Origin of the sequence: Hydrogenophaga sedimenti (assembly GCF_051857515.1) — a bacterium.
Taxonomy (GTDB): Bacteria; Pseudomonadota; Gammaproteobacteria; order Burkholderiales; family Burkholderiaceae_C; genus Hydrogenophaga.
Map to the genome: position 1 here is coordinate 169,413 of NZ_JBPZHA010000005.1, position 110,287 is coordinate 279,699.

Genomic DNA, 110,287 nt, shown 5'->3' on the forward strand with positions numbered 1-110,287 from the left:
TCAGCCCACCGGCGACATCGAGGCCGACATGGCACACATCAAGGCCTTCTACCTGCCCTTCAAGGGCAAGAACGCCGACCAGTTCGACCAGGGCGCAAGCGATCTGTAACAAGGCTACAAAGCGTTTCACGGCCGGTGGGCCAAACATCCCCCGGATTGCGTAACCTTGCCGCGTGAGCCGCGAAACCACCTTCCAAGGACCGTTGTCCAGCCTGTCGACACTGTCCAGCAGCCTGCGCGAAGGCATCGGATCGATCCTGGGGGTCGAGAAGGTGCGCCACAACGACATGGCTGTCGCGCGCATCCGCCGGGCCATGCTGCGCATCCACGGCGACACCGGCCGCATGAACAACCCGCGACTCAATCACCGCCTGCGCCACACGCAGGACGCCGAAGGCCTCTGGTACGCGCGGGCGGAGCTGTATGCCGACCTGTGCCAGTGGCACAACGAGGTGCATGCGGTCCGTGCCCTGGAATCGCTGCGCCCGCTGTTCCGTGGCAGCCTGCCCTCCAGCCTGATCAAGGCCCGCAGGCCGGGCGGGACACCACTGAACCCGTAGGCTCACCGGGCCCGCAGGCCCGCGCCAGCCGTGTTCAGACCGCGGTCTTGAGGCGGCCGATGCCTTCTTCGATCTTGTCCAGCCCCACCGTCGCAAACGACAGGCGCAGCGTCGCGTGATCGGGGTTGCTGGCGTAGAACGGCGCACCGGGCACGAAGGCCACGCCCTTTTCGATGGCTCGTTTGGCCAACTCACCACCGTCGGCCACCTTGCCGCCCGCGCCCGTCAGGCGGGCCCAGACGAACAGGCCGCCTTGCGGCTGCACGAACTCGATCGCGTCGCCCAGGTCGCGGCGCAGGGCGTTGCCCATGGTGGCGGCGCGTTCGGCGTAGACCGCGCGCACCTTGGCCAGCGTGGCGGGCATGCGGCCGGCCTTGAGGTATTGGGCAGCCGTGGCCTGGGCGAAGGTGCTGGTGTGGGCGTCGCTGAACTGTTTGCACATGGTGGCCTTGGCCAGCAGCTCGGCCGGGCCGACCATCCAGCCCACGCGCAGGCCAGGGCTCAGCACTTTGGAGAGCGAGCCGCAGTGCACCAGGCGCTCGCGGCTGCCGGGCACGCTGGCGCTCAGGGCCAGCAGGCTGGGCGGAGGCGCTTCGCCGAAGTACAGGTCGCCGTAGGGGTCGTCTTCCACCACCAGCACGTTGTGCTGCACGGCGAGTTCCAGCACCTTCTTGCGGCGCTCCAGGCTGAGCATGGCGCCGCTGGGGTTGCCGAAGGTCGGGATCAGGTAGATGAACTTGGGCTGGTGTTCGACAATGAGCTTTTCCAGTCGGTCGGTGTCCACGCCCTGCCCGTCCACCGGCGCCGTCACCAGCTGCGCGCCGTACAGGCGGAAGCACTGGATGGTGGCCAGGAAGGTCGGGCCTTCGACGATCACCTTGTCGCCGGGGGAAATCAGCGTCTTGCCAAGCAGGTCCAGCGCCTGCTGGCTGCCGGTGGTGACGATCAGGTCGTTCGCGCTCACGCCCTGGTTGCCCTTGCTGGTCATGAAGGCGGCGAGTTGCTCGCGCAGGGGTTGATAGCCCTCGGTGGCGCCGTACTGCAGGGCGCCGCCGGCTTCTTCGGTCAGCGCGGCGTGGACGGCCTCGCGGATGCCGTCCACGTCAAACATGGCGCTGTCGGGGAAGCCGCCGGCAAAGCTGATGATGCCGGGCTTGCCCAGCAGCTTGAAGAGTTCGCGGATGGCGGAGGTCTCGACGTTGTTGAGGCGGTCGGCAAAGGGGATGGCAAAGCTCATGCGGATGTCTCTGGTTCGGTGAAAAAAGTGCCCAAATGGTACCGCCCACCCCGGAACTGGTACGGATTTGTGCCGGATTTCGGGGGCTTGACCCCGCTGGCGATGCGGAAAAATCCGGAACATGAATCCCACCCTCGACCGGAGCCATCCATGACCGCGGCCGATTTTTTCAAGGACCTGACCCTGCCGACGATGCCGGAAGTCGCGCACGACCTCATCCGTTCGCTCAACGAAGAAGACGTGCCGCTGTCGCATCTGCGGGAAGCGATCTCGCGCGATCCGGCGCTGGCCGTGCACCTGCTGCGGCTGGCCAACAGCGCGCACTACGGGGCCCGGGAAAAGGTCGGCACGATCGACGACGCGATTGCGCGCGTGGGCACCGCGCAGGTCCGTGCGCTGGCGCTGGCTTCCATGTTCAACGACGCCTTCCCGATCACCCCCGGCCTGGACCGCCAGTCCTTCTGGCGCGAGAGCCAGGAGCGCGGCGGCATGGCGCAGTGGCTGGCCAGCGGCGTCGGTTCGGACGGCCAGCAGGCCTGGCTCACCGGTTTCATGGTGCGGGTCGGTGAACTGCTGATGGGCATGAAGTCGCCCAACAGCGTGGCCGAGTTCGAGCGCCAGCCCAGCTACCCCGGCGCCCGCTGGGAGCGCGAGAGTGCCCTGTTCGGCTTCACCGAGGGCCAGGTCAGTGCCGAGCTGGCGCGCGCCTGGAACTTCCCGGACGAGATGATCCACGCGCTGGACGCCGCCGCCAACCCGATGGCGGCGCAGCCGTTCTCGCGGCTGGGCGCGGTGCTGCATGTGGCCGAACTGCTGGCGGCCGTTCCCACGCCGTCGCTGGAAGCGGTCGACGAACTGCCGGCCGACGTGCTGGGTGCGCTCGATGTCGACGCCGACTGGATGCGCAGCCGCCTGCCGCAGGCGCAGCGCTACGTCGAGGCCTCGCGCCTGCACTGAGCCCCGCACTACACTGCGCGGCATGAAACCCGCGCAGATCGACACCTTCTTCGCCACCCTGCAGGCCGCCAACCCGCACCCGGTCACCGAGCTGGAATACACCAGCGTGTTCGAACTGCTGACCGCGGTCCTACTCTCTGCGCAGGCGACCGATGTCGGCGTCAACAAGGCCACGCGCCGGCTGTACCCGGTGGCGAACACGCCGCAGCAGATCCTGGACCTTGGCATTGACGGTCTGGAGTCCTACATCAAGACCATCGGTCTGTACCGCAGCAAGGCGAAACACCTGATGGAGACCTGCCGCATCCTGGCCGAGCGCCATGGCGGCGCGGTGCCGCGCACGCGCGAGGCGCTCGAAGCCCTGCCCGGCGTGGGCCGCAAGACCGCCAATGTGGTGCTCAACGTCGCGTTCGGCGAACCGACGATGGCGGTCGACACCCACATCTTCCGCGTCAGCAACCGCACCGGGCTGGCGCCGGGCAAGACGCCGCTGGCGGTGGAGCAGCAACTGCTCAAACGCATTCCGGCGAAGTACCTGGTCGACGCGCACCACTGGCTGATCCTGCACGGGCGCTACGTGTGCCAGGCGCGCAAGCCGCTGTGCCACCAGTGCGCCGTGTCGGCCTGCTGCGACTTCAAGCCCAAGACCACCGGCTGAGCCAACTCCTGCCGACTGGCGCGGCGTTCAGATGTCCAGCGCCAGCCAGCCGCCGGTGTCGGGCGCGTCTTTCGGCCACTCCTGGGCCGACGCGATGCTGCGCCGTCCGTGCTGCACCAGAAACTGCGCCGCGCGGATCACGCCCGCGTGGGTGATCCACAGCGCGGCCCCGTGGTCCGCCGCCATGGCGCGGGTGTCCTCCAGCGCATCGGCCACCCGCCCGATCAACCCGTCCACATGCTCGGCACCACCGAACCGGTGCGACGCGAAATTGGTCATCCAGGTGTCGAAGGCGTCGCGCGGCACGGCGTCCCAGCGCTGCAGCTCCCACGAACCGAAGTCCATCTCGCGGATGCGCGGATCGGTGCGCGCCTCGCCCAGATCGGGCCGGTGTTGGAGCAAGGCGCGGTGCATCTGCCGGGCGCGGCCGAGATCCGACACGCGGACCGGCAGCCCGGCGGGCAGCAGCGGCGCGATCGCCAACGCGCCCTCGGCGGTCAATGCCTCATCGGCCGCCACATCGCTGGCGCCGTAACACAGGCCCGGCTCCAGCACCACGCGCGCGTGGCGCAGCAGCCAGAGCTTCACGGCGCCACCGCCGGCAGCGTCATGGCCAGCGCCAGCAGGAAGCCGATCTCGCAGACCTGCTGGGTCGCACCGAGACCGTCGCCGGTGAAGCCCTGCAGGCGCCGCTGCAGCAGGCGCCACATCCACACCAGCCCCAGCAAGGCCCCCAGCACCGCCAGCATCCATTGCACGGTCGGCAGCAGCACGACCACCAGCGCCATCGCCAGCGCCCACCAGAGCACACCGATCAGCAGCGCGCCACGCCCGATGCTCTCGGCCAGCGGCTTGGACTTGGACTGCGGTGTATCGCCGACGTGCGGCAGCGTGTGGATCACGAACAGCGGCATCAGACGCGAGGTCACGTGCGACACGAACAGCGCCACCGCGGCAATGGCGGCACCACCGGTCTGGGCGATCAGCGCCAGCACCGCGACCTTGGTCAGCAAGGCCAGCACCAGCGCGATCGCGCCGAAGGAACCGATGCGGGAGTCCTTCATGATTTCCAGCGCGCGCTCGCGGTGGGCCGAACCGCCGAGGCCGTCGCTCAGGTCGGCCAGCCCGTCTTCGTGGAACGCGCCGGTCAGCAGCACGCTGAACACCGTGCTGAGCAGCGCCGCCACCCAGGGTGTGGCCGGCTGCGCGGGCAGCACCCACCACACGCCCGCGAACACCACCGCCGCCGGCAGGCCCACCACCCAGCCCACGCCGGGGAAATGCGCCGCGCTGGCCCGCAGCATCTCGGGGGAATAGCCAACCCAGTCCGCCAGCCGCCCGGTGACGGGAATGCGGGTGAAGAACTGGATCGCGAGCAGGAAGTGGCGGACGAAGGACATCCCGTCAGCGTGCCACAACCGGCGCGGTTTCGGAAACCTCCTCCTGCCGCGACACGCCGGCCGATTCAAAACTGGCCATCTCGCGCAGGATCGCGCAGGCCGACAGCAGCAGCGGCCAGGCCAGGGCCGCACCCGAACCTTCGCCCAGACGCAGCCCCAGGTCCAGCAGCGGTTCGGCCTGGAGGTGCGCGAGCATCAGGGCATGGCCACGCTCGCCCGAGCGGTGGGCGAACACGCAGCGCTGCAGCACGGCCGGCTGCAACTGGCTGGCGACCAGCACGGCCGAGCTGGCGATGAAGCCGTCGACCACGATCACGCGCCGCTCGGCCGCCGCCTGCAGCACCGCGCCCACCATGGTCGCGATCTCGAAGCCGCCGAAAGCCGCCAGCGCGGTCAGCGGGTCGGCGGCGTCCGGGTGGCGCGCCAGCACCTGCCGCAGGATGCCGGTCTTGCGCTGCACCGCCTCGGCGTCCAGCCCGGTGCCCGCCCCCGTGCAGTCCACGATGTCCAGACCGGCCAGACGGCTCATCAGCAGCGAGGCGGCCGAGGTGTTGCCGATGCCCATTTCGCCCAGCAGCAGCGCATTGCCCGGCAGCTCCTTGACCAGCGCGGTGCCGGCGGTCATCGCCGCCCGGCACTGCGCTTCGGACATGGCAGGCCCTTCCAGCGCATCGGCGGTCCCCGGCGCGATCTTGCTGATCACCAGGCCGGGCCTCGGGGCGAATTCGTGCCGCACGCCGCAGTCCACCACCGTCAGGCCGATGCCGTTCTGCCGCGCCAGCACGCTCACCGCGGCGCCACCGGCCAGGAAGTTCTCGACCATCTGCCAGGTCACGTCGCTCGGGTAGGCCGAGACACCGCGCGCGGCCAGACCGTGGTCGCCCGCAAAGACCACCAACTGCGGGTCCTTCAGCGCCGGCGCCTCGCTGCCCAGCGCCAGGCCGATGCGCTGCGCCAGCCGCTCGATCTGGCCCAGCGAGCCCAGCGGCTTGGTCTTGTTGTCCAGCAGGTGCTGCAGGCGCGCGGCCAGCGCGGGCTGGGCGATGTCGTCGATGGTGGGAACGGTGTAGGCCATGTCAGTTCTTTCGGATGAGGTCGTCGAGCACACCCGGCTCGACATGGGTTTGCAGGAAATCGGCGAGACCGTCGAACACGGTCTCCAGCGTGGGCACACGGGCACCGAACAGGGCCTGCAGCACGGCAGGGTCCTCGAACAGTCCGTGCAGGTAACAGCCCAGCACATGGCCGGCCGCGTTCTGCCAGGCCAGGCCGGGCATCACCTCGCGGGCAATGTCGCCCTTGGCGGCCATGGCCGGGTGTTGCGCCGTCTGGCCGTGGTGGATTTCGTAGCCCGAGGCGCGCACGCCCGACAGCGCGGCCCAGGGGCCGGTGAGCGTGGCGAACGCCGCGGTCGTGCGGCGCACAGTCTTGTCGGCGTCGAACGCGGTGACCAGCGGCAGCAGGCCCAGGCCGGGCGCGTTGCCGTCGATCCCGTGCGTGTCGATCAGCGCCTCGCCCAGCACCTGCAGACCACCGCAGATGCCCAGCACCGCCCCGCCCTTGGCCGCGTGCCCGGCGACCGCCTGGTCCAGCCCTTGTGCGCGCAGCCACTGCAGATCGGCCGCGGTGGACTTGGAACCGGGCAGCACGATCCAGTCGGCACCGGCGCAGTCGGCCGGCGTGCGCGCCCAGACCAGGCGCACGCCCGGCACGTTCTTGAGCGGCTGGAACTCGTCGAGGTTGCTGATGCGCGGCCAGGCGATCACGGCGATGGTCTTCTTGACCGCACCGGCCGCCCGGGTCCGGTCGTCGAACACGCCGTCTTCTTCCGGCAGGCCGTGCTGCCACCACATCGGCAAGGTGGCGACCACCGGCACGCCGGTCAAGTCCTGCAGCATCTGCGGCGCGGGCGCCAGCAGGCCCGCATCGCCCCGGAACTTGTTGAGCACAAAGCCTTTGATGAGTGCGCGCTCGTCCTCGGGCAGCAAGGCCCAGGTGCCATAGAGGTGGGCAAACGCCCCGCCGCGGTCGATGTCGGTCACCAGCAGGCAGCGCGCCTGCGCATGGCGGGCCACGCGCATGTTCACGATGTCGCTGGCGTGCAGGTTGATCTCGGCCGGCGATCCGGCGCCTTCGATCACCACCACATCGTTTTCGGCACGCAACGCATCCAGCGCCGCCGCGATCGCGGGCCAGACCTTGTCGCTGCGGCCGCGCCAGGGCATGTCGCTGAGCGCACGGCTGACCTCGCCCATCAGCACCACCTGGCTGTGCGTGTCGGCCTCGGGCTTGAGCAGCAGCGGGTTCATGCGCACATCCGGTTCAGCGCGTGCGGCGAGGGACTGGAAGTACTGGGCGGAACCGATCTCACCGCCACGATGCGCCGCCGGGCCGCCCCAAGGCGCATCAGCCCCCTCGGGGGGCAGCGACCCGCGCAAGCGGTGGAGCGTGGGGGCAACCACTCTCGCGTTGTTGCTCATGTTCTGCGCCTTGAACGGCGCGACCTTGAGGCCCTGACGCGCGTAGTGGCGGCACAGCGCCGTCGTCAGCCAGCTCTTGCCGGCGCCGCTGGTTGTGCCCAGCACCATCACACAGACGGCGGTCATGATTCGATAGCACCTCTGCGCCGCTGCGCGTCTTCCCCCCGATGGGGGGACGCACCTGGTGGCCCGGCAAAGCCGGTTCCACGGGTGCCTTGAACCTGGCTGCCCTTCCTTGCCTGGCCAACAGCCTCAGGCCCTTGGACCTGATGGCCCAGCGCCTCGGCCAGCGCGGCCTGCGCCTCGGGTGGCAACACGCCCAGGCGCCAGTGGCCCGGCAGCCCCATCGAGGCCGTGTCGCGCAGCTTGATGCCCTGCGCGCGCAGCGCGGCCGCATCGACCGGGTGCGGCGCGCGGGCGCAGAAATAGTTGGTGTCGCTGGGCAGGCATTGCCAGCCCAGGCCTTGCAGCAGGGCCTGTTGTTCGGCCTTCCAGCGCGCCAGCAACGTCCGGCTCTGTGCCAGCCAGTGCTGCGTTTCGGGCCGCACCCAGGCCGAGAGCATGGCCACCGCATGGGCGCCCAGCGGCCAGGACGGCGCCAGCTGTTCCAGCCGGCGCGCCAGTGGCAGGCCCTGCAGTGGCGCGATGGCGTAAGCGCCCCGCACCCCCGTCAGGCCCAGCGCCTTGTTGGGCGACCAGAGCTGCCAGACGCGGTCCAGCGCGGCGGAGTCCAGGCTGCCACTTCCGCTCAGCCGCAGCGGTTCGTAGGCCCGGTCCAGCACCACCACCGCGCACGCATCGGCGACCGCTGGCGCCGCGGCTTCGGCCACACCGCGCGGGCTGGACGGCTCGCACAGCCAGGCCAGGTCGGCCTGCGCCGGATCGTCCACGCGCGGCAGACCCCAGACCTGCGCGGCGTGGGCATAGTCGCCATAGGCCTGTGCCGGCAGCCAGACGCGCTGCCCGCCCCCACCCGCCACCGCGGCGGTGAGACGCGCGATGCACTCGCTGGCGCTGCCGGCGACCACGATGCGCTCGGCCGCGACACCGTGGAAGTCCGCGAGGGCGGCACGCAAGGCGGCATAGGCCGGATCGGGGTAATGCGCCGCGTCGGCCCGCTGCACGGTGGCCAGCGCCGACGGGCAGGGGCCGCAGGCGTTGGCGTTGGTGGAAAAGTCCCAGCGCGGCACGCCGTGGACATCGGGTCCGCCGTGGACGTGGCTCATGCGAACACCTGTGCCATGCCCAACGCCGCCGCGGTCACCGCCAGCACCGTCACCGCCCGGCCCGCCAGTTGCAGGGCGCGCGTGGTATCGGCCGCCTGCGGGCAACGACCGGCGGGGTGCAGCGTGTACACGCCGGGTTTGGCCAGCCGCACGTCCAGCGCCAGCGCCATGGCGGCCATGGGCCAGCCGCTGTTGGGCGACGGCGTCAGTCCCGCCTGCGCCGGCAGTTCGCGCCAGCGGCCCGCCATGCCCAGCCCGCCGAGCAAGCCCGCCGTGAGGCGCGCGGGCAGCCAGGACAAGACGTCGTCCACCCGCGCCGCCCATTTGCCCGCCCAGGTCCAGTCGCGGCCGCCGCGTTCGCCCCGGTAGCCCCACATCGCGTCCGCCGTGTTGGCAAAACGGTAGAGCGCCGCGCCCGGCAGGCCGGCGACGGCGAACCAGAACAGCGGCGCCACCACCGAGTCGTTGAGGTTTTCGGCCAGGGTCTCGATCGCGCTCTCGCGCACCTGCCCGGCATCCAGCACATTCACATCCCGGCTCACCAGCCAGGCCAGGCGCGCGCGGCCCGCGGCCAGCGATGCGCCCAGCGCCGTCTCCACCGCCCGCACCTCGTCGCGCAGCATGCGCCAGGACAGCATCGGTTTGAGCAGCAGGCCCAGCAGCGCCACCTGTGCCAGCGGGTGCAGGCCATCCATCGCCATCGACAGCCCGGCCGACACCGCGACCACCAGCGCCGCACCGATGCACCACCCCAGCACTCCGCCACTGAACTCCACCATCGGCCGTACCGCAGCACCGGCTGCGCGCGACACGCGCCAGCCGACCGCACCCAGGTAATGCCCCATGGCCACCACCGGGTGCACCCGCGCCGGCGGCTCACCGAACGAGCGGTCCAGCCCCAGCGCGACCAGCACCGCGCCGGCCAGCACGGCGGCGTCGGGGACAGGCAGGCCGAGGACGCTCATGGACCGGTCAGGCGTGGGCGCGCGTCGTGTGCATGCCCATGCGGGCCAGCAGGCTTTGATCGGCCTCCACGTCGGCGTTGCCGGTCACCAGCAGCTTGTCGCCGTAGAAGATGGAGTTGGCACCGGCCAGGAAGCACAGGGCCTGGGTCGATTCGCCCATCTGCCGGCGCCCGGCCGACAGGCGCACCTTGGCCCTGGGCATGGTGATGCGCGCCACCGCCACCGTGCGCACGAACTCCAGCGGATCGAGGTCGGGTTCGTCGGCCAGCGGCGTGCCCGGCACCTTGACCAGGTGGTTGATCGGCACCGACTCGGGGTAGGGTTCGAGATTGGCCAGCTGCGCGATCAGGCCGGCGCGCCCGGCCCGCGACTCGCCCATGCCGACGATGCCGCCGCTGCAGACGCTGATGCCGGCTTCGCGGACATGGCCCAGCGTGTCCAGCCGGTCCTGGTAGTCGCGGGTGCTGATGATGTCGCCGTACAGCTCGGGCGCGGTGTCCAGGTTGTGGTTGTAGTAGTCCAGCCCCGCGCCCTTGAGGCGTTGCGCCTGCTGTTCCGTCAGCATGCCCAGGGTGCAGCAGGCTTCCAGCCCTTCGTCCTTGACCACACGCACCAGCTCTTCGACCTTTTCCAGGTCGCGGTCGTTGGGCGCACGCCAGGCCGCGCCCATGCAGAAGCGCGAGGCGCCGGCCGCCTTGGCGCCCAGCACCGCTTCGCGCACGTCCTCGGGCGTCATCATCTTGGTGGCGGGCACGCCGGTTTCGTGGTGGACCGACTGCGGGCAGTAGCCGCAGTCCTCGGGGCAGCCACCGGTCTTGATCGACAGCAGCGTCGCCAGTTCCATGTGGGTCGGGTCGTGGTGCTCGCGGTGCACGGTCTGGGCGCGGTGCATCAGCTCGGGCAAAGGCAGGTCCAGCAGGGCCTGCACGGCGGCCACGGACCAGCGCCCTTCGGTGGCTGGTGCGGGCTTGGCGGGACGGTGCAGGGTCACGGGGGATTCAGCGATTTGGCTCATGGTTGGTGTCTCCTCGGTCATTCAAATTCAACGCCGCTCCTCGGTCAGCACACACCGTGGAACCGGCTTTGCCGGGCCACTGGTGTGGTCCCCCTGGGGGGAAGACGCGAAGCGGCGCAGGGGGGGTCAATCCTCTATGCCGCGCTGCGCCGGAATCCCGGCGTTGAACGCGTGCTTGATCTTGGTCATTTCGGTCACGGTGTCGGCCAGCTCGACGATCTCGGGCGGGCAGCGGCGGCCGGTCAGGCAGACGTGCACATGGCCGGGCCGCTCGCGCAGGGTCTGCAAGACGCCCTCCAGCGGCAGCCAGCCGTAGATCAGCGGGTAGGTGATCTCGTCGAGCACAACGAGGAAGTGCTCGCCGCCAAGGATGGTGGCGCGGGCCTTCTCCCAGCCGTCGCGCGCCAGTTGGGCCGAGTGCTCCAGGTCCTGGCTCTTCCAGCTGAAGCCGTCGCCCAGGCCTTCGATCGGGATGCCGATCTGCTCGAACATGCGGTGCTCGCCGAAGCGGGCCGACGGCACCTTCATGAACTGGTAGATCTTCACGGCCTTGCCGCGGCCGTGGGCGCGCAGCGCCAGCCCGAAGGCGGCCGTGCTCTTGCCCTTGCCGTCGCCGGTGTTGACGATCACGATGCCGCGGCGCTCACCCTCGGCCTTGTCATAGGGTTTTTCGGTCGGTGGGGTTTCGATCTGCATGGTCTCAAGTCTTCCAAGGATTCATCCGCGGCAGCGCCACCCACTGCCCCTGCAACGCGTGCACCTCGATGCGGTGGTCGAACACGGCCTCCAGCGCCCGGTGGGTCGACGCATCGGCGCAAGGCCCCTGGTGCGCGACCCGGCCCTGCGCCATCACCACCAGTTCGTCGGCGTGCAGCGCCATGCCGACCTCGTGCAGCACGCTCACCACCGTCTTGCCTTGCGTGACCAGGTCCTGCACCAGCGCCAGCCAGTCGGCCTGGTGCGGCGGGTCGAGGTTGGCCAGCGGTTCGTCCATCAGCAGCACCTCGGCCTCCACCGCCAGCGCACGGGCCAGCAGCACGCGCTGGCGCTCGCCGCCCGAGAGCTGGCCCAGCGTGCGGGCGCGCCAGTCCCAGGCCTGGGTGGCGCGCAACGCACGCTCCACCGCCGCGTGGTCGGCGGCGCCGGGTGGGCTGAACCAGGGCTGGTGCGGCAGGCGGCCCAGCATGGCCACATCCCACACCGTCAGGTCGTCGCCGCTGGATTCGTTCTGCCCCAGCCAGGCCAGCTGCTGCGCGCGCAGCCGGTGCGGCCAGTCGCCCAGCGGCCGGCCCATCAGCTTCACGCCGCCGCCGTGTGGCAGCAGCCCCGCCAGGGTCTTGAGCAAGGTCGATTTGCCGGCCCCGTTGGGACCGACGATGCTGGTCCAGCGCGCCAGCGGCAGCGACAGGTTCACACCATGCAGGATTTCCGCATCGCCCAGGCGCGCGCTCAACTCGCGCGCCTCGATGGCCGCAGACTGGGCCAGGGCGTTCACAGTCCTGCCCCCCGCGACACGCGCGTGTTGCGCTGCATCAGCCACAGCAGATAACCGCCGCCCAGCACCGCCGTGAGAACGCCCACCGGCAGCTCCTGCGGCGCGATCAGCCAGCGCGCCAGCGTGTCGGCCGCCATCAGCAGCACGCCGCCCATGCAGCTGGCCAGCAGCATCATGCGGGCGCTGGTGGTCTTGACCAGCGAGCGCACCAGGTGCGGCGCAGCCAGGCCCACGAACGCGATCAGCCCGGTCTGCGCGACCGCGGTGCCGGTGGCCAGGGCCAGCACACCCACCAGCGCCGCCCGCATGGGCCCCAGCGGCAGACCCAGGCTGCGCGCGGTCGCGTCGCCCAGGCTCAGCCCATCGAGCACGCGCGCGAACAGCCAGGCCGCCAGCGCGCACAGCACCCAGACGCCCGCCATCAGCACGCAGGCCGTCCATCCCACGAAGCTGGTCGAGCCGAGCATGAAGGCCTGCATGGCCTGCAGCGACTCGGGCGAAAACACCAGCACCAGGTGCGTCATGGCGGCCAGCACCACGCCCACCACCACCCCCGCCAGCAACAGCCGCAGCGTGTGCTGCACGCCGCGCGAGAGCACCAGCGTCAGCAGCACCGCCAGCACGGCGCCCAAGAAAGCCGCGCCGGTCAGGCCCAGGCGCACCAGCGCGCTGCCGGAGAACACGCTGACGGCCGCACCGTTCATCATGCTGCCACCCAGCATGCCGGCGCCACCGCCCATGGCGGCCAGCGCCAGCGCCACGCCCAGCGAAGCACCCGACGCACTGCCCAGCAGGAAGGGATCGGCCAGCGGGTTGCGAAACAGCCCTTGTGCCACCGCCCCGGCCAGGCCCAGCAAGGCGCCCGCGCCCCAGGCGCCGAGCGTGCGCGGCAGGCGGATCTCCCACACGATCTGCTGCGCCATCGCCGTGGCCGACGGGTCGGCCTGCGGATTCAGCAGCGGGCCGATCAGGTTCTCGAACCCGGCGCTGCCCACGCAGACGCCCAGCACGGCCAGGGCCAACGCGGCCAGCAACATGCCGGCCACCAGCCACGACGCGCGGCGTGAATTCATGCCAAGCCCCCACGCTCCACCGCGGCGCGGGTCGCTGCCCCCCGAGGGGGCTGATCTGCCTTGGGGCGGCCCTGCGTCAGATCGTTCACGGCCGTGCCCCCGGAGCCTTCTGGGCCAGACACCGGGCCATGATGCGCGCGCCTTCGGCCATGCGCGGACCGGGGCGCACCAGCGTGTCGGACTCGGCCACCGGAAACACGCACACCCGCTGCTCGCGGATCGCGCGCAGGCCAGCCCAGCCCGGCCGCTGCGCCATGCCTTCGACGTTGCGCTGGCCCACCATGATCAGGTCCGGGTTGGCGCGCACGATGTATTCCGGATTGAGTTTGGGAAACGGCCCGAGCGACGCGGGCACGATGTTCTTCGCCCCCAGGCGGGTCAGGGTCTCGCCGATGAACGAACTTTCGCCAGCCGCGTACGGCCCCTGGTTCACCTCGAAATACACGCGCGCACCGCGGGCACCGGCCGGGATGGACTGCGCCGCGGCCATGACGGCGGCGTCGATGTGGCGCCAGATCTTCTGCGCGTCGGGCACCTCCAGCAGCTGACCGACCTTGAGCATCACGCGCTGCACGTCGGCGTGTGTCTTGGGTTCCATCGCCAGCACCTTGAGGCCCAGGGCGCGCAGGCGGTCGGCCGCGCGCGACGAGGTCGCCATCAGCACGACGTCGGGCCGCAGCGCGACGATGGCCTCGATGTTCGGGTCCAGCCCGCCGCCCACCTGTGGCAGCTTCTGCAGGCTGGCCGGGAAGTCGGAATAGCGGTCCACGCCCACCAGCCGATCGCACTGGCCCAGCTCGCACACCGTCTCGGCCAGCGAGGGCAGCAGGCTCACGATGCGCTGCGGCGAGCGCTCGAAGTTCACCACCACGCCCGCGTCGTCGGTGATCTGCAGGGCCGCCTGCGCAGGCGCGCAGAACGCCCCCACGACAGCAAACATCAAGCCATACAGACCTTGGCGCACCGGATTCATGTCTCGTCCTTCAATGTCAGCGGCAAGCCGGCCGCCATCAGCGTCACGCGCTGGCAGGTCGCCGCCACCCGCTGGTTGAGCCGGCCGAGGGCATCCACGAAGGTGCGCACCTCGCGTCCCATCGGGATCACGCCCAGCCCGATCTCGTTGCCCACCAACAGCACCGGGCCGGGTGCGGCGGCGATGGCCGCACACAGCGCGTCGCCCGCAGCGATCACGGCGGGCTCCCGAAGCGCCTGCGCCGGGTCGGCCGGCATCATCAGGTTGGTCAGCCACAGCGTCAGGCAGTCGACCACGATCAGCGTGTTTGCATTGCTGTGCCGCCGCAGGGCCTCGGCCAGCGCCAGCGGCTCCTCCACCGTCGCCATGCCGGGCACGCGTTGCGCACGGTCCGCCTGGTGACGGGCGATGCGCTCGCGCATCTCGGCGTCCCAGGCCTGACCGGTCGCGATCATCACCGCGCGGTGTTCGGTGCCGGCGGCCAGCCAGTCGCGCGCCAGCAGCTCGGCGCGACGCGACTTGCCGCTGCGCTGCCCGCCCAGGATGAATTCGCTGCGCAACCGGTCAGCCATATTGGGTCATCCAGCGGGTGACGATGCGGTGCATCTGCTCCACGCCGTCGGTCAGCGCGGCCGGTCCGGGCTGCAGGATGTCGGCCGACTTGATCTCAAACAGCTGGCCGGTCTTCACGGCGGGCACCTCCTGCCAGCCGGCGCGCGCGGCCACCTTCTCGGCGCGGAACTTCTTGCCGCACCAGGAGCCGATCACGATGTCCGGCGCACGCGCCACGATCTGTGCGCCGTCCGCGATGATGCGGTGCTTGCCCAGCGACTGCACCGCCAGCTCGGGGAACACATCGTCGCCACCGGCGATGCCCAGCAGCTCCGACACCCAGCGGATGCCGCTGATGTGTGGCTCGTCCCACTCTTCAAAAAACACCCGCGGCCGGCGCTTGCCCGAGGCCACCAACGCAGCCACCTCGGCGCGGATGCCGTCCAGCCGCTGGCGCATGGCCGCGATGTGCGCCAGCCCGTCGTCGGCACAGCCCACCATGGCGGCCACCTGGTAGAGCATGGAGCAGATCTCTTCCACACTGCGCTGGTTGAACACGGTGACCTGCACGCCGGCACGGATCAGCGCCGCCGCGATGTCGGCCTGCAGGTCCGAGAAACCGAACACGCAGTCCGGTTGCAGCTCCAGGATCTTGTCGATCTTGGCGTTGAGGAAGGCGCTGACCTTGGGTTTTTCGTCGCGCGCGCGGCGCGGCCGCACGGTGTAGCCGCTGATGCCGACGATGCGCGCCTCCTGCCCGAGCAGGTACAGCCACTCGGTCGTCTCCTCGGTCAGGCAGACGATGCGCTGTGGTCCGGGCAACACGGGGTTCATGCCACCTCCGGCAAAAACAGTTGCGCCGTCGCCTCGGGGTTGGACGCGAACCACGCATGGAAATAGCTCGCGCGCACCGGCCCGTGCCCGTAGATCGCCTCGGGCCTGCCGAAGCGGCTGCCCGGCGCGGTCTGCGCCACCGGCACGAGTGGCGACGTGGTCAGCGAGAAATGGAAGGTGTGGCCCCGCAGCTCGCCCGACGCCGTGTCCCAGCGCTGCGGTCCGAGGGCGGCCAGGCGCGGCTGCATCGCCACCTCGCCCGGCAGCAGGCCCCACATCGGCATCCGCGCGCCATCGGCCAGTGTCAGGCCGTCGAACAGCGGCATCATGCCGCCGCACTCGGCCCAGACCGGTTTGCCCGCCGCGATGTGCGCGGCCAGCGAGTCGCGGCACCGGGTGCCGTCCACCAGCGCGCGGGCATGCAGTTCGGGATAACCACCCGGCAGCCAGACCGCGTCGCAGTCCGGCACCGCCTCGTCGGCCACTGGCGAGAAAAACACCAGCGACGCCCCGAGTGCACGCAGCGTGTCGAGGTTGGCCGGGTAGGTGAAGCAGAAGGCCCCGTCGCGCGCCACCGCCACGGTGCGGCCCATCAGCAGCGGCGCCACCGGGCGCTCGGCCTGCGCGCCAAACGGCACCGCCCAGCGCTGCCAGCCCGCCGCATCGAGTTGGCCCAGCGGCGTGGACGCCATCGCATCGGCCAGCGCGTCCAGCCGCACCATCGCGTCGGGCAGTTCGGCCGCGACCGTCAGGCCCAGGTGCCGCTCGGGCAGGGAGAACCCGGCATCGCGCCGCAGCGCACCCAGCCAGCCCGCGTCGATGCCGGCCAGCCCGGTGCCCAGGTCTTCGCTGCGCACCGAGGCCTGCAGCATCTTCTCGTGCCCGTCGCTGGCCACACGGTTGGCCAGCACGCCGGCCCAGGGCAGGCCCGGGCGGTAGTGGCGCAGGCCGTGCACCAGCGCGCCAAAGGTCCCGGCCATGGACCCGGCGTCGATCACCGCCAGCACCGGAATGCCCAGCTTGACGGCCAGGTCCGCCGCGCTCGGCTCGCCATCAAACAGCCCCATCACCCCTTCGATCAGGATCAGGTCGCTGTGGGTGGCGGCTTCGTGCAGCCGGGCGCGGATGTCGTCTTCGCCGTTGAGCCAGAGGTCCAGGTTGTGCACCGGCTGGCCGCTGGCCAGCTGGTGCCAGTGCGGGTCCAGGAAATCCGGCCCGCACTTGAACACCCGCACGCGCCGACCCTGCCGCGCGTGCAGCCGCGCCAGCGCGGCCGTGACGGTGGTCTTGCCCTGGCCGGAGGCCGGGGCCGCGATCAGCAGGGCGGGACAGTTCGCCATCGCCATCCCGAGGCTCAGCGCGGCGTCCAGCTCAGGCCGAGGTAGAAGGTGCGGCCGGCGGTGGCGTAACCCAGCACCGACTCGTAGTCCTTGTCGGTCGCGTTGTCCACGCGCGCCAGCAGGCGCCAGTCGCGCGCGACGTCGGTGCTGGCCGTCAGGTTCAGCAGCGTGTAGGCGGGCAGCGCCTGCAGGTTGGCCGCGTCGTTGAAGCGCTGGCCGGTGTGCTGCACCTCGCCACCGATGCGCCAGCCGCCGACCGGCATGTCGGCCGTCAGTGTGGCCTGCGTCTTGGAGCGGCGCGCCAGCAGCAGCCCGGTGTCGGCGTTCTTCGGACGCATCAGGTCCAGCGATGCGCCGACGTTGACTTCGCCCAGCTTCGATCCGCCCGACAGGGTCACGCCGGTGTAGGTGGCGCGGCCGGTGTTGCCGTAGCAGCCGGCGAAATCGCCCACACCGTTGATGCAGCTGCCGGCGCCATCCACGTAGTTGATGAGGTCCTTGACCCGGTTGCGGTAGACCACCACCGACGCACGGCCCACGCCTTCCTGCCAGCGCAGGCCGGCCTCGACGTTGCGCGCGGTCTCGGCCTTGAGGTCGGGCGTGCCGTAGATGCTGAAGCGCTGGAACAGGGTCGGCGCACGGAACGCGGTACCGGCCGAGGCGGTGAGCTGCAGACTCTTGGACAGCGCATAGCCGTAGGCCAGAGAGCCGGTGTTGTTGACGCCGAACTCGCTGTCGTCGTCGCGGCGCAGGTTGGCCTGCAGCGTGTGGTCGCCGGCGCGCAGGCCGTAGCCGACCGCCAGCGCGTTCTGGTGGCGGTCGGTGCTCTTGGGCGTCGTGCTGGCGTTTTCCAGCTGGTCTTCGCGGCGCTCCAGATCGACCGTCAGGCGACCAGGGCCGACGCGCAGCTCGTTGCGCAGCAGCCAGCTCTCGACCTGGGTTTCGGTGAGGTAGGTCGAGGGAGAGGTCTCGTAGCGGTCGGTGCCACGGGTGAAGCCCACACGGGTGCTCCAGTCGTCGCTCCAGCGAGCGTTCCAGTTCAGGCCCACGGTCTGCAGGTGGCTCTTGGCCTGGTCGTCCTTGCCCGCCGCGAAGCCGTCGTAACCGGCCTTCTGGCGGTTGTCCAGCAGCGTGGCTTCCAGCTTCTGGTCCGGCGTCAGCTTCCAGCCCAGGCGGCCGGAGAACGATTCGTTGCGATAGCCGTCCTTGTCGGGGTTGCCGGTGGGCTTGGCGTTGAAGCCGTCGCTACGCTCGGCACCGAGACCGAAGGCGTAGTCGACCGCGCCTTCACCGCCGCGCAACGAGGCATTGGCCTCACGGGTGTTGTGTGAGCCGATGCCCACGCGCACCGACGGGAAAAAGCCGGTCTCGCCCTGGCGGGTGAAGATCTGCACGACGCCGCCGATGGCGTCAGAACCATAGACCGCCGCAGCCGGACCACGCAACACCTCGATGCGGTCGACCTGTGACAGCGGGATGGTGTTCCAGCTGGCGCCGCCGGTCGATTGCGAGTCGATGCGCACGCCGTCCACGAACACCGCGGTGAAGCGGTTTTCGCCACCACGCAGGTAAACGTTGGTGGTCGAGGCAGGGCCGCCATTGCGGTTGATGGTCACGCCGGGCAGGCGCTCGAGCACGTCGGACACCGAAGCCGCGCCCAAGCGGTCGATCGCCAGGCGGTCAACCAGCGTCACGTCGGCGACCACGTCGGTGATGGGCAACTCGGAGCGGGTGGCACTGACCACCACGACGGATGGGGATTTCTGGGCCCAGGCGGCCACGGACAAGGCGCAGGCGAACGGAAGCACGGCCAGGCGTGCACTGAAAACGCGAGAAGACATGAGATGAACAGACACAGAAGGTTGCCCTCGCCGTCTTCCCCGACAGCGCATGGGCGTCACGGTGACGGATCCAGGGAACGTGTCACCACCGTGTTGGCCGGTATCCGGGCTGACAGAACAACTCTCATCGCCTTCCCGGGTGCCGGCAAAACCGGACTCCCAGTGGCTGCGGGATGAAAGCGGGGACGCAAGACCTGATGGCCGTGTTTCCCGTCTGTTTACCGTTGCGGGGGCAGCGCAGGTTAGGTCGGTCCGGTGTGGACTTTCCCTCCTGCTTCCCGTTGAACTGCGGCATGCGAACCACACTGCGAGCACCAACGGCGAGCATTCTAAGCCCGGGGGCCTTGCGGCAACCCTACAATGGGTTACTTAACTGTCGTCACCATGGCCGAGCCCAAGCATCTTGAACTGATCGCCGAGCGCGTCGAGCGGCTGCTCCTGCGCCATGAAGAACTTCAGCGCACCAACGCCCTGTTGCAGGACCAGGTGTCCGCGCTCAGGACCGAGCGCGATTCGCTCAAGTCCCGGCTGAACGCCGCCCGCTCGCGCATCGATGCCCTGCTCGACCGGCTGCCGGCCGGCAACGAGGCGGAGACACCGAAAGACTCCCGATGAACAAGCCGGCCTCCAAACAGATCGAGGTCCAGATCATGGGCCAGAGTTACCTGCTGTCCTGCCCGCCCGGAGGCGAGTCCGCGCTGCTGGATGCCGTCGAACGCGTGGACACGGCCATGTGCCGCATCCGCGACGCCGGCAAGGTCAAGGCCCGCGACCGCATCGCCGTGCTCGCCTCGCTCAACCTCGCCTTCGAGCTGTCGCAGAAGGAAGCCCAGAGTCTGTCGGCGCCGACCTTTGCCGCGTCCACGCCAGCACCGCTGACAAACCCGGCCGCAGCGCTCGAATCCGACGATCCGGCTGCACAGACCCGTGTCGACGATCTGCTCAAGCGTCTGGACCAGGCGCTGGGCAGCGACGGCCAGCTCATCTGAGCGCCGGCATCGCCCTCAGGAATTTTTTCCGACAGACGCAGCGGCACTGACCCCGCAGAGGCCTACAATTTCGCTGTCTGCAGTGCGCGCCGGGCTTTATATTTCCTTGAACCAATGCTCTTTGAGCCCGGGCTTGGTACATAACGTGGTTGGTGTGAGCGTCTCGCGTCAGATGAACCCGAAGCCCCGTTGCCCTCGCCCACCTGAACCCCCGGTTCAGGATGACGGTCCGGCGGCATCTGCAGACACCTAATTCCCCACTCCCCCCTGCGCCGCTTCGCGGCTTCCCCCCTCTCCTTCGGGAAGGGGGACGTGGCTTGTGGACCGGCGAAGCCGGGTCCACGGCCACTCTGGATCGGGCACGCGCTCCGGAGACCTTCCTTCATGTTCCTCGAACCACTGCTGATCGTTGAATTCGCCCTGCTGGGGCTGTGCTCCGGCTTCCTGGCGGGGCTGCTGGGTATTGGCGGCGGCATGGTGATGGTGCCGTTCATCAGTGCAATCCTGTCGCACCGCGGCGTGCCCGGCGGGCTGGCGGTGAAGATGGCGATCGCGACGTCGATGGCGACCATCGTGTTCACATCGATCTCCAGCGTGCGGGCCCACCACCAACGCGGCGCCGTGCGCTGGGACATCGTGCGGCGACTGGCGCCCGGCATCGTGATCGGTGCGGCCATCGCCAGCCTGGGGGTGTTCGCTCTGCTCAAGGGCGGCTCGCTGGCACTGCTGTTCGCCCTCTTCGTCGGCTTCTCCGCCACCCAGATGCTGCTGGACAAGAAGCCGCAGGCCTCCCGCACCCTGCCCGGCGCCGCTGGCCAGCTGGGCGCGGGCACGGTGATCGGCTTTCTCTCGGGACTGGTGGGCGCCGGTGGTGGCTTCATCAGCGTGCCCTTCATGACCTGGTGCAACGTGGCGATCCACAACGCGGTCGCCACCAGTGCGGCCCTGGGCTTTCCGATCGCGCTGGCCAACGCCATCGGTTACGTGATCGCAGGACAGGGCGTGCCCGACCTGCCGGCGGGCTCTGTCGGCTATGTCTTCGTGCCGGCGCTGGCCGTCATCGGCGCGGCGAGTGTGCTGATGGCCCCCCTCGGCGCCAAGGCCGCCCACGCGCTGCCCGTGAAGTCGCTCAAGCGCGCGTTCGCCGGTGTGCTCTATCTGCTGGCCGCCTACATGCTCTACAAGGGCCTGACCGCCTGACCGCCGCCGCGCGGAAGCGGCGCCCGGCTCAGCCGACAGGATGCAGCGGTCGGTCGGCGATCACGGTGCCGTCCTCATCGGCGTAGAGCCATTCACCAGGTCGCACGGCCACCCCCTGGATGCGCACGACAACGTCGCGCAGGCCCTGGTTGCGGCGGTCCGTCGGCAGGGGCATCGAAGCCAGCGCACGGATGCCGGTCTCGCACACCACCAGTTCGGCGACATCACGCACACAGCCGTCGATCAGCAGACCCGCCCATCCGTTGCGCGCAGCGGCTGCGCCGAGGTTGCCCCCCAGCAGCGCGCGGCGCAACGACGCGCCACCGTCCACCACGAGCACGCGCCCCTCACCCGGACTCTCGACCGCGGCCTTGACCACGCTGTTGTCGTCCAGGCACTGCACCGTGACCACGGGGCCTGCAAAGCGGCGGTGTGCGCCGAAATCGCGGAACACCGGAGGCAGAACCCGGAACGCGCCGGAGGTGTCGCCCTTGTGGGCATCACAGAGGTCGCAGGTGGCGAAATCAGGCGTGGAAATCATCTCTTTTCACTCGCAGAAGGACAGGTTGGACACAGGTTTTTCGCAGTCGAAATTGGATCATGGAGATGAGCCTTCTCTGCCCCCGGCACACCAGCAGTGCGCCGAGTGTTGTTTTCGGGGCGACTGCGGGTCGTTTTCCCTATGACAAGACGCAAAAAAACCGCGACTCCACCTTGGAAGGACGAAACATCTCCATTAGCATCCGAAACACCAGCGGGAGAGCGCGTTCTCCTCTGGTGTCATTCCACTTCTAGAAGGAAATCCCATCATGGCAACTGCAAAGAAAGCTCCTGCGAAGAAAGCCGCTCCGGCCAAGAAGGCTGCTGCTCCCGCGAAGAAGGCCGCTCCGGCCAAGAAGGCCGCCGCTCCCGCGAAGAAGGCTGCTCCGGCGAAGAAGGCCGCTGCCCCTGCCAAGAAGGCTGCACCCGCCAAGAAGGCCGCTGCTCCTGCCAAGAAGGCTGCACCCGCGAAGAAGGCCCCTGCCAAGAAGCGCACCCCCAACGCTGCCTTCATGAAGGCCATGACCCCCAGCGCCGCCCTGGCCGCCATCGTCGGCAACAACCCGCTGCCGCGCACGGAAGTGACCAAGAAGGTCTGGGAATACATCAAGAAGAACAAGCTGCAGGACGCGGTCAACAAGCGCATGATCAACGCCGACGCCAAGCTGAAGGAAATCTTCAAGAAGGCCCAGGCTTCGATGTTCGAAATGACCAAGATGATCAACGAACACCTGAAGTGATCGTCGGTCCGCAGGGACACGGCGTGTCCCTCGCCACAGAAGAGCCGGCCACCCCGGCTCTTTTTTTTGCCGTTTTCCCGGCCCACCCGGAAAAGGCAAATGTGAGAAACTGAAACAGCACTTCCCCCGTTCGAGGTATGACACTTCCGCCGTCCCCCAGCACCATCGGCTCTTCCGACGAGGTGGTACAGCCCACGGTTGTGCCACCCCTGCCGCTGCAACAAAACAAGGTGGTGCTGGTGATGGATCTGGTGGAGTCCGTGCGATTGATGGCGTCGAACGAAGGGTCGGTGGTGCGGCAATGGCACAGCTTCCTCCAGCACGCCCGCCACGAAGTGCTGCCCAGCCACGGCGGCCGCCTGGTCAAGAGCCTGGGCGACGGCATCCTCGCCGAGTTCGACGAGGCGGTGCCCGCGGCCAGGGCCGCACTGACCCTGCACCGCTTCTTCGACACCGAAAACCAGCGGAGCGACGACGAGCACAAGCTCTGGCTGCGCGCCGGGATCAATGCAACGCACCTCTACGTGGACGAGAACGACGTCTACGGTCACGGCGTGAATCTGGCGGCGCGGGTGGCGGGGCTGGCAGGTCCGGGCGAAACCGTGATCACCGCGGATGTGCACGACGCGCTGGTCGATGGCGTCGACGGCGACATGCAGGACATGGGCGAGAGCTACCTCAAGCACTGGCCCGAGCCGGTGCGCACCTGGTTGCTGTCGGCGCACTCCGGCGACGACGTGATGTTCAGGCCTTCCGCGCCGGCCCGGCAGGACGACTTCCGGGCCACCATCGCCGTGCTTCCGTTTGTCTCGCGCGGCAATGCCGCCGAGCACTTCGTCATCGGAGAGCTGCTGGCCGACGGCGTCATCGTGCAGCTTTCGCGCAGCCATCAGTTGCGGGTGATTTCGCGGCTCTCGACCTCGGTCCTGCGGGGACGGGAAGACGCGAACCAGACCGCCAGCCAGCAACTGGACGCCAACTTCGTGCTGTCCGGCAGTTACGTGGCCCATGGGGACCGCGTGCTGGTGACGGCAGAGCTGTGCGATACCCGGCACCACGAGGTCATCTGGGCTGACCGGATCACCGGCGATGTGATGGACGTGCTCCAGCAGGACAGCGAGCTGATCAACACCCTGGCCTCAAACTGCGCCAACCAGCTGCTGCATTCGGAAGTGCAACGGACCCTCACGCAGGCCCTGCCCCGGCTGGACAGCAGCGCCCTGATGCTGGGCGCGATCAATCTGATGCACCGCTCCACGCGCCGTGACCTGGAGCGCAGCCAGCAGTTGCTGGAGGCTCTGGTGGACCGGCACAAGCGCTCGGTCGCTCCCTGGGCGTGGCTGGCCAAGTGGCACATCATGCAGGTGGTCCAGGGCATGGCGCCGGACCCCCACGAGTCGTTCCGGCGGGCCATCGACATCGCGGACCGCGCCCTGGACATGGTGCCCGACAGCGCGCTGGCACTGTCTGTCAAAGGACACGCCATGTGTCACCTTGGCCACGACATTGAGGGCTCGCACCAGTTGCTGCTGGAGTCCACCCACAGCAACCCGAACGACCCGATGGGATGGCTCTACAGCAGTGTCTGGTCGACCATGTGGGGCTCCCCCGAACAATCGGTGATTGAAGCCCAGAGTGCGCTCCAGCTGTCACCGCTGGACCCGCAGAAGTACTACTTCGAAATGATGCTGGGCAACTGCTACCTGGCGCTGGGCAAGATGGAAGACGCGGTGGCCATGTGCGAAGCGTCGTTGCGCAAGAACCGCTTCCACCTCCCGACCGTTCGTGCTCTCCTGGTGTCCCAGTACGAGCTAGGGCGCACAGACGACGCCAGGTCCACATTCGAACTCTTGCGGGTACTGCAACCCGAACTGACCGTGAGCAAGTACCTTGCGTCGGCCAGTGTCTACCCTGTCAGGCTTCGCGTCGCAAAAGCGCTCGAAGCGCTCGGACTTTCGAAAGACTGAGTTTAAGGAGACCAACATGAGCGGTGGTGCGAGCGGTGGTGCGAGCGGTGGTGCGAGCGGTGGTGCGAGCGGTGGTGCGAGTGGTGGTGCAAGCGGTGGCGCGGGTGGCGGAGGCCTCATCTCCTCCGATGCCCTGACGATCAGTCGAGCGGCTACCGCCGGGCCGTTTGCCGGCGCGGTACTGCACCCCTCCACCCCCGGGTTCGACCAGGATCAGAACCTCCGCCTCTGGGCCGACGGCCCGCGGATGACTGCCTGCTTCGAAGCGTTGATCGAAGGTCTTTCCATCTCCGCATCCGCCAGCAGCAAGCAGGCCGATCTGAGGTTCGCCAACCTCGGCGCGACCACGATCAAGAACCGGACGCTGGTGCAGCTGCAGGGGCCGTCCAGGAATCTTCTCAAGCAGCAGCTGGACCTGGTGGCGGCCTACGCGGATCTGCGCAGTGACCGCATGGCCGAGGTGCTGGACCAACTCACCGCTCCGGTCGGCTACTGGTCGGCCGTGCTGGGCCTGACGGCCCACCGCCACAAGAAGACGCTGCAGCTGATCGAGATTGCGCTGGGCCTTTGCATGCATGTCGAGATGCGCCTCAAGCACATCTTTGCGGCCCTGCGGCCGGTCGAGCTGTCGCCCCAGATCCAGCCCATGATTCCCACCCCCGGACATGGCAGCTGGCCCAGCGGCCATGCCACCGAAGCGTTTGCCGTGGCCACCCTGCTGGAAACCTTCATGGACCAGACACGGCCGGGCAAGAACGACGGCCAGAACAGCCGGACCCAGCTGCAGCGCCTGGCGGCGCGCATCGCCGTCAACCGCACGGTGGCCGGGGTGCACTATCCGGTGGACAGCGCCGCCGGTCGTCTGCTGGGCACCAGCCTCGGCGAGTTCTTCGTGGCCCGCGCCACCAGCGGCAGCGTCCGGCTGCGCGGCTTCGACAGCGACAAGTTCGTCGAAGCGGATGGTGTCCCCAAGGACTTCAAGCTCAGCGATCCCATGGACGCGGGTGCCTACAGTGTCGGTGGCCCGGCGATCCCGCTGCCCCAGGCAGATACCCTGGGCTGGCTGTGGCAGGAGGCCCTGAAGGAGTGGTCATGAGCACGCCCCAGCCCTGGCTGCCTCTGCCCAAGGGCGAGGTCACCGGCACGGACTGGTCACTGCCCCACAGCATCGAAGGCGCCGACCCCTACCTCGCGTGGGCGGAAGCCGACCGCTTCGAGGGATATCGGCTGGGCGAAGGCCGGGCGGCCCGGCCGAGGTGGCTGCCGATCGTCATCGAGCTCCAACAGGGTTTCGGCGTCCAGGACCTGCTGCAGGCGTCCGATGTGAAGTGGTTGCAGGTACCCAAGGCCTATCTGCTGCTGCCGGGGCTTCGCTTCTGCACGGCGCGCGCACGAAAGGGGTTTTTCAAGGCGATGCACAAGCGCTCGGAGCTGGCTGGCATCGTGCGGCGCTTCGAACTGGGACTGCCTGTGGAGGAACACACGGGGCCGCTGACAGACCCGGCGCTTCCGGGGGATTGCGCGCCGGAAGGTCCCGAGCGTCTGGACGGCCGGGTGATGGCCATCATCGATGGCGGCCTTGCGGTCGCCCACTCGGCCTTTCTCGACGCCAAGGGACAACCGCGGGTGCGGTACTTCTGGCGGCAGGACGAATTCGACGGTCCGTACGGACCGGGCCTGGGACGCCGTCTGCACAGCCGCCTGACCGATCTCCGCGCGGGCCCGACACCGCGTGAGATGGGCTACGGCCACGAGCTGACGGCGGCCGACATCCGTGCGGCGATGGACCGGTTCACGCTGAACGGCTCGGTCGACGAGGACGACCTCTATGACCACCTCCAGTGCTGGGACCTCAAGCACCCGGTCAACCACGGCACAGTGGTGGCGAGCCTGGCCGCCGGCCCCTGGCGGACCACCTCCCGCATGAGCAGTGCCGCCCACACCCCGGAGATGCACCCGGCCGGCGACGCGGCCAGCAAGGCGCCGCTGATCGCGGTACAGCTGGACTGGTCCAACGTCGTCGACACCTCGGGCGGTGCGATGAACGTCAGTGTGCTGGATGCCCTGATGTACATCCTGAACCGGGTGACCGCCGATGCCCAGGTGGTCGTCAACATCAGCTGGGGCACACTGGCCGGCCCGCACGACGGAACCTCGGTGCTGGAAGCGGCCATCGATCACCTGATCGCCCTGGGCGGTCCCGAGCGGCTGCAGGTCTTCATTCCGGCGGGCAACGGCTACCAGGACCGCACGCACGCCAACCAGACGCTGCTGCCGGGCGGTGCCCCTGCCGAGTTGCACTGGCACGTCCAGCCGGACGACCGGACCCAGAGCTTCCTGGAGCTCTGGCTCGGTGACCCGGAACTGCCGGAAGAAGTGTTGCAGGATGTGAGCATCGAAGTCACCCTGCCCGGCGGGCAGGTGCTCGAGCCGCTGACGGTCGGCCACGCCGGCTGCTGGCCATCGGCCGCCACCCCCCGGGTCGCGCTGGTGTTTCCCAGGAAAACGGCGCTGGGGCGCAATGGCACCTGCGCCCTGCTCGCGCTGTGCCCGACCGCCTCCCACGATCCGGCGGATCGGCTGGCCCCGTCCGGTGTGTGGCGCGTGAAAGTCCGCAACGGAGGATTCCATCCGGTGGTGCTCGACGCCTACGTGGAGCGCGACGACGTGGCACTGGGTACCCACACCGGCGCGCGCCAGTCGTCCTTCCTCGACAAGATCTACAACATCAGCGGAAACATCGACAGCTTTGTCGATGCCGAAGACCTCCCCACGCCGATTCGCCGCAGCGGTGTCTTCAACAGCATCGGCACCGGTCAGAACACGGTGACGGTCGGCGGCGTCCGGTTTGCGACCAGCAGCTTCGATCCGGCGGCCCGGTACAGCCCCAGGCTGCCCGATCCCGATGCCTCGCGCCTGCCCCAGCGGGCTGGCGTCCGCAAAGTCCCCGAGACACTGGCGGTGAGCGACGAGAGCACGGCGCTGTGGGGGGTGCTGGGGGCGAGCAGCCGCAGCGGCGGCGTGGTGCGGCTCTACGGCACCAGTTGCGCATCCCCACAGGTTGCGCGCAAGAACTTCTGACGGCGCCGGTCGCTCACCAGCGGGACGGCAAGGGCTTGAGCAGCCAGATCCAGCGCTCGCGCACGGCAATGTAGCCGCCGGTTTCGAGGTCCTTGAGCAGGCGGCTGACCATTTCGCGCGAGCAGGCCAGGTGTTGCGCAATGGCCTGATGCGTCAGGCGCTCGGTGAGCTTGCGCAGACCCGCCTCGTCGGGCTCGGCCGCCAGCTGGTTGAGCAGCAGCACCAGGCGCCCGTACACATCGATCAGGGCGACATTGCCCGCGCTCTCGGTCGCGAGCCGGGCGCGGCGGATCAGACGCGCCATCAACTCCAGCGCAAATTCGGGATGGGCAGCGATGTAGCCCAGCAGCGTGGCCCGGGTGATCACCGAGCAGGTGGTCGGACCGACCGTTTCGACGTTGGCCGAGCGGGGGCCACCATCCAGCGACATCTCGCCCACGTAGTCCAGCGGTCCGTAGAACCCGAGCGTCAGTTCCTTGCCGTTGCCGTCGCCCAGAAACGCCCGCAGCCGCCCCTGCAGCACGATGTAGATCGAATCGCCGGTCTCCCCCTCCTGGATCAGCAGCGCACCGTTGCGGTAATGGCGCTGCACCCCCAGTGCCGCGAGTGACCTGACATGGGAAGAAGGCTGGTCATCGGCAGACGGCAGGGGAACGTGTGGCATCCAGGCTCAGGGTTGTAGGAACTCCCGTGGATTGTGCGGCACCCCGGAGAAGGCACGCAAGGCAGGAACCACAGGCGGCAGACTGTGCACCCGCTGCATCAGGCTGCGGATGCTGCAGCAGCCCGTCTTCTCGCGCAGCGCCTTGATCTGGCTGCGCACGGTCGACTCGGCCACGCCGTGGTCGCGCGCGATGTCGGGAATCGACAAGCCCCGGCACAGCCCCAGCAGCACCGATTCTTCGCTCGGGCTGAGGTTCTGCGAGCGGGCGTACATGCGCAGCGCCAGGTTGTCGCAGGCGTTCTTGCGCGAGAGCAGCACCAGCACCGTCGGCGAATCGAACTCCAGCGGGTGGTTCAGCGGCACGAAGGCCACCGAGAGCTCGTGGTCGCCCTGCTTGAGCAGCAGCAGGCGGCGTTGCCCGCGCAGGGCATGCTCCAGCGCGATCTGGATCTGGCTCGTGATGTCGGTCGACTGCCCGAGCAGCGAACGGGCGTGGGTCATGATCACCCGGCCGGTCGACATTTCGTGGCGCGCCAGGTGGTTGGCGTGGCGGATGCGGCCCTGGCCGTCGATCACGAGCAGGCCGTAGTCGACCTCGTCCAGCACCCGCAGCAGGATGGCCTGGCCCAGCCCCTCTTGCGCCTGGACCGATGGATCAGCGTGAAAGAACAGATCGCGGGCGTTGCGTTCGACCGGTTGGCGTTCGGCGGTGGTTTCCATGGCGCTTTCCTCGTTGGTTGCGATGGGGAAAGCTTAAGAACCGGGGCCGTTTCTGGCCCGTGTGCCATTGCCCGTCAGCCTGTGCGGTATTCACAAGTTGAGTTGCACAAAAACAACAAAACAGGAGACCTCAACGCGATTTGTTCCGGATCGCCGAGAGCGTTCCGCGGGTCGTGAGCACCTCGGCGTCGAGCATCACCTCGATCAGTGCGCCCCCCGGCGCCGCCAGTGCGCGCTGCAGCGCCGGCTCGAATTCGGCCGTGTGCGTCACGCGTTCGGCCGTGTAGCCGTAGGCCCTGGCGAGCGCGCAGAAATCGGGGTTCACGAGATCGGAGCCACTGACCCGCGCCGGGTACTCGCGCTCCTGGTGCATGCGGATGGTGCCGTAGGTGCCGTTGTTGAGCAGCACGATCACGGTCTTCGCACCGTGCTGCACGGCCGTCGCCAGTTCCTGCCCGTTCATGAGGAAGTCGCCGTCGCCCGCGATGGTGAACACGGTGCGGCCGGTCAGGATCGCCGCACCGATGCCGGCCGGCACGCCGTAGCCCATGGCGCCATTGGTCGGCCCCAGCTGGGTCTTGAAGCCCTTGGCCAGACCGTGGTAGCGGTAGAAGCGGTGCAGCCAGCTGGCGAAGTTGCCGGCGCCATTGGTCAGCACCGCGTCGGCCGGCAGCAGCTTCTGCACCGTGTGGATCAGGGCCGGCATGTCGACGGGGCCGGGCAGCGTGATGCCGCCGTTGGCGACGTCGATGTTGGCCAGGTAGTCGGCGTGGCAGGCCTGTGTCCACTGCCCCCACGCGATGCCCGGTGGCGCACTGAGCACCTCCAGGCTGCGCGCGGCCGCGTTCATGGTGGACTGGATCGCCAGCGTCGGCTGGTAGACCCGGCCGAGTTCTTCGGCGCTGGCGTGGATGTGCACCAGCTTCTGTTTCGGCAGCGGTGCCTCGATCAGCGTGTAGCCACCGGTGGTGGCCTCGCCCAAGCGCGGCCCGATGGCCAGGATCAGGTCGCTCTCGCGGATGCGCCGCGCCAGCGCCGGGCTGATGCCCAGGCCCACATCGCCCGCGTACTGCGGGAGGTGGTTGTCGAAACAATCCTGGAAGCGGAAAGCGTTGGCCACCGGCAGCTGCCAGTTCTCGGCAAAGCGCTGCAGCGCCGCCGCCGACTGCGGCGTCCAGCCGCCTCCGCCCGCGATCACCAGCGGACGTTCGCTGGCCAGCAGCAGACTGCGCAGTTCGCGCAGCGCGCCCGGGTCGGCCCAGGCCTGCACCGGTTCCACGCGCGGCAGCGGCGTCGCGTCCACAGTCTGCGTCAGCATGTCTTCCGGCAGCACCAGCACCACCGGGCCGGGCCGGCCGTTCATCGCGGTGGCGAAGGCGCGCGCCACGTATTCGGGAATGCGGCGGGCGTCGTCGATGCGCTCCACGCGCTTGGCCATGCCCTTGGTGCTCGGACCGAAGAAGACGTTGTAGTCGACCTCCTGGAAGGCCTCGCGGTCGCGGGCGTCGCTGGCCACATCGCCGACGAACAGCACCATCGGCGTCGAATCCTGGAACGCGGTGTGCAGGCCGATGGACGCGTTGGTGGCGCCCGGTCCGCGGGTCACGAAGCAGACGCCGGGCCGCCCGGTCAGCTTGCCCTGCGCCTCGGCCATGAAGGCCGCCCCACCCTCCTGCCGGTTGATCACGAAACGGATGCGGTCGGCGTGGTCGTGGAAGCCGTCGAGCACGGCGAGGTAACTCTCACCCGGCACCCCGAAGGCGTGGGTCACGCCCTGGGCGATCAGGCATTCAACGAGAAGGTGTCCGGCAAGCTGTGTGGTCATGCCCGACATTGTCGTTCGCCGCGACCGGGGTCGCAGCCTCAGCGCGCCACGGTGCGCCGGCCCACGCCGATGGCCGCATAGACCGACAGCAGCAGCACCAGCGCCGCGCCGCCCAGCGTGACCGCGTACCAGCCCCGGTCCATGAAGGCGCCGAAGACCATGGGCGAGACCGCGAAACCGACGTCCAGCCCCGAATACACCGTGCCGTAGACACGGCCGGTCGCGCCCTTGGGCGTGGCCTTCTTGATCATCATGTCGCGGCTGGGGCCGCCGATGCCGACGGCGAAACCGGTCGCGGCCAGCACGACCATGGTGCCGGTGCCGCCCAGCCAGCCGGTGGCGCACACGGCCAGCAGGATGGCGCCGGCCGTCATGGCCATCGCCACCACGCGGTCGCTGTGTTTCGAGGTCGCGGCCACGAAGCCGCCCACGAACATGCCCACCGCGCCACACAGCATGTAGGCGCTGACCGTCAGCGTGGCCGCCTCGACGCCCACGCCGTAGAGCTGCTTGAGGATGGACGGCGCGAAGCTCTGCACCACCGCCAGGGTCATGGTGGAGAGGAAGAAGAAGGCAAAACACCACCAGACCACCGGCAGCTTCATGAAGGCCAGGTCCGAGCCCTTGGGTGCGTCGGCGTGGCGCACATGCACCTCGGTGCGCAGCTTCTCGCGTTGCCATAACAGCAGGGCCAGCACAGCGATGTACAGCAGGGCCGCGCAGCGGTAGGCGGTGCGCCAGTCGGACAGTGCCGTGATGCCGACCAGGAAGGCAGGCGCCAGCGCCCAGCCCAGGTTGCCGGTCAGGCCGTGGGCGCTGAACGCGTAGCCCAGGCGCGGCGCCGAGACGCGCTGGTTGAGGATGGTGAAGTCGGCCGGGTGGAACGGCGCGTTGCCCAGTCCCGCCAGCACCGCGACCAGCACCAGCCCGGAGTAGCCGGTCGCGATCGATCCGGCCAGCGAGGCCAGCAGGAAGCAGCTGATGGCCGCAAACAGCACCGGCCGCGCGCCGATGCGGTCGACCACGAAGCCCGACATCGCCTGGCCGGAGCCGGAGATGATGAAGAAGATGCTCATCAGCAGGCCGACGTCGGAGTAGCTCAGCCCGAAGTCGCGCATGAAGATCGGGAACAGCGGCGCCAGCAGCAGGTGCGAGAAGTGCGAGGTGCCGTGGGCCAGGCCCACCAGGCCGATGACGGCGGCGTCCTGCTTGAGGGGAATCGGGTTGGCCGGCGGCGCGGCGTCCAGGGTGGCGGTGTTCATCGGGGGCATGGTACGGCGCACGCGCGCGGCTGTTCTGCGATAAAAAGACAACCTTTGTCGAATTTCCGCCAAACCACCCCGTCCCGATGAACACCCGCCGCCCGCGCCGCGCCGTCCCCGTCGGCGACACCGATCCGTTCCGCCCGACCCCGCAGCGCCCGGTGCGCTGCCGAGCGCGCTCGATGGGCCACGACGCCCAGTTCGAACCGCACCACCACCCCTGGGGCCAGCTGGCCTGCTGCGCCAGCGGCCTGCTGCAGGTCACGGTCGCCGCCCATGCGCCGGACGAGGCCCCCGCGATGGAGACCACGACCATCGTGCCGCCCTCGCGCGCCGTCTGGATTCCACCCGGCGCGCGCCACGCGGTCAGCATGCTCGAAGCTTCCCAGCTCTACACGCTCTACATCGACCCTTCGGTGGTGGCCCCCGACTGGCGGCACTCTCGGGTGCTGGTCGTCTCGGCCCTGCTGCGGGAACTGATCCTGGGCATGGAACTGCCGCACCACGTCGGCGACGAAGCGCGCCAGCACTCGATCTCGACCCTGGTGCTGGCCGAGATGGCGCACGCGCCGACCCAGCCGCTGGGTGTGCCCATGCCCGACCCGCAGCGCGGTGACCGGCGGCTGCGTGCGCTGTGCGAAGCCGTGATGAACGCGCCGGCGCAATACGCGACCCTGGCCGAATGGGCAGCGCAGAGCGGCGCCAGCGAGCGCACGCTGGCCCGCCTGTTCCGCGACGAACTGGGCACCGGCTTCCAGCGCTGGCGCCAGCAGGTGGTGCTGGCCCACGCCCTGCCGATGCTCGCGCGCGGTGCACCGGTAAGCCAGGTGGCGGCCGCCAGCGGCTATGCCAGCGACAGCGCCTTCAGCGCGATGTTCCGCGCCGCGCTGGGCCAGCCACCCTCGCGCTTCGGTCCGGCGGCCTCCGGCTGACCAGGTTCGGCGCCGGAGCGGGGGCCTCAGGCCGCGGCCAAGACCTCCGCCAGCCGTTCCTTGGGCCGGCAGAGCACGGTGCCACGCGGCGTGACCACGATCGGCCGCTCGACCAGCACCGGGTGCTGCACCATCAGGTCCAGCCATTCGGCCTCGCTGCGGTCGGGCCTGGCCTGCGCCAGTTCGGCATACAGGTCGCCCTTGCGGCGCAGGACTTCGCTCGCTTTCATGCCCATGGCCTGGAGCAGGCCGGCCAGCTGTTCGCGGGTGTACGGCTTCTTGAGATAGTCCACCACCACCGGATCGAACCCGGCCTCGCGGATCGCGGCCAGCACCTGGCGCGAGGTGCTGCAGTTGGGGTTGTGGAAGATCGTGATCGAGGCGTCGGTCGGCTTCATGTCGGTGCTCCGGATGCGAGGTTCGCGAGCATAACGCCCGCCTGCGGTGCACCGCAGGCCGTCACAGCCCTGTCACGTCGGGCCCGTATCTTGCAAAGTCTTGCCGCAGAAAGAAGACACAGGGGACCGACCATGAACCTCCAACACCAGGAACGCATCGCCAAGACACCCAAGGCCTGGGAAGCCCTCTCACGCCCTGACCTGATCGGGCGCCGCGCCCACAGCCTGCTGCTGATGGCCAACGGCCGGCGCAGCGAACGTGAGCTGTCGGCCCTGCTGGGCAGCGACGTGCACGACCTCACCGAAGGCCTGTTCCAGCAGGGCTATCTGCAACCCGTGCCGCTGATGCTGTACGGCGAGAACGACAACGCCTGAGCGCGCTGGCGCGGGCCGTCAGAGCCAGCGCCGCAGCAGGCCCATCACACGGTCGAATGTCGCGCCATAGGGCGGATAGAACAGGCTACCCGCCGCCCAGCGCGACTGCACCAGCACCGGCTTCTGCTGCGTGAAACGCAGGAAGCCGGTTTCACCGTGGTACGCCCCCCAGCCGCTCTCGCCGACGCCGCCGAACGGCAGGTTCTCGTGGGCGATGTGCATCAGCGTGTCGTTGACCGTCACGCCGCCGCTGACCGTGCCGCGCAGCACCCGGTCGCGCGCAGCGGCGTCGCTGCCGAACCAGTACAGGGCCAGCGGACGTGGCCCGGCGTTGATGCTGGCGATGGCGTCGTCCAGCGTCGTGTAGCCCAGCACCGGCAGCACCGGGCCAAAGATCTCCTCGCGCATCAGGCGCGTGTCGGCCGCGGGCTGGAACACCAGCACGGGGGTCATCTGCCGCACATGGCCCGAGCCGCTGCGCGGGGCCACTTCGACCACACGGGCCCCGCGGGACTGCGCTTCGTCCACCAGCGCGAGCAGCCGGGCGTGGTGCCGGTCGGTGACGATGCTGGCGTAATCCGGGTGGGCGGCGCCACATGGAAACAGCCGCGCCACGGCCGCGGCAAACGCACGTTCGAACTCGGCTTCGCGGCCCTGCGGCAGCAGCAGGTAGTCGGGTGCGATGCAGGTCTGCCCGGCGTTGAGCAGCTTGCCATGCGCGATCTTGATCGCCACCGCGTCGAGGTCGGCCGAGGCATCGACGATGCAGGGCGACTTGCCGCCCAGCTCCAGCGTGGTCGGCGTGAGGTTGGCGGCGGCGGCGGCGGCCACCTGGCGGCCCACCGCGGTCGAGCCGGTGAAGAACAGGTGGTCGAACGGCAGGCTGGCGAACTCGCGCGCGATCTCCGGCCCACCCTGCACCACGCAGACCTCGTCGGCCGAGAACGCCTGGTGCAGCAGCGTGGCCAGCAGGCCCGAACTGTGCGGCGTGAGTTCGCTGGGTTTGACCATCACCCGGTTGCCCGCGGCCAGCGCGGTGGCGGCCGGACCGAGGGTGAGCTGCAGCGGGTAGTTCCAGGGGCCGATGACGCCGACCACACCCAGCGGCTGGCGCTGGATGTGGCCGCTGGCGGGCTGCAGGTAGATGGGGGTGCGCACGCGGCGCGCCTTCATCCAGGCGCCGGTGTGCTTTTCCAGGTCCCCGACCAGCGAGCGCAAGACGAAAAAGTCCGCCACCTCGGTCAGCCTGGGCGAGCGCACGCCGAAGTCGGCCTGCACCGCCTCGGCCAGGGCCGCGCCATGGCTGTCGATCAGCGCGCGGATGCGGCGCAGCCGGTCCAGCCGCAGCGACAGCGGCACGTCGATCTGCGCGCGGCTGGCCTGAAACTGCGCGTCAAACAGGGCACGCAAGGGAAGGTCGGGGGGCGTCTGGGTCATCGAACCATCATAGAAGTGCGCCCCGCGCAGCGGTAGAGGGGGCGCCCCAGCGGGGCACCCCGTCCATCAGTCGTAGGCGACAGGTTCTGCGAACTCGAACACCCCCGGGTTGCGCACCGGGTCCACCCCCACCGGGATCACCGACTTGGGCGGGTACTTGCCTTCCAGCAGCAGCTTCGAGAGCGGGTTCTCGATGCGCTGCTGGATCGCGCGCTTGAGCGGGCGGGCGCCGAACACCGGGTCGAAGCCGACCTTGGCCAATTCCTCCAGCGCCGCCGGCGCCACCTCCAGCCGCAGGTCCATCTTCTGCAGGCGGGCCTGCAGTGCCTTGAGCTGGATCGCGGCGATCGAGGCGATGTGCTGCGCGTCCAGCGCGTGGAACACCACGGTCTCGTCGATGCGGTTGAGGAACTCGGGCCGGAAGTGGTCCTTGAGCTCGCCCCACACGGCGTCCTTCACCTCCTCGTAGGGCTGACCGACCATGGCCTGGATCAGGTGCGAGCCGATGTTGCTCGTCATCACGATCACCGTGTTCTTGAAGTCCACGGTGCGGCCCTGGCCGTCGGTCAGGCGGCCGTCGTCCAGCACCTGCAGCAGCACGTTGAACACGTCCGGGTGGGCCTTCTCCACCTCGTCGAGCAGCAGCACGCTGTAGGGCTTGCGGCGCACGGCCTCGGTCAGGTAGCCGCCCTCCTCGTAGCCCACGTAGCCGGGCGGCGCGCCGATCAGGCGGGCCACCGAGTGCTTCTCCATGAACTCGCTCATGTCGATGCGGATCAGGTGCTCTTCGCTGTCGAACAGGAAGCCGGCCAGCGCCTTGCACAGTTCGGTCTTGCCCACGCCGGTGGGGCCCAGGAACAGGAACGAACCGGTCGGGCGGTTCGGGTCCGACAGGCCCGAGCGGGAGCGGCGGATGGCGTTGGCCACGGCCGAGATCGCCTCGTCCTGGCCCACCACGCGCTGGTGCAGCTTGTCCTCCATGACCAGCAGCTTGTCGCGCTCGCCCTGCATCAGCTTGGCGACCGGGATGCCGGTGGCGCGCGCGACGACCTCGGCAATCTCTTCGGCGCCGACCTGGGTGCGCAGCAGCTGCGGGCCCTGGCCGCCCAGCGCCTTGCCGGCCTCCTTGGCCTGCGCTTCCTTCAGCCGCTTGTCCAGCTCCGGCAGCTTGCCGTACTGCAGCTCGGCCACCTTGGCCAGGTCGCCCTTGCGGGTCAGCGTCTCGATCTGCTGGCGCAGCTTGTCGATCTCTTCGCGCACCTGGGCGCTGCCCTGGGCCGTGGCCTTTTCGGCCTTCCAGATCTCGTCGAGGTCGGCGATCTCCTTCTGCAGCCGGGTGATCTCTTCCTCGATCAGCGCCAGACGCTTCTGAGAGGCCTCGTCGGTTTCCTTCTTGACGGCTTCGCGCTCGATCTGCAGCTGGATCAGCCGGCGGTCGAGCTTGTCCATCACCTCGGGCTTGGAGTCGAGTTCGATCTTGATCTTGGCCGCGGCCTCGTCGATCAGGTCGATCGCCTTGTCGGGCAGGAAACGGTCGGTGATGTAGCGGTGGCTGAGCTCGGCCGCGGCCACGATGGCCGGGTCGGTGATGTCCACGCCGTGGTGCACCTGGTAGCGTTCTTTCAGACCGCGCAGGATGGCAATCGTCGCCTCGACGGTCGGCTCGCCCACCAGGATCTTCTGGAAGCGGCGCTCCAGCGCGGCGTCCTTCTCGATGTACTTGCGGTACTCGTCCAGCGTGGTCGCGCCCACGCAGTGCAGCTCGCCGCGCGCCAGCGCCGGCTTGAGCATGTTGCCCGCGTCCATGGCGCCCTCGGCCTTGCCGGCACCGACCATGGTGTGGATTTCGTCGATGAAGACGATGGTCTGGCCCTCGTCCTTGGCCAGCTCGTTGAGCACGGCCTTCAGGCGTTCCTCGAACTCGCCGCGGAACTTGGCACCGGCCAGCAGCGCGGCCATGTCCAGGCTCAGCACGCGCTTGCCCTTGAGCGAATCGGGCACCTCGCCGGCCACGATGCGCTGCGCCAGGCCTTCGACGATCGCCGTCTTGCCCACGCCCGGTTCGCCGATCAGCACCGGGTTGTTCTTGGTGCGGCGCTGCAGCACCTGGATCGCGCGGCGGATCTCGTCGTCGCGGCCGATCACCGGGTCGAGCTTGCCCATGCGGGCGCGCTCGGTCAGGTCCAGGGTGTATTTCTTGAGCGCCTCGCGCTGACCTTCGGCCTCGGGGTTGTCCATCTTCTGGCCACCGCGCACGGCGCTGATGGCCGATTCCAGGCTCTTGCGGTTCAGGCCGTTTTCATTGGCGATGCGGCCGAGCTCGCCCTTGTGGTCGGTCAAGGCCAGCAGGAACAGCTCGCTGGCGATGAACTCGTCGCCGCGCTTGATGGCTTCCTTCTCGGTGGCCTGCAGCAACTTGGAAAGGTCGGGTCCGACCTGCACCTGCTCCTGGCCCTGCACCTCGGGCAGGCGCTTGACCGCGGCTTCGGCCGCCTTGGTCAGGCCGGCCACGTTGACGCCCGCGCGCTGCAGCAGCGACTTCGGTCCGTCGGTCTGGCGCAGCATGGCCAGCAGCACGTGGGCCGGGTCGATGTAGGCGTGGTCGGCGCCCAGCGCCAGCGTCTGTGCCTCTCCCAAGGCTTCCTGAAACTTTGTCGTGAGTTTGTCGAGTCGCATCGTGACCCTCCGGAATATTGAACTTCTCTGTAGTTGGAGCCGCCCGCGCCGGTTTCAAGCCGGCCCGCGGATTTCAAAGCCGATGCCCTGCCCGTCCAGCCCGTCCACGGTGTGCAGGCTGCCGCCCAGCTGCCGCGCCGCCTGCGCCACGATGGCCAGGCCCAGCCCGGTGCCGGAGGTGCGGGCGTCCCGGCCGCGCTGGAAGCGCTCCATCAGCCGGGGCCGCTCTTCGGGGGAGATGCCCGGGCCGTTGTCGGCCACCCGCAGCCGCCATTGTTCCCCGTCCCGGCCCAGCGTCACCGTGACGCGAGCGCCCCCGTGCACATAGGCCAGCGCGTTGTGCACCAGGTTTTCGAGCGCCGACAGCAGGACCTGGGCGTCCACCTCGGCCACCAGGTGTTCCGGCGCCTCCAACCCCAGGTCGATGCCCCGCGCCAGCGCCTGCGGTTCGGCCCGGGCCAGCGCGCCCTGCACCAGCTCGACCAGATCGGTGGCCTGCCGGCTGGGCGGCGGGCCGGATTCCAGCCGCGCCAGGGTCAGCAGCTGGTGCACCAGGTGCGAGGCGCGGCCGATGGCGTGCTCCAGCTCGACCCGGGCCTGGGCCCGCAGCGCCGGATCGGCTTCGGCGGCCAGTGCGTGGGCCTGCGCCGCCATCACCGCCAGCGGTGTGCGCAGTTCGTGCGCCGCGTCCTGCACGAAGCCGCGTTCGCTCTGGATGCCGGTGCGTGCCTGCCGCAGCAGCTCGTTGAAGGCGTGTTCGAGTGGCTGCAGCTCGGCGTAACGCAGGTCCAGCGTCAGCGGCGAGAAGTCCGCCGGCGCCCGCTCCGCCACCCGCTGCACCAGCGTGCGCAGCGGTCGCAGGCCGCGCCGCACCGCCAGCCACAGCGGCAGCAGCACCAGCGGAAACGCGATCAGCATCGACTTGACCAGATTGCGGGCGATCAGCCACACCGCCTCGGCGTCGGTCAGCGCCGGCTCCAGCAGTCGGATGCGCCAGCGCGGGGTCGTGTGGGTGACCATGCTGTGGAGCTTTCCCTGCACGGTCCACACGCCTGGATCGGCCCCCGGCTCCGGCTGGGGTTCCGCCGCCAGTCCCGCCGAGGCGTAGACCCGTGTGCCGTCCGGGCGGGCCAACTCCAGCAGCATCGGTCCAAGCGGCAGCGGCAGGGATTCGGCACGCAGCAGGTTGTACTGGGTCTCGGTCGCCTGCATCACCTGCGCCGCCCGGACCGCGTCGCCGAAGTCCAGCGATGCCGCCAGCGCGTGCACCGCCCGCTGCAAGCCCTCCTGGCTGCGGACGGCGCGCCGGAACTCCGCGTAGTCGACCACCACCAGCGTGACCCACACCAGCGCAAACGCCGCCAGCAGGGCCACCACCACCCGCCGGACCAGCGAGGGCGCGAACAGCGCGGACCGCAGCACCTTCATGGCACGAGCTGGTAGCCGACGCCACGCACCGTGCGCACCCGCCCGGCACCGATCTTGCGCCGCAGGTTGGACAGGTGCACCTCGATGGTCGCCGCGTCCAGCGGTTCGCCCAGCGGCTCCATGCGCCGCCCCAGGTCGCGCTTGGACACCACCACGGCCGGGTCGCGCGCCAGCTCCATCAGCAGCCGGAACTCGCGCAGCGACAGCTCCAGCGGCTCGCCGTTGCGCCAGGCCAGGTGCGCCCGCGGCTCCAGCTTCAGGTCGGCCACCTGCCACACCGGGCTGGCCTGGCGCGCACTGCGCCGGGTCACCGCGCCGATGCGCGCCATCAGCTCCGACATCGCAAACGGCTTGACGATGAAGTCGTCGGCACCACTGTCAAAGCCGCTGAGCCGGTCGTCCAGCGAGGAACGCGCCGTGATCACGATCACCGGCACCTGCAGCCCTGTGCGGCGCCAGTGCTGCAGCAGCTGCAGGCCCAGGCCGTCGGGCAGCGACAGGTCCAGCAGCACGCAATCCACCCCGTCGGCCTGCGGGTCTGGCGCGTCCGCGAGACGCCGCACCCAGAGCCCGGTCAGGCCTTCGGCCTTGAGCGCCGCCAGCAAGGCGCGCCCCAGATCGACGTCGTCTTCCACGATCAGGATGTGCATGGGCGAAGTCTATGGCCACACCACGCGCCTTCGGCCACCGCGCTTTGGGAAAGCCCAAGCTTGGCGCTCCGACACTGGCGCCCTGTTCAACCACGAAAGGGCTTCCCATGAAACACCTGACCCCGCTCGCCGCTGCCGCCATGGCCGCCATGACCTTCAACACCGCCCACGCCGGCGGCCTCTACGGAGAGATCGGCTACTCGGACCTCGACCTGAAGGTGGCCGGCAGCCGCACTTCCAGCGAACGCATGGTGCGCAACGTCATCGGCTACGAGCTGCACCCGCAGCTGGCGGTCGAAGGCATGATCGGCCAGGGCACCGGCGGTGGCGCACCCAAGGTCAACCAGATGATGGGCGTCTTCGTCAAACCCAAGATCCTCGGCCTGGGCAACGACTTCGAGATCACCGGCCGCCTCGGTTATGCGCGCACCAAGGTGACCAAGGCCGATGGCAGCACCGACCGTGCCGGTTCCTTCGCCTACGGCATCGGCGCCAGCTACCGCGTCCACCCGAACGTCACGCTGACGCTGGACGAGATGCGCTACCGCAAGAAAGACGGCGTCACCGTCCAGGGCCTGACGGCCGGCGTGGGCATCAGCTTCTGAGGAGGTCGGCCATGCACCGCGTCCCTGCCCACACTCCCCCCGCTTGGCGAAGGGCCCCGCCCGCACTGCTGCTTGGCGCGGCGCTGCTGGCCGGCTGCAGCAGCCCGATGCCGCCGCGCCCGAGCGCGGTCGCGCCGGGCGATGAACGGGCGGTCTGGCAGCACCTCGAAACGATGATCGCCGCCGGCATGCGGGCCGACAAGGTCACCGGCCTGAGCATCGCCATCGTCGACGACCAGCGGGTGCTGTGGTCCAAGGGCTTCGGCTGGGCCGATGCCGGGAACCAGCTGGCCGCCACCGACCAGACGGTGTACCGCATGGGGTCCATCTCCAAGCTGTTCACCACCGTGGCCGCGCTGCAGCTGGCGCAGGAAGGGCGGCTCGCGCTGGACGCCCCGATCCAGTCCGCCCTGCCCGGGTTTCGCGTGACCCCGCCGCCGGGCCAGCCCGCCATCACCCCGCGCGCGCTGATGATCCACCACGCGGGGCTGACGCGCGACATCGGCCAGGGCATGTGGGGCCGCCAGGTGGGCCCGTTCCGCGACATGGTGATGTCGCTGCAACCCGACGACCAGAGCTATCCGGCCGGCCTGCTGTTTTCCTATTCGAACGTGGGCATGACCGTGCTCGGCGCCGCGGTGGAGCAGGTCGCGCAGGAACCGTTCGACCGCCTCCTGCAGCGCCGGGTGCTGAAGCCGCTGGGCATGGACACCGCCAGCTTCACGACCGCCCTGCCCCCGGCCGCGGCCAGACCCTACAAGAGAGGTCAGCCCGCCGATGAACCGTCGTTGCGCGACATGCCAGCCGGCGGCCTGAACGCCAGCGTGCAGGACATGGGCCGCTTCATGATGATGGTGTTCGCCGACGGCAAGACGCGCGACGGCCAGACGCTGCTGACCCCGGCCGCGCTCGCCGAGATGCTGCGGGTGCAGAACGCGGGCCACCCGCTGGACTTCGATATGCACGTCGGCCTGGGCTGGATGCTCAACGCGATCGGCCCGGACACCCTGCGCAACGCCGGCCTGGTGGCCCACCACGGCGGCGCCACACCGCACTACAGCAGCCAGATGTATCTGGTGCCGGAACACCGGCTGGGCGTGATCGTCGCGTCCAACTCGGCCAACACCAGCGGGCTGGTGGACGCCGTGGCCAAGCGCGCCCTGGACCTGGTGCTGGAAGCGAAGAAAGGCATCCGCCAGCCGCCACCCGCGCCGGGTTTCGAACCGCTGCCCACCGGCTGGACCGAGGCGCAGATGCGGACCTGGGAAGGCCACTACACGACCATCGCCGGCCACGCCCGGGTGGAACGCAGCGGCAACCGCCTGCTCGCCCACACCGGCAACCAGGTGCTGAGCCTGCTGCCCGGCGCCGACGGCGGCGCGGGCCTGCGCTACGAGCTGCTGGGCCTGCTGCCCCTGTCCCTCGGTGCACTGGAGCAGGTCACCCTGTACCGGCGGCAGGTGCAGGGGCGCGAGCTGCTGGTGGCCCGGTCGGGCGGACAGGAGCTGCTGCTGGGAGAGCGCATCACGCCGCAGGACCAGACCCTGGCCGCGGACTGGCTCGGCAGCTACTGGCCGGTCGCGCAGACGCAGGGAGGCACTGCCGAGCCGGTGGAAAGCATCACGCTGCACCTGGACCACCAGGCGCTGATCGCGCGGGTGCACATGGCCGAGAGCGAAGGCGGGGAAGAAGAGTTTCTGCCGGTGCGGATCGTGTCCGACCGCGAGGCCCGGGTGCTGCGTGGCCTCGCCGACCATGGTGACGTGGTGCGCCTGCGCAGGACCGATGGACAGCCCGGCTTCGAAACCTCCGGCCTGCGGTTCGTGCGCTCCCGCCCCTGAGGCGGGGCGGTGCGCCGCTTCAGCGCCAGTAGGCGTAGGACCAGGCCGTCGCCATGCCGGCGCGGCGGTACAGCGCCAGCGCCGGCGCATTGCTGCCGTCGACCTGCAGGAAGGCCCGGTGGATGCCGCGGCGCTGCGCTTCCAGCGCCATGGCCCGGATCATCCGGCCAGCCAGGCCACGGCCCCGCTGGCTGGCCGCCGTGCGCAGGCCGTGCATGCTCAGCCAGCCCTGCGCATAACAGGCGGCGCCGCAGGCCAGGGTCTGGCCATCTTCGCCCAGGCTGGCGAACAGCGTGCCCTCGGCGCGCGAGAGCGCCTTCGAGCGGCTCGCGCCGTCGACCGGGTCCAGACCTTCGCCGAGGAACATCGCCATCCAGGCGGCGTCGGGACGGGCGTCGAGCGAGACGCCGTCAACATCGCCAGCGAGCGCGAGCAGACCGTCGAGCGCGCCGGTCTGTGTCAGCGTCGGCTGCTCGCGCCGGAAGCCCCGCGCGGACAGCGCCGACCACCAGGCCTCGAAGGCCGGCACATCTGGCAGGCGGAACACGGGCCGCAGCCCGGCGTCGCGGTAGCGTTGCGCGATGGTGTCGATCAGCGCCGGATCGTGCACGCCGTGGTGCAGCGGCACGGCGCTGTGGGCACGGCCGACGGTGCCGGTGTCCAGCGGCAGCAGCCAGCCGTCGATGGCGTCCACCCGCTCGGGAGCGACCGCCGTCAGCGTGGCGCGTTCGATGGCTTCGATGTCGATGGCGCTCAGGACCATGGTTCGGCCGGAAAGGCGGTCAGGCGTTGCTGGACGCGATGCCCCATTTGGCCAGCGCGGCGTCGTCGCTGACCCGCGCGTCGACCCAGCGCGCGCCCTCGGGCGTCTGTTCCTTCTTCCAGAACGGCGCCTGGGTCTTGAGGTAGTCCATCAGGAACTCGCAGGCCTGGAAGCTCTCGCCCCGGTGCGCCGAGGTCACGGCCACCAGCACGATCTGGTCCAGCGGCTGCAGCAGGCCGACGCGGTGGATCACGCGCGCGCCGAAGATGTCGAAGCGCCGGTGCGCCTCGTCGATCATCTGCTCGATGGCCTTCTCGGTCATGCCCGGGTAGTGCTCCAGCTCCATCGTCGACACCGACTGGCCATCGTTGCGGTCGCGCACGGTGCCGACAAAGGTGCAGACCGCGCCCACGCCCTTCTCATCCGCACGCAGGCGGGCGACCTCGGCCGACAGGTCGAAGTCTGCGGTCTGGATGCTGACCCTCGGTGCGGTTCCGGCACTCATGCTCAACCTCCGGTCACGGGTGGGAAAAAGGCCACCTCGGCGCCGTCGCTCAGCGCAGCGGACTCCTCGGTCATGGTCTGGTTCAGCGAGACGCGCACCGCACGGCCGCGCGCCAGCGCTTCGGCGTGCGCGCCGCCGCGCGCGATCAGTTCGTCGCGCAGCGCGGCCAGCGTGGCCGCCGCGGTGTCAAGGGTTTCACTGCCGGAGCCGATGGCTTCGCGGATGGAGGCGAAATAACGCAGCTGGATCTTCATGCGAGCAGGTCCGAAAGGGCGATGTAGTTCACGAGGTCGCCGCGGGCGATGGTGCTGCCGGCGGGGTTGTCCACCAGGCCGTCGCCCCAGACGGTGGAGGTCAGCACGCCCGAGCTCTGGTTGGGGAACAGGTCCAGGCCACCGTCGGCATTGCGGCGCACGCGCAGGAATTCGCGGCGCTTGTCGGCGCGCGGCAGATCGAAGTCGGCGCGCAGCTTCATGGCACGGAACGGCGGCTGGTACACGGATTCGGCCGCGCCCTGCAGCTTGAGCAGGAACGGACGCACCAGCAGCAGGAAGGTCACGTAGCTGGACACCGGGTTGCCCGGCAGGCCGATGAAATGGCAATGCCCGGCCGCGTCGGCGCCGGCACCTGCGTCGCGCCGCACCGTGCCGTAGGCGAAGGGCTTGCCCGGCTTCATGGCGATCTGCCACAGGTCCAGGCTGCCCAGTTGCTGCACGGCGGGCTTGATGTGGTCTTCTTCGCCCACCGACACACCGCCGCTGGTCAGGATCAGGTCGTGGTGGTCGGCCGCGGTCTTGAGCGCGGCCAGCGTGGCCTCGCGGTGGTCGGGCACGATGCCCAGGTCGCTGACCTCGCAGCCCATGCGCTCCAGCAGCACGCGCAGGAAAAAGCGGTTGCTGTTGTAGATCGCACCGGGCTTCATCTGTTCGGGCGGCACCTCGCCGGGCATGACCAGTTCGTCGCCGGTGGAAAACAGCGCCACGCGCGGCCTGACCGTCACGCGCAGATGCGCCGCGCCGATGCCCGCGGCCAGGCCCAGGCTCGCGGCCGACAGACGCGTGCCACGCGGCAGCACCACGGCACCACGGGTCACGTCTTCGCCGGCGCGGCGAATCCACTGACCCGCAGCGGGCACGGCGTCGATGTGCACCGCGTGGAAGTCGCCGCCGACTTCGCGCGTGTCTTCCTGCATCACGATCGCATCGGCCCCGGGCGGCACGGTCGCGCCCGTGAAGATGCGGGCGCAGGTGCCGGGTTCGAGCGGCTGTGCGGGATGACCGGCCGGGATGCGCTGGCTCACCGGCAGCACCACGCCTTTTTCACCGACGTCGGCCACGCGCACGGCGTAGCCGTCCATCGACGAGTTGTCCTGCGGCGGCACGTGCAGGGCCGAGACCAGATCGTCGGCCAGCACGCGGCCATCGGCCTGCACCGTGGCCAGGCTTTCGGTGGCGGCGAGCGGAACCACACGGCCCAGCAGGTCGGCAAGCGCATCGTCGAGCGCCATCAGGGGTTTGCGGGCGGGTTGCGGAGCGTTCATGTTCGGGGTCCGGCCGCGCGGAGCGGCTCAGCGATGGGCTTCGGGAACGTGGTCGAATCGGTCGCCATTGTCGACCAGCCAGGCCGCCACCGTGTCGGCATCGTTCAGATCCAGCACGGGACGCAGGGTGGCCTCGGGCAACTGGTCTGGCGCGTCGGTGGCGATGGCCACGATGAAAGGGTCGTCGGGGTAGCGGGCGGGCCGGGCCGCTCCCGGCCGCCAGACCTCGATCTTCAGCAGGTCGCTGTCGCGGTAGCCTTCCACCAGCACCCAGTCCACACCCGGATGCAAGGCGGGCAGCACTTCGTGAACGGAGCGCTCGCCGGCCTGCTCGAAGCTGCGCTGCAGCACCAGGCGTTCGGGCGACACCGCCAGCACTTCATAGGCGCCAGCCTCGCGGTGGCGCCAGGTGTCTTTGCCCGGCTGGTCGGATTCGAAGCCGTGGTGCGCGTGCTTGATGACCGAGACCCGCAGCCCGCGGCACCGCAGCGCCGGAATCACCTGCTCGATCAGGGTGGTCTTGCCCGCCCCGGAAAACCCGGCAAAACCGACGACCTTCATGGGCAAGCTCGGCCCGGGTTCAGACCGGGCAATGGTCGGTGACGTAGCGCTTGACCGCGACCACATCCGCCTGCATCACCTGCACGCGCTTGGGCAGGGCTTCGATGCCGTCGAACTTGGCCGGCCGCGCCGGGTCGCGACCCAGGGCTTCGCGGATGGTCTCGGCGAACTTGATCGGCAGCGCGGTTTCCAGCACCACCACGTTCTCGCCGGCCTGGCGCAGCTCGCGCGCCACCTTCACGCCGTCGGCGGTGTGGGTGTCGATCATCACGCCGAAGCCATCGAACGTGGCCTTGATCGTCGCCAGCCGGTTGGCGTGCGTGCTCTTGCCGCTGGCAAAACCGTACTGCGTGGCGGCCTTCGCGAACAACGGGTCGGCGCCAAGCTCGAAGCGGCCGTGCAGGCGCAACTCGTCGTCGAACAGGCGCTTCGTGCGCGCGCCGTCGCGGCCCAGCAGGTCGAACACGAAACGCTCGAAGTTGCTCGCCTTGGAAATGTCCATCGAGGGGCTGGAGGTTTCGTAGGTGTCGGCGCTGCCGCGCACGCGGTAGGTGCCGGTGCGGAAGAACTCGTCGAGCACGTCGTTCTCGTTGGTCGCGACGATCAGGCGGCCGATGGGCAGGCCCATCTGGCGCGCCACGTGGCCCGCACACACGTTGCCGAAGTTGCCCGAGGGCACGGCGAAGCTGACTTTTTCGTCATTGGACTTCGTCGCATAGAAATAGCCGGCGAAGTAGTAGACGACCTGGGCCAGCAGACGCGCCCAGTTGATCGAGTTGACGGTGCCGATCTTGTACTTGCGCTTGAAGTCCAGGTCGTTGGACACCGCCTTGACGATGTCCTGGCAGTCGTCGAACACGCCTTCGACGGCGATGTTGTGGATGTTCGGATCCATCAGGCTGAACATCTGCGCCTGCTGGAAGGCGCTCATGCGGCCGTGCGGGCTGAGCATGAACACGCGCACGCCCTGCTTGCCACGCATCGCGTACTCGGCCGCGCTGCCGGTGTCGCCCGAAGTCGCACCCAGGATGTTGAGCTGCTCGCCGCGGCGCGCCAGTTCGTACTCGAACAGGTTGCCCAGCAGCTGCATGGCCATGTCCTTGAAGGCCAGCGTGGGGCCGTTGGACAGGGCTTCGAGCTGCAGACCGTCTTCCAGCTTCGTCAGCGGCACGATCTCCTGCGTGCCAAAAACGTCGGCGGTGTAGGTCTTGGCGCACAGCGCCTTCAGGTCGGCCGCGGGGATGTCGTTGATGTACAGCGACAGCACCTCGAAGGCCAGCGCGGCATAGCCCTGGTCCTTGAGCACCGCACGCCAGCGCGTCAGCGTCGCGCCGTCGACCTGCGGATAGGACTCGGGCAGGTACAGGCCGCCGTCCGGCGCCAGGCCTTCGAGCAGGATTTCGCAGAAGCGCTTGCGGTCCGGATGGCCGCGGGTGGAGAGGTATTGCATGTCAGTTCTTCAACAGTCCCCCACCGAGGCACGAGGCAGCCAATGGCTTTGGCCAGAATGCCGTGGAACCGGCTTCGCCGGGCCACAGGCATTGCCCCCTGGGGGGTGGCGCCGCAGGCGACGCGGGGGGTTAATTCAACTCTTCTTTGCGGATGCGGGTGATGGGCGCCAGCACGCTCGGCAGCCCTTGCATCTGCGCGATCACTTCGTTCATCGTGCCTTCGCGCGTGTCGTGCGTCAGGATGATCAGGTCGGTCGAGGTCGAACCCTCGCCGCCCACTTCATCGGCTTCGCGCTGCAGCACGGCGTCGATGCTGATGCCCGCGTTCGCCAGGATGCCGGTCACCTTGGCCAGCACACCGGCCTGGTCGGCCACGCGCAGGCGCAGGTAGTAACTGGTCACCACCTCGCTCATGGGCAGCACGGCCACGTCGCTCATCGCGTCGGGCTGGAAAGCCAGGTGCGGCACGCGGTTGAGCGGGTCGGCGGTGTGCAGGCGGGTGATGTCGACCAGATCGGCGATCACGGCCGAGGCAGTGGGCTCGCTGCCGGCGCCCTTGCCGTAGTACAGCGTGGTGCCCACGGCGTCGCCATGCACGACCACCGCGTTCATCGCGCCTTCCACGTTGGCGATCAGGCGCTTGGCCGGCACCAGGCTGGGGTGCACCCGCAGTTCCACGCCCTTGTCGGTGCGCTTGGTGATGCCCAGCAGCTTGATGCGGTAGCCGAGTTGCTCGGCGTAACGGATGTCGGCCGCGCCCAGCTTGGTGATGCCTTCCACATAGGCCTTGTCGAACTGCACCGGGATGCCGAAGGCGATCGCGCTCATCAGCGTCGCCTTGTGCGCCGCGTCCACGCCCTCGATGTCGAAGGTCGGGTCGGCTTCGGCGTAGCCCAGACGCTGGGCTTCTTTGAGCACCACGTCGAAGTCCAGGCCCTTGTCGCGCATCTCGGACAGGATGAAGTTGGTCGTGCCGTTGATGATGCCGGCGATCCACTGGATGCGGTTGGCCGTCAGGCCTTCGCGCAGCGCCTTGATGATGGGAATGCCACCAGCCACGGCCGCTTCAAAAGCGACCATCACACCCTTGGCGGACGCCGCGGCAAAGATTTCGGTGCCGTGCACGGCCAGCAGCGCCTTGTTGGCGGTGACCACGTGCTTGCCGGCGGCAATCGCTTCGAGCACCAGGGCCTTGGCGATGCCGTAGCCGCCGATCAGCTCGATCACGATGTCGATCTCGGGGTTGGCGATCACGGCGCGCGCGTCGTTCACCACCTTCACATCCGGGCCGACGACAGACTGGGCGCGCGCCACGTCCAGATCGGCCACCATGGTGATCTCGATGCCGCGACCGGCGCGGCGCTGGATTTCTTCCTGGTTGCGCTGGAGCACGTTGAACGTGCCGCTGCCCACGGTGCCAATGCCCAGCAGGCCTACTTGGATCGGTTTCATGCTTGTCTCAGTTCAGAAAAAAACGCGGGTGCTCTGCACCCCTCACATGGTGCGGGGGATGCGGCCGATGATTGATGAAAGGCCGCCCCCGCATTGATGCCGCTTCAGGTGCCGTGGCGCTGGCGCCAGCCCTCCAGGAACCGCGCCAGGCGGTTGATCGCCTCGCGCAGGTCGTCTTCGTGCGGCAGGAACACGATGCGGAAATGCTGGTTGTCCGGGTAGTTGAAGCCCGAACCCTGCACCAGCATCACGCGGGTGGCCCGCAGCACTTCCATGAAGAACTGCCTGTCGTCCTCGATCGGATAGACCTTGGGATCGAGGCGCGGGAACATGTACAGCGCCGCCTCGGGCTTGACGCAGGTGACGCCGGGAATGGCCGTGATCAGCTCGTAGGCCAGGTCGCGCTGGCGGCGCAGGCGGCCGCCTTCCTTGACCAGGTCGTTGATACTCTGGTAACCACCCAGCGCGGTCTGGATCGCCCACTGGCCCGGCACGTTGGAGCCCAGCTTGAGGTTGGCCAGCATGTTCAGGCCTTCGATGAAGTCCTTGGCGATTTCCTTCGGACCCGACAGCACCATCCAGCCGGCGCGGTAGCCGCACGAGCGATAGGCCTTGGACAGCGAGTTGAAGGTCAGGGTCAGCACGTCGGTCGACAGGCTGGCCATCGCGGTGTGCGTCACCCCCTCGTACAGCACCTTGTCGTACACCTCGTCGGCCAGCAGCACCAGGCCGAATTCGCGGGCCAGCGCCACGATGCCCTTGAGCAGTTCGTCGCTGTAAAGCACGCCGGTCGGGTTGTTCGGGTTGATGACCACGATGCCCTTGGTGCGCGGCGTGATCTTGGCGCGCATGTCGGCCAGGTCCGGCTGCCAGCCGTTGTTCTCGTCGCAGCGGTAGTGCACCGGCGTACCGCCCGAGAGGCTGGTCGCCGCCGTCCACAGCGGGTAGTCGGGCGAAGGCACCAGCAGTTCGTCGCCGTTGTCCAGCAGCGCATTGGCCGCCATCACGATCAGCTCGCTGGCACCGTTGCCCAGGTAGATGTCTTCCAGCGTCACGCCGGCCACCCCTTGTTGCTGGGTGTAGTGCATGACCGCCTTGCGTGCGGCGAAGATGCCTTTGCTGTCCGAATAACCCGCCGAGTTCGGCAGGTTGCGGATCATGTCCTGCTGGATTTCTTCCGGGGCGTCAAAGCCGAACGGCGCCAGGTTGCCGATGTTCAGCTTGATGATCTTCTGGCCTTCGTCCTCCATCTGCTTGGCCGCTTCGACGATCGGGCCTCGCACGTCGTACAGCACATTGGCAAGCTTGGCGGATTTCTGGATGGTTTTCAAAGTCCCTCCGGACGGGTCAGGCAGGCAGGCGGCGCCTTGGCGCCAACAACGGGTGCGCTATATTGCGCAGCCCCTCTGGGGAAACCCTCAATTTGAACACAGTTCGCCGCGGCGACTCCGCGACAGGACGCGACCCGAGCACCCATGAAGCTGCATGCCGACAAACCCGACCAGGTGTCCGTCACCGCCTACGGAGATGGCTGGATCGCCGTCAACGGGGAGCGCCACGCGACCAGCCTCGTGATTGGTTCGGGCGGCACCGTGCGCCCCTGGGGTGTCGCACGGCTGGAGGCCCTGACCGCGGAGCATTTTGCCGCGCTGATTGAAGACGGCATGCCGGCACCCGAGCTGGTGATTTTCGGCAGCGGAACACGGCTGCGCTTCGTGCCCCCCGCCCTGCTCCGGTCCCTGATCGAACGCCGGATCGGCGTGGAAACCATGGACACCGGGGCTGCCTGCAGGACCTTCAACATCCTGGCCGGTGAAGGGCGCCGGGTCCTGGCGGCCCTGCTGATCGAGAACTGACGCCTTTGCGGGCATCCCGATGACGCCCACCGGACGCTTCTTTCCCCTCGGAGACCGAAGAAGCGCGCCGTTCAGGGTAAAATAGCCGATTGTTTTCCTCCGGCCGCCGCAGAGTGGTCGTTGCCCAGGGAGGGCGACGGGAAGACCAACGCATCACCACCAACCTACGTCAGGGGTCCACGCAGCATGGCAGTCGTTGTCAACAAACCCATTCCCGAATTTGAAGCCATGGCCACCGGTGGCATCAAGGTCAGCAACCAGACGCACGTGGGCCAGACGGTGGTGCTGTACTTCTATCCCAAGGACAACACCCCCGGCTGTACCACCGAAGCGATGCAGTTCCGCGACAAGTACAAGGACTTCGTCAAGGCCGGAGCCCAGGTGTTCGGCGTGTCGCGCGACAACATGAAGTCGCACGACGACTTCAAGGCCAAGCTGGAACTGCCGTTCGAGCTGATCGCCGACACCGAAGAGAAGATGTGCCACATGTTCGGCGTGGTCAAGAACAAGATCATGTACGGCAAGAAGGTCAAGGGCATCGAGCGCAGCACCTTCCTGATCGGCGCCGACGGTCAACTCAAGCAGGAGTGGCGAGGCCTGAAGGTGCCCGGTCACGTCGAGGAAGTGCTCAAGGCTGTCAAGGCCCTGAAAAAGGCCGCCTGAGATCACCGCAGACAGTTCATTTGAGTCGTGCATAATGGGTTCATGACCCAGGTCAGACCGATTGCACCAACCCTCTGCCGTTTGCCTCGCTTCATGCAAAGCCGCCTGGTTTTCCTGGCGGCTTTTTCATTTTCCGGTCCGCGCTGAACCACCGCCCCATGCCACTGCCCCCCGCTCCCTCCAAACGTGCCGCCCTGCTTGCCCCTGAGGCATACAGCCTGAAATCCAGCGACGACGACTTCAAAGACCTTCCGGCACCAGCCCCTGCTCCGACCGCACGGCAAGCCGACACGTCCCCGCGGACCACGCCGGCGCGTTCTGGCGCCAATGGCAAACGAAAAGACAGCGGCAAGGGAACGGCCAAGCCGGTTGTGGCCCCCGCGCCGATCCCCGACCAGGTTGTCCGGGCACCCGAGCCAGCTGCCGTTCCGGCACCTGCGCCGATCCTGACACCGGTGCTGGCCAAGACTCCCCAGCCTGCACCGGCACGTCGTGGACGCAGCGCAGCGTCGGTCTCGACCGGCCCGACCCGTCTGTTCGTGCTGGACACCAATGTGCTGCTGCACGACCCGATGAGCCTGTTCCGCTTCGAGGAACACGACATCTTCCTGCCGATGATCGTGCTGGAAGAACTCGACGGTCACAAGAAGGGCATGACCGAAGTGGCCCGCAACGGCCGCCAGACCAGCCGCACGCTCGACGCCCTGGCCGCCCAGACTGGCGGCGACATGGCCAAGGGACTGAAGCTCTCGGCCACCGGCCATCTCGCGGCACGCGGCACGCTGTTCTTCCAGACCGAGCCGCTGCACGACGAACTGCCAGCCAGCCTGCCCCAGGGCAAAGCCGACAACCAGATCCTCGGCGTGGTCCATGCGTTGCGCGACAAGTTCCCGCAGCGGGAAGTGATCCTGGTGTCCAAGGACATCAACATGCGGGTCAAGGCCCGCGCCTTGGGTCTGGCTGCCGAAGATTACGAAAACGACAAGACGCTGGACGATGGCGAACTGTTGTACTCCGGCGCGCTGGCCCTGCCGCAGGACTTCTGGACCCGCCAGAGCAAGACCATCGAGAGCTGGCAGAGTGGCAGCCACACCTTCTACCGGGTCAGCGGCCCGGCGGTGACCCAGTTCCACATCAACCAGTTCGTCTACTTCGAGGCACCCGGCGAGCCGTCGCTGTATGCCCGCGTCACCGAAATCCGCGACAAGACCGCGGTGCTCAAGACCCTCAAGGACTACACCCACCTGAAGAACGCCATCTGGGGCGTCACCAGCCGCAACCGCGAACAGAACTTCGCGCTCAACCTGCTGATGGACCCGGAGATCGACTTCGTGACACTGGCCGGCACGGCCGGCACCGGCAAGACCCTGATGGCCCTGGCCAGCGGCCTGACCCAGGTGCTCGACGACCGCCGCTACACCGAGATCATCATGACCCGTGCCACTGTCAGTGTGGGCGAGGACATCGGCTTCCTGCCCGGTACCGAGGAAGAGAAGATGGGCCCCTGGATGGGTGCCCTCGACGACAACCTTGAGTTCCTGGCCAAGGGCGATGCGGGTGGCGCCGGTGAATGGGGCCGTGCCGCGACCAACGAGCTGATCCGCAGCCGCATCAAGGTCAAGAGCATGAACTTCATGCGCGGCCGCACCTTCATGAACAAGTACGTCATCATCGACGAGGCGCAGAACCTGACGCCCAAGCAGATGAAGACGCTGATCACGCGTGCCGGCCCCGGCACCAAAATCATCTGCATGGGCAACCTCGCCCAGATCGACACCCCCTATCTGACCGAGGGCTCATCGGGCCTGACCTTCGCGGTCGACCGGTTCAAGGGCTGGCCACACGGGGGGCACATCACGCTGGCGCGCGGCGAACGCTCACGGCTGGCGGATTTCGCGAGCGAGGTCCTTTGACCCGAAAGCCACATCATCAGGAAACCTTGCAACAGACATCACCACCAGAAGGTCTGGCTGCTTCTGGCGGTGTTCTTCCTAGCAAAAAGCGCCGTGTTATTCGAGATATTTGTATATTATCCGCTGCTCTGACTATAGACACAGATGATATCAGCACAGCAACAGGAGGCATCTCCCCGTAACCCGCCAAACATGTTCGGTTGTGGGAAAGATTGATACCATTGAACGTTATCGCAAAAGAAGAATCACTGGCATTCACCCAATCCAGCACTGATGTACACAGCAACCTACACTACGCACCGCTTGGTGAGTAGAGGCTCAACTCATCGGCTAGCAAGCCCGATAGAACAATCACATTGTTCGTGAAATTCCGGCCAAAACTAAAGTTGATGATATTTCCATCTTGCCAGTCACCTCTCGCGGAAAACATCTGGAAAAGTCTACAGGCACGAAAACCCTTCAGACTTATCAATAAGCTGTAGCGTTCGCCAGAATACCGAAACCGACTGGGAGGCCCCATCCCAATCCTGCGGTGCGTAATTAGTTTCCCAGCGACATCAAGTTACGCAAAAAGCGAAAATCCCTATCGAGCTACCAATTTAATAACGCACAGACAGAAAAAACGGAACTTGCTCATTGCCTCCACAATTTCATCACCCCAGGGAAGAAGTGCCAGCAGATTCACCAATATTGTCTTGAGTGACTCCCGGTCGACATCCGAGAAAGGATCTATCGACTCTGCCGCGGGAGGTCGCCGACGATCACTGAACCCTGCAACAGGTCCTCGATGCCCTCAATTCAGCAGCACTTCCGCCATTGTTTTGCGCGGAGCAGGTGCCACCATTGACAAAGACAAAAGGCATCTGCCACGAGCCAGACTCGCAATTGGTCGAGGTCGGGACATAGCCGGATGCACAAACTGGGGCAATGACATTTTGAGTAGCTCCAGCAGCAACGCTAACGGTTGTGTTGGCGGTAGTCACGCAAGAAAGCGTCGGCACAGCGGGCGGCTCAAAATACCCGACCACATCTACAACGTAATCGGTCTGAGCACTAGAGTAAATGCTCAACTCAGCAGCAGATGGGCCTGTATCTTCTCTCACAATCACATCATTTGTGATGCCCACCCCGCTAAAATTGACTGTGTTTCCGTCCTGCCACGCACCAAGATACGGAAATATCTTGAAGAACCCGGATGCGCCTGCGGGTGGCAACACCGTCAAACTCACCGCGAGCGCCTGTGCCGTCGTCGGAATGCCACAACCGGCTGCATCTGCAGTACCTCCTTGGGTCGCATAACTTGAAATGGCTGTCACATCCAAGTTCCTGACGGTTGAAGCGGGGAGAGGAGAACTGATGACCCGAGAGTCGGCTATGCGGCACCGCGCGTTCAATGCCTTGTAAACGTTACCGGTCTGTGCATAGGCACTTGCGGCAGAGACCAAAACCAATAGAGCAATGCAAGCTTTGGCGAAAATGTTCATGGCAACTCCTCAGCGGCTTGGTTTCGTGGACCATTGTTTGCCCCCCTGTTTGCAAAAGTTTACAGAGTAACCTTCCCGTTGAACAGCCATGCTGCCAGGACCATCCCCTCTCATGGGGAAGGCGTGCGGCGTCGTCAATAGTCGTCGCCGCCGATGCCGCCGCCAGCCAGGGTCTCGAAGCGGGTCAGCATGTTCAGGAAGGCCAGCTTGCAAGTCCCGGTCGGGCCATTGCGCTGCTTGCCGATGATGATCTCGGCCACGCCCGGCTCTTTGCAGGTCTCCTTGTTGTAGTACTCGTCGCGGTAGATGAACATGATGATGTCCGCGTCCTGCTCGATGGCGCCGGATTCGCGCAGGTCGGACATCATGGGGCGCTTGTCGGTCCGCTGCTCCACGGAGCGGTTGAGCTGTGACAGCGCGATCACCGGGCACTGCAGTTCCTTGGCCAGCATCTTCAGGCCCCGCGAAATCTCACCGAGTTCGGTGGCGCGGTTGTCACCCCCCGAGCTGCTGGAGCCACTCATCAGCTGCAGGTAGTCGACCACGATCAGGCCGAGCTTGCCGCACTGGCGCGCCAGACGCCGCGCGTTGGCGCGCAGCTCGCTGGGGGTCAGGCCCGGTGTCTCGTCGATGTGTAGCGAAATGGTGCGAAGCTTCTCGATGGCTTCGGTCAGGCGAGGCCACTCGTCGTCGGTCAGCTTGCCGGTGCGCAGATGGCCCTGGTTGATGCGGCCGATCGAGCCAACGATACGCACCGCCAGCTGGGCCGCACCCATTTCCATCGAGAACACCGCCACCGGCAGGCCCTCGTTGAGCGCCACGTGTTCCGCGATGTTGATCGCGAATGCGGTCTTGCCCATGGACGGACGCGCTGCCAGCACCACGAGGTCGCCCGCCTGCAGGCCCGAAGTCATGCGGTCCAGGTCAATGAAGCCGGTCGGCACGCCCGTGATGTCGTTCGGGTTATCGGCCATTTCTTGGACCCGGTCCAGCAGGTCCACCACCAGGGTGTCCATGCTCTGGAACCCCTCCTTCATCCGCGAGCCTTCTTCGCCGATCTTGAAGATCTTCTGCTCGGCTTCGTCCAGGATCTTGGCAATCGGCCTGCCCTGAGGGTTGAAGGCGTTGGTGGCGATCTCGTCGCTGGCGGCCACCAGCTTGCGCAGGATGGCGCGCTCGCGCACGATCTCAGCGTAACGGCGGATGTTGGCTGCGCTGGGTACGTACTGAGCCAGCGAATTCAGGTAGGCCAGGCCACCGGCTTCGTCGGCTTTGCCCAGGTTCTGCAGATGCTCGTACACGGTCACCACGTCGGCAGGCTTGCTGGCATTGACCAGCGTGGCAATCGCCGAATAGGTCAGGCGGTGTTCGTAGCGGTAGAAGTCGGAATCGTTGATCAGGTCGGCGACCCGGTCCCATGCGCCGTTGTCCAGCAGCAGGCCTCCCAGCACACTGGACTCGGCCTCAATCGAGTGCGGAGGCACACGCAGCTGGGCGAGCTGCTGGTCGGAACCAAAGCCGGCCTCATCCAGACCGGCATCGAAGGAGGAAAGCGAAGAAGAGAAGACGGCGGCCATGGCGTTCCTGTGAATCCTGAAATGGTACGCCGCACCCCCATTCCTGTCATGGGACAAGTCTGTGGACAACGCGTGCACAGGCTGGGGAACCGACGGGATAAGTGGCTGGCAGAAACAAAAAGGCCGCTGACCCGGAGGCAGCGGCCTTTTTCAGGACGGCAGATGCCGCCCCAGGGACTCAGGCGGTTTCGCCCAGCACCGTGACAGCCACGTCGACCGTGACGTCGGTGTGCAGGTTCACGCTGACGGTGTACTCACCCACGGTCTTGAGCGGACCGTTGGGCATGCGCACCTGGGCCTTGACCACAGCGAACCCTTGCTTGTTCAGCTCTTCGGACACGTCGTGGTTGGTGACGGAGCCGAACAGGCGACCGTCCACGCCGGCCTTCTGGCTCAGCTTGAGATTCAGGCCAGCGATCTTCTCACCCAGGGCCTGGGCTTCGGACAGCTTGGCAGCGGCGGCCTTTTCCAGATCGGCACGGCGGGCTTCGAATTCGGCCACGGCGGTCTGGGTGGCACGGCGGGCACGGCCGGACGGGATCAGGAAGTTGCGGGCGTAGCCGTCCTTGACCTTGACCACATCACCCAGCGAACCGAGGTTGACAACTTTGTCGAGCAGAATGATTTGCATGTGATTCTCCCTATCAGACGCGGTGCTGGTCGCTGTACGGCAGCATGGCCAGGAAGCGGGCGCGCTTGATGGCGGTGGTCACCTGGCGCTGGTAGATCGCGCGGGTGCCGGTCAGGCGGGCGGGAATGATCTTGCCGTTTTCAGAGATGAAATCGCGCAGGACGTCCACGTCCTTGTAGTCGACTTCTTCCACACCAGCGACGGTGAAGCGGCAGAAGCGCTTGCGCTTGAACAGCAGCGATTGGGTGTTGCGCTTGGGGCGCTTGTCTTTGTTGAAACGTTTCGGTGCAGCCATGATGGGCCTTTCCTATGTCTTGCTGAAATCTTGGATATGGAACACAACGCCTTTGCCGTTGCGTGCATTCGCCATGAATCCCTGAAACCTGCCGACCATTTCAAGGCTCTGCCTCGAGAGGGTTTCGGCCAGTGCCCCGAAGGCCACGGCGCGAATCTGCAGCTTCACGGATCGCGGGGTGTCCAGTTCGACGACGGTCGATTCGTGCTCCAGCACGAGATTGACCGCCGGAATGCCTGCCGGGGTGTAGCGCAGGCTCTGGACCTGCACCACCGTGGCCGACACTTCAAACTGGTTGGTACCCGCTGGCGATGTCACGCGCCGGGATCAGGCCTCGGCGCGCTGTTCGCGAGGCTCGCGGGATTCGCGGCCTTCACGCTGCTCGGGCGCAGCCAGCTTGCGGGCTTCCTCGCGCTCGACCGCCTTCATCATGCTCGAAGGGCCGGTTTCGGCTTTCTTCTTCTGCACGGTCAGGTGGCGCAGCACGGCGTCGTTGAACTTGAACGCGTGTTCCAGTTCACCCATCACGGCCTGGTCGGCTTCGATGTTGACGCACAGGTAGTGGGCCTTGGACAGCTTGTTGATCTGGTAAGCCAGCTGGCGGCGGCCCCAGTCTTCAACGCGATGGATCTTGCCACCACCGGTGGTGATCATGCCCTTGTAGCGCTCCAGCATGGCCGGAACTTGTTCGCTTTGATCCGGGTGGATCAGCAAAACGATTTCGTAATGACGCATGGACTCTCCTTGTGGATGACCCGTGCTTTCGGTGAAAGCACGGTTTTTGCAGAACAGCCGCCCCCGGCGTCAACACGGGGTGCGGCAAGGCGAAGCCCATGATTCTAGCAAATTTCCCGTCGGATCAGTTCATCTTCAAGTTGGGGTAGCGGACGTGCTCGACCAGCTCCTGGGATTTCCGGCTGGGCGTGTGGGTGAACAGGCTGACCAGGATGATCACCAGAAATCCCACCGGGACCCCGAAAACGCCGGCCGAAATGGGCTGTATGTCCCACCAGAGGTGCACCGGCCGGGTCACGCCGAAGATGCCGCGCAGCCAGGGCTGGTTCATCACCATGTAATAGGTGGTCATGCCCAGGCCGGCGATCATGCCCAGCGAAGCCGCGATGCCGGTGGCCCGTTTCCAGAAGATGCCCAGCACCAGCGCCGGGAAGAAGGCGGCCGCCGCGAAAGAAAACGCCGCCGACACCAGAAACAGGATGTCGGCCGGCTTCTGTGCCGCGACGTAGGCGGCCAGCAGGGCCACGATCAGCAGCAGCATCTTGGAGATCGTCACCCGGCGTGCCGTCGACGCGTTGGGATCGATCATCTTGTAATACAGGTCGTGCGACAGGGCACTGGAAATGGTCAGCAGCAGGCCGTCGGCGGTCGACAGGGCTGCGGCCAGGCCGCCGGCCGCGACCAGCCCTGAAATCACGTACGGCAGACCGGCAATCTCCGGCGTGGCCAGCACCACGATGTCGCCGCCGATCGTCATCTCGTTGAGCTGCAGGATGTTGTCCTTGTTCACGTCGGTCAGCGACAGCAGGGTCGGATCGACCTTGTTCCAGGCCGCCACCCACTGCGGCAACTGGTCGAACGGCGTGCCGATCAGCACATGGAACACCTCGTACTTGACCATCACCGCCAGCGCCGGTGCCGTGATGTACAGCAGGAAGATGAAAAACAGCGACCACGTCACCGACTGCCTGGCTTCGCGCACGCTGGGCACCGTGTAGTAGCGCATCAGGATGTGGGGCAAGGCCGCCGTGCCGACCATCAGGCAGAAGATCAGCGCCAGGAAATTGCGGCGCGAACCGTCAAAGGCCTTGCGCTCCGGCTCGCTGCCCTGAGGGTCACCCGAAAACTGGGCGGAATGGGCCGGCATGCCGTTGAGCGGCCGGGACTTGGTTTCGGCCAGCGCCTTGACCCGGGTCCATTCGGCGATGGCGGAAGACTCGTCCTTGGGCACGGCCGCCAGCGCCTTCTCTGCGGCCGCCATCTTGCCCATCGACGCGTTGGCCGCGCGCACCTCGGCCAGCCGGGCCGTCGCGGCCGCACGGTCGGCCGCCAGCGCCGCCGCCGGGTGCCGCAGCTTGGCATCGAGCTCGGCGGCGCGCTTCTGGTAGATCTCGCGCACCTCCAGTTCCTTGGGATCGTTGGTGAGCAGCTTCTCCTTGGCGGTCACCTTCTCCAGCTGGAAGCCGTAGACCAGTTGCGGCACCGGCACGCCGGTCTGTTTCACCGACAGCCAGACCACCGGAATCATGTAGGCCACGATCAGGATGATGTACTGGGCGACCTGGGTCCAGGTCACGGCACGCATGCCGCCCAGGAAGGAGCAGACCAGGATGCCTCCGAGTCCGAGAAAGATGCCCAGCTCGAAGGCCACACCGGTCAGGCGCGAGGTGATCAGGCCAACGCCATAGATCTGCGCGACCACATAGGTGAACGAGCAGAGGATGGCTGCGGCAATGCCGATGAAGCGCGGCAGGTTGCCGCCGTAGCGCTCGCCCAGGAAGTCGGGAATCGTGTACTGGCCGAACTTGCGCAGGTAGGGCGCGAGGAACAGCGCCACCAGGCAGTAGCCACCCGTCCAGCCCATGATGAACGCCAGGCCTGCATAGCCCGTCAGATAGAGCGTGCCGGCCAAGCCGATGAACGAGGCGGCCGACATCCAGTCGGCGCCGGTGGCCATGCCGTTGTAGACCGCCGGCACCCGCCGGCCGGCCACGTAGTACTCGGCCGCATCGGTGGTGCGGCTCATGATGCCGATCGCGGCGTACAGCCCCACGGTCGCCAGCAGGAAGATGAAGCCGATCCACTCGCGCGACAGGCCGATCTGCTCCAGCGCGGCCAGGGTCGCCACGAAGACAAAGAAGCCGATCGTGTACCAGGAGTACACCTTGTCCAGCTGCTGCTTGAAGGCCTTCTTCGACACCCTGGTCACTCTTCGTCCTCGTCCACGTCGTGACCGACATCCTGGCGGTGCATGTACCAGGCGTAGAAGCCGATGATCAGGCAGTACACCACCGGAGCGCCCTGCGCGCCCACCCAGTAACTGAAGGGCCAGCCGAAGAAATTGAAGCTGAGTTCACGCGCGTAGTAGCCCACGACAAAGGTCACCACAAACCAGATGAGCATCAGCACAGCGATGACGGCGAGATTCTTGCGCCAGTAGTGGCGCCGGCTCTCACTGGATTCCATGGCACCGCCCTCTTTGCAACGCCTGACGGGTCAGTGACATGCCAGCGGCTCCGTGCCGGGCGCGGCCAGCAGACCGAGCCCGGTCTCGCGCTCCAGTTGCGCCGCCACCTTGGGTTCGAATCCACGGAGGTGGCGAATGATCCGCCGCGCTTCTTCCGGCTCCTGCCGGTCTGCATGCACCCGCGCCAGCTGGTACCAGCCAAACGGGCTCATGGGCTGCAGTGCCGTGTTCCTGCGCAAGGCCTCGACCGCTTCGTCGAAACGGCGCAGGCGGATCAGGCAGAGACCCAGCCCGTACCAGGCCCGGTCCAGATCGGGCTGGATGTCGGTCGCGCGGCGGAACGCGGCCACAGCGTCCTCCAGCCGGTCCTGGGCTTCCAGCAGAAAACCGAGATTGAACCAGGCTGTTGCCAGCGAAGGCGCCACCCGCACCAGGTGTTCAAGGGTCTGCACGGCACCGGCGCGGTCGCCCTGCCCGGCTTGCAGAACCGCCAGCGAAGACAGCGCGTAGCGATCGTCCGGGAGGGCCATGAGGCGGCGGGTCAGGCAATCGCGCGCCCGCGACTTCCGCCCGGACACCAGCAACAGGCGGACCTGCCAGCGCATGCACCAGCCGTCCAGGCTGGCCCTCAACGACACAGCTGGACCCCGACCGAGAGGCAATGGGAAATCTTGGCGACCGTCACCAGCGCCCAGACAAAGCCGAGCATGAGAAACGCCACCAAGGGGTGGTGCCGTTGCAGCACAAACCGGGGGGGCAGGACACCGACCAGGAGCACGAAGGGTCGCCCCACCTGCTGCAGCAACTGATAGAACAGATTGCTGTCCTTGCGCGGCCCGGCGATCAGGCCCAGCACCCACTGCCCCAGCAGTGCCAGGAGTGCGATTTCAACGACGAGTTTGACGGTGGTGATGAGAGTCAGCATGTAAGCAACGCGTCAAAGTCAGCCCATTCTGATTTGGCATCTTACCAACCGCTTACAAAGCACCCGCACCGCATCCCTGTCCGGTCAAACACCGAGAGGGTAAACCCGCGGCGCGCCCATACCGCGGGTGTAGCATGACCGCTTCGCCCCCGGACCCCACCGCGCATGGATCATCTCGAAGGAAACACCACGCCACTGGCCGCCTTGCTGGAGGCCCACCGGGTGCTCGGGCTGCTGCCACCCGCCGCCAGGGACACGCTGGCGCAGACACTGAAGGTGCAGCTGGCCGACGACGGCGAGCGCCTGGCCGGCGACCAGCCGCTGGCAAGCGCCCTCTACTGGCTGATCGAGGGCGAATGCGCCCTGCTGGACGCGGCCGGCGACACCGTGCTGCTGCTGCGCGCGGGTGAGCTGTTCGGGGCCAACCATGGCGGAGCCACCGGGGTGCTGGCCGCTCAGGCCAGGGGCAAGGTGCGCTTCACCGGCATCGATGCCGCCACGGTGCAAGGCTGGCGCGAGGACTCTCCCGCCCTGGCCTACCTGCTCGGCAACGGGTCCTCCGGCACCCGGGCCCCGGACCCGGGCCTGCCTGGCGGCGACCCGGCGCTGAACCTCATGAGCACCCCGGTGCGTGCCCTGATCCGGCGCGAACCGATCACGCTCGCCCCGGAGACCAGCATCCGCGACGCCGCGCGCATCATGAGCGAGCAGCGGGTGTCGTCGGTGCTGATCGTTGAACAGGGCCTGCTGTTCGGCCTGATCACCGACCGAGACCTGCGCAACCGCGTCATCGCCGCCGGCCTGGACACCGCCCGGCCGATTGCCGACATCGCCACGCTGGCGCCGATGAGTGTCGACCTGCGGGCGCCCGCCTTCGACGCCCTGCTGCTGATGGCCCGCCACGCGATCCACCATGTGCCGGTGCTCGATGGCCAGCAGATCGCCGGCATGATCACCGCGACCGACCTGACCGAGCAGCACAGCACCTCGGCGGTCTACCTCGCCGGCGACATCTACAAGCAGCCCAGCATCGAGGGGCTGCAGAACGCCGCCGGCAAGATCGGGCGCCTGCAGCGGAGCCTTGCGGCGGCGCAGGCCTCGGCCGACAACACCGGCCGCATCATCACCACGATCACCGACGCCATCACCACGCGCCTGCTGCAACTCGGTGAAGCGAGACTGGGACCGCCGCCGGTCGACTACGTCTGGGTCGCGGCCGGCTCGCAGGCCCGCAGCGAACAGACCGCCAGGTCCGACCAGGACAACTGCATGGTGATCGACGACGCCTACGACGAGGCGACACACGGCGCCTACTTCAAGGCGCTGGCGACCTTCGTGTGCGATGGCCTGAACGCCTGCGGTTATGTGTACTGTCCCGGCGAAATGATGGCCATGACCGACCAGTGGCGGCAACCGCGCCGGCGCTGGATCGAATACTTCACCGAGTGGACCAGCCAGCCCGACCCGACCGCGCTGATGCTGACCTGCGTGTTCTTCGACATGCGCGCGATCCACGGCAACAGCGAGCTGCTCAGTGCCGTGCGCCGCCATGTGCTGCAGCGCACCCGGGGCAACACGATCTTCCTGGCCCACCTGGTCGGCAATGCCCTGCTGCGCGAGCCGCCGCTGGGCATGTTCAAGGGCATTGCCACCGTGCGCAGCGGCGAACACAAGGGCACCGTCGACCTCAAACACCACGGTGTGGTGCCGGTGGTCGACATGGCGCGGGTGTATGCGCTGGCCGGCGGTGACGAAGACGTCAACACGCAAGACCGCCTGCGCGCGGCCAACGCCAATGGCGCCCTGAACGAGAAGAACGCGCGCGACCTGCAGGACGCGCTGGAATTCCTGGCGTTCCTGCGCCTGCAGCACCAGACCAGGCAGATGAACGCCGGCCTCGTGCCCGACAACCACCTGCGCCCCGAAGAACTCTCCAACTTCGAACAGACCCAGCTCAAGGACGCGTTCGTGGTGGTGCAGTCGATGCAGAAGGCGCTGGGGCACCGGTACCAGGCCGGGAGATTCTGACCCCCCCCGCGCCGCGCCTCGCGGCGCGTCACCCCCCAGGGGGCGATGCGAGTGGCCCGGCGAAGCCGGTTCCACCGCATCCTCGAATCGGTCACGCACTCCGGAGAAAGGGTTTGGGTGTCGAGGGGGAGTTGATTCCAGGGCACCGCGGAACCGGCTCTGCCGGGCCGCCAGTGCCGCCCCCTGGGGGGTGACGCCGCAGGCGGCGCGGGGGGGTCAATACTTTATTCGGGCGTAGTACGTCTTCTGCGCCGCCTCGCGCGCCTGGCCCAGGGTGTGGATGCCCTTTTCGGCGAGCAGGGGGATCAGCTTGAGGAACACCTCTGCCGTCACCATGGCGTCGCCCAGCGCGGTGTGCCGGCCGACCACGGTGACGCTGAAGCGCTCGGCGATCGCTTCCAGCTTGTGTGAGTCCTGGTTGGGATGGACCACCGCCGACAGCAGCAGCGTGTCCAGCACCGGATGGTCAAACGCCACCCCGGCGACCTTCTCCTTGAGCTGCAGGAAGCGCATGTCGAACGCCGCGTTGTGCGCCACCAGCACCGTGTCCTGCGCGAAGGCGTGAAACGCTGGCAGCACCTGGTCGATCGTGGGTTTTCCCATGACCATCTCGGGCTGGATGCCGTGGATCGGGATCGACGCCGGCGGAATCAGGCGCTGCGGATTGACCAGCTGCTCGAAGCACTCCTGCCTGAGCAGCTTGTGGTTGACGATGCGCGCCGCACCGATCTGGAGGATCTCGTCGCCTTGTGCCGGGTTTAGGCCGGTGGTCTCGGTGTCGAACACCGTGTAGACCAGATCGGTCAGCAGGCGGTCGTCCATGGAGCGGGTCTGCTCGGTGGTCTTGAACAGGTCGAAGTCGTAGTACTCGGGCCGGCTGTCGCCGGCCGCGAAGTCCGCCGCCTCGGCCTGCTCCTGCGGATTGGCCAGCGGCAGCAGGAAGCGGAAAAACGCCTGGTGGCGGACGCGTTCGCGCTCGAACCAGAAGGCCCCGTTGTGCCGCTCGACCACATCGCGCACGGTCAGGCGCAGGGCTTCACCGCCGACCTTCATCGGGTCCAGCTCCCAGCTCATCACCGTCTCGGTGCTCATCGCCTGCCCGCTCCAGATCAGGTCCAGCCAGGCCTTGCCGGCCGAACCGGTCGCCGGCTGCAGACGCAGCTGCACGAAGCGCACCTCGAACTCGTCGGCCAACCGGCCGGCCAGATAGGCCAGTGCCTGCATCAGAGAGAAGCTCTCGACCTTGAGCCACAGCGAGGCATCGACCTCGGCTGCTGTGGCGGGCATGGACAGCGATTCGATGCGCTTGAGCGATGCCGTCACCAGATCGGCCCCCAGCATGTCCTCCAGCGGCCAGCGGGTCTTGAGGCTGTCGGCCGATCCACTTTCGAGCTCGCCGATGCGCTGGCTCAGCGACCGGGTCTCGTCGCGGAGCACACCCAGGAAGCGCTCGCGCATCGGCGCGTCCAGGTCGGGATAGTCGAGCATGTCCAGCGCGGCCTGCATGTTCGCCATGGCCGCGCGGCTGCGTTCGGTCAGCGTGTGCAGCACCTGGTCCTTGGCCGATTCCGCCTCGAACTCGCGGGTGATGTTGTCCAGCATCAGCACGAAGCCGGTCAGCTCGGTCGAGCGATCTTCCGCGGGGTCGACGGAGGGCGCCCGAACCGGTGCCATCTGCACCCGCAGCAGCTGGCCGGCCGGCGTCGTGGTCACAAACTGGGCCGAGGGCTGACCCGCGCCACGCTGCATGCGCTGACGGATGTTCTCCAGCGCGTGCGCCACCAGCTTGCGGTCGAACACACCGTACACCGAGCGGCCCAGGCCGATCAGTTCGGCGCCGCCGGCGACGCCGGGCGCCTGCGACAGGGCGCGGAACTGCATGCGCGCGCGGTTGTTGTAGAGCAGGATGCGGCCGTCCAGGTTGCAGACCACCACGCTCTGGGTCAGCTCGGACATCAGCGCCGCCAGCCGGCTCTTCTCCTGCTCGATGCCCTGCGCCGCCTCGCGCACCCGGGCGTCCATCTGATGGCGCAGCGCCTCGCGCTGGCCGACCAGCTGGTTGAACAGCCCCACCAGCACCTTGGTCTCGGCGTTGCCCTTGGGCGTGAGCTCGCGCACCACATCGGTCCGCAGCAGCACCTGCGCCTCCTCGGCCAGTTGCACCGAGGGCGTCACCCAGAGGTCGAACCAGCGCTTGAGCCCCCAGCCGATCAGCGCCATGCCGGCGGCCCAGGTGAGCAGAATCAGGATCAGCCGGTCGCCGACCGTCTGCAGCACGGCCTGGCGCTCCTGCGCATCCATCGCCGAGCCGATCAGGCCCAAGGTCGCGGCCAGCCACAGCAGGGACGCCCCGGCCGCGCCGCCGAGCAACCACCACAGGCGCCGGTCGATCCGCTTCTGACCACTCATGCCGCGCCTCCGAGCAGCTCGCGCACCTTCTGCACCAGCTCCTTGGTCGAGAACGGTTTGGTCATGTAGGCATTGGCGCCCAGCGCCAGGCCCTTGGCCACATCGGTGTCGCGCCCCTTGGCGGTCAGCATCACGATCAGCGTGTCGCGCACCGCCTCGTTGGCCCGCACCTCGTGGCACACGTCAAAGCCGGTCTTGACCGGCATCATCACGTCCAGCAGCACCAGCGCCGGGCGCTCGCGCACGATCGCGTCGATCGCCTCCTGCCCGTCGCGCGCCAGCACCACCTCGAAGCCTTCGCGCTTCATCAGGAACTCCAGCGAGATCAGGATGTTGGGCTCGTCGTCGGCGATCAGGATCTTGGCAGTCATGTCATTGGTCTCCTTCGTTGTTGTCTGGTCTCTCGCCGGGTCCGGCCGCCGGCAGCGCAAACCCGAAACAGGCGCCCTGCCCCGGCACGGACCGCAGCCACATGCGACCGCCGAAGTGCTCGACGATCTGCCGGCTGATCGGCAACCCCAGGCCGGTGCCTCCGGGCCGGTAGTGCGCATCGCCCGCCACCTGCCGGAACTTCTCGAACACCGTGGCCTGCTGGTCGGCCGGGATGCCGGGGCCGTTGTCCTGCACCTCGACCACCACGTCGCCACCGTCCCGGAACAGCACCAGCTGCACCCGCCCGCCCTGTGGCGGCGCATACTTCAGCGCGTTGGACAGCAGGTTCAGCACCACCTGGGTCAGACGGTCCGCGTCGGCCCGGACCACCGCAACTTCCGTGTCCAGCCGCAGTTCCAGTGCCACCGCGCGCTCGCGGTACATCTCGGCCATGCTGCCCGCGGCCTGCCCGGCCACCTCGCGCAGGTCCACATCGTCCACCGTCCACTCGGCGTGCCCGGCCTCGATCTTGGCCATGTCCAGCACCTGGTTGACCAGGCGGCTCAGGCGCTCGGCCTCGGCCACGATGATGCCCAGAAACTGCTGCCGCTGCGGCAGGTCCATGTCGTCATCGTCCCGCATCAGTTCCGACAGCGCCCTGATGGATGTCAAGGGCGTGCGCAGCTCGTGCGTCACCGACGACATGAAGTCGTCCTTCAGGTGGTCCAGGCTCTGCAGCTTCTGGTTGGCCTCGCGCAGTTCGGTGGTCGCGCGCTCCAGCGACAGCGACTTCTCTTCCAGCGCCCGCGAATAGCTGCGCAGTTGCGAGGCCTCGTCGAGGATGCGCATCACGTCGTCGAGCTCCAGCGCCTCCTCCTCCGCCACCGAGGCCACCATGACCCGCGCCGAAGCGCTGCCGATGGCGCCCGCCAGCTGCGTCTCGACGAACTGCACCAGCCGCGGGTGCGCCGGCATCTGCGGCGCGAGCGCCATCCCGGACTCGGCAGCAAAGCTGTCGACCAGCTGCTGCGTCCGGGCTGCGCCCATGAAGCGCGCCATCAGCGCCTGCAGCGCACCGACCTGCGCCCGGCCCTGCCAGAACACGGGATGCGCCGTGTCGGTGCGCCGGAACACGTCGACAAACAGCAGCGCCTGGCTGGTCTCGGCCGCCGACGGAGCGCGCCAGAGCGACACCCCGACATAGGCGCCCACATTGGCCAGCAGGCTCCAGAACAATGAATGGGTCAGGTTGTCCAGACCGGCCAGGCCCAGGAAGGCTTCCGGCCGCAACCAGGCCCAGCCGAACAGGCCGTGCTGCAGGAAGCCGTCGGCCAGCCAGCCCGACTTGGCCAGCGACGGCAGCATGAGCGTGTAGGCCCAGAACAGGAAGCCCAGCAGCAGCCCCGCCAGCGCGCCGCGCCGCGTACCGCCCTTCCAGTACATGCCACCCAGCATTGCGGGGGCGAACTGCGCCACCGCGGCGAAGCTGATCAGGCCGATGCTCACCAGCGCGTAGGCCTCGCCCGCGAGATGGAAGTACAGGTAGCCCATCAGCAGGACCGCCAGGATCGCCAGCCGCCGGATCAGCAGCAGCAGCCCCGTCAGGTCGCCCGAGGCGCCGGTCCCGCCGGCCCGACCGCGCAGCAGCAACGGCATCACCAGGTCGTTGCACACCATGGTCGAGACGGCGATCGCCTCGACGATCACCATGCCCGTCGCCGCCGACAGCCCGCCCACGAACGCCACCAGCGCCAGCCCGTGCCAGCCGGCCGACAGCGGCAGCGACAGCACGAAGGTTTCCGGGTCCATGCGCCCGGGACCGAAATGCATCAGCCCGCCGATGGCGATCGGCAGCACGAACAGGTTGATCAGCAGCAGGTAGAGCGGAAACACCCAGACCGCGCGCCGCAGGTGCTGCTCCTGCACGTTCTCGACCACCATCACCTGGAACTGGCGCGGCAGGAACAGCACCGAGAGCATCGCCAGCAGGGTCTGCCCGGTCCACTGCGCGTAGGCAAACGGCTTGCCCTGGTCGAACTGCAGCAGGCGGTGGATGGCCGCGTCGCCCTGCGCGCGGTCGAACAGGTCGCCCAGCCCCTGGTAGAGACCGAAGACCACGAACAGCCCCACCGCCAGGAAGGCCAGCAGCTTGACCACCGACTCGAACGCGATGGCAGCCACCATGCCCTCGTGCCGCTCGGTGCTGTCGAGGTGGCGCGCGCCGAACACCATGGTGAAGCCGGCCAGCGCCAGCGCCACAAACAGCGTGCTGTCGCGCCACCAGTCCACCGGCGCGGAGGCCGCCCCACCCAGCGGCGAGGTCATCACGGCATAACCGCTGGCGATCGCCTTGAGCTGCAGCGCGATGTAGGGAACGATGCCGACCACCGTGATCAGGGTCACCAGCCCCGCCAGCAGCCGGCTCTTGCCATAACGGCTGGCGATGAAGTCAGCGATCGAGGTGATGCGGTAGGTGCGGGCGATGCGGATCATCTTGCGCACCACCATCCAGGCCAGGATCATGGCCAGCATCGGCCCCAGGTAGATCGGCAGGAACCAGACCCCCGAACTGGCCGCGCGCCCCACGCTGCCGAAGTAGGTCCACGCGGTGCAGTACACCGCCATCGACAGCGCGTAGACCCAGGCGTTGCCGATCACCGACCGCCCCTGGCGCGCGCGGCGGTCGCCCCAGTACGCCACCGCGAACAGCAGCAACAGGTAGGCGAACGCGACGCCGATGACCAGCGGGACGGGCAACATGGTTCAGGTCGGTCCGTCGTCCGGCGCAGGCAGGTCCGGGGAGCGCTCGACGATCCAGGCCACGGCCGCGATCAGCAGCGCCCAGATCAGGAACATGGCCAGGGGAAACAGCGGCAACCCGAACACGCGGACGTCGTGGTCCCAGAGCGCGAGCAGCGGGAAGTTGAACAGCGCCAGTCCCGCCACGAACAGGGCCACCAGCCGTTGGGCGTCCAGTTCCTGAAGCATGCGCGTCTCCTCTGTCGTGGGCGCGCTCGGCGGCGCGCCTCTGCAGCCGATTGTGCGCCGGGCACTGACCCCGGCCTTACGCGACCGCCACCAATGAAAACGGCCGGGCGAAAGCCCGGCCGTGGGTCCGCTCAGAGGCGGTCAGTTCACTTGGCGGTGGAGGCCAGCAGCTGCCAGGTGTCGACCACCGAGTCCGGGTTCAGCGAGATCGAGCTGATGCCCTCGTCGCGCAGCCACTGCGCGAAATCCGGGTGGTCGCTGGGGCCCTGGCCGCAGATGCCGACGTACTTGCCCTCGGCCTTGCAGGCACCGATGGCCAGCTTCAGCAACGCCTTGACGGCCGGGTCGCGTTCGTCGAAGTCGTGCGCCAGCAGTTCCAGGCCGGAATCGCGGTCCAGGCCCAGGGTCAGCTGGGTCAGGTCGTTGGAGCCGATCGAGAAGCCGTCGAAGTACTGCAGGAAGTCGTGCGCCAGCACGGCGTTGCTCGGGATCTCGCACATCATGATGAGCTTGAGATCGTTTTCACCGCGCTTGAGCCCCTTGGCCGCCAGCAACTCGGTGACCTTGCGCGCCTGCTCCAGCGTGCGCACGAAGGGCACCATCACCTGCACGTTGGTCAGGCCCATGTCTTCGCGCACCCGCTTGAGCGCCTCGCACTCCATCGCGAAGGCTTCGCGGAAGTCTTCGCTGATGTAGCGCGCCGCGCCGCGGAAGCCCAGCATCGGGTTCTCTTCGTCCGGCTCGTAGCGGCTGCCGCCGACCAGCTTGCGGTACTCGTTGGACTTGAAGTCCGACAGGCGAACGATCACCGGCTTGGGCCAGAAGGCCGCCGCGATGGTCGCCACGCCTTCGGCCACCTTGTCGACGTAGAAGGCACGCGGCGAGGCGTGGCCGCGGGCCACCGACTCGACCGCCTTCTTCAGGTCGGCATCGACCGCCGGGTAGTCCAGGATCGCCTTCGGGTGCACGCCGATGTTGTTGTTGATGATGAATTCCAGCCGGGCCAGACCGACGCCGCCGTTGGGAATCTGCGCGAAGTCGAACGCGAGCTGGGGGTTGCCGACGTTCATCATGATCTTCACGTCGACCTCGGGCATGGTGCCGCGCTGGACTTCGGTGATCTCGGTTTCCAGCAGGCCGTCGTAGATGTGGCCGGTGTCGCCCTCGGCGCAGCTGACCGTGACCAGCGTGCCGTCCTTCAGGTGGTCGGTGGCGTTGCCGCAACCCACCACGGCCGGGATGCCCAGTTCGCGCGCGATGATGGCCGCGTGGCAGGTGCGGCCGCCGCGGTTGGTCACGATGGCGCTGGCGCGCTTCATCACCGGCTCCCAGTTCGGGTCGGTCATGTCGGTCACCAGCACGTCACCGGGCTGGACCTTGTCCATCTCGCTGATGTTGTGCACCAGGCGCACCGGGCCGGTGCCGACCTTCTGGCCGATCGCGCGGCCGGACGCCAGCACGGCGCCCTTGCCCTTGAGCTTGTAGCGGACCTCGGTCTTGCCGGCGGCCTGGCTCTTCACCGTTTCGGGGCGGGCCTGCAGGATGTAGAGCTGGCCGTCGGTGCCGTCCTTGCCCCACTCGATGTCCATCGGGCGGCCATAGTGCTGCTCGATCACCAGCGCGTAGTGCGCCAGCTGCTCGACGTCTTCGGCACTCAGGCTGTAGCGGTTGCGCTGCTCGACCGGCACGTCGATGGTCTTGACCAGTTTCTTCGTGGCCGCCTTTTCTTCCGGTGTGGAGAACACCATCTGGATCAGCTTGGAGCCCAGGTTGCGGCGGATCACCGCGCGCTTGCCGGCCTTGAGCATGGGCTTGTGCACGTAGAACTCGTCGGGGTTGACGGCGCCCTGCACCACCGTCTCGCCCAGGCCGTAGCTGGAGGTGATGAAGACCACGTCTTCAAAGCCCGACTCGGTGTCGATGGTGAACATCACGCCGGCCGCGCCGGTGTCTGAGCGCACCATGCGCTGAACGCCGGCCGACAGGGCCACGTCGGCATGGGCAAAGCCCTTGTGCACGCGGTAGCTGATGGCGCGGTCGTTGTAGAGGGAGGCGAACACCTCCTTCATCTTGTGCAGCACCTCGTCGATGCCGTGCACGTTCAGGAAGGTTTCCTGCTGGCCGGCGAACGAGGCGTCGGGCAGGTCTTCGGCGGTGGCCGACGAGCGCACGGCGAAGGTGGCTTTCTCGTTGCCGCCGACCAGGGTGACGAAGGACTCGCGGATCGCCTTTTCCAGGTCGGCCGGGAACGGCTGGTTCTCGACCATGGCGCGGATCTCGGCGCCGGCCGCGGCCAGCGCACGCACGTCTTCGGTATCGAGCGCGTCCAGACGCGCGTTGATGCGGTCGGCCAGACCGTCGAATTTCAGGAACTCGCGGAAGGCGTGGGCGGTGGTGGCGAAGCCCGTGGGCACCTTCACCCCCTGGGGCAGTTGCGAAATCATTTCGCCGAGGCTGGCGTTCTTGCCGCCGACGACCTCGACATCGCTCATTCGCAGTTTTTCGAAAGGCACGACCAGATCGGTCGGCTCGAACAGGTTGGACATGGAAGACTCCTAAGGTTGAAAAACCGGGGGGCTCCATGCGCCAGCGGGTGACCTGTGATTCTGTTGTGGGTCGTGCACCGGGCAGGGGGCGGGCATTCTGTGCGCCCGTGATTGTAGGATGGCGCCAACGGCCCAACCCCGGCTTTCGCTGCCCTCCGTCTTGAAATCGGCGCCGAGCGGTACTGAAATTTCTTGCATCCCGACCAGATTCACCATGACCAACCGCACTGTCTTCTTCATCTCCGATGGCACCGGCATCACCGCCGAGACCTTTGGCAACGCCATCCTGGCCCAGTTCGAGACCACGGTGCGGCGGGTGCGCCTGCCGTTCGTGGACGACGTGGACAAGGCCCACCAGGCGGTGCGCCAGATCAACCACACGGCGGAAATCGAGGGCAAGCGCCCGCTGGTCTTCGCCACCGTGGTCAACATGGAGGTGCTGGCGGTGGTCAAGGAGCACTGCAACGGCATGATGCTGGACATGTTCGGCACCTTCGTCGAACCCCTGGAAGACGAGCTGGGCATCAAGTCCAACCACCGGGTCGGCCGTTTCTCCGACGCCTCCAAGAGCAAGGAGTACCACGACCGGATCGAGGCGATCAACTTCTCGCTGATGCATGACGACGGCCAGAGCCACAAGGACCTGCAGGGCTCGGACGTGATCCTGGTCGGGGTCAGCCGCAGCGGCAAGACGCCGACCTCGCTCTACCTGGCCATGCAACACGGCCTCAAGGCCTCCAACTATCCCCTGATCCCCGAGGACTTCGAGCGCCGCAAGCTGCCGCCGGCCCTGCTGCCGCACCGCAAGAAGATCTTCGGCCTGACGATCGCGCCCGAACGGCTCTCGGAGATCCGCAACGAGCGCCGCCCGAACTCGCGCTACGCCAGCCTGGACAACTGCCGCATGGAGGTCAGCGAGGCCGAGGCAATGATGCGGCGCGAGGGCATCCGCTGGCTTTCGACCACCACCAAATCGATCGAGGAAATCGCCACCACGATCCTGCAGGAAATCCGGCCCGAGCGGCTGGCCTACTGACCCCCCGGGAAAACACTTACCGTGTTTGGGTAGGGACTAACCCTAGAAACAAGGACCCTCCCCGGGATTTGTGACATTTCGTCAGAACGCCGTCAGGCGGCCTCCAAAAAATCGATTTCAGGTGACCAGCAAAAGGTCACCGCATCGTTAACAACAGGAGACAAATTCATGGCGACAACCGCATCCCGGCCGATGACGCCCGAGGAACGCAAAGTGATCTTTGCGTCGTCCCTCGGCACCGTGTTCGAGTGGTACGACTTCTATCTGTACGGCTCGCTCGCGGCCATCATCGCGAAGCAGTTCTTCAGCGGCCTTGACCAGGGGTCTGCGTTCATCTTCGCGCTGCTGGCCTTCGCGGCCGGCTTCATTGTTCGCCCCTTCGGCGCCATCGTGTTCGGCCGTCTGGGCGACATGATCGGCCGCAAGTACACCTTCCTGGTCACGATCCTGATCATGGGTGGCGCCACCTTCATCGTCGGCGTGCTGCCCAACTACGCCTCGATCGGCGTGGCCGCACCGGTGATCCTGATCGGCCTGCGCATGCTGCAGGGCCTGGCGCTGGGTGGTGAGTACGGCGGCGCGGCCACCTACGTGGCCGAGCACGCACCGCACGGCAAGCGCGGCGCCTACACCGCCTGGATCCAGACCACGGCCACGCTGGGTCTGTTCCTGTCGCTGATGGTGATCCTGGGTACCCGCACCGCCCTGGGCGAAGAAGCCTTTGCCGACTGGGGCTGGCGCGTGCCGTTCCTGGTCTCCATCGTGCTGCTGGCCGTTTCGGTGTGGATCCGTCTGCAGATGAACGAATCGCCCGCCTTCCAGAAGATGAAGGCCGAGGGCAAGACCTCCAAGGCGCCGCTGGCCGAGTCCTTCGGCCAATGGAAAAACCTGAAGATCGTGATCCTGGCCCTGATCGGTCTGACCGCCGGCCAGGCCGTGGTCTGGTACTCGGGCCAGTTCTACGCCCTGTTCTTCCTGACCCAGTCGCTCAAGGTCGACGGCGCCACCGCCAACGTGCTGGTCGCGGCCTCGCTGGTGATCGGCACCCCATTCTTTGTGGTGTTCGGCGCCCTGTCCGACAAGATCGGCCGCAAGCCCATCATCATGGCCGGTTGCCTGCTGGCTGCGCTGACCTACTTCCCGGTCTTCGAAGCCCTGACCAAGGCCGCCAACCCCGACCTGCACAAGGCCCAGCAGTCCAGCAAGGTGGTCGTGACCGCCAACCCGGCCGAATGCTCGTTCCAGTTCAACCCGACCGGTACCGCCAAGTTCACCAGCTCGTGCGACATCGCCAAGCAGAAACTGGCTTCGGCCTCGGTGAGCTACTCCAACGAAGTCGCCGCTGCCGGCACCCCCGCCACGATCAAGGTTGGTGAGACCGTGATCAGCACCGCCATCACGCCGGAGGACATCGCCGCTGCCAAGGCCGCCGCCGAGAAGAAGGTGGCCGACATGAAGGCCGCCGGCAACGCCGATGCCAAGGCACTGAAGGCCGCCGAAGATGCGGCGAAGACCCTGGGCGACGAGAAGAAGGCCAAGGACGCCACCCTGACCGCCAAGCTGGGCGCCGCCCTCAAGGCCGCCGGCTACCCGACCAAGGCCGATCCCGCCAAGCTGGACAAGGTCATGATCGTCGTGATCCTGACCTACCTGGTGATCCTGGTGACCATGGTGTACGGCCCGATTGCCGCCATGCTGGTGGAAATGTTCCCGACCCGCATCCGCTACACCTCCATGTCCCTGCCCTACCACATCGGCAACGGCTGGTTCGGTGGCCTGCTGCCCACGACGGCCTTTGCCATCGTGGCCCAGACCGGTAACATGTACAACGGACTCTGGTACCCGATCATCATCGCTGCCGCGACCTTCATCATCGGCACGCTGTTCATCAAGGAAACCAAGGACGTTGACATCTACGCCAACGACTGAAATTTGTGAGACGGTTCGCCGTCCGCAGGGCGGCGAACCGGTGCTCACCCGGTTCCCTACAAGCCCATGCCCTGCATGGGTTTCTTTTTACCAGGAAGGTAAGTTTCATGATCAAGATCCTCATCGGTTTCATCGTCTTCGCGGCACTCGCCCTGTTCATGCTCATGAAGAGCGGTGGCGACATCGACATGGGCGGTGAAAAGCACGGCAGCGAAGCCACCCACAGCGAGCCGGCCAAAACCGATGCACCGGCCGCCGCTCCCGCTCCCGCGCCAGCCGCCGCCCCTGCCGAAGCCCCGGCCAAGCAGTAAGAGGCAACGGCGCCCCATCGGCCATTCGTTTTGCGCTACCAGAAAACAGAGGCGGGTCAGCAGGCATTCAAGCAACGCAATCCGTTGATGTCTGCCCGTCAGCGAGCCGCCTTCCTACTTTTTGACGGACAACGCCCCCTCGAAGAGGTGCTGTCCTCCACCGTTGGTCTGGGAGTGACCCAGGCCGACATCCTGGACCTGGTGGAAAAGGAATTCCTCCAGGCTCCAGTAGCACAGGCTGGCGCCAGCGCAGCGCCGGCAACCGAAGCCACAAACCCCTCCGGGGAATCGGACGTCGATCGATACAAAAAGGCGTACCCCATCGCCATCCGCATCACGGCGGCCCTGGGGCTGCGTGGATTCCGTCTCAACCTGGCGGTCGAAGGCGCGGGTGGATACAACGACCTCGTCGCCCTGCTGCCGGCCATCGCCAAGTCCGCACCGGCGGCCGCCGTGAAAGAGCTCGCGCAGGCCCTCGGTGTGCCCCCGCCCTGAAGACCGCCGACACACCCGCCCACCCTCCATGAAACTGGCGCTGCTCTCCGACATCCACGCCAACGTGCAGGCCCTCGACGCCTGCCTGGAACACGCCTGGCTCAACGGATGCACGCGGTTCGCCCTGCTCGGCGATCTGGTCGGCTACGGCGGCGATCCGGGCGCGGTGATGCAGAAGGTGATGGCACTGGCCGAGGATGGCGCCGTGCTGGTCAAAGGCAATCACGACGCGATGGCGGTCGAGCCTCCGGCGCAGTCCCTGCAGATGGGCGACTCGACCGCCCGCTGGACCCACGAGCAGCTCTCGGCGCAGCAGCGCAGCTTCCTGGCCGCGCTCCCGTTCACGGCCACCCTGGGCCCCTGCCTGCTGGTGCATGCCAGCGCCGATGCGCCGCAGAGATGGCGCTATGTGGAAGACGAGCGCAGCGCCGGCGTCAGCCTGGAAGCGGCGCTGCAGCAGCCCGGCGTCCGCTATGTGTTCGGCGGTCATGTGCACCAACAGACCCTGTACTACAGAGGCAGCGGCCGTGGCCTGATGGCCTTCAAGCCCACCCCCGGCGTCGAGATTCCCACGCCCGGTCACCGCCAGTGGATCGCCACCGTCGGATCGGTCGGCCAGCCGCGCGACGGGCAGCCCACCGCGATGTACGCGGTGTTTGACATGGAGCAGGCCCGGCTGTGCTTTCAGCGGGTACCGTACGACCATGCGGCGGCAGCGGCCTCGGTGCGGCGCGCCGGTCTGCCGGAGTTTTTTGCCAGGCGTCTCGAAGAGGGAAGGTGACACCGCGCGATGAAGTTGCTGGAACCGGGAACCCAGCTCGACGGATTTGTCGTCGACGAGTGCATCCACTCCGGGGGCATGGCCCACATCTATGCCGTCCACTACGCCAACGGCGCCGGCGACCCCGGCTTCCGGATGGTGATGAAGATTCCGCGCATGACCGCAGGAGACGGCGCCGAGAACATCGTCAGCTTCGAGGTCGAGCACCAGCTGCTGCAAGTGCTCACCGGCCCGCACGTGCCCCATTTCGTCGCGGCCGGCGATCTCGACAACGTGCCTTACCTCGTCATGGAATACGTCGAGGGCCGGACGCTGGACCACTGGCTGCCGCAACCCGGTGAACCCTACACCCCGTTGTCCTCCGAGGAAGTCGCCCGGCTGGGCACGGCACTGGCCCACGCGGTGCACAGCCTGCACCGGCAGAACGTCTGCCACCACGACCTCAAGCCCGCCAACGTGCTGATCGAGCCCGACGGCACGGCCGTGCTGCTGGACTTCGGCCTCTCGTGCCATGCCCACTTTCCCGACCTGCTGGCCGAAGAGCTGCGCAAGGCGGTGGGCTCTCCCGCCTGGATCGCGCCGGAACAGGTGGTCGGCGTGCGGGGCGACACGCGCAGCGACATCTTCGCCATCGGCGTGATCCTCTACGAACTCGCGACCGGCGAACTGCCCTTCGGTGCCCCCCAGAGCGACGGCGGCATGCGCCAGCGCCTGTGGATGGACCCGAAGCCGCCGCGTGCGCTGCGCGCGGACATCGCGCCCTGGCTGCAGGAAATCATCTTGCGCTGCCTGGAGCCCGAGGCGGCGCAGCGGCATTCGTCGGCCGCCCACCTGGCCTTCGACCTGGCCCACCCGGCCGACGTCACGCTCACCGAGCGGGCCCAGCGCACCGAGGGCACCGGCTTCAAGGAACATTTCAAGCGCTGGATCCGCGCCGCCGGCAAGCACTACCAGCCCAGCCCCAAACCGGCCCAGAACATCGACGAGGTGCCGATCGTGATGGTGGCCGTGCCCCACCACGACGTCACTGACGCCACCCTGTACTCGCTGCGCCAGGCGGTCGCCCGCTCGCTGGGCATCCGCCCGGGCGCACGGCTGGCCTGTGTCACGGTGATTTCGCCCGGGTCCACCAGCAGCACCGACGCCCTGCGCAGCGAGACCGCCGTGCACCGACGCCACCTGTCGATGCTGCGCCAGTGGGCCCAGCCACTGGACCTCACCGGCCACCAGACCTCCTACCACGTGCTGGAAGCCAGCGATGTGGCCCAGGCCCTGGTGCAGTACGCCGAAGGCAACCAGGTCAGCATGATCGTCATGGGCGCCGCCACGCATGGCCTGCAGATGCAACGGTTTGTGGCCACGGTGCCGATCAAGGTGGCCATGGAGGCGCCGTGCACGGTCATCCTGGTCAAGCAGCACCTGCCCTTTGACCGTCTGGCCACCCCGAATACCTGAGGTTGGCGCTTCCATTTGCAGAGCATCCGACCGTCAGCGGGCAGTCATTTTGAGGTAAGACGACGGTAAGTCCGTCGGCCTAAGCTGGTCTTCTCTAAAACGCAGAGGAGCCCCCATGGAAGACAAGCTGACACAACGGATCATCAGCAATCCGAAATACCAGGAACTCAAGGCCAAACGATCCAGTTTCGGCTGGATCCTGACCGCCGCCATGATGATCGTTTACTACGGTTTCATCATGCTGGTGGCCTTCAACAAGGAATTCCTGTCCCAGCGACTGGGCAGTGGCGTGATGACCGTCGGCATCCCGGTGGGATTCGGCGTGATCGTGTTCACCATCATCATCACCGCCATCTACGTGCGGCGCGCCAACACCGAGTTCGACGAACTCTCCAACGCCATCGTCGCCGAGGTCCAGAAATGAAGCACCCCATCCGTACCTCCCTCCGCACGCTGCTGCCCCTGGCCCTGACCGGTCTGGCGCTGGGCGCACACGCCGCTGGCGCCGACCTCGGCCAGGCCGAGAAGCAGGCCACCAACTGGACCGCGATCACCATGTTCGCGCTGTTCGTGGTGTTCACCCTGTTCATCACCAAGTGGGCTGCCGCCAAGACCAAGAGCGCGGCCGACTTCTACACCGCCGGCGGCGGCATCACCGGCTTCCAGAACGGTCTGGCGATTGCCGGTGACTACATGTCCGCGGCCTCGTTCCTCGGTATTTCCGCGGCCGTGATGGCGTCGGGCTTCGACGGCCTGATCTACTCGATCGGCTTCCTGGTCGGCTGGCCCGTCATCACCTTCCTGATGGCCGAGCGCCTGCGCAACCTGGGCAAGTTCACCTTCGCCGACGTGGCCGCGTTCCGCTTCGAACAGAAGCCGATCCGCATCTTCGCGGCCTCGGGCACGCTGGTCGTGGTGGCCTTCTACCTGATCGCCCAGATGGTGGGCGCCGGTCAGCTGATCAAGCTGCTGTTCGGTCTGGAGTACTACATCGCCGTGATCATCGTCGGCGCGCTGATGATGGTCTACGTGCTGTTCGGCGGCATGACGGCCACCACCTGGGTGCAGATCATCAAGGCCTGCCTGCTGCTGGGCGGCGCCTCCTTCATGGCCTTCATGGTGCTGTGGCACTTCGGCTTCAGCCCCGAAGCCATGTTCGCCAAGGCCGTGGAAATCAAGGCCCAGCTCGGCGGTGCCGCCAAGGACTCCGCCATCGCCGCCGCCAACGCCGCCAGCTCTGCCGCAGCCACCCCTGAAGCGGTCGCCAAGGCCGCCAAGGACCTGGCCACGGCCAATGCGATGCCCGACGCCGCCAAGGCCGGTGCCTCGATCATGGGCCCGGGCAACTTCGTGAAGGACCCGATCTCCGCCATCAGCTTCGGCATGGCGCTGATGTTCGGTACCGCCGGCCTGCCGCACATCCTGATGCGCTTCTTCACCGTGCCGTCCGCCAAGGAAGCACGCAAGTCGGTGATGTGGGCCACCGGCTGGATCGGCTACTTCTACCTGCTGACCTTCATCATCGGTTTCGGCGCCATCACCTTCGTGCTGACCAACCCGCAGTTCCTGGACGCCAAGAAGGCGCTGCTGGGCGGCAACAACATGGCGGCCGTGCACCTGGCCAACGCCGTCGGCGGCAACGTGTTCCTGGGCTTCATCTCTGCCGTGGCCTTCGCGACCATCCTGGCCGTGGTGGCCGGCCTGACGCTCTCGGGCGCCTCGGCCGTGTCGCACGACATCTACGGCACCGTGATCAAGAAGGGCAAGGCCGACAGCGCCGACGAACTGCGCGTCTCCAAGATCACCACCATCTGCCTGGGCATCGTCGCCGTGGTGCTGGGCATTGCCTTCGAGAAGCAGAACATCGCCTTCATGGTGTCGCTGGCCTTCGCCATCGCCGCCTCGGCCAACTTCCCGGTGCTGTTCATGAGCGTGCTGTGGAAAGACTGCACGACCAAGGGCGCCGTGATCGGTGGCTTCCTGGGCCTGATCTCGTCGGTCGCCCTGACCGTCGTGTCGCCGTCGGTGTGGGAAGCCACGCTGGGCAACCCCAAGGGTTCCGCGCTGTTCCCCTACACATCGCCGGCCCTGTTCTCGATGGCCATCGGCTTCATCGGCATCTGGCTGTTCTCCATCCTGGACAACAGCGCACGTGCCAAGCAGGACCGCGCGGGCTTCCTGGCCCAGCAGGTCCGTTCGGAGACCGGCATCGGCGCCTCCGGCGCATCGGGTCACTGACCCGTCGGGCAGCGGACCACCCGGCCCGCTTCACCCAACAAAAAAGCCACCGGGCAACCGGTGGCTTTTTTTGTGGGTAAACGCCGGAAGGACGCCAGACTCAGGCGGCAACCGCCACGTCCGCCGGCGCGACCACCGGTTGGCGGATCAGGTGATCGAAGGCGCTCAGGGCAGCCTTGGCGCCCTCGCCCGCCGCGATCACGATCTGCTTGTACGGAACGGTCGTGCAGTCACCCGCCGCGAACACGCCTTCCACATTGGTGTGGCCCTTGGCGTCGACCACGATCTCACCGAAACGGCTGAGTTCGACCGTGCCCTTGAGGAACTCGGTGTTGGGCACCAGGCCGATCTGCACGAACACACCGGCCAGCGGCACCAGCTGCTCTTCGCCGCTCACGCGGTCCTTGAACTTCAGGCCATTGACCTTGCTGCCGTCGCCGGTGATCTCGGTGGTCTGCGCGTTGACGTGGATGGTGACGTTGGGCAGGCTCTTGAGCTTGCTCACCAGCACCGCGTCGGCCTTGAGCTGGTCGGCGAATTCCACCAAGGTCACGTGCTCGACGATGCCGGCCAGGTCGATGGCCGCTTCCACACCCGAATTGCCGCCGCCGATCACCGCCGTGCGCTTGCCCTTGAACAGCGGGCCGTCGCAGTGCGGGCAGTAGGCCACGCCCTTGTTGCGGTATTCCTGCTCGCCGGGCACGTTGACGTTGCGCCAGCGCGCGCCGGTCGACAGGATCACGCTGCGCGCCTTGAGCACGCCGCCGTTTTCCATCTGCACCTGCACCAGGCCACCCGGCTCGCTGGCGGGAACCAGCTTGGTGGCGCGCTGCAGGTTCATCACGTCCACCTCGTAGTGGCGCACCTGCGCCTCCAGCGCGGCGGCGAATTTGGGGCCGTCGGTTTCCAGCACCGAGATGTAGTTCTCGATCGCCATGGTGTCGTTGACCTGGCCACCCATGCGTTCGGCGGCCACGCCCACGCGGATGCCCTTGCGGGCCGCGTACACGGCGGCGGCGGCACCGGCCGGGCCACCGCCGACGATCAGCACGTCGTAAGCGTCCCTGGCGTTGAGCTTGGCGGCTTCGCGTTCGCCGGACTTGGTGTCCAGCTTGGCGACGATCTCTTCCACCGAGGTGCGGCCCGAGGCGAACACCTCGCCGTTGAGGAACACCATGGGCACGGCCATGATCTGGCGCGACTCGACCTCGGCCTGAAAGGCACCGCCTTCGATCACCACGGTCTGTACCTTGGGGTTGACGATGGCCATGAGCGACAGGGCCTGCACCACGTCCGGACAGTTGTGGCAGGTCAGGGACATGTAGACCTCGAAGCGGAAGTCGCCGTCCAGCGCCTTGATCGAGTCGATCACTTCCTGCTCCACCTTGGGCGGGTGGCCACCGGTCCACAGCAGCGCCAGCACCAGCGAGGTGAACTCGTGGCCCAGCGGCAGGCCGGCAAAGCGCACACCCTGGGTTTCACCCACACGGGCAACCACGAAAGAGGGCTTGCGGGCGTCGGTGCCCGAGGTGTCCAGCGTGACCTTGTCCGACAGGCTGGCGATGGTTTCCAGCAGTGAACGCATCTCTGCACCGGTCTCGCTGTCGTCCAGCGAGGCGATCAGCGTGATGGGCTGGCGCAGCATGCCCAAGTACTGTTGCAACTGGGCCTTGAGGGTGTCGTCGAGCATGAGAATCTCCTACCCCCTGCGCCGCCTTCGGCGTTCCCCCCAAGGGGGGCGCCAGCAGCGGCCCGGCAAAGCCGGTTCCGCGCTGGCCTCGCATCTCGCTCCAACGAGGGAGCTGACGGACAACAGCGGGAAAAACAAAACAAACTTCCGGAGCGAAATGCCTTCGTCCAGAACGCGGCGGAACTGGCTCTGCCAGACCGCACGCGTTGCCCCCTTGAGGGGGTGACGCGCCGCAAGGCGCGGCGCGGGGATGGTCAGATCTTGCCGACCAGGTCCAGCGAAGGCGTCAGGGTCTTGGCGCCTTCCTTCCACTTGGCCGGGCAGACCTGGCCAGGGTTGGCGGCGGTGAACTGGGCCGCCTTGAGCTTGCGCAGGGTTTCCGACACGTCGCGGGCGATCTCGTTGGAATGGATTTCCAGGGTCTTGATCACGCCGTCGGGGTTGATCACGAAGGTGCCGCGCAGGGCCAGACCTTCTTCGGGGATGTGCACGCCGAAGGCATTGGTCAGGGCGTGGGTCGGGTCGCCGACCAGGGGGAACTTGGCCTTGCCGACGGCGTCGGAGGTTTCGTGCCACACCTTGTGGGAGAAGTGGGTGTCGGTCGTGACGATGTAGACCTCGGCGCCGGCGGCCTGGAAGGCGGCGTAGTTGTCGGCGGCGTCTTCGATTTCGGTCGGGCAGTTGAAGGTGAAGGCGGCCGGCATGAAGATCAGCACGGACCACTTGCCCTTGAGGGACTGCTCGGTCACTTCGATGAACTCACCCTTGCCGGCGCGGTTGACGAAGGCGGTGGTCTTGAACGGTTGCACTTGCGTGTTGATCAGGGACATGGTGTTTTCCTGTGACAGGTTGAGGGAAGAAGTAGCGATGGATATCGCGACGGGAGAAATCATAGCCCATAACTATTGAAGCTCCGCATTGATAGTTTGCATGGCATCGATAGGATTTATTGCTCTGCAGCATCGCGGCATGTGTCCGGGTCGCAACAATCTTATTGCGAATCGTTCGCATTTTATTTACCATCGAGACTTCCAGCCAGCCACAGCGTGACACGTTGAAGCCAGCCGACAACCCGTTCGACCAGAGCTTCCATGTCCCAACGCACCCAGCAAGCGCCGGCCCGCGCCCGTCGCCCCCTTCCTTCCTCTTCTCCCGCCCTGAGCACCAGCGCAGGTGTGGCCCTGCCTCTGGGCGCCATGCTGCTGGCCGGTTCGTTTGGCGCGCTGGCCCAGACCGCCCCCGCAACCGACGAGAGGCAGTTGCCGACCGTGGTCGTGCGCGAGAAGGCGTTGGCCCCCGAAGGCAAAGACGCCCTGCAGGCCACCGACACCGGCATCGGCAAGGGCAAACAGCAGCTGCGCGACATCCCGCAATCGGTGACGGTGGTGACCGAGCGCCTGATGGACGACCGCAACCTCGACACGCTCAAGGAAGCGCTCAAGAACACCGCCGGCATCACCTTCCAGGCGGCCGAGGGCGGTGAAGAAGACATCCGCCTGCGCGGCTTCGCCCTGCAATCCACCGGCGACCTGTTCATCGACGGCATGCGCGACCCCGCGATCTACGACCGCGACACCTTCAACCTCGACCGCATGGAAGTGCTGCGCGGCTCGGCCTCGATGCTGTTCGGCCGCGGCTCGACCGGCGGCGCCGTGAACCAGGTCAGCAAGACACCGCGCCTGCTCGACGAGCACCAGGTCGACCTCACCGTGGGGACGCACAACTTCGTGCGCGCCACCGGCGACTTCAACATCAAGACCGGCGAAAGCTCGGCCCTGCGCCTGAACGCCATGGTCAACAAGGCCGACAACAACGGCAGCGGCTCCAGCGTCGACAAGCGCGGCATGGGCATTGCCTACCGCACCGGCATCGGCGAGCAGGACGAGTTCCTGGGCAGCCTCTACCACCTGGACAACCGCAACGGCATCAACTACGGCATGCCCTTCGTGGCGCCCAAGGCCGGCTCGTCCGACCGCGTGCTGCTGCCCGTCGACCCGGACACCGACTACGGCCTGGCCAGCGACTACAACGATTCCAGCGCCACCATCGCCGGCTTCGCCCACACCCACCGCTTCAGCCGCGACAGCGAACTCAAGACCCAGGTGCGGGTCGGCCAGTTCGACCGCGACCTGCGTGCGAGCACCATCCGCGCCTGCACCCGCTCGGTCAACGCCACCACCGGCGCCGTCACCAACCCGCAGTGCCCGAGCTCGGTCTCGCTGGACACCCTGGGCAGCGGCACCATCCTCACCCGCGGCACCAACCTGAAGGTCCAGAAGATGGACACGGTGCAGGTGCAGTCGGATTTCAGCAGCAAGTTCGACGCGCTGGGCGTGAAACACGAACTGCTGGCCGGTGTCGACCTGTCGCGCGAGAAGCGCACGGTGTACGCCGAACGGACAGCGGCGCAGGGCGGTGTCACCCTGAGCAAACCGACCACCACGCTCGGCAACCCCGGCGAAGGCCCTGCGATCGACGAGTCGCGGCGTGTGCTGCGCGTCGGCAACGCCTATGTCTCGACCGGCGTCGGCGCCTACGTGCAGGACGTGGTCCAGATCGCCCCGGCCTGGAAGCTGGTGGGCGGCGTGCGCTACGACAACCTCAACGGCGACTACGACATCAACACCATCCCGACCTCGGCCGCAGGTCCCGTGACGGCGACCAAGTACCGCATGCACGTGGCGGAGTTCAGCCCGCGCATCGGTGCGCTCTACCAGCCCACGCCGCTGCATTCGTTCCACGTTTCGGCCGGCCAGTCGTTCAACACCTCGGGCGACGCCTATTCGCTCAGCGCCGCCAACGCCGACACCGATCCGGAAAAGAGCGTCAACCTCGAAATCGGCGCCAAGCTCGACTCGGAGGACAGGCGCTTCACCACGCGCCTGGCCGTCTTCCAGTCCACCAAATACAACGAGCGCAACACCGACCCCGACCGCCCCGTCACGGTGCTGACCGGCAAGCGCCACGTGGCCGGCTTCGAGACCGACATCACCGGCCGCCTGACGCCGCAGTGGGAGGTGTACGGCTCCTACATGTGGATTCCGGTCGCCAAGGTGGACGCCGCAGCGCCCTGCCCCGCCTCCGGCACCTGCACCCAGGCGGTGGTCGGCGAACGCCCGGGCGACCGTCCCGCACTGACACCGGAACACAGCGGCACGGTCTGGACCACCTACCAGTTCACGCCCCGCCTGCGCATGGGCGCCGGCGTCAACTTCCGCAGTTCGCAAAGCCCGATCCGCGCGGAGTGGAAGGTGCCCGCCTACGCGACGGTGGACCTGATGGCCGAGTACGTGTTCGACTTCGAGCGCCTCTCGATCAAGGCCTACCTGGCCAACGCCGCCAACAAGCTGTACGCCGACCAGATCTACCCCGCGCACTATGTGCCGGGCGCCGGCCGCACGCTGCAGGTCACGGCCAGCCTGAAGTTCTGAGGCCCGGCATGCTGCTGACCCTGGCGGACATCCTCTCGGCCGACGACCTGCGCGATGCCCGGCGCCTGCTGCGCGACGCGCCCTGGGCCGACGGCCGCGAGAGCGCGGGCCCCCAAGCCCGCACCGTCAAGAACAACCAGCAGCTGCCGCACGACTGCGAAGCCGCCCAGCGCATCCGGCAACGGGTACTGGACGGCCTGAACCGCTCGGCGCTGTTCTTCAGCGCCGCGCTGCCGCTGCGTTTCTTCACGCCGCGCATCAACCGCTACAGCGGTGAACACAATACCTACGGCAACCACATCGACAACGCGGTGCGCCTGAAGGCCGCGGCCGGCGGTGGCACGGAATACGTGCGCACCGACGTCTCCTGCACCGTGTTCCTGAACGACCCCGACGACTACGACGGCGGCGAGCTCACGGTCAGCGACACCTACGGCACCCGCGGTGTCAAGCTGCCCGCGGGCCATGCCGTGCTCTACCCCGGCACCAGCCTGCACCAGGTCACGCCCGTCACCCGCGGCGAGCGCATCGCCTGCTTCTTCTGGGTCCAGAGCATGGTGCGCAGCGACGAGCAGCGCCGCCTGCTGTACGAACTCGACATGCACCTGCTGGCCCTGCGCCAGCGGCACGGTGAAACCGAAGAGACGACCGGCCTGACCGGGACGTACCACAACCTCCTGCGCATGTGGGCCGAGACATGAACCGCCCCCACGCTCCACCGCTGCGCGGGTCGCTGCCCCCCGAGGGCGCTGATCTGGCTTGGGGCGGCCCGGCGCCAGATCGTCGTTCTCCTGTCACGCTCGCCGACCACGAACAACGCGCCCGCGAGCTGCTCGACCCAGGCGCCTGGGCCTATCTGTTCGGTGGCGCGGCCGACGAAATCACACGGCGCGAGAACACCGAAGCCTGGCAGCGGCAACGGCTGCGTCCGCGGGTCCTGCAGCCCCTGGCCGGCGGTCATACGCGTTGCACGTTGCTCGGACGCACGCTGGCCCACCCCATCCTGGTCGCGCCCATGGCCTACCAGCGGCTGGCCCATCCGCAGGGCGAACGGGCCAGTGCGCTCGCCTCGGCCGTGCTGGGCGCCGGCTATGTCCTGAGCACCCAGGCCTCGGTGTTGCTCGAAGAGGTGGCGCCCCTGGTGCTGGACGAGCCGGCGCGTGGTCCTCTGTGGTTCCAGCTCTACCTGCGGCCGGCGCGCGACGAGACCCTCTCCCTGGTGCGCCGCGCCGAGGCCGCCGGCTTCGAGGCGCTGGTGCTGACCGTGGACGCGCCGGTGCAAGGCCCGCGCGACCGCGAACGCCGCGCGGGCTTCCAGCTGCCGCCCGGCATCGCCGCCGTCAATCTGCCGCCCCCTGTCCATCCGACAGCGGCCAGGGGCAGCCTCTTCGACACCCTGCTGCGCAGCAGCCCGACCTGGGAAGACCTCACATGGCTGCGTGGCCAGACCACTCTGCCCATCCTGCTCAAGGGCATCACACATCCCGACGACGCCCATCTCGCGGTCGGACACGGCGCCTCGGGCCTGATCGTCTCCAACCACGGCGGGCGCACGCTGGACACCATGCCCGCCACCGCGACCCTGCTGCCCGACATCGTGGCCGCCGCGTCCGGCCGGGTGCCGGTGCTGGTCGATGGAGGGATCCGGCGCGGCACCGACGTGTTCAAGGCGCTGGCGCTGGGGGCATCGGCCGTGCTGGTGGGGCGCCCGGTGCTGCACGGGCTGGCCACGGATGGCGCCCAGGGCGTGGCCCATGTGCTGCGGCTGCTGATCGACGAGCTGGAGATCGCGATGGCGCTGTGTGGCTGCCATTCGCCGGACCAGATCTCGGCCCGGCACCTGCACGCCTGAGCGGACTTTTCCAAAAAGATCTCCCACCATCTTATTTGCGAACAATTCTCATTTATACTGAAACCCGGTTTCGACCACTTTTTCGGACAACACCACCATGACCAGCACACTCCTCTCCCTGTTCGGCAGCCTGATGCTGCTGCTCGGTGCGCTCGGCTGGGTGTTCCGCCGCTGAACGGGTGGTCCGTCTTCTCACGCCTACACTCATGAATTCCGCCGTCCTCGGCTCCTCCAGCCTCCCCGCCGCGCAGCCGCAGGCGGGAGCAACGAACCATCCGCCCCGCATGGACCGCCGCCTGTTGATCGTGGCCACCGTGATCGGACTGCACGTCGCCGGACTCTGGGCGCTGCAGGCCGGATTGCTGCAGCGGGCGGTGGAACTGGTGGTGCCGGTCTCGGTGGTCGCCGACCTCATCGAGCCGCCTCAGCCGCAGGTCACGCCCGAGCCAACGCCGCCCAGGCCCGTGCCCACGCCCGCCAAGCCGCTGGCACCTGCGCCCCGGGTCGCTCAGGCCCCTGCGCCGATGCCGCTGGCCGTGGCCGATCCGAAGCCGGCGCCACAGGCACCGACGGGAATGGTCACTCAGGAGCCACTGAACGCAACAGCACCTGCTGCCGATGCGCCTACACCCAAGCCATCAACACCTTCTTCTCAGGCACCGTCCAGACTGGAAGATGAATTCGTGGTCCCGGCAAAGCCGGCGTACCCGCGCTACTCGCTCACTTTGGGCGAATCTGGGTCCGTGACTCTTTCGATCCGCATTGAAGCCAACGGGACCGCCAGCGACGTCGTTGTTCTCAAGTCAAGTGGCTTCCCGCGTCTGGACGAGGCTGCTGTCAAGAAGGCACTGCACTGGAAATACGTTCCCCGCGACGGAGGGAGCCCGCAGCCCGGGAGCTATCTGCACACCGTGCGATTTGAAATCTATTGAACCCTACTCCTCACTCATCGCATCACACCATGGACACCTCCGTCACCACCTCGGGCCTGGCCCACGTCTGGTCGCAAGGCGACGCCGTCACCCGCACCGTTGCCCTGGTGCTGCTGGGCATGTCGCTGGCGACCTGGATCATCCTGCTGTGGAAGCTGCTGGACCAGCGCGCCCAGCGCCGGCAGGCCAGGGCCTGCGAAGGCTTCTGGCACAGCGCCGATTTCGCCGAAGGTCTGGACAAGCTCGGCCCGGCCGACCACAACCCGTTCCGCGCCCTGGCGGTCGAAGGCCGTGAAGCACAGCGCCACATCCTGCACAAGGACGGCCGCCAGACCCCGCAACTGCACGACAGCCTCGATGTCAGCGACTGGATCGAACGTTGCCTGCGCCGCGCACTGGACGACCACACCGCCCGCGCCCAGAGCGGCCTGCCGGTGCTGGCCTCGGTGGCCTCGACCGCGCCCTTCGTCGGCCTGTTCGGCACCGTCTGGGGCATCTACCACGCCCTGCTGGGCATCGGCGCCGCTGGCCAGGTCAGCATCGACCAGGTGGCCGGGCCGATCGGCGAGGCGCTGATCATGACCGCCCTCGGTCTGGTGGTCGCGATCCCCGCGGTGCTGGGCTACAACGCCCTGGTGCGCGGCAACAAGAACGTGATGCACCAGCTCAACCGCTTCGCACACGACCTGCACGCCTACTTCGTCACCGGCGCCCGCGTCGCCAGCGGCGGCGACAGCAAGGTGCTGCCGATGAAGAAGGCCTGAGCGGAGAACACACCATGGCCATCGGAACCCAGGACGACAGCGACGACATGCTGGCCGAGATCAACATGATCCCGTTCATCGACGTGATGCTGGTGCTGCTGATCATCTTCATCATCACGGTGCCGGTGATCAAGCACGCGGTGAAGGTCGACCTGCCGCGCGCCAGCAACGAGAAGCTGGCCGACAAACCGCAGAACGTGCGGCTCGCGGTGGACGCCGCCGGCACCTACTACTGGAACGACGCGCCGCTGACCGACGCCGAACTGGGCACGCGTCTGGCGCAGATGGCGGCACAGGAACCGCAGCCCGAGCTGCACCTGCGCGGCGACAAGGCGGTGCGCTACGAGCGCGTGGCGCAGGCCCTGGCCAGCGCGCAGCGCGCGGGCGTGCGCAAGATCGGCTTCATCACGGAGCCTGCGTTGCCATGAACCGCCAGCCCTGCTCCAACGAAACCGCAGCGGCAGTGTCCGTCCGCGAAGAGCCCGTTGACGCGCCGTCGACGCGCGCACCGTCGCCGGTGCTGGACAGCCAGGCCGTGCTGCAGGGCCGCAGCTCGGTGGCCATCGAACACAACGGCGCGGTCTACCGCCTGCAGACCACGCGCCAGGGCAAGCTCATCCTCACCAAGTGAGCGGCCCGCACTGAACCTTCAATCGTGGGGCGACCCGGGGTTTGAACAACTCCCCGAGCGTCGTTTTTCGCCAGCCAGGGGGCAACATGCCCCGATAGCCAGGCGTTTTTTCCCTTTACAGGCCGAGCGCCGCGATGCCGGCCTTGGCGATCTGGGCGTCCTCGCTGGACTTCACGCCGCTGACGCCGACCGCACCGATGCACTGGCCGTCCTTGAGCACCGGCACGCCGCCTTCGAGCAGACCCTGCACCGTCGGCGCGCTCAGGAACGAGGTGCGGCCCTGGTTGATGACGTCCTCGTAGACCTTGCTCTCCTTGCGGCTGAGCGCGGCCGTGTGGGCCTTGGCGGGGGCGATGTGCGAGGACATGGCCGGAGCGCCGTCCAGCCGCTGCAGCCACAGCAAGTGGCCGCCGTCGTCGACGATGGCGATGGTGACGGCCCACTGGTTTTTCAGGGCTTCGGCTTCGGCGGCGGCCGCGATGGCCTTGACATCGGCCAGTTCGAGCACGGCTTTGGTTTTCATGGATGCGTTCCTGCGGAAATGGATTGAAAACCCGACGATACCCCGGCCATTGCCCCTTCGCCGGTCAAAACTGTTCTGACCCTTCGGGACTTGGGCCAAGCACCGCCCCTGCGGCGAGACCCCGGCCTACAATCCGGCGCTTGCGGCAACGTCCGCCGTCACACAGGAGAGACCATGTCCGACCACATCCAGCCATACGGTTCCACCGACACCTTTGCCGGCCAGCGCAACAAGGTGCTGCGCAACACCTACTGGCTGCTGGCCCTGTCGCTGCTGCCCACGGTGCTGGGCGCCTGGCTGGGCGTGGCCACCGGCATCACCCAGAGCCTGCGCGGCGGCCTGGGCCTGATCGTGTTCTTCGGCGGCGCCTTCGGCTTCATGTTCGCGATCGAGAAAACCAAGAACTCCGCCGCCGGCGTGCCGGTGCTGCTGGGCTTCACCTTCTTCATGGGCCTGATGCTCTCGCGCCTGATCGGTTCCATTCTGGGCCTGAGCAACGGCGCCAGCCTGATCATGACCGCCTTCGCCGGCACGGCCGGCGTGTTCACCGTCATGGCCAGCCTCTCGACCGTGATCAAGCGCGACCTCTCGGGCATGGGCAAGTGGCTGTTCGTCGGCGCGCTGGCCATCATGATCGGCGGCATCATCAACGTGTTCGTCGGCAGCACGGCCATGTTCGCCACCATCGCGACGCTGGCCATCCTGATCTTCAGCGCCTACCTGCTGTACGACCTGAAGAACATCGTCGACGGCGGTGAAACCAACTACATCACCGCCACGCTGGCGGTCTACCTCGACCTGTTCAACATCTTCCAGAGCCTGCTGTCGCTGCTGGGGATTTTCGGCGGCGAACGCGACTGAGTCTCCCGGGCCGGCTCAAGTTCGGCCGGTGGTGGCCGAAAAGGAAGGCAACCAGCTTCCAACCACCATGCGACACCTTGCCCTGCCCCTCTGCCTGAGCGCCGCCAGCTTCCTGCTGACCGGATGCGACGCGCTGGGCATCGAAAGCTCGGCACAGGTGGCCGAGCGCAAGCAGGCGGAGGCCCACGCCATCGGCAGCGCCTGCCGCCACGCGATCCGCAGCATCGAGGACTGTTTCAAGACCAACCCCAAGGCCGGCAAGGCCGCCGTGTTCGCGGGCTGGAAGGAAATGGACCAGTACATGCGCGACAACCAGATCGTCGGCATGCCCTCCTCCGCGGTCACCGAGCCGTCCGCAGACGCCGACGCCCAGGACGGTGAGGCAGATCCCGCAGCCGAACACGGCAGCGGCGAAAAAGCGACCGCAGAAAAACCGGCGACCGGCAAAGCCTCCGCTGAAAAATCCTCGGCAGAAAAGGCCCCCACCCACAAGGGCGCGGCCGACACCAAGACCCACAAGTCCTGAGCGCGGCCCCGCTGCCCGCCGCTCAGTCCTGCGCAATCAGTTGTCCAGCTCGAACACCGCCATGCTCTCGACGTGCGCGGTGTGCGGGAACATGTTCACCACCCCCGCCGCCGTGCAGCGGTAACCCGCCTGGTGCACCAGCAGGCCGGCATCGCGCGCCAGCGTGGCCGGGTTGCAGCTGACGTAGACGATGCGCCGGGGTGGCGTCCAGCCGCCACGCAGTTCGGGCTGCTGGTGCAGGTCGGCCAGCGCCTTGGACAAGGCGAACGCGCCCTCGCGCGGCGGATCGACCAACCACTTGTCGGCCACCCCGTCGGCCACCAGCATCTCGGGCGTCATCTCGAACAGGTTGCGAGCGACGAACTGCGTCGGCGCCAGCGGCGACGCGCGTCCTTGCTGGTTGAGCGCCAGGTTCTCGCGCGAACGCGCCACCAGCGTCTCGCTGCCCTCGATGCCCAGCACCTGGCCAGCCGAGGTCGCGATCGGCAGCGTGAAGTTGCCCAGGCCGCAGAACCAGTCGATCACACACTCGCTCTTCTGCGCATCCAGCAGGCGCAGCGCACGCCCCACCAGCACCCGGTTGATGTGCGGGTTGACCTGGGTGAAATCGGTCGGCTTGAACGGCATGGTGATGCCGAACTCGGGCAGGCGGTAGGCGAGCTGAGGACCGCCTTCGTCCAGCAGCTTGACGGTGTCCGGCCCCTTGGCCTGCAGCCACCACTGCACACCGTGCTGCTGGCCAAAGGCACGCAGCCGGGCCAGATCGTCCTCGCTCAGCGGCTCCAGGTGCCGCAGCACCAACGCAGTCACCTCGTCGCCACAGGCCAGCTCGATCTGCGGGCAGGTCTCGCGCGCGTCCATGCCGAAAATCATCTCGCGCAGCGGCATCAGCATCGCGCTCACGTGCGGCGGCAACACCTTGCAGACCTGCATGTCGGCCACATAGCGGCTCTTGCGCTCGTGGAAGCCGATCAGCACCACACCCTTCTTGTGCACAAAGCGCGCCGACAGGCGGGCGCGGTAGCGGTAGCCCCAGGCCGGCCCCTCGATCGGGCGCAGCAGCATCTCGGCCTTGACCTTGCCCAGGTGCCAGAGGTTGTCTTCGAGCACGCGCTGCTTGATCGCGACCTGAGAGCTGGCGTGCAGATGCTGCATCTTGCAGCCGCCGCAGGCACCTTCGTGCAGGCCGAAGTGCGGGCAGCCGGGCGTGACGCGCTGGGGCGACTCGCGGTGGATCTCGGTCAGCGTCGCCGCCTCCCAGTTGTTCTTCTTGCGGTGCACCTTGGCGCTGACCACCTCGAAGGGCAGGCCACCGTCGATGAAGACCACCTTGCCGTCAGGCCGGTGGGCGATGCCCTGCGCTTCGATGTCCAGCGATTCCACGAACAGCTGCCCTTCGGGCAGGCCGGCGGACGGGGAAACAGGGACTTGGGGTTCTTGTTGTGTGGGGCTGTCTTGGCTCATGCCCCGATTGTCTCAGGCCCGGGACCCGGACTCCGGCCTACGCCCACGCACGCAGGTATTCGTCCCAGTGCGGTTCGGCGGGCGCCAGGTTGCCCAGCGTCTCTTTCACGAAGGCGATCTCCTGCCCGTACTCGGCCTCGGTGAACCCGCCACGCATCTTCTGGAAGCGGCAATACACCAGGTAGGTGTTCATCACGTCGGTCTCGCAGTAGCGGCGGATGTCTTCCAGCTTTCCGTCCAGGTACTGCGGATACACCTGCGAGCCGTCCATGCCCAGCTTGCCCGGAAAGCCGCAGAGCTTGGCCATGGCGTCCAGCGGCGCGTTGTTCTTGGGCGTGTACATCGCCAGCAGGTCCATCAGGTCGAGATGGCGCATGTGGTAGCGGCTGATGTAGTTGTTCCACTTGTGCTCGCGGTCGTCCTCACCCATGTCCCAGTAGCGGCTGGCTTCCACGCCATGGCGCAGACCGCGGTAGTGCAGCACCGGCAGGTCGAAACCGCCGCCGTTCCAGCTCACCAGTTGCGGCTGGTGCTTCTCGATGCTGTGGAAAAAGGTCTGCACCACCTTGCCTTCGCTCTGGCCGTCGCGGTCCACAAACGAGTGCACGCGCAACCCCTCGGCATTGCGGAACACCACGCTGATGACCAGCACGCGCTGCAGGTGCAGCGGGGCAAAGTCGTTCTGCCCCCTGGCCTTGCGTTCGGCCAGCCAGGCCTCATGGACCTGCGCGTCCGACCAGTCGGCGGGGTCGTCGCGCAGCAGCCGCAGACCAGCGATATCGGGAATCGACTCGATGTCGAAAACCAGGACCGGCCAGGCCATGGCGAGCGGTCAGCGCTTGGGCAGGTAACCGATCGGATCGACGGGCTTGCCGTTGCGGCGCACCTCGAAGTGCAGCTTCACGCGGTCGGCGTCGCTGCTGCCCATTTCGGCGATGCGCTGGCCCTGCTTGACCGTCTGGTCCTCGCGCACCAGCAATGCCTGGTTGTGGGCATAGGCGGTCAGGTAGGTGTTGTTGTGCTTGAGGATGACTAGGTTGCCGTAGCCCCGCAGACCGGCACCGGCGTACACCACGCGCCCGTCGGCCGCGGCGAGCACGGGATCACCCACCTTGCCCGAAATCGACACGCCTTTGTTCTTGCCCTCGTCGAACGGGGCGATCACGGCGCCCTGGGCCGGCCAGACGAACGCAATGTCGTCGGCGCCCGCCGAAACCGGTTCCGGCGCGGACGCCGGTGCCGTTGCGGGCGCAGCGGTGGTCGCTGCAGGAGTGGTCGGGGCCGTCGCGGGAGCGGTCGTCGCCGGAGCGTTCAGCGGCCGAGCCACCACACCGGGGGCGACCACGGGGGCGGTCGCCACGCCGTTCGTGGCGGCGGCGGCGCCAGCGGCGTTCGCCACCGGTGGCGTCACGCGCAGCACCTGTCCGACCTCGATCAGGTTCGGGTTGGTCAGGTTGTTCCAGGCCTGCAGATCGCGCGGCGACTGCCCGGCTTCGAGTGCGATGCGGTAGAGCGTGTCGCCAGGACGCACGGTGTAGAAGCCGGGCTTGCCGGCGTTCTCTGCGCCCGGCAAGGCCTTCACGTCGGCAGGACGGTTGGCAGAGGAACGGTCTTCGACCGGAGCGGGCTGGCTCAGCCTGCGTGTGGAGCACCCCGCCGTCAGCAGCAGACCACCCGCCATCGCACACAAGGCCACACCACGCCACGAAAGGCGCCAGGCGCTCGCCGGCTCATTCACCAAATCCCGCTTGTTCATCACTGATTCCTACCTGATTCTGGCCCGTTTCCACCCGGGCCGAGCGCATGAACCCCTCATCGCCGGCCGGGCCGGCCGGGGTGTCACGCAATACCTGATTTTAGGGGCACGAAGAGTACCGGCTCCAGCACGGACTTCGTCACGCCCTGAGAAGTTTTTTCCATCACGACCAGATGCTGCTGGCCAGCACCGGTCACGGCCGGCGCCACCAGCCGGCCACCGACCGCCAGTTGTTCGATCCAGGCCTGCGGCACGTCGTTCCCGCCGGCCGCCGCCACGATGCCTGCGTAGGGCGCACCCTGCGGATAGCCCAGCATGCCGTCGCCGAACAGCAGGTGCACATTGGCCAGCCGGAAGGCGCGCAGGTTGTCGCGCGCTTTTTCGTGCAGGCCCTTGAGGCGCTCGATGCTGTAGACCTCGCGCGCCAGGTGGCTGAGCACCGCGGCCTGATAGCCGCAGCCGGTGCCGATGTCCAGCACCCGGCCCAGCTTCTCCGTCCTGCCGTGGCACAGCAATTCCAGCATACGCGCCACCACGCTGGGCTTGGAAATCGTCTGCCCCAGGCCAATTGGCAGGCTGGTGTCTTCGTAGGCCTGTGGCGCCAGGGCCGTGTCGACGAAGCGGTGGCGCTCGACCGCCAGCATGGCCGCCAGCACCGCCGGGTGCGAGATGTCCTGCGCCTGCAGCTTGCGCACCATGGACTGGCGCACCGCCAGCGAATCCATGCCGATGCCGCTGGTCACCGCCACCGGGGCGGCCGCCCGCCTCGCCGTGGCGGCCGGGGCTGCGCCTGGCTTGTTCACCGCGGCAGGCCCCGAGGTATCCAGTCGCGCCGGAAACGCGGGACGCGGCCGGGCCGCAGCACCGGGCGCAGGCGCTTTCGGAGGCGTCAACGGTCCCGAACGCTTCATGACTGGCCGGCCCCCATGGCCGCCGCCGTCGGCGCCCAGTAGGCCAGGCGTTCGTGGTCGGTCAGATCCACCTGCAGCGGCGTGATGCAGGCATAGCCCTGCGCGGTCGCGTGGAAGTCGGTGCCTTCGGCATCGTCCTTGGCCGGGCCGGCGCTGCCGATCCAGTACATGGTGTCGCCGCGCGGGTTGGTCTGGGTGATGACCTGCTCGGCCGCATGGCGACGGCCCAGGCGGGCGACCTTGAAGCCCTTGATCTCGGCGGCCGGGCGGCAGGGGATGTTGACGTTCAGCAGCCAGGGCGCCGGGCGCCGGGCGGCATCGCCGCCGGACGGCAGCGTGGGCAGCAGATGGCGCACCAGATCGGCCGCCTTCTGTGCGGCGACGTCGAGATGGGCCCAGCCCTTTTCGGTCTGCGAGAACGCGATCGCCGGAACGCCGAACAGGTAGCCTTCCATCGCGGCGCCCACGGTGCCGGAATAGACCGTGTCGTCGCCCATGTTGGCGCCGTTGTTGATGCCAGAAACCACCAGATCGGGCCGGTAGCCCAGCAGGCCGGTCAGCGCGATGTGCACGCAGTCGGCCGGCGTGCCGTTGACGTAGCGAAAGCCGTTGGCGGCCCGGTGCACGTACAGCGGCGAATGCAGGGTCAGCGCGTTGGATTTGGCGCTGTTGTTGTGTTCGGGAGCGACCACCTCCACCTCGGCCAGGTCCTTGAGCGCTTCGTACAGGGCCACGATGCCCGGCGCCTGGAAGCCGTCGTCGTTGGAGATGAGAATTTTCATGGGTCGATTTTAGGTGGCGGCCCGGGACCGCGCTGGTGGGCGGCCAGGTCGCACGGGGGACAAAAACGGGGACTCACCCGCACGCCAGGGCGCGGCGCCCTGCCTATCATGCGCCCTCGACCATTCAACCGGAGACGACAGCATGCAAGCCTGGCTTTGCGAAAACCCTGTGGGCGTGGAAGCCCTGACCTGGAAGGAACTGCCGACGCCCGAGCCCAAGGCGGGCGAGGTGCTGCTCGAAATCCAGGCCGCGAGCCTGAACTTCCCCGACCTGCTGATCGTGCAGAACAAGTACCAGATGAAGCCGCCCCTGCCCTTCGTGCCGGGTTCGGAGTACGCGGGCGTGGTGCGTGCGGTCGGCGACGGCGTGACGCACCTGCAGGTCGGCCAGAGCGTGGCCTGCCTCAGCGGCACCGGTGGCTTCGGCACCCATACCCTGGCGCCGGCCGCCCTGTGCATGCCGCTGCCGCCCGGCTTTCCGCCGGTCGATGCGGCCGCCTTCATCATGATCTACGCCACCTCCTGGCACGCGCTGATGGACCGTGCGGCGCTCAAGGCCGGGGAAACCGTGCTGGTGCTCGGCGCGGCCGGCGGCGTCGGCACGGCCGCGATCCAGCTGGCCAAGGCCGCCGGCGCGCGCGTGATCGCCGCCGCCTCGAACGACGAGAAGTGCGCCCTGTGCAAGCAGCTGGGCGCCGACGAAACCATCAACTACAGCGTGCACACCCCGCAGACCACGCTGCGCGACGAGATCAAGCGCCTGACCGATGGCAAGGGTCCGGACGTGATCTACGACCCGGTGGGCGGCGACTTCGCCGAGCCGGCCTTCCGCTCCATCGCCTGGCGCGGACGCTACCTGGTGGTGGGTTTTGCCAGCGGCCCGATCCCGAGCCTGCCGCTGAACCTGTCGCTGCTCAAGGGCGCCAGCATCGTGGGCGTGTTCTGGGGCGACTTCGCGCGGCGCGAGCCCAAGGCCAACGCCCAGATGATGCAGACCCTGGCCACGATGTACATGAAGGGCCAGATCAAGCCGGTGATCGACCAGACCCTGCCGATGAAGGACCTGCCCAAGGCCTACGCGATCATGGGTTCGCGCTCGGTCAAGGGGAAGCTGGTGCTGGTGAACTGATCCGCTGCTGAACCCCGAAACAAAGCCCGGCACTGCCGGGCTTTGTTTTGCGCGCTCCGCCCGTGGCAGGCGCCGGTTGCAACAAATCCTGACAATTTTCCGGGTCTCCATCGCCGCCCACGGCTCAAGGCCGGGGCCTGCGGCGTCGATAGCAATGTCATCAGCGACCGGCATCCGGCCTGTCTCAGCCGCTGCAACCGCCCCCATCGGGCCAAGCGAAAGGAGACCAGACATGCTTCACACGTGCACACACCTTGCGCACTCCGCCCTGGAATCCCTGCTCTTCTGGGTGCTGGCCCTCTCCCCCGTCCTGCTGTTCTGGCAACTGCTGGTCTGGGCGGGACAGCACCTGACACCGGGCATGTGAACCTCGGGCCGTCAGGCCCGACGGCTGCCGCGGCGAACGCTCAGCGCAGCATCTGGAAATACGCGGTCGTCACCGCCACCTGGGCCTCGTCCAGCGGATTGGTCGTGACGGTGGATCCCCAGGCCATGCGGTCGTCCAGCGGCCAGACCTGGCCGGCCGTCACCGCCGTGGAGTTGGCCAGGGTCACGTCGCGCAGCTTGCCGAAGCGGGCGTCGCTCTTGCCGTCGATCTCCTGGTCCAGCATGCCCACCAGCGAGAACGTCACGCGCTGCAGCGTCATCACGTTGCGGGTGCGGGTGACGTAGGTGCCGTTGGTCGCCCCCGGCTCCGCCCAGTTGACGCTCTGGAAGCAGACCTGCACCTCCTGCGGGTTGCCGTTGCTGTCAAGGTAGGCATAGCGGTCCTGCTGGCCTTCGGTGCGCCCTTCCGGCAGCCGCACACCCGCCGCCAGGAAGGCATTGATCATGTCGTTGCCGCACAGCGCGGTGCCGGCCGGCGTCGCGCTGCCGTTCACCCGCCCGGTCGGATCGGTCGGGTTGTCGCCCGGCGGGTAGCCAACGCCATTGACATAGGCCTCGTAGGCCAGTTGCCAGCCCTGCACGAAATCGGTCGACAGGCGCTGGTAGGCGGCGGTGCGCTGCAGGTCGCGGCCCACGGCCACGGCGCCCAGCAGCAGGCCGATCACCAGCAGGGCAATGCCCAGCTCCAGCAGGGTGAAGCCGCGCTGCCGGGCCCGGCCGGCGCGCTGACGAAAAGATCGGGTGGTGCTCACGGGTATTCCCCTCGGGTCGGTTGCCATCAGAAGCCGATTGCATCGGCCCGCAGGGCATTGCTGTTCACGGAAATCGACAGGTCGGTGGCCGCGCTGGTCCGGCTCGCGAAGTCGTTGTGGTCCTGCTGCGCGGAGTCGCGAGCCTCCACCGCGAGCACCATCGAGGCCGCGGCGGCGGCCGTGCCAGCGACGGCCGCGACGATGCCGGCGGCCGCGAGACCGATCTGGAACGAGCGGGCGCCCGCGCTCATGGTCGTGTCCCCCACGGCCGACATCATTTCCTTGATCGCATCCAGGTCGGCCGACACGGCGCCGGCAATGCCCGCGGCAGCGGCGGCGATGTCGGCCTCGGCCAGCTTGAGGGCCACGTAGAGCTGGTCCCGGTAGTCGTAGAGCGCGCGCTCCATCACCAGTGCGCCGGTGGCGGCATTGAAATGGGCGTGCGAGACGGCCGCCAGGGCGCCACCGCAACGCAGTTCGGAGAACAGCTCGGCCGCGCTCATGGCGATCACCTGGTCGTCGTAGGCGTGGCTGGTGGGCGTGCGTGGCGCGGCAAAGGTCGGGTCGGCGTCGCTGGCACTGGCATTGGGGCCGTCAAAGGCCAGGCCGTTGCCGTCGGCATCCAGCAGGCCCGGTGCCGCCACCACGAAGGCCACCGCGCGGCGCGCGCCCGAGGCGGACACCGCAAGCCGCCCCGCGGGCGCGGCCAGGGCATCGGTGGCGGTGTTCAGCGCCAGGCACAGGTCGATCTGGTTGACCGACTGCGCGCCACCGGCCGGGCACGGCGGGCTGCTGGAAGCGTTGCAGGCCGCGTTCAGCGGATCGGTTCCGCTGGCCGCCTCGGTCGCCCGGAGCTGAACCTCGGCCAGCGTCGGGATCGGCGGCATGTTCCGGTTCGGACCGTCGCCGTTCTGCGGTCTCGGGCTGGGCGTGAGCGCGCGCAGCGGGTTCATGCGGTCCAGCGCCACCGCCAGGTCGCGGTCGCTGGCGGCGGTCGCCGAGGCTTCGCGGTACACGCCGTAACGCAGCCGCCCCGCCTCGGGCCGCGGCAGGCCCAGGGTCTGCCACGGCACATAGCCGGTCTGGCGCAGCCCACCGCCAGTGGCACAGCTCTCGACGCCATTGGCGTCCACCGCCGGACACGGCAGGCGGTGCTGGGCGTGGGCAAAGCCGATCAGCGCATCGCGTGCCTGCAACTGTGCGTCCATCTGTGCCGTGCCGACACGCTGCTTTTCCTGGAACTGCCAGTACACCACCGCCCCGATGAGCACCAGGCCCAGCGCGAGCAGCACCACAGACAGTTCGACGAGCGAGAAGCCCGCCTGACGGCGCTTGCTCATGGTGTGAGTCCCTTCTGATCGATCACCACCGCGTTGTCCAGCGCGTCGGCAAGGCTGTTGTAGACGTGGATGGCGTAGGCGTTGCCGGCGACCAGCTTGGCGCGCGCCGCCACCAGGTCTTCCTGCGCGGCGGTCAGGTCTTGCGCGGCCAGCACCGTCTCGGCGATGGAGGCCGCAATGTTGACCGCGGCCATCACCACGATGAAGGCGGTCACACCCTCGGTGTTGGCGGCCGAGGCGATGCTGAGCACCGCGCCGGTCGTGGCCAGCGCCAGCCCCATCGCGGCCAGCGCCACCCCGGACTCCGCGCCATCCACCGCCGACTCGGCCTGGTCGATGTCGAAGCGCAGCAACGACCAGTACTGCTGCATCACCCGTGCCGTGTCGTAGGCGGCATAGCTGGCCTGGATGGCCGACTGGGCCTCGCTGAGCCGCGCGGCACACCCGAGTCTTGCCCCCAGGTCACCGGGGCCGACCGCGAGCATGAGGTCGTCGTAGTTCAGGTCCTGCGAGCGGCCTGGCAGGTCGAAGCGGAACGAGGCACTGGCCCCGTCGGCGTTGTTGCCGTCAAACTGGCGGTTTTCACCCGGGTGGGCGATCACGAAACCGACCGGCACGCTGGCGCCGGCAGAACCGGCCCGCAGCACACCGGCCGCGGCGTTGTTCGCTGCATAGCGGCGCACCACGGTGCACCAGTCCAGCCCGTTGACCAACGGGCGGCGGGCCAGGGCGGCCGCGTACGAGGCGCCGACCCGGGCGCCCGCTGCGGACACGTCGGCCGGCACGGGGCTGAGTGCGGGGAACACCGGCACCTCGGTGAAGGTCAGGCCGAGATAAGGCCAGTCCTGGGCCGGCGGCGCGGCCGCGAGGTCCGCCCCGCCGCCGCGGTTCGCGCCGTAGTGCAGCGCCGCGAATTCGCTGCCCATGCCCAGGGTGCGCCAGGGAAACCGCACCGCCGTCGCGTCGCCGCAGTTCTCCGTGCCGCCCGTGTCCGACGCCGCGCACGGCAGGCGGTGGTTGGCCAGCAGGAAGCCCTCGACGCCGGCCTGGGCCTCGTTGAGCTGGCGCTGCATCTCCGGCCGGGTCATCGGCGCCTGCGAGGTGGCGACCCAGCGCCAGGCCACCATGCCGATGACGCCGACCACCACCATGACGACCCCCATCTCGACCAGGGAGAAGCCGCGTTGTCTGAACGGTGGCCGCCTCATCGCGTGCCTCCCTTGATGTCCACGTTGATCAGGATGCTCTCGGCCGCGCTCGGGGGCATCGGCGTCACGCCGGAACCCGTGATGTTGCAGGGCGGCGGGTTGTCGGCCTTGGCCTTGAGCGTGTCGTAGGAGTCCTGCGCCGCGTCGATGCGGTCGTCCGCCGCAGCCAGGGAGTCGTTCAGGGCGTCGATCTCTTTCTGGATCTGGGCCGGCCGGTAGTAGATGCTGTCCGGGCCGGGCGCGACCGCGATGTTGGACGCCGGTCCGAACAGCTCCCCAAGCATCTGCTGGATGATCCCGTAGGTCAGGTAGTCGTTCTGCTGGCAGACATTGAGCGCCGAGGTGGTGCAGGCGTCGTAGACGCTCAGCCCCACGTGCAGCTGGTAGCGCCCGGCATTGAGCAGGCTGTTGTAGTTCGTCGCGTACGACGACTGGGCCGTGTTGATCGAGCCCTGGGCCACCGTCATCGCCGATTGCGCCGCGCTCAGGCTGGACTGGGCGCTCGCCAGCTCGGTCACGGCCTTGTTGTATTCGTTCTGCAGCGCGGTCGCGTCCTGCAGCAGCGTCAACCGGGCGGTTTTTTCCAGGCGTTGCTGCTGCAGCGCCGCCTTCGTGGTCTGGTTGGTTTCGGCCGCAATCTGGGTGTCCAGCGCCGCGATCTCCGACTGCAGCTGGCTGATCAGCGTGGTCCGGTTGGCGATCATGTTGGCGTAGTCGTCGCGGGTGGCCGTCCAGTTGGTCACCGCGTCCTGGTAGCGCTGCACATCGGCCTGGGCCGCGCTGTAGCTGTCGTTGGCCGTGCCCCAGCTGTTGGCGGACGACAGCACGGCATCGACCCGACCGTCGATCGACGACCAGTCCGTGCCCAGCCGCACCCAGTAGCGCAGGTTGGCAATGGCCTGGTTCCTCGCAGCGACGGCGTTGTTCAGCTCGGTCTGCTTGGCCGCGATCTGGTTGACGATGGCCTGCCGGTCGGCGATCGCGTCGTCGAGCTCGGCCTTGGCCTGGTTGACCTGGGTGGTCAGGTCGGGCACGGTGCAGCTCAGCGAAGACGCATCGACCGAGCTGTCGGCCAGCGCCAGCGCATTGCCGGCCAGCACGGCCGCCGTGACGTTGGCGGCGATCGAGGCCACGTTGGCGATGATCACCCCGGCAGTGAGCGCGGCCGCCGCCGTGTGGATGCCCGCCGCGGCGCAGGCGTTGGCGGCAATGCCCAGGGACGCGATGCAGATGACCCATTCGGCCGCGGCGTTGCCGGCGTCGCTGATGCCCTCGATGACCACCCCCGCGGTTTCCACCGCCGTGATCGCGGCGCCGATCGAAGCGAAGATGATCGCGCGGGTCGCCGCCTCGATGTTCTCCTCCTTCATCTCGTCGACCGAGCTGGAGATGTCGTGGGCCAGCGCCACGGTGTTGATCGAGTCGGCCAGGATCTCGCAGTGGAAGGCGGTGCGCAGGGCGCCGAACGAACGGTCGAGCACGATGTCGTCGTAGGCGGCCAGCAGCGGCACCCGCTGCGGGTCTTCGAGCATGCTCGTGGCCCCGGCGTTGGCCCCGTCGAACAGCGAGCCGTCCCCGTCGGTGTCTTCGTCGCCGGGGTGGGCCAGCGCGTAGGCGACCGCCCGCGCGGGCGAGGCGTTGACCTGGGCCATGTCGGCCGTCAGGGTGGTGCCGGCGCCTTCCTGCAGGCGCTGGCAGAAGTCGGCCAGGGTATGGATGTTGGCCTGGTAGGTGCCCGCGGTCGGTGTCTCGCGCATGGCGAAGAAGCTCGCGGCATCGTCGTCGTACTCGAGCGGGCGCCACGCATCGTCGAGCACCGTGAGATCGAAGGCGCCGGCGCCGCGCTGGACCACGTAGCGGATCTGGCCGATGTCGACGCCGGGATCGGCACCGGCCATGCGCAGCGTCGTGGCCGGCAGCCAGCCTTTCTGGTCGGTGCCACCGCAATCTTCCAGTCCGTCCCGGTCGGTGTCCGGACAAGGCAGTCGACGGGCGACGGTCGCGAAGGTCTGCAGGGCCTGGTCGGCCTGCGACAGGTTCAGGCGTTCCAGACGGGCGTTCTCGACCGCGGTGCGTTCGCGCCACTCCAGGTAGCCCATGGTGGACAACCCGCCGAGGACGGCAATCAGCAGCATCACCTGGAGCAGGCCGAAGCCCCGCTCCAGACGAGACCGTGAACGCAGCGGTCGCACCGAATCCATCAGCCCGCTCCCAGGGACTGGCTGACCGACTGGCGCACCAGGTCGTAGATCGGCAGCAGCAGCGCCACGATCAGGAAGATGAACAGGCCGCCGGCCAGCAGGATCAGCGCCGGCTTGATGATTTCCCCCAGCGACTTGACCACCACGTCCAGCCGCTTGCGGTACTCGACCGCCAGCCGGTCGAGCTGCTTGTCCAGCGAACCGGACTCCTCACCGACGGAGATCATGCGCACGGCCATCGGCGGGAAGCCGCCGACGCGCCGCATCGAGGCACCGATGCCTTCGCCGCGGGCCACGCCGTCGCGCACCTTCAGCAGCCGGGCGCGGTAGTACTCGTTGGAGGTGGCGCGGGCCAGCACGTCCAGGCTCATCATGAAATCCAGGCCGGCGCGCACCAGCAGCGACAGGTGTTCGCTGATGAAGGCCATGCCCGAGGACGTCGAGAGCGTGCGCAGGATCGGCAGCCGGTGCATGAGCTCGTGACAGCCCAGCTTGAAGCGCGGCACCGAGCGGTACATCCAGATCAGCAGCATCGCCAGCACGAAGATGCCCACCAGCACCAGCACCAGCGACTGCACCAGCACGTCCGAGACGTTGATCAGCCACTGCGTCAGCGGCGGCAGCTTGGCCCGCAGCTGCTTGAACAGTTGCGCCAGGTTGGGCACCACGTAGTACAGCCAGAAGAAACCGACCGCCACGATCGAGGCCAGCACCAGCAGCGGGTAGATCATCGCGGTGCGGATGTCGCGGCGGATGTCGATCAGGCGCTCGATGTGGGACGCGGCCTCGATCAGCATCCTGGGCAGGGCGCCCGACTCGTCACCGATCTCGGCCAGGTTGCGCACCGTCTCGGGAAACACGTCGGGGTGGCGCGCGAAGGACTGCGTGATGCGCATGCCCGAGCCCATGTCGGTGTGCACACGCCGCGCGATCTCGGGCACGCCGGCGTGGCCGGACTGGTCTTCGATCAGGGTGCGCAGGGCCTCCATCATCGGCACGCCCGCTTCCAGCATGATGCCCATGTCGCGCAGAAAGCCGGCCAGGTCTTCGGGGCGCACATGCCCGCGGAACAGCTTGAGCCGGAAGTCGTTGAACGCCGTGAGCACCTGCGGCAGACGGCGCAGCGTCAGCACCGTGCCTTCGGTCTGCTGCTCCAGGCGCAACCGGGCCGAGTGGTCCTTCTCGACCAGCAGCCGCAGGAAGCCGGACTTGACCTTGCCGTGCGGCAGCAGGACCCGGTAGAAGTAGGTGCGCAGGCCTGTGCTCATGGTCAGTCCAGTCCGATGGCGCGACGGATTTCATCCATCGTGGTTTCACCGGCCAGCACGCGCCGGCGGGCCAGGCGCTCCATGGGCTTGAGCCCGCCCGCTTCGGCCAGCTCACGCAGCCGGGAACGCGAGGCCTCCGCCACGATGGCGTCGGCCATCTCGCGGCGCACCGTGAGGATTTCGTAGACCGGCACGCGCCCGCGGTAGCCGGTGCCGCGGCAGTGCGTGCAGCCCGCGCCGTGGAACACCTGGTCGACGCCCTCGCCCAGCCAGCGGCGCTCCTCGTCGGTGGCGGGCCGCTGCGTCTTGCAGTGCGGACAGATGCAACGCACCAGGCGCTGGTTGATCACCGCGACCAGGTTCTCGGCCACGGTCTCGGCGTCCACGCCCAGCAGGCGCAGCCGGGGCACGACGCCGAAGATGCCGCCGACGTGCAGTGTCGACAGCACCAGGTGGCCGGTCGAGGAAGCGTCCAGCGCCGCCCGCGCGGTCTCGGCGTCCCGCACTTCGCCGACCAGGATGATGTCCGGGTCGTGGCGCAGGAAGTGGCGCATCGCGCTGGCGAAGTCGTAGCCGGCGCGGCGGTTGACTTCTGTCTGGCAGGCCACCGGCACGCGGTACTCGACCGGGTCCTCGACCGTCAGCACGTTGCGCTCCACCAGCGGCTGCACCCGCAAGGCGGCGTGCAGCGTCGTGCTCTTGCCCGAACCGGTCGGGCCGGTGATGAGGATCAGGCCGTGCGGGCGCGAGAACGAGCGCTCCATTTCGGCCACGTCTTCGTCGAGGAAGCCCAGGTCCTGCAGGCGGTCGAGGTCGCTGCGCTCGGCCAGCAGGCGCAGGGCCATGCGCTCGCCGAACTCGGAAATCATGGTCGAGACGCGGATCGTGTAGGCCGCGTCCATCAGGCTGATGGTGAAGCTGCCGTCCTGCGGCAGGCGCTGCTCGCTGGCGTCCATGTCGGCCTTGAGCTTGATGAAGGCGACCAGCCGGTCCAGCGAGGGCGGCATCGCGAACATCGGGCGCAGCACGCCGTCGACCCGCATCAGCACCGTGCGGCTGTTGGCCGTGGGCGCCAGGTGCACGTCGGTCGCGCGCTCGCGCACCGCCGTGTGCAGGATCAGCTCCATCAGGCGCTCCGGGCTGAACGCGTGGTCGCGGTCGTCGGCCAGCCGCCGGATCTCGATGTCGATCAGCTTCTCGACCGGGTTTTCCTGGAAATAGTAGTGCTGGTGGATCGCATCGACCACCGCAAAGAAGTCGCCCTGCCAGAACACCGCTTCCTGGCCGACCCGGCGCTGCACGATCGCGGCCACCGCCTCGGGCTCGGCGTCGCCCAGCAGCACGCGCAGCTTGTCGCCCTCGCGCCCGATCGGCAGGAAGTTGTGCGACAGGCACAGGCTGCGGTTGAACGCGGCGGCCACATCGGCATCGATCGCGGGCACCGAGCGGAACTCGATGTTGCGCTGGATGCCCAGCTGGCGGGCCAGGTCCTTGGCGCTGAGGAACCCCAGCTCGACCAGCATGCGGCCGAGCATCTGGCCTTCGACCGCCTGCTTCTGGCGCGCGTAGTCGATCACCACCTGGCTGACCAGACCGCTGGACACCAGCATCTCGCTCAGGCTGCGACGGCCCACTCCCGTGGCGGCATCGGCGCCGTCACTGTGCTTGTACATAGAACTTCTCCAAAATCAGTGCGCTCAATGCGTCGATCTCGCCGGTCGGCGCCAGGCCGATGCCCGCCTGGAAACGCTGCAGCGCGTCGCGGCTGCGTTCGCCCCAGAGGCCGTCCACGTCGGTCGCCGGCAGGCTGCCGTAGTGCGACAGGGCGATCTGTGTCCGCGCCGCCGTCGGCCGGTCCTTGAGATCCAGGTTCGCGGCCGTCGCCTGCCAGCGCAGGCGGTGCTGGCCGTCATGGCCCGTCAGGCAGACGCCGTCCTGGCGCGCCAGCCGCGCGCCCAGCAGGCGGAACGCCAGTTCGGGCAGCGGCTGTTCGTGCACCGTCTGCGCCGGCAGCCCGGAGCTGTCGGTCAGCGCACAGGAGGGCGGGGACTGGTCTTGCGCCGGGGGCACCGGCAACGCCGCGGCCAGGGGCGCCGTGCCGGCCACCCGGGCCGTGGGGGCTTCGGCCGCCTGCACCGGCACCGACGACTGGTACCAGGCGACCCCGATCGCGGCCACCACCACGGCCATCGCCAGGGCGACCGCCACCGGCGAGGGCGTGGACCGGGTTGCGGTGGCCGCCGGCCGCACCGGCGGCGCCAGCACCTGCGACCCCAGCGACACCCGGCTGTCCTCGATGGCCTGTTTCATCAGCGCCGCATCGATCACGCGGGCATGGCGGGCCGCCAGCCCGTACAGGCAGCGGTCCATGACCAGGTGGATCTGCCGCGGCACCCCGGCCGTCTCCTGCAGCAGGATCTGGCAGGCGTCGGTCGCCAGCAGCAGCGAGCCGTCGCTGCCCGAGGACTCGAAGCGGAAACGGATGTAGTCGGCGATCTCGGTGCTGTGGAGGCCGAACAGCCGCGCGTGCTTGACCACCCGGCTGCGCAGCTGGCGCAGGTTGTGCCGCGCCAGCGTGTCTTCCAGCTCGGGCTGGCCGGCCAGCAGGATCTGCAGCAGCTTCTCCTGGTCCGTCTCCAGGTTGCACAGCAGGCGGATCAGCTCCAGCGAGTCTTCGGTCAGGTTCTGCGCATCGTCGACGATGAGCAGGCAGGTCTTGCCCTGGCGGTGGTTCTCCAGCAGGAAGCTGTTGAGCGTGGCGATGTCGGTCGCCATGTTGCCGGTGCTCTCCAGGCCGAAGTCGTGCAGCACCGCAGCCAGCAGCTCGGTGCCCTGCAGGAAGGTGTTGAACACCAGGGCCGACACCACGTTCTTGGGCGCCAGATCGGCCATGAGGCGCCGCACCAGCGTGCTCTTGCCCATGCCCACCTCGGCGGTGAGCAGGCAGAAGCCCTTGCGCGCGAGGATGCAGTGCTCGATCTCGACCACCTGTTCGTCCAGGTGCGGCGTCGTGAAATAGCAGCCGGCGTCGGGCGTGTAGGGGAACGGGTTGCGGACCAGTCCGAGCGTCGCCAGGTGGCTGTTGCGGGCGTTCATCGGCTGGCCTCGCTCGGGCTCTGGTCCAGCGCGGTACGCAGCACGGTGGAGCCCGGATTGGCCTTGAGCGACTTGCTCAGGATCTCCCGCGCCAGTTCGGGGCGCTGCTCCTGCCGCTCGATCGACGCCAGCGCCAGGCTGGCGTTTTCATCGCCGGGCAGCTTCTCGAGCAGGCGCCGGTAGAACCGCTGCGCCTTGTCGAAATCGCCGGTCCGGAAGGCGTACCAGCCTTCGGCCCGCAAGCGCGCCAGCGAGCTCTCGGACAGCCGCACCCGGATCGCCTGGAGGTGGCGCGCCGCGGTGGCTTCGTCCCTGGTTTCCAGCGCCCGGTTGAGCCCGTCGAACAGCTCGGACACGTCCATGCCGGCGGTGGCGGCTGGCTCTGGCACGGTGGTCACGGAACGGACCGACACCTCCACGCTGGCCGGACGGGCCTCGGCCGCCGGGGCGGCCTTCGGTGCAGGTGCAGGTGCAGGTGCAGGTGCAGGCGCAGGTGCTGGCGTGGGCGCGGGTGTCGGCGCCGCCAGGGTGGTCGAGAGGGTCAGGCGGGGGCCGACCGTGGGCAGGGGCGGCTCGGCCCTGGGCAGCGCCGCGGCCTGCGGCTTCGCGGCCGGCACGTCGGGCATGGCCACGGCCTGCGGCGCGGCCACCACGGGCGCCGCCTTGGGCAAGGGCGGTGGTTCGACCAGGGCCGCCGCCTGCGGAGCGGGTGCCGCGGGAGCGGCAGGAGCCGCGGCAGAGGCTGCCGCTCCCGAAGACGTGCGCTGGCCCAGCAACAGGCCGGCCAGCACCCCCGCGCCCAGCAGCAGAACACCCAGCAACATCGAGCGGCGCATCCAGCCGGCCGCGGTGGGCACGGACGCGGCCACCACGGGCGGCGCAGCCGCCATCGGGGCGCCCACCGCCGCAGCGACGGGCGCCTGCTGTTCGTTCTGTTTCAGGGCCTGATAAATCAGACTCATAGGAGACGGACACGCAGCACGACGATCAGCTCACGCGCGGAGCGGCTGTCGCCTTCCTGGGACACCAGCTTGCCGAACACCGGCACATCGGCCAGGAACGGCACCCCGCTGTTGGAGCCCGACGACTTCTGGTCGATCAGGCCGCCGATCACGACCACGTCGCCGTCCGAGACGTTGAGCGTGGTGGTCAGGCCCTTGTACGCCACCTGCGGCAGGCTGACGCTGTTGTACTGGTTGACCTGCACCAGGGCCAGGCTCTTGGGATCGACGTCGCTCTGCACCGGGTTGATCAGCAGCTCGATCTTGCCGTCGTCGCGCATCATCGGCAGCACGCCGACCATCACGCCGGAAAACACCGAGTCGGTCTGGACCTCCGAAGAGGTCGTGGTCGCGCCACCACCGATGTTGTTCTGGGCCGAGCTGGAGCGCGAGACATATTTCAGGCTGGTGCCGACCGAGAGCATGGCCGGCGTGCCGTTGCGCACCTGGATGTTGGGGTTGGAGAGGATCCGCAGGTTGCCGAAGTTGCGCAGCGCGTTGATGACGGCCGAGCCGTCCTTGTCCACATAGCCGAGCGCACCGGCCGCCAGGCCCGTGGTCGACCCCAGCACACGCGAAGGAATGGTGACCGCGGTGCCCGGGTAGTTGACATTGACACCGTTCGGCCCGTTCAAATTGGCAGAACCACCGCTGAAGGTGAGCGAGTCGACGCCGAAGTTGATCGCCAGCCGGTTGCGCAGCTGGGTCCAGTCCACGCCAAGCTGGTAGCCGTCGCCGAGCTGGACGTCGATCAGCTGGGCCTCGATGTAGACCTGCTTGGTCAGCATGTCCTGGGTCTGCTTGATCAGCTTTTCCACCGAGCGCATCTGCGAGGGACGCGCCTTGACGAACAGGGTGCCCGAGGTGCGGTTGAGGGTGAAGGCCTGGTTCTGGTTGGGCTGCACGACCTGGGCCGGCTCCGGCGCCGTGCGCCCGGCGGCGCCGCCGGAGCCGGCGGTGACCGCCATCGGTGCGGGCGTTTCGTTGGCCGGCTTGTTCTCGCCGAGGATGGTGCGCAGGTTGCCTTCGATTTCGGTGTACGGATCGGTCCGCTGCGTGGACGAGGCCGTCATCGACAGGCTGCCGGAGATCGCCGAGCTGCCCGTGCTGGAGTTGGAGCCGAACACGTTGCCGCCCGAGTTCAGCGACATCTGCGAGTTGACGTTCAGGAAGTTCAGCGCGAAGAACTTCTCTTCGTGCAGCTTGATCCGCATGGTCTGGTTGCGGATTTCGCCGGACACGTCGTAGCTGCGCAGCAGTTCGTTGAAGGCCTCGCGCAGCGAGACGTCCTTGAGGAACATGTCGGTGAGCGCGCCCTGCTGGACCACCGCCGGCTCGACGATCAGGTTGACCTTGGCCGCGTCGGAGAACGCCGTCAGGATCTGGCTGATGGTGCCGTTGGAAATCGCCACGCTGATGGTCTTGCCTTCCAGCGGGTCGTACTGCGGTGCCGCCGGCTCCACCGGCTTGGGCGTGCCGGCCTTGCGCAGTTCCGCCAGCAGGCGCTGTTGCTGATCCAGCAGCTTGCGCGACTCGGCCTGCGCCACTTCCTGCATGCGCTTGAGCGACTCCATGTCCGGATCGCTCAGGTTCTTAGCGCTTTGCGGCGGCGGTGCCACACAAGCCGACAGCAGCACAGCCGACAAAACGGCTGCAGCCTTTGCCATTACGGTCGTTTGGAAGGGCATTTGGATCTTGTGCATGGCAGTGGTGGTTTCAGGAAAAATCGGGGACCGGACCGCCCCGGTCAGGGCATGCTCTTCTTGAGCCAGCCGGCGAGCTGGGTGGGCGACTCGGCGAGCACGACGTCGTCGGCATCGGCACGGACCGGTGCATTGGGGCTGGTGACGCAGGGGCTGTTCAGGGTGTGCGGCGGGTCCAGGCGCTGGCCGTCGCCGCTGCGGTCGTTCAGCGGGATGACCAGCCAATAGGCCACGTTCATCACCCGGTTGCTGCCGCAGTCGATCGCGCCGGCCGCGCCGGCGTCGCCGGTGAGGTAGGCCCGCGAGGCCGAGAACGCCAGCCCGGCGCTGTTGCCCAGCGCCACGATCAGGTCGTTGATGTCCTGGAAGCTGCGGTCCCCGCTGGCGTCTCCGGTGCGCTCTTTCACCACCGCGAGGTCGGCGTCCTGCGCCACCGTGGCGTTGGCGGCGCGGGACACCGCGTAGCGCGCGCGCAGGGCTTCCTGCGGCACCTCCATGTCCATCGCCACGTACGGAAACCAGCCCACCGCCTGCCCCGCCGTGCAGACGCCGGCGGTCAGCGATTCGTAGCCGGTGGCCGTGGCACCGCCATCCGGACAGGGCAGGCGCCCGTGCCGCATGGCAAAGGCCCGAAGGCTGCCCTGCATCTGGCGGGCCAGCGACAGCGCCCGCTCACGCTCCTGCTGCTCGGACACGGTCTGGTAGGCGGTGAACGAGGCCCAGCTGAGCAGGCCGGC

At 67.8% G+C, this 110,287-nt stretch carries 105 protein-coding genes, 1 other RNA gene and 1 riboswitch (2 of these 107 only partly in view); of the genes, 39 read left to right on the top strand and 67 right to left on the bottom strand.

The annotated features are described in order from the left end of the window. Positions 1-109, top strand: partial view of a lysophospholipid acyltransferase family protein gene (locus ACS5NL_RS10220; RefSeq protein WP_439353679.1) — the 3' portion only. The gene continues 494 nt to the left of window position 1, outside the view; the window shows 109 of its 603 coding nt (coding positions 495-603); its start codon lies beyond the left edge, outside the window; the stop codon is at positions 107-109. Between the two features lie 64 nt (positions 110-173). Continuing rightward, positions 174-560 carry a hypothetical protein gene (locus ACS5NL_RS10225; protein ID WP_439353681.1) on the top strand — a complete coding sequence of 129 codons (387 nt, stop codon included), beginning with the start codon at positions 174-176 and terminating at the stop codon, positions 558-560. Positions 561-594: 34 nt separating this feature from the next. Here ACS5NL_RS10225 and ACS5NL_RS10230 read toward each other — a convergent pair whose 3' ends face one another. Beyond that, positions 595-1,785 (bottom strand): aminotransferase-like domain-containing protein, encoded by a 1,191-nt coding sequence (locus tag ACS5NL_RS10230; RefSeq protein WP_439353863.1) that lies wholly within the window; start codon positions 1,783-1,785, stop codon positions 595-597. Between the two features lie 162 nt (positions 1,786-1,947). Here ACS5NL_RS10230 and ACS5NL_RS10235 point away from each other — a divergent pair, with 162 nt between their 5' ends. After that, entirely contained in the window at positions 1,948-2,754 is an 807-nt protein-coding gene (locus tag ACS5NL_RS10235; RefSeq protein WP_439353683.1) for an HDOD domain-containing protein, read from the top strand. A gap of 22 nt (positions 2,755-2,776) precedes the next feature. Then, entirely contained in the window at positions 2,777-3,412 is a 636-nt protein-coding gene (nth, locus tag ACS5NL_RS10240; RefSeq protein WP_439353685.1) for an endonuclease III, read from the top strand. Between the two features lie 27 nt (positions 3,413-3,439). Here nth and ACS5NL_RS10245 read toward each other — a convergent pair whose 3' ends face one another. From ACS5NL_RS10245 to ACS5NL_RS10315, 15 genes are all read right to left on the bottom strand, one after another. After that, a complete protein-coding gene (locus ACS5NL_RS10245; protein ID WP_439353686.1) occupies positions 3,440-4,000 on the bottom strand; it encodes a histidine phosphatase family protein in 561 nt (186 codons plus the stop codon). Beyond that, positions 3,997-4,812, bottom strand: a complete 816-nt coding sequence (cobS, locus tag ACS5NL_RS10250) for an adenosylcobinamide-GDP ribazoletransferase (RefSeq protein WP_439353687.1) — start codon at positions 4,810-4,812, stop codon at positions 3,997-3,999. The genes ACS5NL_RS10245 and cobS overlap by 4 nt, the downstream gene beginning before the upstream one ends. 4 nt (positions 4,813-4,816) lie before the next feature. Then, positions 4,817-5,887, bottom strand: coding sequence for a nicotinate-nucleotide--dimethylbenzimidazole phosphoribosyltransferase (gene cobT / locus ACS5NL_RS10255; protein ID WP_439353689.1), 1,071 nt, complete (start codon positions 5,885-5,887; stop codon positions 4,817-4,819). Position 5,888: 1 nt separating this feature from the next. Continuing rightward, positions 5,889-7,418, bottom strand: coding sequence for a cobyric acid synthase (locus ACS5NL_RS10260; RefSeq protein WP_439353691.1), 1,530 nt, complete (start codon positions 7,416-7,418; stop codon positions 5,889-5,891). Continuing rightward, entirely contained in the window at positions 7,415-8,518 is a 1,104-nt protein-coding gene (locus tag ACS5NL_RS10265) for an aminotransferase class I/II-fold pyridoxal phosphate-dependent enzyme (RefSeq protein ID WP_439353693.1), read from the bottom strand. Before ACS5NL_RS10265 ends, ACS5NL_RS10260 begins: the two co-directional genes overlap by 4 nt. Beyond that, positions 8,515-9,483 carry an adenosylcobinamide-phosphate synthase CbiB gene (cbiB, locus tag ACS5NL_RS10270; RefSeq protein WP_439353695.1) on the bottom strand — a complete coding sequence of 323 codons (969 nt, stop codon included), beginning with the start codon at positions 9,481-9,483 and terminating at the stop codon, positions 8,515-8,517. Before cbiB ends, ACS5NL_RS10265 begins: the two co-directional genes overlap by 4 nt. 7 nt (positions 9,484-9,490) lie before the next feature. Then, entirely contained in the window at positions 9,491-10,498 is a 1,008-nt protein-coding gene (bioB, locus tag ACS5NL_RS10275; protein WP_439353697.1) for a biotin synthase BioB, read from the bottom strand. A 126-nt stretch (positions 10,499-10,624) separates the two neighbouring features. Then, positions 10,625-11,194 carry a cob(I)yrinic acid a,c-diamide adenosyltransferase gene (gene cobO, locus ACS5NL_RS10280; RefSeq protein ID WP_439353698.1) on the bottom strand — a complete coding sequence of 190 codons (570 nt, stop codon included), beginning with the start codon at positions 11,192-11,194 and terminating at the stop codon, positions 10,625-10,627. 4 nt (positions 11,195-11,198) lie between these two features. Further along, positions 11,199-11,984 carry an ABC transporter ATP-binding protein gene (locus tag ACS5NL_RS10285; protein ID WP_439353864.1) on the bottom strand — a complete coding sequence of 262 codons (786 nt, stop codon included), beginning with the start codon at positions 11,982-11,984 and terminating at the stop codon, positions 11,199-11,201. A gap of 5 nt (positions 11,985-11,989) precedes the next feature. Further along, positions 11,990-13,066, bottom strand: coding sequence for a FecCD family ABC transporter permease (locus ACS5NL_RS10290; protein ID WP_439353699.1), 1,077 nt, complete (start codon positions 13,064-13,066; stop codon positions 11,990-11,992). 85 nt (positions 13,067-13,151) lie between these two features. Further along, positions 13,152-14,039 carry an ABC transporter substrate-binding protein gene (locus ACS5NL_RS10295; protein ID WP_439353700.1) on the bottom strand — a complete coding sequence of 296 codons (888 nt, stop codon included), beginning with the start codon at positions 14,037-14,039 and terminating at the stop codon, positions 13,152-13,154. Further along, positions 14,036-14,611, bottom strand: coding sequence for a bifunctional adenosylcobinamide kinase/adenosylcobinamide-phosphate guanylyltransferase (gene cobU, locus ACS5NL_RS10300; RefSeq protein WP_439353701.1), 576 nt, complete (start codon positions 14,609-14,611; stop codon positions 14,036-14,038). The genes ACS5NL_RS10295 and cobU overlap by 4 nt, the downstream gene beginning before the upstream one ends. Further along, entirely contained in the window at positions 14,604-15,425 is an 822-nt protein-coding gene (locus ACS5NL_RS10305) for an ABC transporter substrate-binding protein (protein WP_439353702.1), read from the bottom strand. The genes cobU and ACS5NL_RS10305 overlap by 8 nt, the downstream gene beginning before the upstream one ends. Continuing rightward, entirely contained in the window at positions 15,422-16,765 is a 1,344-nt protein-coding gene (locus ACS5NL_RS10310) for a cobyrinic acid a,c-diamide synthase CobB (protein ID WP_439353865.1), read from the bottom strand. Before ACS5NL_RS10310 ends, ACS5NL_RS10305 begins: the two co-directional genes overlap by 4 nt. 14 nt (positions 16,766-16,779) lie before the next feature. Further along, a complete protein-coding gene (locus tag ACS5NL_RS10315; protein ID WP_439353703.1) occupies positions 16,780-18,606 on the bottom strand; it encodes a TonB-dependent receptor domain-containing protein in 1,827 nt (608 codons plus the stop codon). A gap of 78 nt (positions 18,607-18,684) precedes the next feature. After that, positions 18,685-18,940: riboswitch (cobalamin riboswitch) on the bottom strand. A 50-nt stretch (positions 18,941-18,990) separates the two neighbouring features. Between ACS5NL_RS10315 and ACS5NL_RS10320 the strand changes: the two genes are divergently transcribed. From ACS5NL_RS10320 to ACS5NL_RS10335, 4 genes are all read left to right on the top strand, one after another. Further along, a complete protein-coding gene (locus ACS5NL_RS10320; RefSeq protein WP_439353704.1) occupies positions 18,991-19,221 on the top strand; it encodes a DUF904 domain-containing protein in 231 nt (76 codons plus the stop codon). After that, a complete protein-coding gene (locus ACS5NL_RS10325) occupies positions 19,218-19,595 on the top strand; it encodes a cell division protein ZapA (protein ID WP_439353705.1) in 378 nt (125 codons plus the stop codon). The genes ACS5NL_RS10320 and ACS5NL_RS10325 overlap by 4 nt, the downstream gene beginning before the upstream one ends. Before the next feature lie 71 nt (positions 19,596-19,666). Further along, a non-coding RNA gene (gene ssrS / locus ACS5NL_RS10330) (6S RNA) lies at positions 19,667-19,847 on the top strand. Positions 19,848-19,979: 132 nt separating this feature from the next. Continuing rightward, entirely contained in the window at positions 19,980-20,795 is an 816-nt protein-coding gene (locus tag ACS5NL_RS10335; protein WP_439353706.1) for a sulfite exporter TauE/SafE family protein, read from the top strand. A gap of 28 nt (positions 20,796-20,823) precedes the next feature. Here the strand turns inward: ACS5NL_RS10335 and rraA are convergent, their stop codons facing one another. Further along, complete coding sequence (gene rraA / locus ACS5NL_RS10340; RefSeq protein ID WP_439353707.1) at positions 20,824-21,336, bottom strand: ribonuclease E activity regulator RraA; 513 nt, start codon at positions 21,334-21,336, stop codon at positions 20,824-20,826. Positions 21,337-21,604: 268 nt separating this feature from the next. On the opposite strand from rraA, the gene ACS5NL_RS10345 reads away from it, so the two are divergent. The 4 genes from ACS5NL_RS10345 (at position 21,605) to ACS5NL_RS10360 (ending at position 27,123) form a co-directional block, all read left to right on the top strand. Continuing rightward, on the top strand, positions 21,605-22,075 hold the full coding sequence (locus ACS5NL_RS10345) for an SWIB/MDM2 domain-containing protein (RefSeq protein WP_439353708.1): 471 nt from the start codon (positions 21,605-21,607) through the stop codon (positions 22,073-22,075). Between the two features lie 137 nt (positions 22,076-22,212). Continuing rightward, positions 22,213-24,042: an adenylate/guanylate cyclase domain-containing protein gene (locus ACS5NL_RS10350; RefSeq protein ID WP_439353709.1), complete on the top strand. Its 1,830-nt coding sequence runs from the start codon at positions 22,213-22,215 to the stop codon at positions 24,040-24,042. Between the two features lie 247 nt (positions 24,043-24,289). Continuing rightward, positions 24,290-25,138, top strand: coding sequence for a phosphatase PAP2 family protein (locus tag ACS5NL_RS10355; protein WP_439353710.1), 849 nt, complete (start codon positions 24,290-24,292; stop codon positions 25,136-25,138). After that, the gene (locus ACS5NL_RS10360; protein ID WP_439353711.1) at positions 25,135-27,123 is read left to right on the top strand and encodes a S8/S53 family peptidase; all 1,989 of its coding nucleotides are present in this window, start codon (positions 25,135-25,137) and stop codon (positions 27,121-27,123) included. Before ACS5NL_RS10355 ends, ACS5NL_RS10360 begins: the two co-directional genes overlap by 4 nt. Before the next feature lie 13 nt (positions 27,124-27,136). On the opposite strand, the gene ACS5NL_RS10365 is transcribed toward ACS5NL_RS10360, so the two are convergent. The 4 genes from ACS5NL_RS10365 to ACS5NL_RS10380 form a co-directional block, all read right to left on the bottom strand. Then, on the bottom strand, positions 27,137-27,787 hold the full coding sequence (locus tag ACS5NL_RS10365) for a Crp/Fnr family transcriptional regulator (protein ID WP_439353712.1): 651 nt from the start codon (positions 27,785-27,787) through the stop codon (positions 27,137-27,139). A 6-nt stretch (positions 27,788-27,793) separates the two neighbouring features. Next, positions 27,794-28,507 carry a helix-turn-helix transcriptional regulator gene (locus tag ACS5NL_RS10370; RefSeq protein WP_439353713.1) on the bottom strand — a complete coding sequence of 238 codons (714 nt, stop codon included), beginning with the start codon at positions 28,505-28,507 and terminating at the stop codon, positions 27,794-27,796. A gap of 130 nt (positions 28,508-28,637) precedes the next feature. Then, a complete protein-coding gene (locus ACS5NL_RS10375) occupies positions 28,638-30,332 on the bottom strand; it encodes a thiamine pyrophosphate-binding protein (protein ID WP_439353714.1) in 1,695 nt (564 codons plus the stop codon). A 38-nt stretch (positions 30,333-30,370) separates the two neighbouring features. Continuing rightward, positions 30,371-31,594 carry an MFS transporter gene (locus ACS5NL_RS10380; RefSeq protein WP_439353715.1) on the bottom strand — a complete coding sequence of 408 codons (1,224 nt, stop codon included), beginning with the start codon at positions 31,592-31,594 and terminating at the stop codon, positions 30,371-30,373. Positions 31,595-31,680: 86 nt separating this feature from the next. On the opposite strand from ACS5NL_RS10380, the gene ACS5NL_RS10385 reads away from it, so the two are divergent. Beyond that, entirely contained in the window at positions 31,681-32,526 is an 846-nt protein-coding gene (locus tag ACS5NL_RS10385) for an AraC family transcriptional regulator (protein ID WP_439353716.1), read from the top strand. A gap of 26 nt (positions 32,527-32,552) precedes the next feature. On the opposite strand, the gene arsC is transcribed toward ACS5NL_RS10385, so the two are convergent. Beyond that, the gene (gene arsC / locus ACS5NL_RS10390; RefSeq protein WP_439353717.1) at positions 32,553-32,924 is read right to left on the bottom strand and encodes an arsenate reductase (glutaredoxin); all 372 of its coding nucleotides are present in this window, start codon (positions 32,922-32,924) and stop codon (positions 32,553-32,555) included. 132 nt (positions 32,925-33,056) lie between these two features. Between arsC and ACS5NL_RS10395 the strand changes: the two genes are divergently transcribed. Next, positions 33,057-33,299, top strand: a complete 243-nt coding sequence (locus ACS5NL_RS10395; protein ID WP_439353718.1) for a hypothetical protein — start codon at positions 33,057-33,059, stop codon at positions 33,297-33,299. 18 nt (positions 33,300-33,317) lie between these two features. On the opposite strand, the gene ACS5NL_RS10400 is transcribed toward ACS5NL_RS10395, so the two are convergent. From ACS5NL_RS10400 to ACS5NL_RS10415, 4 genes are all read right to left on the bottom strand, one after another. Further along, on the bottom strand, positions 33,318-34,736 hold the full coding sequence (locus tag ACS5NL_RS10400; RefSeq protein ID WP_439353719.1) for an aldehyde dehydrogenase family protein: 1,419 nt from the start codon (positions 34,734-34,736) through the stop codon (positions 33,318-33,320). Between the two features lie 66 nt (positions 34,737-34,802). Next, positions 34,803-37,412, bottom strand: coding sequence for an ATP-dependent chaperone ClpB (gene clpB / locus ACS5NL_RS10405; RefSeq protein ID WP_439353720.1), 2,610 nt, complete (start codon positions 37,410-37,412; stop codon positions 34,803-34,805). Positions 37,413-37,466: 54 nt separating this feature from the next. After that, entirely contained in the window at positions 37,467-38,840 is a 1,374-nt protein-coding gene (locus ACS5NL_RS10410; protein ID WP_439353721.1) for a sensor histidine kinase, read from the bottom strand. Further along, entirely contained in the window at positions 38,837-39,490 is a 654-nt protein-coding gene (locus tag ACS5NL_RS10415; RefSeq protein WP_439353722.1) for a response regulator, read from the bottom strand. The genes ACS5NL_RS10410 and ACS5NL_RS10415 overlap by 4 nt, the downstream gene beginning before the upstream one ends. A 107-nt stretch (positions 39,491-39,597) precedes the next feature. On the opposite strand from ACS5NL_RS10415, the gene ACS5NL_RS10420 reads away from it, so the two are divergent. Together ACS5NL_RS10420 and ACS5NL_RS10425 are read left to right on the top strand one after the other, a co-directional pair. After that, positions 39,598-40,095, top strand: a complete 498-nt coding sequence (locus ACS5NL_RS10420; RefSeq protein WP_439353723.1) for an outer membrane beta-barrel protein — start codon at positions 39,598-39,600, stop codon at positions 40,093-40,095. 11 nt (positions 40,096-40,106) lie between these two features. Continuing rightward, the gene (locus ACS5NL_RS10425; RefSeq protein WP_439353724.1) at positions 40,107-41,936 is read left to right on the top strand and encodes a serine hydrolase domain-containing protein; all 1,830 of its coding nucleotides are present in this window, start codon (positions 40,107-40,109) and stop codon (positions 41,934-41,936) included. 19 nt (positions 41,937-41,955) lie between these two features. Here ACS5NL_RS10425 and ACS5NL_RS10430 read toward each other — a convergent pair whose 3' ends face one another. The 8 genes from ACS5NL_RS10430 to ACS5NL_RS10465 all read right to left on the bottom strand — a co-directional run bounded on the left by ACS5NL_RS10430 (position 41,956) and on the right by ACS5NL_RS10465 (position 49,539). Next, positions 41,956-42,699: a GNAT family N-acetyltransferase gene (locus ACS5NL_RS10430; RefSeq protein WP_439353725.1), complete on the bottom strand. Its 744-nt coding sequence runs from the start codon at positions 42,697-42,699 to the stop codon at positions 41,956-41,958. 19 nt (positions 42,700-42,718) lie between these two features. Beyond that, positions 42,719-43,204, bottom strand: a complete 486-nt coding sequence (gene moaE / locus ACS5NL_RS10435; RefSeq protein WP_439353726.1) for a molybdopterin synthase catalytic subunit MoaE — start codon at positions 43,202-43,204, stop codon at positions 42,719-42,721. 2 nt (positions 43,205-43,206) lie between these two features. Continuing rightward, positions 43,207-43,458 (bottom strand): molybdopterin converting factor subunit 1, encoded by a 252-nt coding sequence (gene moaD, locus ACS5NL_RS10440; protein WP_439353727.1) that lies wholly within the window; start codon positions 43,456-43,458, stop codon positions 43,207-43,209. Continuing rightward, entirely contained in the window at positions 43,455-44,744 is a 1,290-nt protein-coding gene (locus ACS5NL_RS10445) for a molybdopterin molybdotransferase MoeA (RefSeq protein ID WP_439353728.1), read from the bottom strand. The genes moaD and ACS5NL_RS10445 overlap by 4 nt, the downstream gene beginning before the upstream one ends. 27 nt (positions 44,745-44,771) lie before the next feature. Continuing rightward, on the bottom strand, positions 44,772-45,305 hold the full coding sequence (gene mobB, locus ACS5NL_RS10450) for a molybdopterin-guanine dinucleotide biosynthesis protein B (RefSeq protein ID WP_439353729.1): 534 nt from the start codon (positions 45,303-45,305) through the stop codon (positions 44,772-44,774). A 19-nt stretch (positions 45,306-45,324) separates the two neighbouring features. Continuing rightward, positions 45,325-46,755, bottom strand: a complete 1,431-nt coding sequence (gene thrC, locus ACS5NL_RS10455; RefSeq protein WP_439353730.1) for a threonine synthase — start codon at positions 46,753-46,755, stop codon at positions 45,325-45,327. A 130-nt stretch (positions 46,756-46,885) separates the two neighbouring features. Then, on the bottom strand, positions 46,886-48,208 hold the full coding sequence (locus ACS5NL_RS10460) for a homoserine dehydrogenase (protein WP_439353731.1): 1,323 nt from the start codon (positions 48,206-48,208) through the stop codon (positions 46,886-46,888). A 104-nt stretch (positions 48,209-48,312) separates the two neighbouring features. After that, the gene (locus ACS5NL_RS10465; RefSeq protein ID WP_439353732.1) at positions 48,313-49,539 is read right to left on the bottom strand and encodes a pyridoxal phosphate-dependent aminotransferase; all 1,227 of its coding nucleotides are present in this window, start codon (positions 49,537-49,539) and stop codon (positions 48,313-48,315) included. 144 nt (positions 49,540-49,683) lie between these two features. Here ACS5NL_RS10465 and ACS5NL_RS10470 point away from each other — a divergent pair, with 144 nt between their 5' ends. From ACS5NL_RS10470 to ACS5NL_RS10480, 3 genes are all read left to right on the top strand, one after another. Continuing rightward, positions 49,684-50,064 (top strand): Mth938-like domain-containing protein, encoded by a 381-nt coding sequence (locus tag ACS5NL_RS10470; RefSeq protein ID WP_439353733.1) that lies wholly within the window; start codon positions 49,684-49,686, stop codon positions 50,062-50,064. 186 nt (positions 50,065-50,250) lie between these two features. Further along, positions 50,251-50,727, top strand: a complete 477-nt coding sequence (locus tag ACS5NL_RS10475; protein ID WP_439353734.1) for a peroxiredoxin — start codon at positions 50,251-50,253, stop codon at positions 50,725-50,727. 158 nt (positions 50,728-50,885) lie between these two features. After that, a complete protein-coding gene (locus tag ACS5NL_RS10480) occupies positions 50,886-52,640 on the top strand; it encodes a PhoH family protein (protein WP_439353735.1) in 1,755 nt (584 codons plus the stop codon). A 761-nt stretch (positions 52,641-53,401) separates the two neighbouring features. Here the strand turns inward: ACS5NL_RS10480 and ACS5NL_RS10485 are convergent. From ACS5NL_RS10485 to ACS5NL_RS10530, 10 genes are all read right to left on the bottom strand, one after another. Further along, on the bottom strand, positions 53,402-54,124 hold the full coding sequence (locus tag ACS5NL_RS10485; RefSeq protein WP_439353736.1) for a hypothetical protein: 723 nt from the start codon (positions 54,122-54,124) through the stop codon (positions 53,402-53,404). A gap of 134 nt (positions 54,125-54,258) precedes the next feature. Further along, a complete protein-coding gene (gene dnaB, locus ACS5NL_RS10490; RefSeq protein WP_439353737.1) occupies positions 54,259-55,701 on the bottom strand; it encodes a replicative DNA helicase in 1,443 nt (480 codons plus the stop codon). 178 nt (positions 55,702-55,879) lie between these two features. Further along, on the bottom strand, positions 55,880-56,332 hold the full coding sequence (gene rplI / locus ACS5NL_RS10495; RefSeq protein ID WP_439353738.1) for a 50S ribosomal protein L9: 453 nt from the start codon (positions 56,330-56,332) through the stop codon (positions 55,880-55,882). A gap of 13 nt (positions 56,333-56,345) precedes the next feature. Continuing rightward, positions 56,346-56,627, bottom strand: a complete 282-nt coding sequence (gene rpsR, locus ACS5NL_RS10500) for a 30S ribosomal protein S18 (protein ID WP_066154570.1) — start codon at positions 56,625-56,627, stop codon at positions 56,346-56,348. Between the two features lie 12 nt (positions 56,628-56,639). Continuing rightward, positions 56,640-56,945 (bottom strand): primosomal replication protein N, encoded by a 306-nt coding sequence (gene priB, locus ACS5NL_RS10505; RefSeq protein WP_439353739.1) that lies wholly within the window; start codon positions 56,943-56,945, stop codon positions 56,640-56,642. Between the two features lie 9 nt (positions 56,946-56,954). Further along, entirely contained in the window at positions 56,955-57,362 is a 408-nt protein-coding gene (rpsF, locus tag ACS5NL_RS10510) for a 30S ribosomal protein S6 (RefSeq protein WP_411364145.1), read from the bottom strand. Between the two features lie 124 nt (positions 57,363-57,486). Then, positions 57,487-59,571: a sodium:solute symporter family protein gene (locus tag ACS5NL_RS10515; RefSeq protein WP_439353740.1), complete on the bottom strand. Its 2,085-nt coding sequence runs from the start codon at positions 59,569-59,571 to the stop codon at positions 57,487-57,489. Continuing rightward, positions 59,568-59,828 (bottom strand): DUF4212 domain-containing protein, encoded by a 261-nt coding sequence (locus ACS5NL_RS10520; RefSeq protein ID WP_439353741.1) that lies wholly within the window; start codon positions 59,826-59,828, stop codon positions 59,568-59,570. Before ACS5NL_RS10520 ends, ACS5NL_RS10515 begins: the two co-directional genes overlap by 4 nt. A gap of 30 nt (positions 59,829-59,858) precedes the next feature. After that, positions 59,859-60,434, bottom strand: coding sequence for a tetratricopeptide repeat protein (locus ACS5NL_RS10525; protein WP_439353742.1), 576 nt, complete (start codon positions 60,432-60,434; stop codon positions 59,859-59,861). Between the two features lie 23 nt (positions 60,435-60,457). Beyond that, the gene (locus ACS5NL_RS10530) at positions 60,458-60,754 is read right to left on the bottom strand and encodes a hypothetical protein (protein WP_439353743.1); all 297 of its coding nucleotides are present in this window, start codon (positions 60,752-60,754) and stop codon (positions 60,458-60,460) included. Positions 60,755-60,919: 165 nt separating this feature from the next. Between ACS5NL_RS10530 and ACS5NL_RS10535 the strand changes: the two genes are divergently transcribed. Then, the gene (locus ACS5NL_RS10535; RefSeq protein WP_439353744.1) at positions 60,920-62,782 is read left to right on the top strand and encodes a putative nucleotidyltransferase substrate binding domain-containing protein; all 1,863 of its coding nucleotides are present in this window, start codon (positions 60,920-60,922) and stop codon (positions 62,780-62,782) included. Positions 62,783-62,998: 216 nt separating this feature from the next. Here ACS5NL_RS10535 and ACS5NL_RS10540 read toward each other — a convergent pair whose 3' ends face one another. From ACS5NL_RS10540 to ppsA, 5 genes are all read right to left on the bottom strand, one after another. Further along, the gene (locus tag ACS5NL_RS10540; RefSeq protein ID WP_439353745.1) at positions 62,999-65,191 is read right to left on the bottom strand and encodes a 3'-5' exonuclease; all 2,193 of its coding nucleotides are present in this window, start codon (positions 65,189-65,191) and stop codon (positions 62,999-63,001) included. Beyond that, the gene (locus ACS5NL_RS10545) at positions 65,188-65,562 is read right to left on the bottom strand and encodes a response regulator transcription factor (RefSeq protein ID WP_439353746.1); all 375 of its coding nucleotides are present in this window, start codon (positions 65,560-65,562) and stop codon (positions 65,188-65,190) included. Before ACS5NL_RS10545 ends, ACS5NL_RS10540 begins: the two co-directional genes overlap by 4 nt. A gap of 1 nt (position 65,563) precedes the next feature. Continuing rightward, complete coding sequence (locus tag ACS5NL_RS10550; RefSeq protein ID WP_439353747.1) at positions 65,564-68,323, bottom strand: sodium:solute symporter family transporter; 2,760 nt, start codon at positions 68,321-68,323, stop codon at positions 65,564-65,566. 3 nt (positions 68,324-68,326) lie between these two features. Next, complete coding sequence (locus ACS5NL_RS10555; RefSeq protein ID WP_411364136.1) at positions 68,327-68,551, bottom strand: hypothetical protein; 225 nt, start codon at positions 68,549-68,551, stop codon at positions 68,327-68,329. A gap of 146 nt (positions 68,552-68,697) precedes the next feature. Next, positions 68,698-71,097: a phosphoenolpyruvate synthase gene (gene ppsA / locus ACS5NL_RS10560; RefSeq protein WP_439353748.1), complete on the bottom strand. Its 2,400-nt coding sequence runs from the start codon at positions 71,095-71,097 to the stop codon at positions 68,698-68,700. Between the two features lie 214 nt (positions 71,098-71,311). Here ppsA and ppsR point away from each other — a divergent pair, with 214 nt between their 5' ends. The 8 genes from ppsR to ACS5NL_RS10600 all read left to right on the top strand — a co-directional run bounded on the left by ppsR (position 71,312) and on the right by ACS5NL_RS10600 (position 79,342). Beyond that, complete coding sequence (ppsR, locus tag ACS5NL_RS10565) at positions 71,312-72,133, top strand: posphoenolpyruvate synthetase regulatory kinase/phosphorylase PpsR (protein WP_439353749.1); 822 nt, start codon at positions 71,312-71,314, stop codon at positions 72,131-72,133. A 168-nt stretch (positions 72,134-72,301) separates the two neighbouring features. Then, a complete protein-coding gene (locus tag ACS5NL_RS10570) occupies positions 72,302-74,062 on the top strand; it encodes an MFS transporter (protein WP_439353750.1) in 1,761 nt (586 codons plus the stop codon). Positions 74,063-74,169: 107 nt separating this feature from the next. Continuing rightward, positions 74,170-74,373, top strand: coding sequence for a hypothetical protein (locus ACS5NL_RS10575; protein WP_439353751.1), 204 nt, complete (start codon positions 74,170-74,172; stop codon positions 74,371-74,373). 30 nt (positions 74,374-74,403) lie between these two features. Next, positions 74,404-74,868, top strand: a complete 465-nt coding sequence (locus ACS5NL_RS10580) for a hypothetical protein (RefSeq protein WP_439353752.1) — start codon at positions 74,404-74,406, stop codon at positions 74,866-74,868. 28 nt (positions 74,869-74,896) lie between these two features. Then, complete coding sequence (locus tag ACS5NL_RS10585) at positions 74,897-75,649, top strand: metallophosphoesterase family protein (protein WP_439353753.1); 753 nt, start codon at positions 74,897-74,899, stop codon at positions 75,647-75,649. A gap of 9 nt (positions 75,650-75,658) precedes the next feature. Then, positions 75,659-77,104, top strand: a complete 1,446-nt coding sequence (locus ACS5NL_RS10590) for a serine/threonine protein kinase (RefSeq protein ID WP_439353754.1) — start codon at positions 75,659-75,661, stop codon at positions 77,102-77,104. Between the two features lie 115 nt (positions 77,105-77,219). After that, on the top strand, positions 77,220-77,528 hold the full coding sequence (locus ACS5NL_RS10595; protein ID WP_439353755.1) for a DUF485 domain-containing protein: 309 nt from the start codon (positions 77,220-77,222) through the stop codon (positions 77,526-77,528). Further along, complete coding sequence (locus ACS5NL_RS10600) at positions 77,525-79,342, top strand: cation acetate symporter (protein WP_439353756.1); 1,818 nt, start codon at positions 77,525-77,527, stop codon at positions 79,340-79,342. Before ACS5NL_RS10595 ends, ACS5NL_RS10600 begins: the two co-directional genes overlap by 4 nt. A 100-nt stretch (positions 79,343-79,442) precedes the next feature. Here ACS5NL_RS10600 and ahpF read toward each other — a convergent pair whose 3' ends face one another. Further along, positions 79,443-81,032: an alkyl hydroperoxide reductase subunit F gene (ahpF, locus tag ACS5NL_RS10605; protein WP_439353757.1), complete on the bottom strand. Its 1,590-nt coding sequence runs from the start codon at positions 81,030-81,032 to the stop codon at positions 79,443-79,445. Between the two features lie 254 nt (positions 81,033-81,286). Continuing rightward, positions 81,287-81,862 carry an alkyl hydroperoxide reductase subunit C gene (ahpC, locus tag ACS5NL_RS10610; RefSeq protein WP_411364125.1) on the bottom strand — a complete coding sequence of 192 codons (576 nt, stop codon included), beginning with the start codon at positions 81,860-81,862 and terminating at the stop codon, positions 81,287-81,289. 261 nt (positions 81,863-82,123) lie between these two features. Between ahpC and ACS5NL_RS10615 the strand changes: the two genes are divergently transcribed. From ACS5NL_RS10615 to hemP, 7 genes are all read left to right on the top strand, one after another. Continuing rightward, entirely contained in the window at positions 82,124-84,463 is a 2,340-nt protein-coding gene (locus ACS5NL_RS10615; protein ID WP_439353758.1) for a TonB-dependent receptor, read from the top strand. Between the two features lie 8 nt (positions 84,464-84,471). Further along, positions 84,472-85,164, top strand: coding sequence for a Fe2+-dependent dioxygenase (locus ACS5NL_RS10620; protein ID WP_439353759.1), 693 nt, complete (start codon positions 84,472-84,474; stop codon positions 85,162-85,164). Beyond that, positions 85,161-86,315 (top strand): alpha-hydroxy acid oxidase, encoded by a 1,155-nt coding sequence (locus ACS5NL_RS10625; RefSeq protein ID WP_439353760.1) that lies wholly within the window; start codon positions 85,161-85,163, stop codon positions 86,313-86,315. The genes ACS5NL_RS10620 and ACS5NL_RS10625 overlap by 4 nt, the downstream gene beginning before the upstream one ends. Before the next feature lie 284 nt (positions 86,316-86,599). Then, a complete protein-coding gene (locus tag ACS5NL_RS10630; RefSeq protein ID WP_439353761.1) occupies positions 86,600-87,247 on the top strand; it encodes an energy transducer TonB in 648 nt (215 codons plus the stop codon). A 29-nt stretch (positions 87,248-87,276) separates the two neighbouring features. After that, a complete protein-coding gene (locus ACS5NL_RS10635) occupies positions 87,277-88,011 on the top strand; it encodes a MotA/TolQ/ExbB proton channel family protein (RefSeq protein ID WP_439353762.1) in 735 nt (244 codons plus the stop codon). A 14-nt stretch (positions 88,012-88,025) separates the two neighbouring features. Beyond that, entirely contained in the window at positions 88,026-88,439 is a 414-nt protein-coding gene (locus ACS5NL_RS10640; RefSeq protein ID WP_439353763.1) for an ExbD/TolR family protein, read from the top strand. Next, positions 88,436-88,642: a hemin uptake protein HemP gene (gene hemP, locus ACS5NL_RS10645; RefSeq protein WP_439353764.1), complete on the top strand. Its 207-nt coding sequence runs from the start codon at positions 88,436-88,438 to the stop codon at positions 88,640-88,642. Before ACS5NL_RS10640 ends, hemP begins: the two co-directional genes overlap by 4 nt. 115 nt (positions 88,643-88,757) lie before the next feature. Here the strand turns inward: hemP and ACS5NL_RS10650 are convergent, their stop codons facing one another. Beyond that, positions 88,758-89,165 (bottom strand): GlcG/HbpS family heme-binding protein, encoded by a 408-nt coding sequence (locus ACS5NL_RS10650; RefSeq protein ID WP_439353765.1) that lies wholly within the window; start codon positions 89,163-89,165, stop codon positions 88,758-88,760. A gap of 174 nt (positions 89,166-89,339) precedes the next feature. Here ACS5NL_RS10650 and ACS5NL_RS10655 point away from each other — a divergent pair, with 174 nt between their 5' ends. Together ACS5NL_RS10655 and ACS5NL_RS10660 are read left to right on the top strand one after the other, a co-directional pair. Next, positions 89,340-90,026 (top strand): Bax inhibitor-1 family protein, encoded by a 687-nt coding sequence (locus tag ACS5NL_RS10655; RefSeq protein WP_439353766.1) that lies wholly within the window; start codon positions 89,340-89,342, stop codon positions 90,024-90,026. Positions 90,027-90,093: 67 nt separating this feature from the next. Beyond that, positions 90,094-90,552, top strand: coding sequence for a hypothetical protein (locus tag ACS5NL_RS10660; RefSeq protein WP_439353767.1), 459 nt, complete (start codon positions 90,094-90,096; stop codon positions 90,550-90,552). Between the two features lie 36 nt (positions 90,553-90,588). On the opposite strand, the gene rlmD is transcribed toward ACS5NL_RS10660, so the two are convergent. The 5 genes from rlmD to surE form a co-directional block, all read right to left on the bottom strand. After that, positions 90,589-92,016, bottom strand: a complete 1,428-nt coding sequence (rlmD, locus tag ACS5NL_RS10665; RefSeq protein ID WP_439353768.1) for a 23S rRNA (uracil(1939)-C(5))-methyltransferase RlmD — start codon at positions 92,014-92,016, stop codon at positions 90,589-90,591. 37 nt (positions 92,017-92,053) lie between these two features. Then, positions 92,054-92,839 carry a 3'-5' exonuclease gene (locus tag ACS5NL_RS10670; protein ID WP_439353769.1) on the bottom strand — a complete coding sequence of 262 codons (786 nt, stop codon included), beginning with the start codon at positions 92,837-92,839 and terminating at the stop codon, positions 92,054-92,056. A gap of 9 nt (positions 92,840-92,848) precedes the next feature. Continuing rightward, on the bottom strand, positions 92,849-93,772 hold the full coding sequence (locus ACS5NL_RS10675; RefSeq protein ID WP_439353770.1) for a peptidoglycan DD-metalloendopeptidase family protein: 924 nt from the start codon (positions 93,770-93,772) through the stop codon (positions 92,849-92,851). 83 nt (positions 93,773-93,855) lie between these two features. Continuing rightward, on the bottom strand, positions 93,856-94,683 hold the full coding sequence (locus ACS5NL_RS10680) for a protein-L-isoaspartate(D-aspartate) O-methyltransferase (RefSeq protein ID WP_439353771.1): 828 nt from the start codon (positions 94,681-94,683) through the stop codon (positions 93,856-93,858). Next, positions 94,680-95,465: a 5'/3'-nucleotidase SurE gene (gene surE, locus ACS5NL_RS10685; protein ID WP_439353772.1), complete on the bottom strand. Its 786-nt coding sequence runs from the start codon at positions 95,463-95,465 to the stop codon at positions 94,680-94,682. Before surE ends, ACS5NL_RS10680 begins: the two co-directional genes overlap by 4 nt. Before the next feature lie 142 nt (positions 95,466-95,607). On the opposite strand from surE, the gene ACS5NL_RS10690 reads away from it, so the two are divergent. After that, positions 95,608-96,594 carry an NADPH:quinone oxidoreductase family protein gene (locus tag ACS5NL_RS10690; protein ID WP_439353773.1) on the top strand — a complete coding sequence of 329 codons (987 nt, stop codon included), beginning with the start codon at positions 95,608-95,610 and terminating at the stop codon, positions 96,592-96,594. Positions 96,595-96,826: 232 nt separating this feature from the next. Then, on the top strand, positions 96,827-96,961 hold the full coding sequence (locus ACS5NL_RS10695; RefSeq protein ID WP_439353774.1) for a hypothetical protein: 135 nt from the start codon (positions 96,827-96,829) through the stop codon (positions 96,959-96,961). A 40-nt stretch (positions 96,962-97,001) separates the two neighbouring features. Here ACS5NL_RS10695 and ACS5NL_RS10700 read toward each other — a convergent pair whose 3' ends face one another. The 10 genes from ACS5NL_RS10700 to ACS5NL_RS10745 all read right to left on the bottom strand — a co-directional run. Continuing rightward, the gene (locus ACS5NL_RS10700; protein WP_439353775.1) at positions 97,002-97,733 is read right to left on the bottom strand and encodes a type II secretion system protein; all 732 of its coding nucleotides are present in this window, start codon (positions 97,731-97,733) and stop codon (positions 97,002-97,004) included. 26 nt (positions 97,734-97,759) lie between these two features. Then, positions 97,760-99,073 carry a prepilin-type N-terminal cleavage/methylation domain-containing protein gene (locus ACS5NL_RS10705; protein ID WP_439353776.1) on the bottom strand — a complete coding sequence of 438 codons (1,314 nt, stop codon included), beginning with the start codon at positions 99,071-99,073 and terminating at the stop codon, positions 97,760-97,762. Further along, positions 99,070-100,281 (bottom strand): prepilin-type N-terminal cleavage/methylation domain-containing protein, encoded by a 1,212-nt coding sequence (locus ACS5NL_RS10710; RefSeq protein ID WP_439353777.1) that lies wholly within the window; start codon positions 100,279-100,281, stop codon positions 99,070-99,072. Before ACS5NL_RS10710 ends, ACS5NL_RS10705 begins: the two co-directional genes overlap by 4 nt. Further along, on the bottom strand, positions 100,278-102,482 hold the full coding sequence (locus tag ACS5NL_RS10715; protein ID WP_439353778.1) for a coiled-coil domain-containing protein: 2,205 nt from the start codon (positions 102,480-102,482) through the stop codon (positions 100,278-100,280). The genes ACS5NL_RS10710 and ACS5NL_RS10715 overlap by 4 nt, the downstream gene beginning before the upstream one ends. After that, on the bottom strand, positions 102,482-103,750 hold the full coding sequence (locus ACS5NL_RS10720) for a type II secretion system F family protein (protein WP_439353779.1): 1,269 nt from the start codon (positions 103,748-103,750) through the stop codon (positions 102,482-102,484). Before ACS5NL_RS10720 ends, ACS5NL_RS10715 begins: the two co-directional genes overlap by 1 nt. Before the next feature lie 2 nt (positions 103,751-103,752). Beyond that, positions 103,753-105,423, bottom strand: coding sequence for a GspE/PulE family protein (locus ACS5NL_RS10725; RefSeq protein WP_439353780.1), 1,671 nt, complete (start codon positions 105,421-105,423; stop codon positions 103,753-103,755). Next, positions 105,407-106,846 (bottom strand): ExeA family protein, encoded by a 1,440-nt coding sequence (locus tag ACS5NL_RS10730; protein WP_439353781.1) that lies wholly within the window; start codon positions 106,844-106,846, stop codon positions 105,407-105,409. The genes ACS5NL_RS10725 and ACS5NL_RS10730 overlap by 17 nt, the downstream gene beginning before the upstream one ends. Beyond that, positions 106,843-107,808 (bottom strand): tetratricopeptide repeat protein, encoded by a 966-nt coding sequence (locus tag ACS5NL_RS10735; RefSeq protein WP_439353782.1) that lies wholly within the window; start codon positions 107,806-107,808, stop codon positions 106,843-106,845. The genes ACS5NL_RS10730 and ACS5NL_RS10735 overlap by 4 nt, the downstream gene beginning before the upstream one ends. After that, on the bottom strand, positions 107,805-109,514 hold the full coding sequence (mshL, locus tag ACS5NL_RS10740) for a pilus (MSHA type) biogenesis protein MshL (protein WP_439353783.1): 1,710 nt from the start codon (positions 109,512-109,514) through the stop codon (positions 107,805-107,807). Before mshL ends, ACS5NL_RS10735 begins: the two co-directional genes overlap by 4 nt. A gap of 80 nt (positions 109,515-109,594) precedes the next feature. After that, positions 109,595-110,287, bottom strand: the 3' portion of a protein-coding gene (locus tag ACS5NL_RS10745) for a type II secretion system protein (RefSeq protein WP_439353784.1). 93 nt of this gene lie beyond the right edge of the window; the window shows 693 of its 786 coding nt (coding positions 94-786); its start codon lies beyond the right edge, outside the window; it ends in the stop codon at positions 109,595-109,597.

Excerpts from the sequence above, each read along its gene's own strand:
- ACS5NL_RS10485 (WP_439353736.1), bottom strand. The coding sequence starts at position 54,124 with ATGAACATTTTCGCCAAAGCTTGCATTGCTCTATTGGTTTTGGTCTCT.
- ACS5NL_RS10530 (WP_439353743.1), bottom strand. The coding sequence starts at position 60,754 with ATGCTGACTCTCATCACCACCGTCAAACTCGTCGTTGAAATCGCACTC.
- dnaB (WP_439353737.1), bottom strand. The coding sequence starts at position 55,701 with ATGGCCGCCGTCTTCTCTTCTTCGCTTTCCTCCTTCGATGCCGGTCTG.
- ACS5NL_RS10360 (WP_439353711.1), top strand. The coding sequence starts at position 25,135 with ATGAGCACGCCCCAGCCCTGGCTGCCTCTGCCCAAGGGCGAGGTCACC.
- ACS5NL_RS10420 (WP_439353723.1), top strand. The coding sequence starts at position 39,598 with ATGAAACACCTGACCCCGCTCGCCGCTGCCGCCATGGCCGCCATGACC.
- ACS5NL_RS10295 (WP_439353700.1), bottom strand. The coding sequence starts at position 14,039 with ATGAATCCGGTGCGCCAAGGTCTGTATGGCTTGATGTTTGCTGTCGTG.
- rpsF (WP_411364145.1), bottom strand. The coding sequence starts at position 57,362 with ATGCGTCATTACGAAATCGTTTTGCTGATCCACCCGGATCAAAGCGAA.
- moaD (WP_439353727.1), bottom strand. The coding sequence starts at position 43,458 with ATGAAGATCCAGCTGCGTTATTTCGCCTCCATCCGCGAAGCCATCGGC.
- nth (WP_439353685.1), top strand. The coding sequence starts at position 2,777 with ATGAAACCCGCGCAGATCGACACCTTCTTCGCCACCCTGCAGGCCGCC.
- ACS5NL_RS10345 (WP_439353708.1), top strand. The coding sequence starts at position 21,605 with ATGGCAACTGCAAAGAAAGCTCCTGCGAAGAAAGCCGCTCCGGCCAAG.
- ACS5NL_RS10595 (WP_439353755.1), top strand. The coding sequence starts at position 77,220 with ATGGAAGACAAGCTGACACAACGGATCATCAGCAATCCGAAATACCAG.
- ACS5NL_RS10550 (WP_439353747.1), bottom strand. The coding sequence starts at position 68,323 with ATGTTGCCCGTCCCGCTGGTCATCGGCGTCGCGTTCGCCTACCTGTTG.
- ACS5NL_RS10310 (WP_439353865.1), bottom strand. The coding sequence starts at position 16,765 with ATGGCGAACTGTCCCGCCCTGCTGATCGCGGCCCCGGCCTCCGGCCAG.
- ACS5NL_RS10705 (WP_439353776.1), bottom strand. The coding sequence starts at position 99,073 with ATGAGCAAGCGCCGTCAGGCGGGCTTCTCGCTCGTCGAACTGTCTGTG.
- ACS5NL_RS10305 (WP_439353702.1), bottom strand. The coding sequence starts at position 15,425 with ATGAACCCCGTGTTGCCCGGACCACAGCGCATCGTCTGCCTGACCGAG.
- hemP (WP_439353764.1), top strand. The coding sequence starts at position 88,436 with ATGAACCGCCAGCCCTGCTCCAACGAAACCGCAGCGGCAGTGTCCGTC.
- ACS5NL_RS10585 (WP_439353753.1), top strand. The coding sequence starts at position 74,897 with ATGAAACTGGCGCTGCTCTCCGACATCCACGCCAACGTGCAGGCCCTC.
- ACS5NL_RS10670 (WP_439353769.1), bottom strand. The coding sequence starts at position 92,839 with ATGGCCTGGCCGGTCCTGGTTTTCGACATCGAGTCGATTCCCGATATC.
- rlmD (WP_439353768.1), bottom strand. The coding sequence starts at position 92,016 with ATGAGCCAAGACAGCCCCACACAACAAGAACCCCAAGTCCCTGTTTCC.
- ACS5NL_RS10720 (WP_439353779.1), bottom strand. The coding sequence starts at position 103,750 with ATGAGCACAGGCCTGCGCACCTACTTCTACCGGGTCCTGCTGCCGCAC.
- ACS5NL_RS10355 (WP_439353710.1), top strand. The coding sequence starts at position 24,290 with ATGACTGCCTGCTTCGAAGCGTTGATCGAAGGTCTTTCCATCTCCGCA.
- ACS5NL_RS10325 (WP_439353705.1), top strand. The coding sequence starts at position 19,218 with ATGAACAAGCCGGCCTCCAAACAGATCGAGGTCCAGATCATGGGCCAG.
- ACS5NL_RS10555 (WP_411364136.1), bottom strand. The coding sequence starts at position 68,551 with ATGCTTCAGGAACTGGACGCCCAACGGCTGGTGGCCCTGTTCGTGGCG.
- cobU (WP_439353701.1), bottom strand. The coding sequence starts at position 14,611 with ATGGCTGACCGGTTGCGCAGCGAATTCATCCTGGGCGGGCAGCGCAGC.
- ACS5NL_RS10620 (WP_439353759.1), top strand. The coding sequence starts at position 84,472 with ATGCTGCTGACCCTGGCGGACATCCTCTCGGCCGACGACCTGCGCGAT.
- ACS5NL_RS10315 (WP_439353703.1), bottom strand. The coding sequence starts at position 18,606 with ATGTCTTCTCGCGTTTTCAGTGCACGCCTGGCCGTGCTTCCGTTCGCC.
- ACS5NL_RS10460 (WP_439353731.1), bottom strand. The coding sequence starts at position 48,208 with ATGAAACCGATCCAAGTAGGCCTGCTGGGCATTGGCACCGTGGGCAGC.
- ppsA (WP_439353748.1), bottom strand. The coding sequence starts at position 71,097 with ATGTCCAACCTGTTCGAGCCGACCGATCTGGTCGTGCCTTTCGAAAAA.
- ACS5NL_RS10655 (WP_439353766.1), top strand. The coding sequence starts at position 89,340 with ATGTCCGACCACATCCAGCCATACGGTTCCACCGACACCTTTGCCGGC.
- surE (WP_439353772.1), bottom strand. The coding sequence starts at position 95,465 with ATGAAAATTCTCATCTCCAACGACGACGGCTTCCAGGCGCCGGGCATC.
- clpB (WP_439353720.1), bottom strand. The coding sequence starts at position 37,412 with ATGCGACTCGACAAACTCACGACAAAGTTTCAGGAAGCCTTGGGAGAG.
- ACS5NL_RS10260 (WP_439353691.1), bottom strand. The coding sequence starts at position 7,418 with ATGACCGCCGTCTGTGTGATGGTGCTGGGCACAACCAGCGGCGCCGGC.
- ACS5NL_RS10365 (WP_439353712.1), bottom strand. The coding sequence starts at position 27,787 with ATGCCACACGTTCCCCTGCCGTCTGCCGATGACCAGCCTTCTTCCCAT.
- mshL (WP_439353783.1), bottom strand. The coding sequence starts at position 109,514 with ATGGCAAAGGCTGCAGCCGTTTTGTCGGCTGTGCTGCTGTCGGCTTGT.
- ACS5NL_RS10480 (WP_439353735.1), top strand. The coding sequence starts at position 50,886 with ATGCCACTGCCCCCCGCTCCCTCCAAACGTGCCGCCCTGCTTGCCCCT.
- ACS5NL_RS10395 (WP_439353718.1), top strand. The coding sequence starts at position 33,057 with ATGAACCTCCAACACCAGGAACGCATCGCCAAGACACCCAAGGCCTGG.
- ACS5NL_RS10290 (WP_439353699.1), bottom strand. The coding sequence starts at position 13,066 with ATGAATTCACGCCGCGCGTCGTGGCTGGTGGCCGGCATGTTGCTGGCC.
- ACS5NL_RS10320 (WP_439353704.1), top strand. The coding sequence starts at position 18,991 with ATGGCCGAGCCCAAGCATCTTGAACTGATCGCCGAGCGCGTCGAGCGG.
- ahpF (WP_439353757.1), bottom strand. The coding sequence starts at position 81,032 with ATGCTCGACGACACCCTCAAGGCCCAGTTGCAACAGTACTTGGGCATG.
- ACS5NL_RS10600 (WP_439353756.1), top strand. The coding sequence starts at position 77,525 with ATGAAGCACCCCATCCGTACCTCCCTCCGCACGCTGCTGCCCCTGGCC.
- ACS5NL_RS10265 (WP_439353693.1), bottom strand. The coding sequence starts at position 8,518 with ATGAGCCACGTCCACGGCGGACCCGATGTCCACGGCGTGCCGCGCTGG.
- ACS5NL_RS10660 (WP_439353767.1), top strand. The coding sequence starts at position 90,094 with ATGCGACACCTTGCCCTGCCCCTCTGCCTGAGCGCCGCCAGCTTCCTG.
- ACS5NL_RS10235 (WP_439353683.1), top strand. The coding sequence starts at position 1,948 with ATGACCGCGGCCGATTTTTTCAAGGACCTGACCCTGCCGACGATGCCG.
- ACS5NL_RS10650 (WP_439353765.1), bottom strand. The coding sequence starts at position 89,165 with ATGAAAACCAAAGCCGTGCTCGAACTGGCCGATGTCAAGGCCATCGCG.
- ACS5NL_RS10445 (WP_439353728.1), bottom strand. The coding sequence starts at position 44,744 with ATGAACGCTCCGCAACCCGCCCGCAAACCCCTGATGGCGCTCGACGAT.
- ACS5NL_RS10535 (WP_439353744.1), top strand. The coding sequence starts at position 60,920 with ATGGATCATCTCGAAGGAAACACCACGCCACTGGCCGCCTTGCTGGAG.
- rpsR (WP_066154570.1), bottom strand. The coding sequence starts at position 56,627 with ATGGCTGCACCGAAACGTTTCAACAAAGACAAGCGCCCCAAGCGCAAC.
- ACS5NL_RS10425 (WP_439353724.1), top strand. The coding sequence starts at position 40,107 with ATGCACCGCGTCCCTGCCCACACTCCCCCCGCTTGGCGAAGGGCCCCG.
- ACS5NL_RS10470 (WP_439353733.1), top strand. The coding sequence starts at position 49,684 with ATGAAGCTGCATGCCGACAAACCCGACCAGGTGTCCGTCACCGCCTAC.
- ACS5NL_RS10350 (WP_439353709.1), top strand. The coding sequence starts at position 22,213 with ATGACACTTCCGCCGTCCCCCAGCACCATCGGCTCTTCCGACGAGGTG.
- arsC (WP_439353717.1), bottom strand. The coding sequence starts at position 32,924 with ATGAAGCCGACCGACGCCTCGATCACGATCTTCCACAACCCCAACTGC.
- ACS5NL_RS10695 (WP_439353774.1), top strand. The coding sequence starts at position 96,827 with ATGCTTCACACGTGCACACACCTTGCGCACTCCGCCCTGGAATCCCTG.
- ACS5NL_RS10410 (WP_439353721.1), bottom strand. The coding sequence starts at position 38,840 with ATGAAGGTGCTGCGGTCCGCGCTGTTCGCGCCCTCGCTGGTCCGGCGG.
- mobB (WP_439353729.1), bottom strand. The coding sequence starts at position 45,305 with ATGAAGGTCGTCGGTTTTGCCGGGTTTTCCGGGGCGGGCAAGACCACC.
- ACS5NL_RS10635 (WP_439353762.1), top strand. The coding sequence starts at position 87,277 with ATGGACACCTCCGTCACCACCTCGGGCCTGGCCCACGTCTGGTCGCAA.
- ACS5NL_RS10680 (WP_439353771.1), bottom strand. The coding sequence starts at position 94,683 with ATGAAGCGTTCGGGACCGTTGACGCCTCCGAAAGCGCCTGCGCCCGGT.
- cobO (WP_439353698.1), bottom strand. The coding sequence starts at position 11,194 with ATGCAGATCGAAACCCCACCGACCGAAAAACCCTATGACAAGGCCGAG.
- moaE (WP_439353726.1), bottom strand. The coding sequence starts at position 43,204 with ATGAGTGCCGGAACCGCACCGAGGGTCAGCATCCAGACCGCAGACTTC.
- ACS5NL_RS10570 (WP_439353750.1), top strand. The coding sequence starts at position 72,302 with ATGGCGACAACCGCATCCCGGCCGATGACGCCCGAGGAACGCAAAGTG.
- ACS5NL_RS10730 (WP_439353781.1), bottom strand. The coding sequence starts at position 106,846 with ATGAACGCCCGCAACAGCCACCTGGCGACGCTCGGACTGGTCCGCAAC.
- ACS5NL_RS10675 (WP_439353770.1), bottom strand. The coding sequence starts at position 93,772 with ATGAACAAGCGGGATTTGGTGAATGAGCCGGCGAGCGCCTGGCGCCTT.
- ACS5NL_RS10690 (WP_439353773.1), top strand. The coding sequence starts at position 95,608 with ATGCAAGCCTGGCTTTGCGAAAACCCTGTGGGCGTGGAAGCCCTGACC.
- ACS5NL_RS10715 (WP_439353778.1), bottom strand. The coding sequence starts at position 102,482 with ATGGATTCGGTGCGACCGCTGCGTTCACGGTCTCGTCTGGAGCGGGGC.
- ACS5NL_RS10540 (WP_439353745.1), bottom strand. The coding sequence starts at position 65,191 with ATGAGTGGTCAGAAGCGGATCGACCGGCGCCTGTGGTGGTTGCTCGGC.
- ACS5NL_RS10475 (WP_439353734.1), top strand. The coding sequence starts at position 50,251 with ATGGCAGTCGTTGTCAACAAACCCATTCCCGAATTTGAAGCCATGGCC.
- ACS5NL_RS10370 (WP_439353713.1), bottom strand. The coding sequence starts at position 28,507 with ATGGAAACCACCGCCGAACGCCAACCGGTCGAACGCAACGCCCGCGAT.
- rraA (WP_439353707.1), bottom strand. The coding sequence starts at position 21,336 with ATGATTTCCACGCCTGATTTCGCCACCTGCGACCTCTGTGATGCCCAC.
- ACS5NL_RS10525 (WP_439353742.1), bottom strand. The coding sequence starts at position 60,434 with ATGCGCTGGCAGGTCCGCCTGTTGCTGGTGTCCGGGCGGAAGTCGCGG.
- ACS5NL_RS10735 (WP_439353782.1), bottom strand. The coding sequence starts at position 107,808 with ATGAGTCTGATTTATCAGGCCCTGAAACAGAACGAACAGCAGGCGCCC.
- cobS (WP_439353687.1), bottom strand. The coding sequence starts at position 4,812 with ATGTCCTTCGTCCGCCACTTCCTGCTCGCGATCCAGTTCTTCACCCGC.
- thrC (WP_439353730.1), bottom strand. The coding sequence starts at position 46,755 with ATGCAATACCTCTCCACCCGCGGCCATCCGGACCGCAAGCGCTTCTGC.
- ACS5NL_RS10520 (WP_439353741.1), bottom strand. The coding sequence starts at position 59,828 with ATGGAATCCAGTGAGAGCCGGCGCCACTACTGGCGCAAGAATCTCGCC.
- ACS5NL_RS10725 (WP_439353780.1), bottom strand. The coding sequence starts at position 105,423 with ATGTACAAGCACAGTGACGGCGCCGATGCCGCCACGGGAGTGGGCCGT.
- ACS5NL_RS10545 (WP_439353746.1), bottom strand. The coding sequence starts at position 65,562 with ATGACTGCCAAGATCCTGATCGCCGACGACGAGCCCAACATCCTGATC.
- ACS5NL_RS10400 (WP_439353719.1), bottom strand. The coding sequence starts at position 34,736 with ATGACCCAGACGCCCCCCGACCTTCCCTTGCGTGCCCTGTTTGACGCG.
- ACS5NL_RS10575 (WP_439353751.1), top strand. The coding sequence starts at position 74,170 with ATGATCAAGATCCTCATCGGTTTCATCGTCTTCGCGGCACTCGCCCTG.
- ACS5NL_RS10590 (WP_439353754.1), top strand. The coding sequence starts at position 75,659 with ATGAAGTTGCTGGAACCGGGAACCCAGCTCGACGGATTTGTCGTCGAC.
- cbiB (WP_439353695.1), bottom strand. The coding sequence starts at position 9,483 with ATGAGCGTCCTCGGCCTGCCTGTCCCCGACGCCGCCGTGCTGGCCGGC.
- ACS5NL_RS10385 (WP_439353716.1), top strand. The coding sequence starts at position 31,681 with ATGAACACCCGCCGCCCGCGCCGCGCCGTCCCCGTCGGCGACACCGAT.
- ACS5NL_RS10615 (WP_439353758.1), top strand. The coding sequence starts at position 82,124 with ATGTCCCAACGCACCCAGCAAGCGCCGGCCCGCGCCCGTCGCCCCCTT.
- rplI (WP_439353738.1), bottom strand. The coding sequence starts at position 56,332 with ATGCAAATCATTCTGCTCGACAAAGTTGTCAACCTCGGTTCGCTGGGT.
- ACS5NL_RS10640 (WP_439353763.1), top strand. The coding sequence starts at position 88,026 with ATGGCCATCGGAACCCAGGACGACAGCGACGACATGCTGGCCGAGATC.
- ACS5NL_RS10375 (WP_439353714.1), bottom strand. The coding sequence starts at position 30,332 with ATGACCACACAGCTTGCCGGACACCTTCTCGTTGAATGCCTGATCGCC.
- bioB (WP_439353697.1), bottom strand. The coding sequence starts at position 10,498 with ATGAGCCAAATCGCTGAATCCCCCGTGACCCTGCACCGTCCCGCCAAG.
- ACS5NL_RS10430 (WP_439353725.1), bottom strand. The coding sequence starts at position 42,699 with ATGGTCCTGAGCGCCATCGACATCGAAGCCATCGAACGCGCCACGCTG.
- ahpC (WP_411364125.1), bottom strand. The coding sequence starts at position 81,862 with ATGTCCCTGATCAACACGCAAGTGCAACCGTTCAAGACCACCGCCTTC.
- ACS5NL_RS10710 (WP_439353777.1), bottom strand. The coding sequence starts at position 100,281 with ATGAGGCGGCCACCGTTCAGACAACGCGGCTTCTCCCTGGTCGAGATG.
- ACS5NL_RS10335 (WP_439353706.1), top strand. The coding sequence starts at position 19,980 with ATGTTCCTCGAACCACTGCTGATCGTTGAATTCGCCCTGCTGGGGCTG.
- cobT (WP_439353689.1), bottom strand. The coding sequence starts at position 5,887 with ATGGCCTACACCGTTCCCACCATCGACGACATCGCCCAGCCCGCGCTG.
- ACS5NL_RS10380 (WP_439353715.1), bottom strand. The coding sequence starts at position 31,594 with ATGAACACCGCCACCCTGGACGCCGCGCCGCCGGCCAACCCGATTCCC.
- ACS5NL_RS10630 (WP_439353761.1), top strand. The coding sequence starts at position 86,600 with ATGGACCGCCGCCTGTTGATCGTGGCCACCGTGATCGGACTGCACGTC.
- ppsR (WP_439353749.1), top strand. The coding sequence starts at position 71,312 with ATGACCAACCGCACTGTCTTCTTCATCTCCGATGGCACCGGCATCACC.
- ACS5NL_RS10415 (WP_439353722.1), bottom strand. The coding sequence starts at position 39,490 with ATGCACATCCTGATCGTGGAAGACGACGTCGATCTGGGGCGCGCCTTG.
- ACS5NL_RS10625 (WP_439353760.1), top strand. The coding sequence starts at position 85,161 with ATGAACCGCCCCCACGCTCCACCGCTGCGCGGGTCGCTGCCCCCCGAG.